This window comes from Sphaerisporangium flaviroseum, assembly GCF_039537005.1.
Lineage (GTDB): Bacteria > Actinomycetota > Actinomycetes > Streptosporangiales > Streptosporangiaceae > Sphaerisporangium > Sphaerisporangium flaviroseum.
The window spans coordinates 1-97364 of the sequence record NZ_BAAAZR010000027.1 but is presented as its reverse complement, the minus strand read 5'-3'; the positions used below and the strand labels follow the sequence as shown (position 1 = coordinate 97364).

Annotated in this window: 77 protein-coding genes and 1 pseudogene; 31 read left to right on the top strand and 47 right to left on the bottom strand. The window is 69.4% G+C overall.

What is annotated here, in order from left to right; translation table 11 throughout:
- The 4 genes from ABD810_RS27860 to ABD810_RS27845 form a co-directional block, all read right to left on the bottom strand.
- On the bottom strand, positions 1-326 hold a 326-nt coding region (locus tag ABD810_RS27860), incomplete at its 3' end, for an ArsR/SmtB family transcription factor (RefSeq protein ID WP_344946767.1).
- Between the two features lie 71 nt (positions 327-397).
- Entirely contained in the window at positions 398-2752 is a 2355-nt protein-coding gene (locus tag ABD810_RS27855; RefSeq protein WP_344946765.1) for a heavy metal translocating P-type ATPase, read from the bottom strand.
- A 121-nt stretch (positions 2753-2873) separates the two neighbouring features.
- The gene (locus tag ABD810_RS27850; RefSeq protein WP_344946762.1) at positions 2874-3095 is read right to left on the bottom strand and encodes a heavy-metal-associated domain-containing protein; all 222 of its coding nucleotides are present in this window, start codon (positions 3093-3095) and stop codon (positions 2874-2876) included.
- Positions 3096-3274: 179 nt separating this feature from the next.
- Positions 3275-3700 (bottom strand): FixH family protein, encoded by a 426-nt coding sequence (locus ABD810_RS27845; protein WP_344946759.1) that lies wholly within the window; start codon positions 3698-3700, stop codon positions 3275-3277.
- 75 nt (positions 3701-3775) lie between these two features.
- Between ABD810_RS27845 and ABD810_RS27840 the strand changes: the two genes are divergently transcribed.
- Positions 3776-4018, top strand: coding sequence for a hypothetical protein (locus ABD810_RS27840; protein WP_344946756.1), 243 nt, complete (start codon positions 3776-3778; stop codon positions 4016-4018).
- Between the two features lie 28 nt (positions 4019-4046).
- Here the strand turns inward: ABD810_RS27840 and ABD810_RS27835 are convergent, their stop codons facing one another.
- From ABD810_RS27835 to aroA, 14 genes are all read right to left on the bottom strand, one after another.
- Entirely contained in the window at positions 4047-5954 is a 1908-nt protein-coding gene (locus ABD810_RS27835; RefSeq protein WP_344946753.1) for an ABC transporter ATP-binding protein, read from the bottom strand.
- Positions 5947-7746: an ABC transporter ATP-binding protein gene (locus ABD810_RS27830; protein WP_344946750.1), complete on the bottom strand. Its 1800-nt coding sequence runs from the start codon at positions 7744-7746 to the stop codon at positions 5947-5949. The genes ABD810_RS27835 and ABD810_RS27830 overlap by 8 nt, the downstream gene beginning before the upstream one ends.
- A 302-nt stretch (positions 7747-8048) precedes the next feature.
- Positions 8049-9329, bottom strand: coding sequence for an ATP-grasp domain-containing protein (locus ABD810_RS27825; RefSeq protein ID WP_344946747.1), 1281 nt, complete (start codon positions 9327-9329; stop codon positions 8049-8051).
- 35 nt (positions 9330-9364) lie between these two features.
- The gene (locus ABD810_RS27820) at positions 9365-10582 is read right to left on the bottom strand and encodes an ATP-grasp domain-containing protein (protein ID WP_344946744.1); all 1218 of its coding nucleotides are present in this window, start codon (positions 10580-10582) and stop codon (positions 9365-9367) included.
- Entirely contained in the window at positions 10582-11739 is a 1158-nt protein-coding gene (locus ABD810_RS27815) for a GNAT family N-acetyltransferase (RefSeq protein ID WP_344946741.1), read from the bottom strand. The genes ABD810_RS27820 and ABD810_RS27815 overlap by 1 nt, the downstream gene beginning before the upstream one ends.
- Before the next feature lie 7 nt (positions 11740-11746).
- Positions 11747-13033 (bottom strand): ATP-grasp domain-containing protein, encoded by a 1287-nt coding sequence (locus ABD810_RS27810; protein ID WP_344946738.1) that lies wholly within the window; start codon positions 13031-13033, stop codon positions 11747-11749.
- Between the two features lie 11 nt (positions 13034-13044).
- Positions 13045-13395 carry a carboxymuconolactone decarboxylase family protein gene (locus ABD810_RS27805; RefSeq protein ID WP_344946735.1) on the bottom strand — a complete coding sequence of 117 codons (351 nt, stop codon included), beginning with the start codon at positions 13393-13395 and terminating at the stop codon, positions 13045-13047.
- A 57-nt stretch (positions 13396-13452) separates the two neighbouring features.
- The gene (locus ABD810_RS27800) at positions 13453-14706 is read right to left on the bottom strand and encodes a M28 family metallopeptidase (RefSeq protein ID WP_344946732.1); all 1254 of its coding nucleotides are present in this window, start codon (positions 14704-14706) and stop codon (positions 13453-13455) included.
- A gap of 49 nt (positions 14707-14755) precedes the next feature.
- Complete coding sequence (locus ABD810_RS27795) at positions 14756-14935, bottom strand: hypothetical protein (protein ID WP_344946729.1); 180 nt, start codon at positions 14933-14935, stop codon at positions 14756-14758.
- Positions 14936-15093: 158 nt separating this feature from the next.
- On the bottom strand, positions 15094-16128 hold the full coding sequence (locus tag ABD810_RS27790; RefSeq protein WP_344946726.1) for an inorganic phosphate transporter: 1035 nt from the start codon (positions 16126-16128) through the stop codon (positions 15094-15096).
- Positions 16110-16859: a CTP synthase C-terminal region-related (seleno)protein gene (locus ABD810_RS27785; RefSeq protein ID WP_344946723.1), complete on the bottom strand. Its 750-nt coding sequence runs from the start codon at positions 16857-16859 to the stop codon at positions 16110-16112. The genes ABD810_RS27790 and ABD810_RS27785 overlap by 19 nt, the downstream gene beginning before the upstream one ends.
- Positions 16856-17023: a hypothetical protein gene (locus ABD810_RS27780; protein ID WP_344946720.1), complete on the bottom strand. Its 168-nt coding sequence runs from the start codon at positions 17021-17023 to the stop codon at positions 16856-16858. Before ABD810_RS27780 ends, ABD810_RS27785 begins: the two co-directional genes overlap by 4 nt.
- Positions 17020-18543: a 2,3-bisphosphoglycerate-independent phosphoglycerate mutase gene (gene gpmI / locus ABD810_RS27775; RefSeq protein ID WP_344946717.1), complete on the bottom strand. Its 1524-nt coding sequence runs from the start codon at positions 18541-18543 to the stop codon at positions 17020-17022. Before gpmI ends, ABD810_RS27780 begins: the two co-directional genes overlap by 4 nt.
- Positions 18540-19865 (bottom strand): 3-phosphoshikimate 1-carboxyvinyltransferase, encoded by a 1326-nt coding sequence (aroA, locus tag ABD810_RS27770; protein WP_344946714.1) that lies wholly within the window; start codon positions 19863-19865, stop codon positions 18540-18542. Before aroA ends, gpmI begins: the two co-directional genes overlap by 4 nt.
- Before the next feature lie 1044 nt (positions 19866-20909).
- Here aroA and ABD810_RS27765 point away from each other — a divergent pair.
- Complete coding sequence (locus ABD810_RS27765; protein WP_344946711.1) at positions 20910-21887, top strand: LuxR C-terminal-related transcriptional regulator; 978 nt, start codon at positions 20910-20912, stop codon at positions 21885-21887.
- Positions 21888-22016: 129 nt separating this feature from the next.
- Positions 22017-22373, top strand: a complete 357-nt coding sequence (locus ABD810_RS27760) for an ArsR/SmtB family transcription factor (RefSeq protein WP_344946708.1) — start codon at positions 22017-22019, stop codon at positions 22371-22373.
- A 52-nt stretch (positions 22374-22425) separates the two neighbouring features.
- On the opposite strand, the gene ABD810_RS27755 is transcribed toward ABD810_RS27760, so the two are convergent.
- Positions 22426-22812, bottom strand: a complete 387-nt coding sequence (locus tag ABD810_RS27755; protein WP_344946705.1) for an ArsR/SmtB family transcription factor — start codon at positions 22810-22812, stop codon at positions 22426-22428.
- 235 nt (positions 22813-23047) lie between these two features.
- Between ABD810_RS27755 and ABD810_RS27750 the strand changes: the two genes are divergently transcribed.
- The gene (locus tag ABD810_RS27750) at positions 23048-23812 is read left to right on the top strand and encodes a class I SAM-dependent DNA methyltransferase (RefSeq protein ID WP_344946702.1); all 765 of its coding nucleotides are present in this window, start codon (positions 23048-23050) and stop codon (positions 23810-23812) included.
- 32 nt (positions 23813-23844) lie between these two features.
- On the opposite strand, the gene ABD810_RS27745 is transcribed toward ABD810_RS27750, so the two are convergent.
- Entirely contained in the window at positions 23845-25071 is a 1227-nt protein-coding gene (locus tag ABD810_RS27745; RefSeq protein WP_344946699.1) for an MFS transporter, read from the bottom strand.
- Between the two features lie 74 nt (positions 25072-25145).
- Positions 25146-26543, bottom strand: coding sequence for an FAD-dependent oxidoreductase (locus tag ABD810_RS27740; protein WP_344946695.1), 1398 nt, complete (start codon positions 26541-26543; stop codon positions 25146-25148).
- 560 nt (positions 26544-27103) lie between these two features.
- Here ABD810_RS27740 and ABD810_RS27735 point away from each other — a divergent pair.
- The 5 genes and pseudogenes from ABD810_RS27735 to ABD810_RS27715 all read left to right on the top strand — a co-directional run bounded on the left by ABD810_RS27735 (position 27104) and on the right by ABD810_RS27715 (position 31173).
- Entirely contained in the window at positions 27104-27376 is a 273-nt protein-coding gene (locus tag ABD810_RS27735; RefSeq protein WP_344946692.1) for a DUF2277 domain-containing protein, read from the top strand.
- Positions 27377-27437: 61 nt separating this feature from the next.
- Positions 27438-27557: pseudogene (locus tag ABD810_RS27730) on the top strand (sugar-binding domain-containing protein); the annotation flags it as partial.
- 186 nt (positions 27558-27743) lie between these two features.
- Positions 27744-29240, top strand: coding sequence for a PhoX family protein (locus tag ABD810_RS27725; RefSeq protein ID WP_344946689.1), 1497 nt, complete (start codon positions 27744-27746; stop codon positions 29238-29240).
- A 158-nt stretch (positions 29241-29398) separates the two neighbouring features.
- Positions 29399-29938: an RNA polymerase sigma factor gene (locus tag ABD810_RS27720; RefSeq protein ID WP_344946686.1), complete on the top strand. Its 540-nt coding sequence runs from the start codon at positions 29399-29401 to the stop codon at positions 29936-29938.
- Entirely contained in the window at positions 29935-31173 is a 1239-nt protein-coding gene (locus ABD810_RS27715) for a hypothetical protein (protein WP_344946684.1), read from the top strand. Before ABD810_RS27720 ends, ABD810_RS27715 begins: the two co-directional genes overlap by 4 nt.
- Before the next feature lie 33 nt (positions 31174-31206).
- Here ABD810_RS27715 and ABD810_RS27710 read toward each other — a convergent pair whose 3' ends face one another.
- A complete protein-coding gene (locus ABD810_RS27710; RefSeq protein WP_344946681.1) occupies positions 31207-32070 on the bottom strand; it encodes a DUF4142 domain-containing protein in 864 nt (287 codons plus the stop codon).
- Positions 32071-32324: 254 nt separating this feature from the next.
- Between ABD810_RS27710 and ABD810_RS27705 the strand changes: the two genes are divergently transcribed.
- Positions 32325-35357: a DUF11 domain-containing protein gene (locus ABD810_RS27705; RefSeq protein ID WP_344946678.1), complete on the top strand. Its 3033-nt coding sequence runs from the start codon at positions 32325-32327 to the stop codon at positions 35355-35357.
- A gap of 97 nt (positions 35358-35454) precedes the next feature.
- Here ABD810_RS27705 and ABD810_RS27700 read toward each other — a convergent pair whose 3' ends face one another.
- The gene (locus tag ABD810_RS27700) at positions 35455-35925 is read right to left on the bottom strand and encodes a GNAT family N-acetyltransferase (protein WP_344946675.1); all 471 of its coding nucleotides are present in this window, start codon (positions 35923-35925) and stop codon (positions 35455-35457) included.
- Positions 35926-36631: 706 nt separating this feature from the next.
- Positions 36632-36970: an MmcQ/YjbR family DNA-binding protein gene (locus ABD810_RS27695; protein WP_344946672.1), complete on the bottom strand. Its 339-nt coding sequence runs from the start codon at positions 36968-36970 to the stop codon at positions 36632-36634.
- Positions 36971-37212: 242 nt separating this feature from the next.
- Between ABD810_RS27695 and ABD810_RS27690 the strand changes: the two genes are divergently transcribed.
- Positions 37213-37581, top strand: a complete 369-nt coding sequence (locus tag ABD810_RS27690) for a DUF427 domain-containing protein (RefSeq protein ID WP_344946669.1) — start codon at positions 37213-37215, stop codon at positions 37579-37581.
- A 150-nt stretch (positions 37582-37731) separates the two neighbouring features.
- On the opposite strand, the gene ABD810_RS27685 is transcribed toward ABD810_RS27690, so the two are convergent.
- Together ABD810_RS27685 and ABD810_RS27680 are read right to left on the bottom strand one after the other, a co-directional pair.
- Positions 37732-38202, bottom strand: a complete 471-nt coding sequence (locus tag ABD810_RS27685; protein ID WP_344946666.1) for a nitroreductase family deazaflavin-dependent oxidoreductase — start codon at positions 38200-38202, stop codon at positions 37732-37734.
- A gap of 7 nt (positions 38203-38209) precedes the next feature.
- A complete protein-coding gene (locus tag ABD810_RS27680) occupies positions 38210-38695 on the bottom strand; it encodes a MarR family winged helix-turn-helix transcriptional regulator (RefSeq protein ID WP_344946663.1) in 486 nt (161 codons plus the stop codon).
- Between the two features lie 77 nt (positions 38696-38772).
- Here ABD810_RS27680 and wrbA point away from each other — a divergent pair, with 77 nt between their 5' ends.
- Positions 38773-39450 (top strand): NAD(P)H:quinone oxidoreductase, encoded by a 678-nt coding sequence (gene wrbA, locus ABD810_RS27675; protein WP_344946660.1) that lies wholly within the window; start codon positions 38773-38775, stop codon positions 39448-39450.
- A 64-nt stretch (positions 39451-39514) separates the two neighbouring features.
- On the top strand, positions 39515-40942 hold the full coding sequence (locus ABD810_RS27670) for an MFS transporter (RefSeq protein ID WP_344946657.1): 1428 nt from the start codon (positions 39515-39517) through the stop codon (positions 40940-40942).
- Positions 40943-41089: 147 nt separating this feature from the next.
- Here the strand turns inward: ABD810_RS27670 and ABD810_RS27665 are convergent, their stop codons facing one another.
- Positions 41090-43327, bottom strand: coding sequence for an Orn/Lys/Arg family decarboxylase (locus ABD810_RS27665; protein ID WP_344946654.1), 2238 nt, complete (start codon positions 43325-43327; stop codon positions 41090-41092).
- 157 nt (positions 43328-43484) lie between these two features.
- On the opposite strand from ABD810_RS27665, the gene ABD810_RS27660 reads away from it, so the two are divergent.
- Positions 43485-44027, top strand: coding sequence for a maleylpyruvate isomerase family mycothiol-dependent enzyme (locus ABD810_RS27660; protein WP_344946651.1), 543 nt, complete (start codon positions 43485-43487; stop codon positions 44025-44027).
- 100 nt (positions 44028-44127) lie between these two features.
- Here the strand turns inward: ABD810_RS27660 and ABD810_RS27655 are convergent, their stop codons facing one another.
- On the bottom strand, positions 44128-44655 hold the full coding sequence (locus tag ABD810_RS27655) for a hemerythrin domain-containing protein (protein ID WP_344946649.1): 528 nt from the start codon (positions 44653-44655) through the stop codon (positions 44128-44130).
- 266 nt (positions 44656-44921) lie between these two features.
- A complete protein-coding gene (locus ABD810_RS27650) occupies positions 44922-46187 on the bottom strand; it encodes an MFS transporter (protein WP_344946646.1) in 1266 nt (421 codons plus the stop codon).
- 81 nt (positions 46188-46268) lie between these two features.
- On the opposite strand from ABD810_RS27650, the gene pdxR reads away from it, so the two are divergent.
- The gene (gene pdxR, locus ABD810_RS27645; RefSeq protein ID WP_344946643.1) at positions 46269-47678 is read left to right on the top strand and encodes a MocR-like pyridoxine biosynthesis transcription factor PdxR; all 1410 of its coding nucleotides are present in this window, start codon (positions 46269-46271) and stop codon (positions 47676-47678) included.
- Between the two features lie 121 nt (positions 47679-47799).
- Here the strand turns inward: pdxR and ABD810_RS27640 are convergent, their stop codons facing one another.
- Positions 47800-49770 carry an amino acid transporter gene (locus tag ABD810_RS27640; RefSeq protein ID WP_344946641.1) on the bottom strand — a complete coding sequence of 657 codons (1971 nt, stop codon included), beginning with the start codon at positions 49768-49770 and terminating at the stop codon, positions 47800-47802.
- A 325-nt stretch (positions 49771-50095) separates the two neighbouring features.
- On the opposite strand from ABD810_RS27640, the gene ABD810_RS27635 reads away from it, so the two are divergent.
- Positions 50096-52135 (top strand): cellulose binding domain-containing protein, encoded by a 2040-nt coding sequence (locus ABD810_RS27635; protein ID WP_344946638.1) that lies wholly within the window; start codon positions 50096-50098, stop codon positions 52133-52135.
- A gap of 57 nt (positions 52136-52192) precedes the next feature.
- On the opposite strand, the gene ABD810_RS27630 is transcribed toward ABD810_RS27635, so the two are convergent.
- The 7 genes from ABD810_RS27630 to ABD810_RS27600 all read right to left on the bottom strand — a co-directional run bounded on the left by ABD810_RS27630 (position 52193) and on the right by ABD810_RS27600 (position 61667).
- Positions 52193-53086 carry a carbohydrate ABC transporter permease gene (locus tag ABD810_RS27630; protein WP_344946633.1) on the bottom strand — a complete coding sequence of 298 codons (894 nt, stop codon included), beginning with the start codon at positions 53084-53086 and terminating at the stop codon, positions 52193-52195.
- The gene (locus ABD810_RS27625) at positions 53083-53997 is read right to left on the bottom strand and encodes a carbohydrate ABC transporter permease (RefSeq protein WP_344946630.1); all 915 of its coding nucleotides are present in this window, start codon (positions 53995-53997) and stop codon (positions 53083-53085) included. Before ABD810_RS27625 ends, ABD810_RS27630 begins: the two co-directional genes overlap by 4 nt.
- A 4-nt stretch (positions 53998-54001) precedes the next feature.
- Positions 54002-55375 carry an extracellular solute-binding protein gene (locus ABD810_RS27620; RefSeq protein WP_344946625.1) on the bottom strand — a complete coding sequence of 458 codons (1374 nt, stop codon included), beginning with the start codon at positions 55373-55375 and terminating at the stop codon, positions 54002-54004.
- Between the two features lie 11 nt (positions 55376-55386).
- Complete coding sequence (locus ABD810_RS27615) at positions 55387-57309, bottom strand: glycoside hydrolase family 127 protein (RefSeq protein ID WP_344946621.1); 1923 nt, start codon at positions 57307-57309, stop codon at positions 55387-55389.
- Between the two features lie 78 nt (positions 57310-57387).
- Entirely contained in the window at positions 57388-58656 is a 1269-nt protein-coding gene (locus ABD810_RS27610) for a hypothetical protein (RefSeq protein WP_344946616.1), read from the bottom strand.
- Between the two features lie 352 nt (positions 58657-59008).
- The gene (locus ABD810_RS27605) at positions 59009-60064 is read right to left on the bottom strand and encodes a LacI family DNA-binding transcriptional regulator (protein WP_344946613.1); all 1056 of its coding nucleotides are present in this window, start codon (positions 60062-60064) and stop codon (positions 59009-59011) included.
- Positions 60065-60404: 340 nt separating this feature from the next.
- On the bottom strand, positions 60405-61667 hold the full coding sequence (locus ABD810_RS27600; RefSeq protein WP_344946608.1) for a pectate lyase: 1263 nt from the start codon (positions 61665-61667) through the stop codon (positions 60405-60407).
- A 471-nt stretch (positions 61668-62138) separates the two neighbouring features.
- Here ABD810_RS27600 and ABD810_RS27595 point away from each other — a divergent pair, with 471 nt between their 5' ends.
- Positions 62139-62492, top strand: coding sequence for a hypothetical protein (locus tag ABD810_RS27595; protein ID WP_344946602.1), 354 nt, complete (start codon positions 62139-62141; stop codon positions 62490-62492).
- Between the two features lie 64 nt (positions 62493-62556).
- Complete coding sequence (locus tag ABD810_RS27590) at positions 62557-63723, top strand: WXG100 family type VII secretion target (protein ID WP_344946598.1); 1167 nt, start codon at positions 62557-62559, stop codon at positions 63721-63723.
- A gap of 19 nt (positions 63724-63742) precedes the next feature.
- Here ABD810_RS27590 and ABD810_RS27585 read toward each other — a convergent pair whose 3' ends face one another.
- Both ABD810_RS27585 and ABD810_RS27580 read right to left on the bottom strand, forming a co-directional pair.
- Positions 63743-65692: an alkaline phosphatase family protein gene (locus ABD810_RS27585; RefSeq protein ID WP_344946592.1), complete on the bottom strand. Its 1950-nt coding sequence runs from the start codon at positions 65690-65692 to the stop codon at positions 63743-63745.
- Between the two features lie 168 nt (positions 65693-65860).
- Positions 65861-66373, bottom strand: coding sequence for a DUF4396 domain-containing protein (locus ABD810_RS27580; RefSeq protein WP_344946588.1), 513 nt, complete (start codon positions 66371-66373; stop codon positions 65861-65863).
- A gap of 242 nt (positions 66374-66615) precedes the next feature.
- Between ABD810_RS27580 and ABD810_RS27575 the strand changes: the two genes are divergently transcribed.
- The 3 genes from ABD810_RS27575 to ABD810_RS27565 all read left to right on the top strand — a co-directional run bounded on the left by ABD810_RS27575 (position 66616) and on the right by ABD810_RS27565 (position 68877).
- A complete protein-coding gene (locus tag ABD810_RS27575) occupies positions 66616-66825 on the top strand; it encodes a heavy-metal-associated domain-containing protein (protein WP_344946585.1) in 210 nt (69 codons plus the stop codon).
- The gene (locus ABD810_RS27570; RefSeq protein ID WP_344946890.1) at positions 66825-67805 is read left to right on the top strand and encodes a hypothetical protein; all 981 of its coding nucleotides are present in this window, start codon (positions 66825-66827) and stop codon (positions 67803-67805) included. Before ABD810_RS27575 ends, ABD810_RS27570 begins: the two co-directional genes overlap by 1 nt.
- Before the next feature lie 328 nt (positions 67806-68133).
- Positions 68134-68877 carry a CHAP domain-containing protein gene (locus ABD810_RS27565; RefSeq protein ID WP_344946583.1) on the top strand — a complete coding sequence of 248 codons (744 nt, stop codon included), beginning with the start codon at positions 68134-68136 and terminating at the stop codon, positions 68875-68877.
- A gap of 180 nt (positions 68878-69057) precedes the next feature.
- Here the strand turns inward: ABD810_RS27565 and ABD810_RS27560 are convergent, their stop codons facing one another.
- A complete protein-coding gene (locus tag ABD810_RS27560) occupies positions 69058-69714 on the bottom strand; it encodes a VOC family protein (RefSeq protein WP_344946580.1) in 657 nt (218 codons plus the stop codon).
- Positions 69715-69802: 88 nt separating this feature from the next.
- Here ABD810_RS27560 and ABD810_RS27555 point away from each other — a divergent pair, with 88 nt between their 5' ends.
- A complete protein-coding gene (locus tag ABD810_RS27555) occupies positions 69803-70411 on the top strand; it encodes a CGNR zinc finger domain-containing protein (RefSeq protein ID WP_344946577.1) in 609 nt (202 codons plus the stop codon).
- A 213-nt stretch (positions 70412-70624) separates the two neighbouring features.
- On the opposite strand, the gene ABD810_RS27550 is transcribed toward ABD810_RS27555, so the two are convergent.
- Entirely contained in the window at positions 70625-72079 is a 1455-nt protein-coding gene (locus ABD810_RS27550) for an exonuclease domain-containing protein (RefSeq protein WP_344946574.1), read from the bottom strand.
- 224 nt (positions 72080-72303) lie between these two features.
- Between ABD810_RS27550 and ABD810_RS27545 the strand changes: the two genes are divergently transcribed.
- Positions 72304-73608 carry a S1 family peptidase gene (locus tag ABD810_RS27545; protein WP_344946571.1) on the top strand — a complete coding sequence of 435 codons (1305 nt, stop codon included), beginning with the start codon at positions 72304-72306 and terminating at the stop codon, positions 73606-73608.
- Between the two features lie 103 nt (positions 73609-73711).
- Here the strand turns inward: ABD810_RS27545 and ABD810_RS27540 are convergent, their stop codons facing one another.
- The 6 genes from ABD810_RS27540 to ABD810_RS27515 all read right to left on the bottom strand — a co-directional run bounded on the left by ABD810_RS27540 (position 73712) and on the right by ABD810_RS27515 (position 84705).
- The gene (locus tag ABD810_RS27540; protein ID WP_344946568.1) at positions 73712-74854 is read right to left on the bottom strand and encodes a hypothetical protein; all 1143 of its coding nucleotides are present in this window, start codon (positions 74852-74854) and stop codon (positions 73712-73714) included.
- Between the two features lie 253 nt (positions 74855-75107).
- On the bottom strand, positions 75108-76316 hold the full coding sequence (locus tag ABD810_RS27535) for a hypothetical protein (protein ID WP_344946565.1): 1209 nt from the start codon (positions 76314-76316) through the stop codon (positions 75108-75110).
- Between the two features lie 29 nt (positions 76317-76345).
- Positions 76346-81451 carry a peptidoglycan-binding protein gene (locus tag ABD810_RS27530; RefSeq protein ID WP_344946563.1) on the bottom strand — a complete coding sequence of 1702 codons (5106 nt, stop codon included), beginning with the start codon at positions 81449-81451 and terminating at the stop codon, positions 76346-76348.
- A complete protein-coding gene (locus ABD810_RS27525; RefSeq protein WP_344946560.1) occupies positions 81448-83382 on the bottom strand; it encodes a CHAT domain-containing protein in 1935 nt (644 codons plus the stop codon). The genes ABD810_RS27530 and ABD810_RS27525 overlap by 4 nt, the downstream gene beginning before the upstream one ends.
- 10 nt (positions 83383-83392) lie before the next feature.
- Positions 83393-83833: a hypothetical protein gene (locus ABD810_RS27520; protein ID WP_344946557.1), complete on the bottom strand. Its 441-nt coding sequence runs from the start codon at positions 83831-83833 to the stop codon at positions 83393-83395.
- A 200-nt stretch (positions 83834-84033) separates the two neighbouring features.
- The gene (locus ABD810_RS27515; RefSeq protein ID WP_344946554.1) at positions 84034-84705 is read right to left on the bottom strand and encodes a lytic polysaccharide monooxygenase auxiliary activity family 9 protein; all 672 of its coding nucleotides are present in this window, start codon (positions 84703-84705) and stop codon (positions 84034-84036) included.
- Positions 84706-85098: 393 nt separating this feature from the next.
- Here ABD810_RS27515 and ABD810_RS27510 point away from each other — a divergent pair, with 393 nt between their 5' ends.
- From ABD810_RS27510 to ABD810_RS27475, 8 genes are all read left to right on the top strand, one after another.
- Positions 85099-85287: a DUF5999 family protein gene (locus ABD810_RS27510; RefSeq protein ID WP_344946551.1), complete on the top strand. Its 189-nt coding sequence runs from the start codon at positions 85099-85101 to the stop codon at positions 85285-85287.
- 262 nt (positions 85288-85549) lie between these two features.
- Positions 85550-87622: an NAD-dependent DNA ligase LigA gene (gene ligA, locus ABD810_RS27505; protein WP_344946549.1), complete on the top strand. Its 2073-nt coding sequence runs from the start codon at positions 85550-85552 to the stop codon at positions 87620-87622.
- 244 nt (positions 87623-87866) lie between these two features.
- Positions 87867-89198 carry a crotonyl-CoA carboxylase/reductase gene (ccrA, locus tag ABD810_RS27500; RefSeq protein ID WP_344946546.1) on the top strand — a complete coding sequence of 444 codons (1332 nt, stop codon included), beginning with the start codon at positions 87867-87869 and terminating at the stop codon, positions 89196-89198.
- A gap of 22 nt (positions 89199-89220) precedes the next feature.
- Complete coding sequence (locus tag ABD810_RS27495) at positions 89221-90255, top strand: 3-oxoacyl-ACP synthase III family protein (protein WP_344946543.1); 1035 nt, start codon at positions 89221-89223, stop codon at positions 90253-90255.
- Positions 90256-90272: 17 nt separating this feature from the next.
- Entirely contained in the window at positions 90273-91607 is a 1335-nt protein-coding gene (gene ccrA / locus ABD810_RS27490) for a crotonyl-CoA carboxylase/reductase (protein ID WP_344946540.1), read from the top strand.
- A gap of 8 nt (positions 91608-91615) precedes the next feature.
- Positions 91616-92620, top strand: coding sequence for a 3-oxoacyl-ACP synthase III family protein (locus ABD810_RS27485; RefSeq protein WP_344946537.1), 1005 nt, complete (start codon positions 91616-91618; stop codon positions 92618-92620).
- Positions 92617-93507 carry a 3-hydroxybutyryl-CoA dehydrogenase gene (locus ABD810_RS27480; RefSeq protein ID WP_344946534.1) on the top strand — a complete coding sequence of 297 codons (891 nt, stop codon included), beginning with the start codon at positions 92617-92619 and terminating at the stop codon, positions 93505-93507. Before ABD810_RS27485 ends, ABD810_RS27480 begins: the two co-directional genes overlap by 4 nt.
- Positions 93508-93582: 75 nt before the next feature.
- Positions 93583-97364 (top strand): type I polyketide synthase (locus tag ABD810_RS27475; RefSeq protein WP_344946531.1); only part of this gene is annotated, 3782 nt, incomplete at its 3' end.

The window sequence follows — 97364 nt, the reverse complement described above, 5'->3', positions numbered from 1 at the left end:
GGGGCTTGGAGCAGGTGCGCGAGCCCGTTCAATGCCTCGTCCACGACCCTGTAGTAGACCCAGGTGCCTCGCCGGTCGGCGTCGATGAGGCCTCCCGCGCGGAGCACCTTGAGGTGGTAGGAGATCGTGGGCGAGGAGAGATCGAAGTCCTCCGACATGTCGCACACGCATACTTCTCCGCTGGGATGCGACGCGATCACCGACAGCAGCCGCAGGCGTACCGGGTCTCCGAGCGCCTTGAACACATGCGCCAGGTCCGCCGCGTCAGAGCTCCTCAGCGGCTCGCGTGTCAAGGGCACGCAGCGTCCGAACACCGCAGAATCCATGCAATGCTCCCAGGTCAGAGATAGCGGCTCGGCCTTCGTTTCCTGTCCCGGTGGCCCCCCGTCGGGGGCCGTCAGTCTTCTCTTCCGGCGGTCGCCGCCTGGAGTGGGCGATCGGAATCCCGTGCCACGGGAGCCGGAGCATCCGTGGACGTCGTCTGTGCCGTCTGGGTGGCGCGGAAGCTGCGCAGCCGCAGGCTGTTGCTGAGCACGAACAGGCTCGACGCCGCCATCGCCGCTCCGGCGATCATCGGGTTGAGCATGCCGAGGACGGCCAGCGGAACGGCCGCGACGTTGTAGGCGAACGCCCAGAACAGGTTGCCCTTGATGGTCGTGAGGGTACGGCGGGACAGCCGCACGGCGTCCGCCGCGGCGCGCAGGTCGCCGCGGACCAGGGTGATGTCGCTCGCTTCGATGGCGGCGTCCGTGCCCGTGCCCATCGCGATGCCGAGGTCGGCCTGGGCCAGGGCGGCGGCGTCGTTGACGCCGTCGCCGACCATGGCCACCACCCGGCCTTCCCGCTGGAGCCGTTTCACCACTTCGACCTTGCCGGCGGGCATGACCTCGGCTTCCACGTCGGTGATGCCGACCTGGCCGGCGACCGCGTCCGCGGCTTGCCTGTTGTCGCCGGTCAGCAGGACGGGGGTGAGGCCGAGCCGTCGCATCTCGTTCACGGCCGTGGAACTGGTCGGCTTGATGGTGTCGGCGACGACGAGCATGCCGCGCACCCGTCCGTCCCACCCCACGAAGATCGGTGTCAGGCCGAGGCGCTCCGAGTCTCCCTGCGACCGCTGCAGTTCCGGAGGAATCGTCAGCTGGTCCGCCAGCCAGGTGGCACGGCCGGCGAGCACCGTCCTTCCTTCGACTTCTCCCCGAACGCCCAGGCCCGCGGATCCGGTGAAGTCGGTGACGGACGGAAGCGTCCCGAACCTCTCGCGGGCACCGGCGGAAACGGCCTTCGCGATGGGGTGTTCCGAGGCGTCCTCCAGCGCACCCGCGAGCCGGAGCACCTCGTCTGCTTGCTCGCCGGGACCGGCCACCACCTCGATAAGCCGCATCGACCCGGTGGTCACCGTGCCGGTCTTGTCCAAGACGATGGTGTCGATGCGCCTGGTCGATTCGAGGATCTCCGGACCGCGGATGAGGATGCCCATCTGGGCACCACGTCCGGTGCCCACCAGCAAGGCGGTCGGTGTCGCAAGACCCAGCGCGCACGGGCACGCGACGACCAGGACCGAGACGGCGGCGGTCAGCGCGGTGGCGGCGTCGAGGCTGTTGGCCAGCCAGAAGCCGAACGCCGCCACGGCGATGGTCACCACCACCGGGACGAACACGGCCGCCACCCGGTCGGCGAGCCGCTGTACGGGTGCCTTGCCGGCCTGCGCATCGGTCACCAGCCGCGTGATCCGCGCCAGTTGCGTGTCGGCGCCGACCCTGGTGGCCCGGACGATGAGGCGCCCGCTGGTGTTCACGGTGGCGCCCACGACCTGGTCCTCAGGGCCCACCTCGACCGGCACGCTCTCTCCGGTCAGCATGGAGGCGTCCACGGCCGAGGAGCCCTCGACGACGACCCCGTCCGTGGCGATCTTCTCGCCGGGCCTGACCACGAAGTGGTCTCCGGCCGAGAGGCGGTCGACGGGTACGCGGACCTCGTAGCCGTCCTTCCACACGGCTACGTCCTTGGCGCCGAGCTCCAGCAGTGCCCGCAGGGCGGCGCCGGCCTGGCGCTTGGAACGGTGTTCGGCGTAGCGTCCGGCGAGGATGAAGACCGTGAGGCTCGCGGCGACTTCAAGGTAGATGTGGTGCAGGCCCTCACCGGCCACGGGCCGCATCACGAAGGGCATCCGCATCCCGGTGATCCCGGCGAAGCCGAAGAACAGCGCGTATATCGACCAGCCGAAGGATGCGATCACCCCCAGCGATATCAAGGTGTCCATTGTGGCGGAGGCATGGCGCAGGTTCTTCCAGGCCGCGAGATGGAAAGGCCACGCGCCCCACACCGCGACCGGAGCGGCGAGCGTCAGCGACAGCCACTGCCAATGGTCGAACTGCAGGGGAGTGATCATCGCCATCGCCACGACGGGGAGGGTGAGAACCGCCGAGATGATCAAACGTCGCCGCATGGCGGTCAGCGAGCCGTCATCGGACGGCTCGTCGGGCGCGGGAGAGCTGTCGTCGGCGACGGGCTCGGGGGCCGGAAGCGCCGCCGTGTAGCCGAGCCCTTCCACGACGGCGATCAGGTCGTCGACGGAGACGGTGGGGTCATGTTCGACGTGCGCCTGCTCGATGGCGAGGTTCACCTCGGCCCTGACACCGTCCATGCGGTTGAGCTTGCGTTCGATGCGGGCCGAGCATGATCCGCACGTCATGCCACCGATCAACAGGGTGACCTCGGACCGTTGGGCGAGCGTCGGGGCCGATCCGGACACTGTCTTACCTCCTCTCGGGCCGCCTACAGCTCCACGGGGGCCACGAGGGTCCCGAGTGCGTAGGCGAGCACGAAGACCACGGCCAGCAACAGCAGGAAACCCACGATCTTGACGGTGGGGCTCATGAAAGGACTCCGGCGAACCGGTATCCGCTCTTCTCCACGGCGGACCGGACGGCCTCTTGCGAGATCGGGGTCGCCGTGCTGATCTGCACGCGCCCCGCCTTGGGATCGATCTCGATGCCGTCGATCTCCGGGAGGGCCGCGTCCAGCGCGGTTCGCACGCGCTTGGCGCATCCGCCGCACGTCATGCCTTCGACCGAATAGGTGGTGACGATGCTCATCGAGGTTCCTTTCCAGTTGCTGATGTGCTGAAAGGGCTCTGGCCGATCCGCCGGCGTCCTACAGTCCGTAGGTCTCCCGCACGTCGACGAAGGCGAAGAACGCTCCCTGAGGCTCCACGGCGGGCCGCAGGGTGGACGGCGGCACCTGGGCCGCGCGACGGCTGATCACCATGCCCTCCCTACTTGGCCTTCACGTCGAACCGCACGGTGGCCGGCGCACTGGAAGCACGGCTCACCTGGACGCTCACGACCCATTGGCCGGACATGCCGAGCACGAGCTTCGACTCGTACGCGTCGCCCTTGAGCGTGGCCTGCTGTTGCCCGCCACGCATGTTCATGCTGGGCATGTCGTAGTTGACCTTCACCGCCGCGTCCTGGACGACGACGCCCGCCGAGTCCTTGATGGTGAACTGGGCGGTCGCCGCCGTCCCTCCCTTGGCGGGACACGGATTCGTGGTGAACTGCACGGTCAGCCCGCCGCCCTGCTTCTGGATCATGCAGGCGGCGGGGGACCTGCCGCTCTCGGCGCTGCTGCTCCCGCAGCCGGCCAGGGCCGCGGCCACGGTCATCGTCGCCGCGGCGGCGCGAAGTGAACGTCCGCTCATCGGACTCCTCCGACCTTCGTTGGGCGGCGTCAGCCGCAACATGAGCTCTCGGCTTCGGGGACGGACACCCTGTCCGTGACCGGCACCTGCTCCGAGACCGGTGCCTGGTCGGCGGCCGGCGTGGGGCCGCAGCACGATGACTTCGCCGTCGCGCTCGCCTCGGTGTGGCCGGCCGGCTTCGGTCCGCAGCACGAGCTCTTCGCGGCGGCCGGAGCGGCCTGCTTCTCCGCGGCGGGCTTGGGGCTGCAGCACGAGCTCTTCGTCTCGGTCTTCGCGGCGGGTACGGGCTCGCTCTGGGAAGCCGACCAGAACAGCTGACCGAGGCTCGGTTCGGTGGTGGACATGGCTACTTCCTTCCGGTTGTCGGTACGGCGATCTCGCCGGTCTGGACCTTGCAGAGTTCCGCGAGGCGGCTGTCTCCGGTGAGCAGTTCCACGGGCCTGCCGTGCTCGACGATCCGTCCGTCTTCGAGGACGAACACCTGGTCGAGGTCTTCGACGAGGGTCAGCCAGTGCGCCACGACCACCGCGGTACGGCCTTCCAGCAGCCGGCGGATCGCCGCGAGGACGGTGCGCTGTCGTTCCGGATCGACGCTGGACACCGCCTCATCCAGGATGATCACTCGGGGGTCGGCGAGCATGGCGCGGGCGAGGGCGATGAGCTGCCGCTCTCCGACCGAGAGCCGAGAGCCGCGCTCGCCCACCTTGGTCTGGTAGCCGTCCTTGAGGCCGCTGATCACCTCATCGGCGCCCACGGCGCGAGCGGCAGCGATGACCTCCTCGTCGGTGGAGCCGGGCCGGCCGAACCTGATGTTCTCCGCCACCGTCCCGTCGAAGAGCTGCGCTTCCTGCGTCACCAACAGCACCTGGCCGCGTACCGATGACCTGGTCGCCTCGGACAGGTCATGGCCGTCGATGCGTATGGCGCCGGAGCCGGGGGTGTAGAAGCGGACGAGGAGCTGCATGAGCGTGCTCTTGCCTGCACCGCTGGCCCCGATGACGCCGATGTGCTCCCCGGGAAGGGCTTCCAGCGACACCTGGTGCAGGACCTCGGTGTCGCCGTAGCCGAAGCTGACCCGGTCGACCTCCAGATGGCCTTGGACCGGCGGAAGCGGGGTCCCGGTGTCCTCCTCTTCGGGCAGATCGAGGACCTCGAGGATTCGCTGCGCGGACACCGCCATGTCGGAGGCCTGCCCGAGCTGGTTGGCGACGTCGCGGACCGGGTTGAGCATGCGCTTGGAGAACAGGGCGAATGCGGCGAGGGTCCCGGCCGCCAGGGCGGCGCCCTGGGCCATGCCCATCGAGGCCATCATCGAGTCGGTGCCGAGGAGCATCCAGGTCATGGGCATCATGCCGGCGGCCAGGTCGAAGAAGAAGCCGGATCCGAGCGCGTGACCGTTGATGATCTGCAGGCCGCCGAAGAAGATCAGCAGCGCCAGTGCGATGTGGACGGTGAAGCCGAGATAGGACGTCAGCCACAGGCGCTTGGTGGACAGCCTGTTGTGCACCTTGGTGTACCCGGCCGAGCGCCGCTCCAGGTCGGCCATGATGTTCTCCTCCTGGCCGAAGGAGCGGATGTCGGCGAGTCCGTCGATGCGCTGGTTGAGGTAGCCGACCATGGTGTCCCACGCTTCACGCTGGCGGTGGGTGTCGGACTTCAGATAGCGGGTCCACCGCAGCGCGATGACCACCATGATGGGAATGATGATGAGGGTGGGCAGGGCGACGCCGGGGCTCAGTGCGAGCAGGAAGATCGCGAACGCCACGAACCAGACGGTGCTCTGCACGAGTTCCATCCCCGTCTTGGTGAGGAACCCGCGGAACCGCTCGGCCTCGAACAGCACTCGGGTGACCCATGTCCCGCTGGCCTGCGACACGTGCCGTGAGAGCTGCACGTTGTGCAGCCGGGCCACGAGATCGTTGCGAAGGGTCACCGTGATTCGTTCGTTCACCCGGATCATCGCGATGTTGTAGGTGATCCGGATGATGTTGTCCAGGACGGCGAGCACGACGAGGTTGAGCGCGGTCCCGGCCACCGCTTCCAAGTTGCCGGTCACGATGTGCCCGACGCCGATCATCACGGTGTACATCTGGGCGATCGTCAGGACCGAACTGAGGATGGTGACCAGCGTGGCCACCGCGATCCAGCCCACATGGGGACGCAGGTACGGCAGGAAGCGCCGGACGGCTCGACGGAGCGTCTGGTTCACCTCAGCGGCGTCGAGGGGCGCCTCGACCGTAGCCGACTCAGCCATTGCCGGGGCCTCCATCTGGTAGTCCGACGGGCGCCAGAGGTCGGGCGACCTGGCCGTCCGTGCCGCCCACCTGGGCGACCCGGCCGTCCGTGCCGCCCACCTGGGCGACCTGGCCGTCCGTGCCGCCCGCCTCAGTGGCCGGCAGGGATCCGGCCGGCATGAGCGCGCCGCTCTTGAGCGTGATGACGCGGTCGACGTACCGGGTGACCGCGAGTTGCTGGGTGGCGATGATCAGGGTTCTGCCGTGCTGGAGTCGCTTGATGGTGTCGAGCAGCTCGGCCTCGGTCTCGGCGTCGAGGTTCGCGGTCGGGTTGTCGAGCAGCAGCACCGTGGGGTTGACGAGGAGCGCCCGGGCGAGACCCACCCGCTGCCGTTCTCCGGCCGAGAGGTCGACGGCGTTGGCGGCGAGCGCTCGCGACAGGGAGAACTCGCCCAGGCCGGCCGCCCTGGCCGCCTCGGCGACCTCCTGCGGCGTCGCGTCGGGCCGGGCGAAGCGGATGTTCTCCTCCAGCGTCCCTTCGAAGATCCATTGCCGTTGGGGGAGGGAGACCACCTGGTGCCGGATCGACTCCAGGTCGTACTCCCCGGCGTCGACGCCGTCGTAGGTCACGACTCCGGACTGCGGGTCGCGCAGGCGGGCGAGGGTGTGCAGCAGCGTCGACTTGCCGCTGCCCGTGGGACCGATCAGGGCGATCGCCTCACCCGGTGCCACGCTAAGGCTCACGCCGTCGAGGACCCGGCGTTCGCCGATCTCGACGACCAGGCCGGTGGCGGCGAGCGCGCCGCGAACGGCAGGCATGGGGCGGGTCTGAGCGCGCACGGTCAGTGCCGAGGGGGCGTCGATGATCCGGAGCAGTCGCTGTGAGATGACCACCGACCGGAAGATGCCGTTGGCGTGCATGGTCACCATGTGCATGCTCATTTGGACCATCATGATCAGCGCGGTGAGGGCGACAAGGCTGCCCACCGTGAGCCGGCCGTCGACGACGGCGCTGCCGCCCATCCACAGCACGATCGGCGTGGGGAGGGCTCCGATGACGTTGAGGATCGCCTCCCACCGGCTGTAGGTCGTCTTCATGCTGCCCCGGCGCGCTGACAGCTCCTCGTTGATCTTGTTCAGCTTGTCGGAGGCGGCGTCCTCGCGGCCGAACGACTTCACCACGCCGATGTTGGACAGCGATTCGCCGACTCCGGACAACAGGTTGGTGAACTGGCCCTTGACGTCGACGAAGACCTTCTGCAGCCGTCCCTGCACGGTCAGGTTGCCGATGATGACGATCGCCAGGGGAATGGTCGCGACGAGGGTGGTCCGCAGATCGATGAACGCGGCCACCAGGTACATCACCGCGGTGACGAGGATCTGGTTGAGCAGTTCCAGCAGTCCGCCGTTGGTCAGCCCTCGCACGAAGACCGCGTCGGAGATCAGGCGGGTCAGGGCCCGGCCGCCGGACGCCTCGGCGGTGTCGGCGGGGCCGAGCTGCAGGAGCTTGCGGAACAGGTCGTGCCGCAGGTCGTTGACGGCCTTGCTCGCGACGTTGAAACGCAGCTGCTTACCCAGGTGGAGGAGGGCGGCGGACGCGGCGCCGATGGCGAGGACGCCCAGTGCGATCGCGAGGAGCAGGCGGGGGTCGCCGCCCAGTACTCCGGCGTCGATGGCGACGCGGATGATGAGGGGAACTGCGATGCTGCTCAATAGCCCGGCCAGCATGGTGACCGTCGCCACGATCATCGCGCCGCGGTACCGGAGCGGATAGCCGTAGATGAAACGTAGCGCGCGAAGTGATTCCTTCACTTCACTTTCCTTCCCTTTGGCCGGGCCCTGGTGGCTCAGGAGGGCGCGGCCCGCCCCCCTCTAAGGGCGGGGGCCGCGCCTGATCACTCGTGGTGGCCGGGGCCTAGTCGCAGCACGCACACGCGCAGCTGCATTCGGCGCCGTCTTCGGCAGCGTCCTCGATGCCGCTGGTCTCGCAGCAGCCCGAGCCGATCATGTCCTCTGCCATGTCACTCCTTTCCTTTGATTTGATGATTCCAAGATTATCGAATCAGATTGCCTTTTCGGAGTCAAGGCACTGTCCGGCCGGCTCTGCTGTGCTTTCAGCAGCAGGACGTGTGGGGCTTGGAGACCTGTGCCTCGGCGTCGGCGACCGGCTCGACGCGCAGGTCGAGCTGCTGGAGGATCCGGTCATAGTCGCGGGCGACCGCGTCTCGACTGTCGCCCACGACCACGATGCGGCCGAAAGCACCACCTCTCGGGTGGTTGATGGACAGGACCGCCTCTCCCGGCTTGACGTCCAGCTCGATCAGCGGTCGCACCCGTGTCTCCAGCCCTGTGACCTCCCGTAGGGCCTCATCGCGGTACCACAGCGTCCCCTCTTCCTCGAAGACGATGCTGCGGTACAGGCCGATGGCGGCCTGCGAGGTGTCCGGCTCCGACTGCCGGCCCAGGGCCGCCTCCACCGCCACCAGCGTCGGCTCGTAGCCGGTGGTCGCGGCGATCAGCGCGACTCCCTGACCACCCGCCACCCGCGGGTTGATCTCGACGACCTTCGGGCCGTCCTCGGTGAGGATGAACTGCAGCAACGCGACCCAGTTGTCCAGGCCGACGGCCGCGAGCACGCGTTCGCTGAGCTCGTCGAGGAGGGACAGTTCCTCCTCGGACAGGACGCTGGGGAACCATCCGCCCAGCTTGACGAATTTGGGCGGCGGTCCGACCTCGCCGTCGAACACGAACAGCACCTTCGTCCGGCCGGCCGTGCGGCCGGCGAACACACCGATCTCCCGGCCGATCAGGTACTCCTCGACCAGTGCGCTGTCGCGACCGCCGTCGAAGATGTCGGCGATGGCGGCGGCCACCTCCTCCGGCGTTTCGCAGTGCATGAGCCCGGCCGCGCTCGAAGCGTCCCTCGGCTTGACGATGACGGGAAGCCCGATCTCCTTGGCGGCGGCGATGCCGTCCACGGGACTGCGGACCACCTGGTGGCGCGTGACCGCGATCCCTGCCTCGGAGAGGCACCGGTGGGTGGCCGCCTTGTCGTTGCAGTTGCGGGCGGCCTCGGCGGTGATGCCGGTCGTCAGTCCCAGCCGCTCGCGCAGGACGCCGGCCAGCGGTACCAACCGGTCCACCTGGGACACCACCGCCGTGAACGGTCGTATCGCGTGGACGCGCCGCACGTGGTCCACCACCGCGTCCCAGTCGTCCAGGTCGACTTCGATGGGGATGTCCGCGGTCGCGATGAGGTCAAAGGAGATGGACTCGTCGGCGAACCCCACTTCATAGTCGGTTCGCTCTTTCAGCATCCTGACGGTGCGCTGACCGCCGAGCACAAGCACGCGCGTCGGTTCTTCCTGCGCGTCCGGTCGTGTGGTGTCTGACACGTGTAGGTCACCATCCTTGATCGGGGCATACGCGGCTAGGTGCCGGACGGGTGAACACGCGGCCGGAGTACGTCGAGGACGCTCCGGTACGCGGGCTCGAGCTCGGCCGCGGACTCGGTGTAGACGACGATGCGCCCGTACACCCCGCCGCCGGGGTGATCGAGGGGCAGCACCTCGTCCCCCGGCTCGACGTCCATCGCGACGGTCGGAGGAGGGAGCTCGCCCTTCGCGCCGTGCGGCGTCACCGGCTCATAGTCGACGGTGCCGGCCACGTCGGTGGTCATGCACCGGTACCGGGCGTACCGTGCCGTCGGGGCGCGCCGGCTGATGGGCCGGCCGAGTGCGACCTCCACGGCGGCCCGCACCATGTCGACGCCGGAGACGGCCTCGGTCACGGCGCACAGCCGTCCGCCGGGGGGACGAGGCTTGACGTTGATGAGTACCGGGGCCGAACCGCTCAGGCGGACCTGCGCGTGCGCGATGCCGTCCCCGAATCCGAGCGCCCGCAACGCCCGCGCCACGAAGTCGCCGAGCCTGCGCAGGCTCTCGCCGTCGAGCCCGCTGGGGAAGTCGTATCCGATCTCGACCGGCCGTTGTCCTTCGGCCGTCTGCTGCGCGAGCACGCTGACGACCTCGGTGACACCACCGGTCGTGACCGTCTGCACCGCGTACTCGGGGCCTTCGACGTACTCCTCGATGAGCAGGTTGGGGCTCGTCTCTTCCCGCAGGACGGCGATCGCCTCGCCCACGTCCGCCGGGTTCCGGCACACGCGCGATCCCTTGCCCCGGGCGTCGGTGATCTTCTTGACCACCACCGGATGGCCGAGGCGCGCCGCGGCTGCCTCTCCCTCGTCAGGGTCCCCGACGACCACGTACGCCGGGCCCGGGATTTCCGCACCCTCAAGGGCCAGTCGCATGCGCAGCTTGTTGCCGCAGTTCATGGCCGCCGGAAGATCGAGTCCGGCCACGTTCAGCCGTGCCGCCAGGTAACCGGCCAACGGGAGACAGGAGTCGTAGACGCTCAGGACCGCGTCCAAGGGGTGGGCGTCGTGGATCCGGCGCACCGCCGCCTCCGTCGCCGTCCAGTCGTCGAGATCCACGTCCACCGGCACGTCGACGGTGCAGGCGAGGTCGATGGGGGTCGGATCGCCCAGCAGCACCGTGCGGACGCCCATCTCCGCCAGCACGTCCACCACCCGGCGACCGGCGACGCAGACCACGCTCGGACGGTCGTCGCGTACCCGCTCGGCCATCAGCAGCACCTGCTCACGACTTCGAGGCCGTCGGGCGAGCCCTGACTGCGAGCCTCCAGAGCTTGGCACCACGCGTGCAACAGCGCGTCGTGACGCCGGTCCGCCGCTTTGAGCGCGAGGAAGAGCGGGACCCCGACGGCGCCGTACCGCCGCTTGATCGGCGCGTTGCCGCGGCCGAGGTTGAGCACGCGGGTGTCTGAGGTGATCGCCGTCTCGATGGTGTGAGCCAGCATGGAGTGGTACGGCTCGAACGAGGCGTACGCCGCCGTCCGCAGTCCCGCGATCCACAGCGACCATTCCGCGCCGAACTGCCAGCCGGCGAACATGGCGACCACCTCGCCCGAGCCGTCGGTCGCGGCGACGGTTCTCTCGTAGGGTGCGAGATGCCTGCGCAGGGCCTGGAGGTACTCGACGGGGAACACCTCGGTGGGGGTGCCACGCTCTCGCAGGAGGGCGTGGGTGAGGTCCACCATCGTGCCGGTGTCAGGGGCGGTCTCGGCGATGACGAGGCCCTCCGCCCGCCGGCGTTGCTCACGCCACAGTTTGCGCCGTCGGCGCCCCGGCAGGGTGTTCCAGTACTCGGCCGGCGTGGCGTGGGTGGTGTCGATCCGATAGGCGGTCGCCACGTGCGCGGCCGCGTAGCCCTGGCCCAGCAGCCATCCGGCCGTGTGGCCCGCCGGGATGTCGGCGAATCCCCAGGCCCACGCGCCGAGCGCCATGGCCGCGCGTTCCAGACCGGTGACCAGCGCGGACGCGGCGTTCCGATGCTCGGCCGGTGTCACGGGCCCTCCGCACAGCCCCGCGAGGCTGTGCGCGAGCAGGAAGGGCCGGTCGGCGGGCATCGCGGGCGGCGCGCCGATGGACATGGCGTAGTCCAGGCGAGGGCATCGGCGCACGAGATACGCCGGACACACACCCACCAGCTCGTCACCGGAGTACGCGAGCACGTGCGCGGCTTCGAAGACCCCCGGAGGTGCCTCTTCGAAGGCGGCGAGCCACTCCCAGGTGTGGAAGATGGTGCCGTCTCCATGCCGGACGACGGCGTTCCACGCCTCGCGGTCGAGGCCCGCGATGGCGCGGACCAGTTCCAGCCGGTACCCGCCGGCTGATCCACCGAGGTTTCCCAGGCTTGTCAGTGTCGTCGCGGGACTGGTCATGGTCACCTCAGCAGCACGACTTGTATTCACGGCTGTCCGATCCCAGCCAGGCCAGGTCGTCCAGTGCGGTCACCTGGAGGTCGAGTGCGTCACGGATGCGGGCCACGCCGTCGGCGACCTCGGACGCCGTGCGCCCGAAGGTCACGATGCGGCCGTACACGCCTCCTTCCGGGTGGTCCACCGGTAGCACGGGCTCGCCCGGTGCGACCTCGACCTCGACGATCGGCGCAGGCGGGCCCGGGTACCCGGCGAGGTCGAGCCCTGTCCGGTACGTCACGAATCCGGGCTCGTCGAAGACGATGCTGCTGTACAGGGCGTGAGTGGCCTGCGGCTCCTCAGCGGTGACCGGGAGCCCGAGTGCGAGTTGCGACGCCGCCCTGGTCATGTCCACGCCGGAGACGGCCGTCGTCATCTCGACCAGCCTTCCTCCGGGGCGGCGCGCGTTGACCTCGACGATCTGGAATCCGTCCGGCCCCCGCCGCACCTGGGTGTGGCTGATCCAATCGGTGACGCCGAGGGCGGCGAGCGCGGACGCGACGACCGCCGTCAGCGTCGCCTCGTCGGCCGCCTCAAGCCCGCTCGGCTGTTCGTAGCCGATCTCCACGAAGACCGGAGGTTCGGTCATGTGCTGCCGGAAGACGCTCAGCCGTCGTGTCCACCCGTCCACCGTGAGGGTCTGCACGGCGTACTCCGGACCGTCGATGTACTGCTCGACCAGCACGCCCGCCTGGGTGGCGAGACCGGGGTCCGCCAGGACGGCGGCGGCCGCCTCTCCTACCTGGTCCGGCGTCGTGCAGCGCCGTACTCCGAATGCACCGGCCCCGTCCCGGGGTTTCACCACGACCGGCAGGCCGATGTCATCGGCCAGTTCGACGGCCTCGTCGGCGTTGCCGGCCAGGCCGAAGCCGGGGACCGGCAGGCCGGCGTCGCGGAGCCGGCTGCGGGTCCGCCACTTGTCGCGGCAGTTCCAGGCCGCCTCCACGGTCAGCCCTCGCGGGCCGGGCATCAACTGCTCGTTGAGGTGGGCCATCAGAGGTATCCGCGGCTCGACGTGCGTCAGGACGGCCGCGGGCGTGGCGCCGTCGAGCCGGTCGCGGATCACCTTGGCCACCAGGTCCCAGTCGTCGACGTCCACGTCGATCGGCACGTCGACCCATGGCATGCAGTGCAGCGGCACCCGCCGGTCGAGGTAGAGGATGCGGTAGCCGAGCTCACGCAGGATCGTGAACTCGCGTTCCGCGCGGCCGCCGATGAGGACGACGGTGCCCGCCGGTGTGTTGCCATCGCCTGTCATCGGCGTGCCTCTCAGCAGCAGGTGTTGGCCTTCTTGACCGGCGCCGCGGCGGCCGCCTGCGCCGGACGCTGCGCCGCGTCCAGCTTCAGTACCTCCACGATTCCGGCGACCTGCCCGATCTCCTCGTTGCCCAGCCCGATCTGCTTGGCGGTCGCGAGGAACGAGCGGACCGTTTCCTCCCGGCCCAACAGCAGGGCCGCCGCGAGGGCCACCGCGGCCCGGGCCTTGGGATCGAGGGCCCCTCCGTCGAACACCGCGTTGAAGAAGCTCTGGTAACTGGCGGAGAAGCTCGCGTGGCTGTCTCTCACCTCGGGGGCCAGTTGGATGAGCTGGCTGGTGATGCTCGGCGCCGCAGTCGCCATCGTTTCTCCTTCGTGAGGTGGTCGGCGGTGTGCCGTGGGGTCGGTGTCCGGCGGGTCTCAGAGTTCGATCGCCCGTGGGGCTTCGAAGGCCAGGCGGGCGATGGTGGCGAGAAGCAGGCGCCCCGCCATGCGGAGGGCGCTGGGCTCGATGCGATCGGGGGTGTCCAGCGGTGAGTGGTAGTGGGCGGCGCCCAGGCCGAGCCCGACCGCAGGCAGTCCCGCGGCGGCGTACTGCCGGTTGTCCGAGGCCACCGGGCCGGCGGCCAGCGGGATGCCGAGGGCACGGCCTGCCTGGTCGAGGACGTCTCTGAGTGCCTCGGTCTGCGGGCCCAGGTCGGCGGCCACCGCGCCGTTGAACCGCCCCGCCATGTCCACGTTGAGGACATGGGGCCGGATGCCCGAGGCGACGAGGCCCCTCGCGTGGTGGTGGGATCCGCAGGCCCCGACCTCCTCGGCGTCGAGCGCGGCGAGGACGATGGGCCGCGACGGCCGGGCGCCGCAGCCGGCGAGGGCGCGCGCCACTTCGAGCAGCACGGCCGTCCCGCTGGCGTTGTCGCCCGCGCAGGCGAAATGCCGGCCCGGATCGGCGCCGACGCCGTCGTAGTGGGCGGTGACCAGCACCGGCCGGTCGGCCAGGGCCGGGTCTTCGCCCGGGAGAGCGGACAGGACGTTGGTTCCGGTCACGGTGCCGCGCCGCAGGGGCACCAGCGCCCGCACCGTGCTCCCGTCCAGCCCGGCCAGGCGGTCGGCCCGGACGGCGATGACCGGCAGGTCCACCGGGGAGTCCCCGACGACACGCTTGGTCAGGAAGCCCGACGCGTCGGGCACCTGGGGAGTCAGCAGGCCGGCGCCGCCCGCGAGGCGGATCGAAGTGGCCAGCCGGGTGAAGGTCTCGCCGCGTGGCACGCGGTCGAAGGCGACCCAGGCGCCGTACGCGGGCGTTCCGTTCCAGCGGACGACGGGACCTTCGACGGCTTCGTGCATCGGCGCCGAGCGCGGGTGTTCGGCGTAGTCGCGCCGATGCTCGAGCGTGACCGGCGCCTCCGGACCTGTGACGGAGAACAGTGGCGGGGACTCCAGCCGGAACACCCCGGACACCTCGAAGCTTTCCGTCGTCGGCGCCAGTCCCACAGATCGCAGCTCGCCGACGATGAAGTCGGTGGCCCGATCGTGGCCCGGCGTGCCGACAGCACGGCCTGACAGCTCGTCCGCGCAGAGGGCTTTCAGTGCTGCCATGGCTCGTGCTTCGTCGAAGGCATCGATCAGCGCTGCGAAGCGCTCACCGGTGTCGAGTCGGGCGGGCCCGGTCATCGCGGTGGGACCTTTCTGAGGTCGAGTGCTGGTGGGAAAGGCGGTGCGGCTAGCCGCAGCAGCCGCCGCTGGAGGGCGCGGTGGGTTCGCCGCAGCAGCCGGTGCCGGCGTCGTCGTCCAGCTCGAACTCGTCGGCTTCGGCGCTCACCGGGCCTGTGGCGGCCGGCTCGCCGCAGCAGCCCGTCGCGGTCTCGGGCGCTTGGGCGGGGGTGCGGAATCCACCGGTCATCGAAGCCTCCGTGGTCTCTCGGACATCCATGACTCAGACCTTCCGATCTTTGATTCGATAGTTTCTTATTTATAAGATCATCGAATCATGGGGAGTGTCAACGGGTCGGACGGAAAGGTCGCGGGGCGGTGGGCCGCCGATTCCGGCGGCCCACTCTGTCAGGCGAGCACCAGATATGCGCCGGCCGCGACGGCGGCGGCGACCGGTGGGGTGCACAGCCAGGCGATCAGGAGATCGCGGACGGTCTTCTTGTTGAGCCGCGACAGGTCGTTGGCCGCGATGCCGGAGATGGCACCGGCCGACACCTGCGTGGTCGACATGGGCAACCCGAGAGACGCGCCGAGGCCGACGAGGCCGGCGGTCGTGAGGTTGGCGGTGAAGCCTTCCACATGCGGGATCTTGATGACCGAGTAGGCGAGGCGGTCGGCGATGCGTGAGCCCGCCACCATGCCACCGATGGCCATCGAGATCGTGACGGCGATGAGGAGGGTGGACGGCGTCATGCCGCCCACCAGGGCGAAGGATCCGATGGCGACGAGCTTGGGGGCGTCGTTCAGACCGCGTGCGAAGCTCGCCAGGCCGCTGGTCATCCAGTGGCCGACGCTGAGCGCCTTCTGCGCCTTGGTGGGCTCGGCCTGCGTCACCATCGTGGCCGTCGTCGCCCCGGTATCGGAGGTACGACTCGGGGCTCCGGCTCCGGTGTTCCTGGCCGCGGACCTGGCCACCACCTTCCGCGTGATGAACCCCAGCACGGCCGAGATCCCGTACGCGGCGAGGATGCTGAGCAGCAGCGGCTGCACGACCTTCACGAACAGCACGCCCCACTGCACCGCGCTGCCGGCGAACAGCGTGCCCGCCCCAAGCAGCGCCCCGACCAGCGCGTGCGTGGTGGACACAGGCAGGGCCAGGACGGTGGCCAGGGCCACCCAGAACACCGTGCCGACGAGCACGGCGGCCGCGAAGGCCGGTGTCGGGGCGGCGGAGACGATGCCCTTGGAGAACAAGGCGGTCATCTTCGAGGCCAGGGTCAACGAGACCAGACAGCCCAGAGCGGTGGCGATGGTGCCCCACGCGATGGCGGTGCGCATCTTGGTCACGCCGGCGCCGGCGAGCGTCGCGACGCCCTTGGGCACATCGTTGGCGCCGTTGGCCGCGGCGAGCGCGATGACAAGTATCAGGACGAGGATTTCCATGTGGCGGCTGCCTCCAATGCGGTGGTGGGGGGTGTGACGGCTTCGGCGCGGCGGATCACGGCGGTGACGAAGGCTTCGATGAGCGGATGGATCGAATCCGGTGTCGAGGACAACTCCGGCTGGAAGAGAGTGCCGATGAAGAAGGGATGGTCGGCGAGCTCGATGGCCCGAGGCGCCTTCTCGGCGTCCCAGCCGCTGATCACCAGTGAGCTCTGCTCGATCTGCTCGACGTAATCGGGGTTGAGACCGTACTTGCAGTGAAAGGTCTCCTCCGTCTGGTCGGCGTGTGCGTAGACGGACGCCAAGCGGCTGCCGTCCGCGAGGTACAGCGGTGCCCGCTCCCCGGATAGCGAGCAGCACAGGGCGGTGATCAGGGGAGTGTCCGCGTCGGGGTCGTACTGGACGTCGTCGGCGCCGACGAGGCCGATGACGTTGCGCGCGTACTCGATGAGGGCGTGCTGGAAGCCGCCGCAGGTGCCGAGGTACGGGATTCCGGTCTCCCTGGCCAGCCGGACCGCCAGCAGCGCGCCCTCCTTGGATGCGTACGGCGAGCCGGGGATCACCCAGATGCCGGAGTAGCCGTCCAGCGTCTCCGGGCCGGTGATGGTCTCCGTGGGCATCCAATCGACGTCGACCCCCAGGTGGGGGGTGAACGCGTCGAGCCTGGAATGGGACACCACCCTGGAACTGCGATCGCCGACCAGTGCGATACGAGGACGCCCCGTCATCATCCGTTCTCCTTATGCATGTTGGCGAAGTGGCCGATCCAGACGAAGCTGTTCGCTTCTTCCCTCGCAGGGGCACCGAACGGGGCCGGCCGGAGGGAGCCGACGAGCGCGGTGTGCGGCACGGAACCAGAGATGAGGCCCGCGTTGGCGAGCACGTGCACGGTCACAGCAACGACCTCCCGCTCATCGCCGCACCGGGAGGGAAGCCCAGCAGCGCCAGGATGGTGGGGGCGACATCGGCGAGGGTTCCGTCCGCGCGCAGCCGGCCCGACGAACCTCGCCCAGGTGCCGGGACGAGGATGAGTGGTACCGGGTTGGTGGTGTGCCCGCCATACGGACGCGGGGCGCCGTCGTCGCCGGGACGGCTCATCTGCTCGGCGTTGCCGTGGTCGCCGACCAGAAGCACCCACCGGCCGGTCCCGCGGGCGGCCGCGCAGATCCGGCCGACGGCGTCATCGGTGTGCTGGACGGCGAGGAGCGTGGCGGCCGCGTCACCGGTGTGCCCGACGACGTCGATGTTCGCCAGGTTGGCCGCGACGAGGGCGACGTCCCTGCGGGCGGCGGCCTCGGCGACGGCGTCCACGACGAGGGGGAGGTTCATCTCCGGGCGGGTCAGGTAGTCGGGAGACACCTCTCCCACGATCTTGACGTGGTCCTCCACCTGCCGGGCGCGGGCGTCGCGACCGTTCAAGTAGTAGGTGACGTGCTCGAACTTCTCGCTTTCCGCGATCCGTACCGACCGTGACCCGTGCCGTTCGAGCTCATCCGCCAGCCCGCCGGAGGCGTCCGCGCGGTCCACCAGGGGCGGGATCGCCGCACGGGTGTCGTACCGGGCCAGGCTCAGCACGGTGACGTGACGCGAGGTCAGGTGCTCCACCAGGAAGTCGGCGAGCTGCTGGATTCGGTCGCTGCGGAAGTTGGTGAACAACACGGCGTCGCCGTCGCCCACGGTGCCGACGGGCATGTCGCCGGCGTCGACCACGACGCTGGGCTCGACCCAGACATCACCGCGTTCGGCACCGTCGACCGCCTCCAGCGCGTGCGCCACTCGGGCGCCGACGCCATCCGCCATCGCCAGGGCGGCCGATCGCGTGAGTTCCAGGTCGCCGCTCTTGTCCAGCGCGTAACCGCGCCCGACCACGCTCGCGATCCGGCCGACTCCCGCCTCTGCCGCGAACTTCTCGACGTGACTGAGATACGCGGCCGCCGTCCCGTCCGCGACATCGCGGCCATCGGTGATCGCATGGATCCACACCGCCCGCACGCCGATGGCGGCCGCCACTCGGAGCAGCTCACGCACGTGCTCCACGTGCGCGTGGATCTGACCATCCGAGCAGAGACCGATGAGGTGCAAGGCACGGCCACCTTCGGCGAGCCGTGCGCAGGTGCGCGTGAGAAGCTCGTTCCCCGCCAGCCGCCCGCTTGCGATCTGCTGCTCCACCAGCAGGCTGTCGTACGGCAGCGGCCTGCCGGCTCCGATCACCATGTGCCCGATCTCGGAGTTGCCGACCGTGCCGGGAAGCAGGCCGACGGCATCACCGGACGCCCGGACCAAAGTGGCGGGGTGGCCCGCGGCCAACGCGCCCAGGTGGGGGGTCGCCGCCTGACTGATCATGTTGGCCGGACCGGGGGGTGCGTGTCCCCACCCGTCGAGCACAAGGAGGATCCCGGGCGAGTCCGTGGTCATCGGGTGGACACCCCGCCGGGGTAGAGGGTGTCGAGGGTCTGCCAGAACGTCGGGAACGACTTGGCCACGCACCCGGGATCCCGGATCACCACGCCCTCGGTGCGCATCCCGGCGATGGCGAAGCTCATCGCGATCCGGTGGTCGTCGTAGGTGTCGATGACCGCCCCCGCCGGCTTCCCACCGGTGATGGTCATCGCGTCGGGATACTCCTCGACGGTGATGCCCATCTTGCGCAGCTCGGTGGTGACCGCCGCGATCCTGTCGCATTCCTTGACCCGGAGGCTCGCGATGTTGCTGATGTGCGTCCTGCCTTCGGCGAAGGCCGCGACCACCGCCAGGGTCGGCACGACGTCGGGCATGCTCTCCATGTCGATCTCGATGCCGTGCAACTCGCCGCCCTTGAGGGTGATCGCGTTGCCCTCGTACGACGCCGTACACCCCATGCGGACGAACGCTTCGACCAGGCCGACGTCACCCTGGTGGGAGTCGGGGCCGATGCCGGGGATGGTCACCCGGCCGCCGAGCACGGCCGCCACGGCCAGGAGATAGGACATGCCCGAGGCGTCCGGTTCGACGGTGACCGAGCCGCCGCGGAAGCTCTGGCCGCTGGGCACCGTGAACTTGGTGTATCCGTTCCGCTTGATGTGCACGCCCATCTCGGCGAGCGCGGCGATGGTCATCTCGACGTACGGCTTGGAGATCAGGTCGTCGGCGATCGTGATCTCCACGTCGCTCTTCGCGAGCACGGAGTTGATCAGCAGGCTGGAGGTGAACTGGCTGCTCACCGCCCCGCTGATCCGGGTGGCGCCACCCTGGAACGAGCCGCCGGTGACCTGGATCGGAGGCGAGCCGTTGCCGCGGACGCTGATCGCCTGCACCCCCAGCGCCGGCAGTGCGGACAGCAGGTCACCCATGGGCCGTTCCCGCATCCGCTTGTTGCCCGTGATGGTGGTGGTTCCGAGCGCGTGGCCGGCCATGGAGATGAGGAAGCGCAGGGGAGTCCCGGCCCCGCCCATGAAGATCTCCTGTTCCGGGGCACGCATCGGCTCGCCGGTGGGAGTGACGTGGATGCGCCGGCCGGACTCGTCGATCTCCACCCGCACGTGGCCGAACGCCTCGATGCCGCGGGACAGATAAACGGTGTCGTCCGCGACCAGTGCGTTCTCCAACGTCGTTTCCCGGCCGGACAGTGATGCGATCGCGAGATACCGGTTGGTGTAGCTCTTGGAGCCGAGCACTTTGACCACGGCGTCAACGGCCGGCAGTGGCCGCACCGTGAGTTCGTGTGCCTGACGACGAGGGTCGATGGTCGCTGAAGCCATTGCGTTTCTCCTTCAAGAGACCGGCGGCTGACAGTGATCGAAGGCGTACATGACGACAGGACCGAGGCCTCGCGTGAGGGCGTGCCTCGGAGCGAGAGGTGTGTCAAATGTCGGTGGGGATGTCCGCGGCCGACTGATCGCTCGCGAACGCCGACCGGCCCCGAAGGTCGTGCAGGAACGCGGTCGAACCGAGGGCGCCACATGGATCAGGTCCTAATCGCATTCATCCATGACGGGGGGGATTACCGATCTCCGGTCACGGAGACATGGTTGGATCCGACATAGCGATGCGTGACGTTGTCTAACTATCTGACACGACGATTGACAGAACTTAAGGGCAGGCCAAAGGCCAACGGGTGATTGGAATCCGACAGAGCACGGTCGTCCAGGAGAGGATCATTCGTCCCCCTGCTTTCGTAGGCATGAGATCTGTCCCTCTGCTGCCGGTGTCATCCCCCTGACTTCGAGGGCGTCGTCCTGCCGTACGCCCATTACTGTGGTATTGGAGACCGCACCCTGAGAAGCGATCGATCAGGCAGCAAGTTGCCGTGCAACTTGGTGCCAGGACCGGGACTCCCGTGCTCTCCGGGGCGCCACGCCGACGTCCACGTCCGATCGCCCGGGACGGACCATGTGAGCGAGCCTCATGAAAGTGGCCTGGTGAGGATCGACTTCGATGCCTCTGATCACATCGCTCATGGTGATTCACCCGCGTCGAGTCGGGACCGGCGGCAGCCAGACGGCAGGCACCGCCGCCCTCCTTTTTTGGGGCATCCTTCAAGGGGTGAGAAGTATGACCGATACCCGGTAATCACATGGCCTGCGGACGGGGCTCCTCCGGGTGTCGCATACGTATTGTCATTAATCGAGTTCGGAACGTGTATGCGGGGATCCGTATTTTCGAAGAAGGCCTGCTCAGTGCATTGGTCATATCGGCGGGGATTCATGTGTACGGCGCGCCCTTACCCCAGGGATTGACATGGACAGCCCTAGATCTCTGATATTTAATGATCCTGGCCACACCGGCGTGCTATGGGGGATCACGTGCTTCAGCAATGGGGCTTGGATGTCCATGCCGATGCCGTCTACCGCTTGGTGCTGACGCAGCAGGACTGGGGCATTGCGGAGATCGCGCAGGAACTCGGCATCTCTGAAACCGAGGTTCGGCATACCATCGACAGGTTGGTGGAACTCTCTCTTTTGCACCGATCATCCGGGGCGTTGCGGGCGAGCAGTCCCAGCGTGGCGTTCCACTCCCTGCTGCGGCGCCAGCGTGCGGAGCTCCTGCGTCGCCAGGAGGAGCTCGTCACCGCGGAGGATGCGGTCAATCGCCTGATCAGCGAGTACAGCGAGCTGCGCGGTGCCGGTGCTCGCCATGAGTGTGATCAGCTCGACAGCATGGATGCCGTACGGGCCCGCATCGAGACCTTGGCCTACCGGGCGAAGTCGGAATGCCTGTCGCTCATGCCGGGTGGTGCCCAGTCACTGGAGAGCCTCCAAGCGAGCCGGCCGCTGGACGACATGCTCCTTGAGCGGGAAGTGTCGGTGCGCACGGTCTATATGGACAGCGCCGGCAACGATCCGCACACGGTGGCCTATGCCCGGTGGTTGATCCAGCGCGGCGGCGAGGTCCGCACGACGCCGACTCTGCCGCTGCGAACCGTGATCTTCGACTGTGAGGTCGCCCTGATCCCGCTCGATCCGCATTGCAGCGGCAAGGGTGCCGTGGAGGTCTCCGGTGAGGGAATCCTCACCGCGCTCGTCGCCCTGTTCGATCACGTATGGGGCTCCGCCATCCCCTTCGGTACGAACCAGCGCCCGCGTGCGGACAGCATCACCAGGCAGGAACGCGAGCTGCTGCGCATCCTCGCCCAGGGCTTCACCGACGAGGCCGCGAGCAAGAAACTCGGCATCGGGCTTCGCACGCACCGTCGCATGGTCGCGGAACTCATGGAGCGGCTGGGCGCCCGCAGCCGCTTCGAGGCGGGCGTGAAAGCCATGGAGAGAGGCTGGCTCGCGTGATGACGGTGATTCGCTCCTGGCGGTATCTCGGTGCGGCTGTGAACGCCGACACGATGATGAGCGACATGTGCCCGGCTGTATCAACACACAACGTTTGCCGTCCGTGTAGAAGACTGTCAATATAGGCACATGTCTAAACACGGGTGCTCGGGAGCGGACATCTGTTGTGCGCCGCTCGCGGCGGCACCGGTGGACGTCGACCAGGCGGCGGAGGTGGCTGCGGCGTTCAAAGCCCTTTCCGATCCGGTGCGGGTGCGGCTGTTGTCGCTGATCGCCTCCCACCCCGGCGGTGAGGCGTACGTGAACAACCTCATCTCGGCCTTCGACCTGACCGGGCCGACCATTTCCCACCACCTCCGCGTGCTGCGCCAAGCCGGACTCATCGACTGCGAGCGACGGGGCACGTGGGTGTTCTACTGGGTGGTACCGGCCGCGCTGGAGCGACTGAGTACCGTTCTGACCGTGCCCGCCCGGTCGCCTTCATGACATGGGATGGCACTCCGGCTGTGAGGAGTGGTGGGCGCGTTCGTCGCCGGGATCAGCGGGCGGCCTCGGCCATGTCGGGGGCCGCGAGAAGCGCGGAGAGCTGGCGCAACCGTTCCCGCACCGGGCGGTAGTACACCCAGGTGCCGCGGCGGTCATGCTCGACCAAGCCCGCCTCGCGCAGCAGCTTCAGGTGATAGGAGATCGTGGGGGCCGCGACGTCGAACAGACTTGTGAGGTCGCACACGCACACTTCGCCATCGGGGTGCGCGGTGATGAGCGACAGGAGCCGCAGGCGGACCGGGTCGCCCAAGGCCTTGAACATCTTGGCCATGTTGGTGGCGTGCGCGGGATCCAGCGGCAGGGTCTCGAGCGGAGCGCAGCAGCCTTGCCCGGATGACGCGCCGTCCGCGGCCACGGGGACCACCCCTCTGTTCGACATGCCTCTATTTTGACACTTGTCTAACCTATAGGCAACCCGGCCCTGCGCCGGTGGCGGCTTCGAGGGCTGTATCACAGCGGGATCGGCATCCGGACTCAAGGCCGCGGCGACCCCCGTATCCGCCCTCCTTGCAGGTGTCATTGACATCGGCATTATTCGATGATCATATAAATAGGGATTTCTCAAATTAAGCCCTCGCGCACACCTGAGACGTCGGCCAGGAAGGGACCCCGCCGTGACGACCGAGGCGTACGTCGACCTGCATGCCAAGATCTATGACGAGTTCTGGAGTTTCTACCCCAGCCGGATCGCCAGAGCGCTCCTGCACCTGCACCAGACGGCCATGCCCCACTCCGAACGCCGGGTGCTGGACGTCGGCTGCGGGACGGGCATCGTCGCCGGGCGGTTCTACAACGAGGGGTACACGGTCACCGGCCTGGACATCTCCAAGGCCATGCTGCAGCGCGCGCAGGAGCGTTTCCGCGGTGCCGGCGATCGCGTCACGCTCTTCCACGCCGACGCGACCGACTTCACCCTCCCCGAGCCGGTCCCCTTCGCCTTCTCGACCTATGACATACCCAATCACCTGCGCGACCTCGAGCAGGTGGGCTCCTATCTGCGCTCGGTCCACCGTGCCGTCGAGCCCGGTGGAATGTTCGCCTTCGACCTGACCACCGCCCAGGGACTCGAGGCGATGAACCGGATCTGGATCAAGGATGAGAAGTCCGCCATGTTCCTGTTCCGGGGTGCCATGAACCAGGAAGAAGGGCGTGGATTCTTCCGCATCTCCGGCGTGGTGCGCGCCGACGACGGCCGTTACGACAGGTTCGAGTCCACCATCGTCAACACCGCTCACGCCGTCACCGACGTGCGCAAATTGGTTGAGGAGGCCGGCTGGGCCGACTGTCACGTGGGAACGCCCGACCGGCCCCTCACCGCCGTGGAACGACCCGAGGAGCAGGACCGGGTGCTGTTCGTCGCCCGCAAGCCGGCCGCCTGACCCGACCCGGTGGCGAAGCGGACGGCCCGCGATCATAGGCGGTGGTAGATGAGAAGGGCGGACGCGGCGATGCCGCAACCGGCGGCGACCGCCGCCATCACCCAGCCGTACCCGGCCGCCTGCGCCAGCGCCACCGCTCCGAGGGGGGCGGTGGCCTTGGCGGTGATGGAGAAGAAGGCGATGCGTCCGGCCATGGTGGCGTAAGCGGTGGTGCCGTACCGGGCGGTGAGCAGCTGTGGCTGGGTGATGGTCGCGACGCCGAAACCGAGCCCGAACAGCAGCACGCATCCGACCGCTCCCGCCACGCTGTGACCTATCAGCGGCAAGAGCAGCGCGGCGAGAGCTTGCAACGTGAAGATGGCCGCCGCGATGACGGCGACGGGTGAGCGGCGCTGCATCCTCGTGGTCACCAGCCGCCCGGTCACCGACAGCACGCCCAGCAGCCCCGCCACCGCGGCGGCGAACACCGGCCGGTGACCCAGGTGGACCAGATAGGTGATCAGCAGAAGCGCGATGGTCGCCACGGCCGCCGAGTGCCCGGTGAACGCCGTCGCCAGGAGCCAGAAAGGCCGACCGCGGATCGCCGCGCGCGCGATCCGCGTCCGCTCACGTACCGTCGCGGCCTTCTGGCTCGCCGGCACCAACCGGCGACGGACGACCAGGCCGTGCAGGGGGATGGCGGTGATTCCGTAGAGCACGGCCAGGACGGCCAGGGCCTGGCGCCACCCGAAGTACTCGGCCAGCACGCCGGACAGCGGCAGGAAGATCGAGGAGGCGAAGCCCGCCACGATGGTGAGCACGAGCAGCGCATCGGGCCGCTTGGCGGCGTCGAACCAGTCGACCACGACGGCGAACGCCGGTTCGTACAGCACCATGGCGGAGGCGACGCCCACGGCGGCGAAGACCGCGTACAACTGCGCCAGGTTCTCCACACGTGACCAGGCCAGCACGGCCAGCGTGCCCAGAACCGCCCCCGCGCTCATCAGACCTCGGCCGCCGTGGGCGTCCAGCCACCGTCCCACCAAGGGTGCGCACAGGGCGGTGGCCAGTACCGCGAGGGTGAACGCGCCGGCCACCTGCGTCCCGCTCGCGTGCAGGTCACGCTGCATCGGGGCCAGGAAGACCGAGAAGGCGTAGTACAGCACGCCGTATCCGATGGTCTGGGTGACGGCCAGCGCGGCGACGATCCGCCATGCCCGGCGGGAGCCCGGACGGCCACCGCCGACCGTGGCGGAGACGGCGGCCCGTACGGCGTTCACATCGGCTCACCGTGGCACGAGGACGGGTGAGGGTGTTCCTGCGGCATGACGACTTCCTTCCCCACGTGCGGGGTTCAGCCGCAGCAGCCGCCACTGTCGACGGTGACCAGGGGCAGGGGAGTGGCGAGCAGGCCGCCACTGACGCCGGTGGCCAGTCCGACCCTCTTCTCCTGGGCCTCGGCCAGATTGGACGAACAGACCCCCGTCTCGGGCAGCTCCAGCTGGACGTCCCGGGCGGCCTCCCAGTCCCCGGCCAGCGCCGCCACCACCGAGCGAACCTGCTCGTAACCGGTGGCCATCAGGAAGGTCGGGGCGCGTCCGTAACTCTTGACGCCGACCGCGTAGTAGCCGGGCTCGGGGTGGGACAGTTCGTCCACGCCATGGGCGGGCACGGTGCCGCACGAGTGCTGGTTGGGGTCGATCAGCGGCGCCAGGGTGCGGGTGGAGCCGAGGATCGGGTCCAGGTCCAGCCGCAGCTCGCTCGCGATGGAGTGGTCGGGGCGGAAGCCGGTGGCCGACACGACGCGGTCGACGGTGACCGATCGCTCGGCGCCGGAGGGGTCGCGGCTCACCACTTTCAGGCCGTCGGAGGTCATCGTGACGCCGCGGGTGTAGAAGCCGGTGATCAAGGTGATCCGTCCCGACTCCACCAGGGCGTGCAGGCGTGTGCCGAGCGCCCCGCGAGCAGGCAGTGCGTCGGCGTCACCCCCGCCGTAGGTCCGGGCGGCACTGCCGGCCCGGATGGCCCAGGTGATCGGCGTGTCTTCGAGCTGGGCGAGGACGAGCAGGGTGGTGGCGGCGGAGTGTCCCGCGCCGACGACCAGCACACGCTTGCCCTGGTACAGGTCGCGGTCGGCGCCCAGCACGTCGGGCAGCGCGTGGTCGATGAGCCGGGCCACTTCTTCCTCACCGTGGGCCGGCAAGCCGCTCGCCCCGAGGACGTTGGGCGTGGCGTAGGTGCCGGAGGCGTCGATCACCGCCTTGGCCTGCAGTTCGTCGCCGTTGTCCAGGCGGATGAGGAACGGGGCCTCCTCCCGCCCCTTCGTGCGGACCCGGTCATACCCGAGGCGGCTGATCGCGGTGACCTTCGTACCCAGCCGGAGACGGGGGGCGATCGCGGGGTGGTCGGCGAGCGGCTTGAGATAGCCCTCGATCAGCTCGGTGCCGGTGGGCAGCCAGTCGGGGTCAGGGGCGGTCCAACCGCCGGTCTCGAGCACGCGGCGGGCGGCGGCGTCGATGTTGTACTTCCAGGGGCTGAAGACCCTGACATGCCCCCACTGGGCGACGGAGGCGCCGACCTCGCGGCCCGCCTCCAGGACCAGGAAATCCAGGCCGCGCTCCGCCAGGTGGGCGGCGGCGGCCAGACCGACCGGGCCCGCACCGATCACCACGGTGGGCAGTTCACGCGGGGTCGCCCGAGCGGGGAAGGGCTCGATCTCCAGGGCCACCGGGCCGCAGCATCCGTCACTCATGGTCGCCTCTCTCCAGTCGTGTTCATGGGAATGGTCTACTGCACATCAGGTCGTCGACGCGGGCACGGGCCGCCGTGGCGAAGCGGGATGGAGGAAGAGATGCCCATCACACGACCCCTGTTTCGAATACCGTCTAAGCAAACCTAGTGTGGCTGACCGCTTAGAGCAGTGTCAAATTAGACACACTTCGAACTAGGGGTACAGGACGTTCCTCGTGATCACGGTGGCCTACGATCGCAGGCGCAGGGTCTCTCCCGAGGAATGGGAGTCCGGTGGACGTGCCGTGCCGCCGTGCCGTGTGCCGGACGCGGATCAGTCGCGGCCGGGGGCGCTGCAGCCCTCTGGGGGGCGGCATGCCTGAAGGCCGAGTCGCAGGCCGGCGAGCGCGACGCCCGCACCTCGCTCGAAAGCTCAATGCTCATCTCCGGTCGCGACGAGCACCCGCAGGCAGGTGAGGGCCGGCGGAATTCCCGCAGCGTGAGGCAGGACGAACGACCTTGCCTGCGCTGCTATCCCCTCGTGGGCCCGTGACGACGCTTCAACCTGGCATCCTGAGAGCCATGTGCAGAAATATCCGAGTGCTCCATAACTTCGACCCTCCGGCGACGGAAGAGGAGATCCACGCCTCCGCCCTGCAGTACGTTCGCAAGATCAGTGGTGCCGCGAAGCCGTCGGCGGCCAACGCCGAGGCGTTCGAGGCCGCCGTGGCCGCCATCACGGAGGCTACCTCCACCTTGCTGAACAGCCTGGTAACCAAGGCCCCGCCCCGCGACAGAGAGATCGAGGCGGCCAAGGCGAAGGCCCGCGCCGCCGAACGCTACGGCACCGAATAGGCGGACGCCGAGGTCAGCGCGGGACCAGGACCACCATGGCGACGGCGCTTTCCGCGCCGTCGAACGCGGGGTCGGTGTCGCGGGCGGCATGCGGAAGCTCTCCGCCATCAAGGCGGCCATCGACGGCGGCTGGGTGAACATCCTCATCACCGACCCCGCAGGTCGCCGAGCGGCTGGATGACCACCGATGACCGCCACTTCGTGCTCTCCACCGGAGGCGTGCCTCTGTTCCGGCGATGACCAGGCCGCGGCAAATGGGTCCTCTCGGCGAGCAGGACGGCGTTTACGCTGTCGAAAGCTCGCGTTCATCAAATGGACAGATAAGCGCGATCAGTAGCGTCCCGATCTTGTCCTGAGGGGAAGCGCCATGACAGCCCTTGATCGACGATCCTTCCTCGGCCGCGGTCTGGCCACCGCCGGAGGCGTACTGGCCAGCGGTATCGCCATCGAGACCTTGGGCACGCACGCGTCCTGGGCCGAGGCCGGCCGTCCCGCCTTCGACCCGCGCCAGGTGGGATACGGCCCGCTGAGCCGCAGGGCCGCCGAGAACACCGGCGAGGAACTGCTCGCCCTGCCCGCAGGCTTCTCCTACGTAGTGCTCGGAAAGACCGGAACGCCGATGAGCGACGGAGTACCGACTCCCATCGCCCACGACGGCATGGCCGCCTTCCCGGGCACCCGCCGCCATACCGCCCGCCTGATCCGCAACCACGAGGTACGCACCACCCCGGGGTCTCCGATAGGCCGGGTGCACGTCGAGGGCTCCCGGCGCTACGACGAGTTGGGCGTCGGCGGCACCACCACCCTCGAAGTCGATCTTCGCAGCGGTGAGGTGCTGCAGCACTTCGTCAGTCTCAACGGCACGATCGTCAACTGCGCCGGAGGCCGGATGCTCGGCCATCGCGGCTGGCTGACCTGCGAGGAAACCACCGCGGGCCCAGTTCAGGGCTGGGGCCGGAAGCATGGCTACATCTACGAGGTGCCACTGGACGGACCCCGCCCCGGCAGGCCTGCGCCTTCGCAGCCGCTCAAGGCGATGGGGCGGTTCTCCCATGAGGCCGTGGCCGTCGATCCGCGGACCGGCTACGTCTACGAGACCGAAGACGACTCGGGCAAGCCCGATGGCTTCTACCGCTTCCGGCCCAAGGATCCCCGTAACCTGTCCGCCGGTGGCGTGCTGGAGATGCTCAAGATCAAAGGCAAGGACAACTACGATTGCCGCGAGGGTCAGAAGATGGGAGCCCGCCTGCCGGTGGAGTGGGTGACGATCGACAGTCCCGATCCGGACGTGGAAGGCGGCGCCCAGACCTGCACTCAGCAAGGCCTGGCCAAGGGCGGCGCGAAGTTCAACCGGCTCGAAGGCTGCTGGTACGGCGACGGCAGTATCTTCTTCAACTCCACCAGCGGCGGCGACGCCAAGAACGGTGACGCTCCCAACGCCGACGGCTACCTGGAGGGCTACGGCCAGGTCTGGCGGCACATCCCCAACCGGCGCGACGGCGGCACCCTGGTGCTGGTGTACGAGTCTCCCGGCCGCAAGGTGCTGGACTCGCCGGACAACCTGACCTTCACCCCGCGCGGCGGCATCGTGCTGTGCGAGGACGACGCCTCCGACGCCGACGCCGACCCGCACCCACTCGCGCCCGGACTGACCAACGTCAACCGGCTGATCGGCCTGGACCCGCGGCGCGGGCAGCCGTTCGAGTTCGCGGTCAACATCGCCGACGAGAGCGAATTCGCCGGGGCATGCTTCAGCCCGGACGGATCCACGTTGTTCGTCAACCAGCTCGGTAACACCGCCGCACTGGATCCGCCCGGCCGTACGTATGCGATCCGCGGTCCCTGGCAACGCGGGCCACTGTAGATACGGCCTGCTGTCCGAGTGCCGTGCGCCTAGCGCACGGTCCGGTCCGCCGAACCCTGTAGCGGTCAACTTCGGCTCGAATCGCTGGGAAGGAGAACTCGGTAGCGGGCAATAGGAGGTGTCCTGTTCTCGCTTCTCACGGCCGGAGAGACCCTTGCATGATCACTGTCCATGATGAGACCTCGATCATCGACCCCGAACGGTTCGGTGCCGTTTTCGACGACCACTACGAGGAGATACGCCGTTACATCGGGCGGCGGCTCGACCTGGACACCGCCGAGGACCTCGCCGCCGACACCTTTCTCATCGCCTTCCGCCGGCGCGCCCGGTTCGACTCGTCGCGTGGCGGGGTCCGGCCCTGGCTGTACGGCATCGCGACCAATCTCATCGGGCGGCACCGCCGGGCCGAGCTGCGCCGCTACCGGGCACTGGCCAAGATCGGGCCGCCGCCCGATGGCGACGACCATGACCAGCGGGTCGTGGACCGCATTGTGGCGGGGGTGACGGTGGGCCGGCTCTCGGGGGCGCTGGCGCGGCTGTCGCCCGGGGAACGCGACGTGGTCCTGCTCATCGCTTACGGAGGACTCGGCTACGAGGAGGTCGCCCAGGCGCTCGGCGTGGCCAACGGCACCGTCGCATCCCGGCTCAGCAGGGCCAGGACCAAACTACGCGATTCGCTGGGAGTGGAGGTCGGATGAAGGAGTTCAGGCTCATCGACGACGTGATGCCCGATGTCCTGCCCCCGGATCCGGGCACGGTCGCCGAGGCCAGGGCCCGCATGCGGCGCGTCCGGCGTGGCAGGCCGCACGCCTGGGCGGGGGTCCTGGTGGCGGCCGCGGCCACGGTCGCGGTGATCGGCGCGGTGACGCTCACCCCCAAACTGGGGGACGTGCCCGGGCCGCCGCGCGCGGCCGGCCCCATCGCGGGGGACTCTGTCGCCATTCCGCTCGACCGTGCCTCTGCCGTCCCCGGCGACGTCAGGACCGACACCGAGCACAGTCCGCCGCAGAGGTTGATCGCCGCGGGCTCGCTGGCGGTGTCCGCGTACTCGATCCAGCACTGGGAGACGGTGTCGGGCGACCTGAAGGAGCTACGGCGGACCTGGTACCTCTACAACCCCGGCACCGGCGCCTACGAGGAGACTGCGTGGCAGTGGCTGGACGTCGCGCCGGGCTTGCGGCTGGCCGCGGTGCTGGAGGGCGACCTGCCGTCCAAGCGGCTCGGCATCCTGGACATGAGCACCCGGAAAGTACTCACCTGGATCGAACTCGGGCATCCCGCCGCCGGGCTGGCCTGGTCACCCGACGGCAGGAGGATCCTCGCCACCTCATATGGCGAGCATCCCGACAGAGTGGAGCTCGTCGCCGGCGACGAGAACCAGATGAAGCGGTTCCCGAGCACCCGCACCGGATTCTCGATCGTCGACGTCGCGACCCGGCAGACGCGGTTCACGGCACTGGGACCGCTCACGCATCTTGGCGGCGCGGACGGGGGCCCCACGAATATGAACGCGCGGCAGGACCTGGAGTGGAACCTCGATGGATCGCTGATCTGGGGGCCGACCGACTCACACCCCGACAGAGTCTTCTATGACCTGCACGGACAGCCCCACGCGACGCCGCCGGAGACGTACGTGGAGTACAGCAAGGAGTCGGCGGTGTCGCCGGATGGCACGCGCGTGATCACGGGCAGGCCGCTTCGTGTGGAGGAGCGGACCAGCGGGAAAACCGTCGGGAGGCCGCGGGTCCTGCAACTCCTGGCCTGGGCCGACGATGACCAGCTCATCGGGGTCGGCTGTGCGGGCGAGTGCGCGTACGAGCATCGCAACGGCCTGGTCCTGGTCAGTGCCGACGGCAAGAAGAGCACCCAGCTGTCGGGCTTCCGGGAGAACGACAAGGTCGGTCGCTGGGAGTGGCTGCTCACGCGACGCTGAACCGTCATGATCGGGCGCTGCTCCGAGGGAAGGTCAATCGCCGTTCGTGGCATGGTCATCCCCCGTCCCGGTATGGGTGAGCAGGGAGGTGGCGGGGGGCGCACTCGGCGCGGGTTCTCCGGAAGGAACCATGGTGGGGGCGGCGGTGACGGTCGGGGCCGGAGGGAGCGCCATGTCTCCGGCCAGACCCGTGCCCTCGAGCAGACCCATGTGCGTGTTGACGAACTTGGCCGCGCTTTCGGCGAAGCCGCGTATCAGGGTGTTACGGGTGCTGGCCCGGACCGCGCCGATCGCAGGGAAGATCTTCCCGTGGGCGAGCCGCAAGCGCATGACCGCCAACCGGTCGTAGGCCAGTCCCTTCTTGGCGGAGATCTCGTCCATCCATCCCTGCTGGTCGGCGTTCGGCTTGTCGGGCAGCGGCACGCGGAGTTCCGCCGCCACCTCCCGGACCTCGGCGTCGAGAAGTGTGTGCTGCCGGGCGATCTCTCCGAGGTTCTTCCTGGTGGCGGCGCGGAAGGCGCGTCGCGCGGCTTGCCTACCCGTTGGAATCTCCCACAGGCCGGCCAAGCGCACTTTGGCCAGCAGATCGCGGTCCGCGGGGCTGAGCGGGCCCCACGGGGTCGACACCGTCTCCTGTGCTGGGCCCTCCTCCGGCGCCTGCAAGGGGTCGGTCTGGGGCGGCTGCTGCGAGGGGTCGGTATCGGACGGCTGCTGTGAGGGGTCGGTATCGGACGGCTGCAGAGAGGGGTCGATGTTTCCGAACAACTCCGTGGCCGGCACGGGACGGGTGCTTGCCGCTTCCGGTTGGCCGGTCACCCAGGAGCAGGCCGTGGTCAGCTGGAGTGCGATGAGGCTACCTATCACGGTGGTGACAGAGGTGATACGTCGGCGTCCCATGTCTGCACGATCCCTTCGCCCTGCGGAATGACGACCGGAGCCCTTCATCGTCGCTGCGATGATGGCCGTCCATCCTGAGCTACGGGCGGTTCGCGGAACAGGTTCGAAGTGTGCCAGATCTTGTGCCGCCTGGACTCCCTGTATGAACGTCCGGGTTTGTGGTCAAGGTCAGATATGAGTAGGAGGCTACTCATGCGCCCGTCCCCGGGCGTGCCCGACCGTGAGAGCGGCACACTCCTACGGAGGGAATCGACATGGCTTTACCGAAGCCATGGGTCGCGGCGTTGTCCGCGATCCTGCTGCTGGTAGCACTCCTGCCGCCGACCACGGCACGAGCCGCGGCCGGGCGGCCGCTCACGATCACCATCACCAGCGTGAAATGCATCGACGACTGCAGAAACGCGGGCCTGGAGGCCGCGGGCGAGTCGGCCGCGGACTTCTATGCCAAGGTGTTCATCAACGGTGTGGAGCACATCACCCCGCGCGGCGCCGAGGACCAGGCCTACATCCAGCCGTTCTGGCCGGTGACCCAGGAACTACCACCGGAGATCCAGAATGCCCCGATCGCCATCCAGATCTGGGACCACGACAGCACTTCGGGCGACGACCTGGGTGACACCAGCCCGCGTGACGACGACAACACGCTGAATTTCACCGTGAACTACTTCGACGGGAAGTGGCGGGACGCCGCCGGTCCGGTGGACGTGCAGTGGCCCCAGTCGTGCGCGATCGGCGACGGCGACGACAACGACGAGCCGCGCGTCGAGGTCTGCTTCGACGTCAGCACCACCGCCCGTTCCGACGGCGACGGGGACGGGCTGCTGGACGGCTGGGAGCGCTACGGCTACAACGACAACGCCGACTCGATCATCGACGTCGACCTGCCCGCGATGGGCGCCGATCCCGACCACAAGGACATCTTCCTGGAGATGGATTACGTGGCCGGTCAGAACATCGACAAAGAGGCGGTGACAGCGATCAGGTCCGCGTTCGCGGCGGCCCCGCTCAGCGCGGGATCCCTGGCCGGGGCCAGAGGGGGGATCAGCGCGCCGCCCAACCCGGACAACCAGCGCGGAATCAACCTGCACCTCGACCTCGGTAACCTGTCCGACCCGACGCTACGCGAAGGCCAGGCACCCGGGACCTGCTACGACGGCGTCGACAACGGCGGCGACGGCTGGGTGGACGGCGACGACCCCGGCGACTGCGTCTCCCTGGATGGCGGCGTCGAAGACCCCGGCCCCGCCACCTGCGGCAACAACGTCGACGATGACGGCGACGGACGGGTGGACCAGAACGACTCCGACTGCCTGGTGGGTGACGATTTCGGCGTCAACGGCCGGGGTTCGGTGATCCCGGACCCAAGGGCCTGCGCGGCCAAGGGCAGCTTCTACACCGCCAAACGGAACTTCTTCGACTCGGCCCGGCGTCTGATCTTCCACTACGCCATCAGCGCCGACCAGCCTCCGGGCTGCGACAAGGCCAGGGGCGGCAACGGAGAACTCGGCGGCAACGACTTCATCGACTACAACAACACCGGCAGAACGGTCTTCCATGAGCTGGGCCACAACCTCAACCTGGACCATGGGGGCTTCGAAGAAGCCGGGTGCAAGCCGAACTACGTCAGCCTCATGAACTACGACACCCGACCGGGCATCCCCCGCAAGAAGGGCGGCGCGATCCTGGACTACTCACCGCCGCGCACGGCGATGGACGGGTCCGCCCGGGGCAGCGCACCGCTCATGAACCTCGTGGAGAACCGGCTCGACGAGAACGTGATCCTTGATCCCTCCGACGGCGCCAACCGGTTCATCTTCGTCGACGGGACAGGCGACAAGGCTCCGCATGACCTCAACGCCAACCCCGATTGGGACGGCGACGCGGCCGACCCGCCCTACGAGAACCCGGTGACGGCCAACATCGACACCGGGGACAGCGCCGGCGATCCCGCGTCCTGCGTCAACACCACGAACAACAGCACGCTGCGCGGCTCCGACGACTGGTCGTTCATCTCGCTGCCGTTCCACCAATTCGGCGACTCCCTTGACGACGCGATCCGCCCGACCACAGGGGAGGAGCCGATAGAACAGGAGATCGAGGCGCTCTGGGTGAAGCTCAACACCACCGACCTGTCGGTCACGATGACCGACGCCCCCGACCCGGTGGCCGCAGGCACCGAACTCGCCTACGCCCTTACCGTCAAGAACCAGGGCAAAGCGCCCGCGACCTCGGTCCGGGTGACCGACACCCTGCCGGGTGACGTCACCTTCACCAGCGCCTCGGCCGGATGCAGGGCCGCGGGCTCGACGGTCACCTGCGGCCTGGGTGAACTCGGCCCCGGCGGCACCGCCTCGGTCACGATCAGGACCGGCGTGCCCGCGGATCTCGTGCACGCCAACGGCGGGCCCAAGACGCTCACCAACAAGGTGGCCGTCAGCAACCTGGCCGGTCCCGACTCGCGCGGCGCCAACAACGAGGCCACCGCCACCACCCGGGTGGTCGCCGTCGCCGATCTGGCCGTCACCGCGCTCCAGGCCGAAGCGCCCGCGCAGATCCTGATCGGCCAGACGCTCCCGGTGACGGTGACCGGCAGTGTGTCCAACAACGGACCTTCCAGCCCGATGGACGCCACCGTGGCCTCGGCCGCGACGGCGGCGGCCGGCGCCACGATCACCCCGGCCACGCTGACCACCCCGGTGGCGGCGCTCGCGTCGGGCACGCCCAAGTCCACCACCAAGACGTACACGATCGGCTGTTCCCAGCCGGGGCCGCACACCTACAAGGTGACCGACACGATCAGCCCGGCCCGGCCGGACGACACCGACCCCAATGCCGCCAACAACCAGCGCGAGACCTCGTTCACGGTGGACTGCATCGTGCCGATCGCGATCAACATCGTGCCCGGAGTCAACCCCAACCTCGTCAACCTCGCGCACGGGATCGTCCCGGTCGCGGCCCTGACCACCCGGGCGGGTGAGTACGACCTGCCGCTCGCCTTCGACGCCACCAAGATCAAGCCGGAGACGGTCAGGTTCGGCACCAGGAACGGCGGCGCGAGCCACGGCGCGGGCCCGATCCAGAACATCGGCCTGAAGACGCTGTCCATCGAACGCGGCCCACTGGAGATCGTCGTCGACCTGGACCTCGACATGCTCATGAACTTCGTCGCCCACGACACCGACCTACCGGGCAACGCCACCGAAGCCTGCCTGTCCGGTTCCTTCTCACCGAGACAGGGGGAGACCTACCGCTTCTTCGGCTGCGACGCGGTCCGCATGATCCCGTGACGCCCTAGCCGTACACCTCAGACCCACCCGGGTGGGTCCGAGGTGTACGGCACCCGGTACCTGGACCGGCTTCTGCTGAAAGGCGCCAAGCTCGAGGCTAGGCGGGGTGTATCGGGAACTCCAGCAGTTCGAGGGGTGGTTGGAAGCCTGCGCGTGCGTAGAGGGGCGCGCTGCGCTCGGAGGGCCAGACGACCAAGGTGTCCATGCTGCGGACACGGGCGTGCTCGCGCATCTCATCGAGGAGCGCTCGGCCTACGCCGCGGTTCCGCCACTGCGGAACGACGTAGAAGTTGGTCACGTACCCAAGCTCGTCAGCACCGCCAGCCGGTTTCGGGACCTTCTCCACGCGGTTGAGGAACACATGCCCGCAGATCTCCCCGCCGGCCTCCGCGACCCAAATCAGCCAGCTTCCGGTGAGCCTGTCGCGGAGCCAGCGTTCACAGTCGGACAGAAAGGCCTCCTCGTCCCGGCGGGCCTCACCGTCGTCCTCCACCTGGAACCGCCACCGCAGCCGCGCCAAGACCGCCGCATCGTCGACCGTCGCCAACCGAATCGTGTAGTCGGTCATGAAGGCATCATGGCATCGGAGGAGGGGTTACCTATTAGCCGATGGCCGGACGTATGCGGATGTGTTCGTGTCACCATCTCGGGGCTTGGGGGTGGTTTTGGGCTGGGTGGGAATCACTCGGGTTCGCCGATCAAATGGGTGCCGGGAGGGCCTCAAGGGGTGGGTCAGCCCGTGACGTGTGATGATGGTGACGGTGGTGCCGATCTTGTTGGCCCACCCGTTACCCGGTTGATCGGGGTACCCGAGTGTTGCCCACCCAAGATCGTGACCTTCTACAGACGCCGGGTGTGTGCGTAAGCCAACGGTGTGAGGCGTGTGCGTAGGTCAATGGTGCCGGGCGTGTTCGCAGGCCAACGACGCCCGGCGTGTCCGCAGAGCCAACCGTGCCGGGCGTGTCCGAGCCACGGGCGTGTCCGAGCCAACCGTGCCGGGCGTGTCCGCAGAGCCAACCGTGCCGGGCGTGTTGGCGGAGCCAACCGCGCCGGATGTGTTCGTGTCACCATCTCGGCGCTTGGGGGTGGTTCTGGGCTGGGTGGGAATCACTCCGGTTCCCCGATCAAATGGGTGCCGGGAGGGCCTCCAAAGGACTCAACCCGGCCCTTGACGCGTGACGATCGTGACCAGGTGGTGCCGGTGTAGATAACCCACCCGTTGCCCCTGTCGATCGAGGCACCCGAGTGTTGCCCACCCAAGATCGTGAACCGGGTCACTCCTGCAGCTTCTCGGCGAGTCGCTTGGGTGCCGTCAGACGCCAGGCCTCGGTGACGAGTTCCCGGATATCCTCCAGGTCGGCCCGGTTCAGGCGTACCAGGACCCACCCGAAGCGGCCGGAGGAGTAGGACATCTCGAAGGCGGCCGGGTCTTGTGCCACCCACGCGGCCTGCTCCTGCCGAGTGGCCTTGATATGGGCGATGTCGCCGTCGACCGCGATGAAGGCGAAGCTCTTGCCGCGCACCTTGAGGGCGAATCCCCAGGGACCGTAGGCCGGCGTGTGCTCGACCTCGGGCAGGGACAACGCGTGGCGGACGAGCTCGTCTTCGATCACATCTCGGATCTATCACATGGGACCGACATCTCCGGGCCGCGGTGCTGCCCCGGGAAGCGAACCCTTCGGGCTGCCGATGCCCCGGCGAAGCGTCCCGCTGGCGGTGCCCTGGCGAAGCGTCCCGTTGCCGGTGCCCCGGCGAAGGGTCCCGTTGCCGGTGCCCTGGCGAAGCGTCCTACTGCCGGTGCCCCGGCGAAGCGTCCCGCTGGCGGCCGCGGGGAGGTGTCTGATGGAATCGGTTTATGAAGACACAAGGACATGACATCAAGGTCACACCTGTATCGGATCAGGTCGTGGTGCGGGTCAAGGACGTGGTCGTCGCGACCTCCTCCCGGCCGGTCTTGCTCACCGAGACGGGTTGTCCGCCGCGGTACTACCTGCCGTCGGCGGACGTGAAGATGGACCTGCTCAGATCATCGGCAACGACGTCGCACTGCCCGTTCAAGGGCGACGCCGTCTACTGGTCGGTTCAGACCGGTGACGACGTGGCCGAGGATGTGGCCTGGGCGTACCTGGAGCCGTTCCCCAGGGTCGAGGAGATCGCCGGACTTCTCGCCTTCTGGGCCGAGAAGCCAGGCGTCACCCTCGAAGTGAACGGGGAGGCAGCGTAAGCGTCGCGGGTCGCGATCGCCGCCACGCGTGACGGACTCCCCGCCCTGACGGCGCTGAACATCCGCTTCCGCCGTCGGTGGTACGTCCGCCGTAGGTCGGTCGTACGTGGGGCGTACGTCGGCCGTACGCCGACCGTAGGTCGGAAGATACTAGCCCTCGGCGCCGTCACCGGCCCGGGTTCCCGCGCTGACCGGTTCTAGCACGAAGACCGGGATCTGGCGGTCGGTCTTGCGCTGGTAGTCGGCGTAGTCGGGGTACGCCTCCACCGCCCGGTCCCACCAGAGGGCCTTCTCGTCCTCGAACACCTCGCGCGCCCGGTACTCGCGGGTCACCGCGCCGTCCTGAAGCTCGACGACCGGCTCGGCGACCAGGCTGGCGTACCACTGCGGGTTGGTCGGCGCGCCGCCCAGGGACGCGACAGCCGCGTAGAGTCCGTCGTGCTCGACACGCATCACCGGCGTCTTGCGAAGCTTGCCGGACTTGGCTCCCCGGTAGGTCATCAGCACGATGGGCAGGCCACCGATCGTGACGCCCTCCGTCGTGCCGGTGCTAAGGATCTGCTCGACATGCTCGCGGACCCACTCGGACGCGCTTGGTTCGTAATCACCAGTCAATACCATACTTTGATCAACGTTCCCCGGCCCGTCGGGATTCCCCGATCAGACCGTACCGGCGGTCGGGGCGCCTGGTGTCGACGTTGTCGGTGAGGGTGTTGAGGATGCCGGGTAGTTCCGCCACCGTTTCGGCGGGCAGGCCGGTCACGGTCTCCTCCGCCAGAGCGCACCACAGCTGCTTGACCCGGTCGACCAGCGCCTTGCCGCTGTCGGTGAGTTCGACGATGCTGGCGCGCTTGTCGGAGGGGGCGGGTTTGCGGCGGATGTGGCCGGAGGCCTCGAGCTTGCGGGTCATGAGCGTGACACTGGGCGGCTCGCAGCCGAGCGCCTCGCTGAGCTGGGCCTGGATCATCGCGCCGGTCCGGTCGAGTTCGAGGAGGAGCGCCTCCTGTCCGGGGTACAGGCCGAGCGGGGCCAGCAGCGCCGTGGCCCTGGCCCGGTGGCGCAGGCTCAGCAGGCGGATGGCCTGGTTGACGGCATCGGCTTGCTCGAAGTCCACGAGCTCTCCTTGACAGGTTAGTTATGCGCATAACATTATGTGCCTAACTAATTCTACAGGACTCATGGGAGCCCGCTATGACCGTGAAGGTCGCCGTCATCTACTACAGCTCGACCGGCACTGTGCACGCACTCGCGCAGGCCGTCGCCGAGGGTGCCGCCTCGGCCGGGGCCGAGGTGCGACTGCGGCGGGTCGCCGAGCTGGCGCCCGACAGCGCGATCGACCAGAACCCGCTGTGGCGGCGGCACGCCGACGCCGCCACGTCGATCATGCAGGCCTCGGTTGAGGACCTGGCGTGGGCCGACGCGTTCGCGTTCGGGACCCCGACGCGGTTCGGCGCGCCGGCCGGGCAGCTCAAGCAGTTCATCGACCAGACCGGCGGGCTGTGGCGGGAAGGGGGACTGGCCGACAAGCCGGTGACGGCCTTCACCTCGGCCTACAACCGGCACGGCGGCAACGAGGCCACGATCTTGTCGCTGGGCAACGTCTTCTACCACTGGGGGTCGCTGATCGTCCCGCCCGGATTCACCGATCCGGTCGTGTACGCCGCCGGCGGCAACCCCTACGGCACGTCGTACGCGACCGGACCGGCCGGAGACGGCCCGGACGCCGCGACGCTGGAAGCGGCCAGGTATCAGGGACGGCGGCTGGCCCAGATCACGATCCGGCTGCTGGGGGGCGTCGCCACCGATACCGCCGCGGGCGACGGGGACGCCCGCGGAACCATGGCCGCGACGACCTCCCAGACCGCGTGAGCGGCGAGCGCCCAACTCCGGTCACACCGAACGGCCGCCTCCAGCGGTTGGCAAGGAGGGCGTCATGACCAGCGCCGGCACCGTGACTCAGCGGGCCAGGCCGCACGCCGCCCCCGCTTGGTTGGTCCTGTCGCTCGCGTGCGCCTGTCAGTTCATGGTGATCTTGGACGCGTCCATCGTCAACGTCGCCCTGCCCTCGATCCGGCGGGACCTCGGCTTCACGCCCACCGGCCTTGCCTGGGTGGTGAACGGCTACCTGCTCACCTTCGCCGGCTTCATGTTGCTGGGTGGCCGCGCCGCCGACCTGTTCGGCCATCGCCGGATGCTGGTCGCCGGGCTGTCGCTGTTCTCCGCCTCCAGTCTGGTCGGCGGCCTGGCGGCCGCTCCGGAGGTCCTGGTGGCGGCCCGCGTCGCGCAGGGCGTGGGAGCCGCGATGCTGGCCCCGGCGACGCTGGCCGTGATCAACATCTGCTTCACCGAGGAACACGCGCGGGCCCGGGCGTTCGGCGCATGGTCCGCCTCGGGCGGTGTGGGCGGGATGGCCGGCGCGGTCGCCGGTGGCGCCATCACAACCGGCCTGTCGTGGCGGTGGGTCTTCCTGATCAACGTGCCGATCGGCGCGGTGCTGATCGTGGTGGCCATGATGTCGCTGGCCGGCACGCGAACCGGCCGGCGGCAATCGCTCGACCTTGCCGGCGCGGTCACCGGGACGGCGGGGCTGGCCGCGCTGATCTACGGGGTCATGCAGAGCGCCGATCATGGCTGGACGTCCGTGCTCGTCGTCGGGCCGGCCGTGGCGGGCCTGCTTCTGCTCGTCATCTTCATCGTGGTGGAGGCGCGTTTCGCCACCCAGCCGATGATGCCCCTGCGGCTGTTCAGAATCCGGAGGGTGCTCGTCAGCAACGGCATGCTGCTGCTGTTCGGAGGGATCGCCATAGCGATGTGGTATTTCTCATCGCTTCTGCTGCAGAACGTACTCGGCTACAGCGCGCTTCAGGCCGGGCTCGGGCAGACACCCGCGGCGGTGACGTTCGTGGTGATCGCGCGAGTGGCCGCGGCCCTGCTGCCGCGAACCGGTGTGCGCCCTCTGGTGCTGGCCGGCTGCGGCTGTTTCGTGGCCGGTTTCGGCTGGCTCGCCCAGGCCCACGCCGACAGCGGCTACGTCACCAGCGTACTCGGGCCTACGCTGCTCATCGCGGTCGGCATCGGGCTGACCTTCCCCACCCTCATGGCCGCGGCGACCGCCGACGTTCCCGAGGGCGACGCGGGGGTCATCGGCGGCCTGGCCAACACCGCCAGTCAGGTAGGCGGATCGGTAGGCCTGGCGGTGCTCGCGACGGCCGCCGGCGCCAGAGCCGCGATGGAGGCCGGCGGGAGTTCCCCGGCCGCCGCCCTCGCCGCCGGCTACGACCTGGTCTTCCTCATGGCGGCCGGGCTCGGCCTGGCCATCGCGGTGGTCAGCTTGCTGCTGCCGCGGCACCGACACGGCTGACCGCCGGCGACGCCCGCGTGCTCACTCGCCGCACCCTGCGTCGTCTTCCTGGACGGCGCCGGCTGCGGTCCGGCCACCCCGCTCGGTCGGGTCGTAGTGCCGGTGACCGCGCCGGCGTACTTGGCCTGCATGGTCTCGCGGAGCAGGTCAGGTGGTCATGACCTCTATCCAGTAGCGGCCTGTTTCGTCGCGGTGGGCGCCGTGGATGTCGGTGGCCAGGACCGGGAAAGCCCGGTCGAAGTCCTCCAGGGCACGCAGGTAGGTCAACAGCGGGCCGTCCGCGGAGCCGGTCGCCTCTCCGGGCATCAGCATCGGGATCCCGGGCGGTGTGACCACGACCGTGGTGGCGGCGATCCGGCCCGGCAGATCGGACAGCGGGACGCGTTCGGTGCGATGGCGGATCATGGCCTGGTAGCAGTCGGCCGGGGTCAGGACGGGCTCGGGAAGGGTGGTGAAGATTTGGTCGAGCAGCTTGCCGACACCGGAGTCGCGCAGCTTGTCATGGGCTTGCGAGCAGAACCGCTTCAGTGAGGTCGCAGGCGGGCCGAAGCCCGGCAGCACCTCGGCGAGGGACAGATCGTTGTCGTAGGCGTTCTTGAAGTCGGTCAGAGCGTCGATCAGAGTTCCCCACTTGCCCTTGGTGATACCCATCGAGAACAGCACCAGCAGGGTGTGGTCACCGGTCTTCTCCACCACGATGCCGCGCCGCTGCAGGTAGGCGGCCACGACCCGGGCCGGGATGCCCCAGTCGAGGGACCCGGCGGCGGCGTCCGCACCGGGGCAGGTGATGGTCACCTTGACCGGGTCCAGCAGGCAGTAGCCCTCGGTCAGCCCGTCGAACCCGTGCCAGGCGGCACCGGGCTCCAGCGTCCAGCAGCCGGGCTCGGTGCACAGCAGGGCCGGGTCGGCGTCGACGAACGGTACGGTCAGGCCGGTGCGCGGGTCGGCGACCGAGGGAGGTTGCCAGACGCCGAAGAACCAGGCCGGCCGCCGGCCGTCGTCGCTGATGCGGGTGGCCAGCCGCACCATCGCCTGCCGGAAGCGGACCGCCTCGACGACCGCCTCGCCGGTCAGGAACGGCCCGGACGGACCGTCCATCATCGCCGCCGCCACGTCGAGCGAGGCGATCATCGGGTAGAGCGGCGAGGTGGAGGCGTGCATCAGGTACGTCTCGTTGAGCCGGTCGTAGTCCACCGGCGCCCGCCCGGCGGAGCGGACGTGCAGCATCGCCGACTGCGACAGCGCCGCCAGCAGCTTGTGGGTCGACTGGGTGGCGAACACGGTCGGGCGGTCGCGGCCCGGCAGAGTCCGCTCGTCGATCGCCATGCCGTAGCGGCGGGCGTACAGCGGGTTGAACCGGGCGTAGGCGAACCACGCCTCGTCGAAGTGCAGCCGGGGGACGCTGCCGCCCAGCAGCTCGCCGACCCGCACCGCGTCGTAGCACAGCCCGTCGTACGTCGAGTTGGTGATCACCGCGTAGGTGGGCTCTCCAACGGCGAGGGGATGGCCCGACACGCGCTCGCGCACCGCGCCGGCTTCCAGGGCGGCGGGCGGGATCGGTCCGGCCAGCCCGAGCCCGTTGCGCTCGGGCACCAGATAGACCGGGCGCGCACCGCTGATGGTCAGCACATGCTGGATCGACTTGTGGCAGTTGCGGTCGACCAGCACCGTGTCGTCCCGGGCGATCGCGTGGTGGCCGATGAGGCGGTTGGCGGTGGAGTTGCCGTTGACCACGAAGAACGTGCGGTCGGCGCCGAAAACGCGGGCGGCGTTGCGCTCGGCGTCCCCGATCGGTCCGGAGTGCTCAAGGGGCGATCCCAGCTCGGCGACGGAGATGGACAGGTCGGTGCGCAGCAATCGCTCACCGTAGAAGTCGAAGAAGGCCCGCCCCACCGGCGACTTGAGGAACGCCACGCCTCCGGCGTGCGCCGGCGTGTGCCAGGAGTACCGGTGGTGGTCCTCAAGGCGCCGCAGCGCCGCGAAGAACGGCGGAAGGATCTTCTCGGCGTACTGGTCGGCCGCGTGGGCGATCCTCCCGGCGATGAAGTGCGGGGTGTCCTCCAGCGGGAAGACATAGCCCTGGATGACCTCGTACACCCACAGCGGGAGCTCCTGCTCGGCCGCCATCAGGAAGACGGGCAGGCCGCGGAACCGCTTGGCCACCGCACCCAGCAGCTCCTCGGCCCCCGGTGCGTCCCATGCCACCAGCATCGCGGTCAGAGACGCGTCCGAACCGATCACCGCCAGCGCGTCTTCGGCGCGGTGGGTCCAGCGCACCTGAAGTCCCAGCTCGTCCATCGCCGCGCAGACGCGGCGAAGTTGCTCGGCGAGCGCCGAATCGGCGTCGGGACGTTCCGTGACGGCTGCGAGAACCGTTCGCTCCATACGGGACTCCATGATCGGGGGGATCGGCGAAGCTCTCCTACCCACTCTCGGTGATCGTCACGTCATGCAATTGAACGATTACCGATCGCTATATCGGCCCCCGGTGTTAGGAGCGTTCGGACTCGGTCGGGAACAGGTGATCGGATAGTGTTGAAAGGTGATCATTGACCGGATTGAGCTGATGCGGCTGATCGAGGGCGGCACTCAGCGGTTGGTGGACGCGGTCGGCCGGCTGGCCGATGAGGACGTACGCCTGCCGTCGTCGTTGCCTGGATGGAGCCGCGGTCATGTGCTCACCCACATCGCTCGCGGCGGGGACGCGCTGCGCAACCTGCTCGTGTGGGCTCGTACCGGGGTGGTGACCCCGCCTTACGCCAGTCAGCGGGCACGCGACGCCGACATCGAGGCCGGCTCGGGGCGTCCGGTGGCCGAGTTGCTCGCCGATGTGTCGGCCTCGGCCGCGAGGTTCCGGGCCGAGGCGGGCACGCTGCAGGGAGACGATTGGCAGGTGTCCGTGGGGGTGCTGGGCAGCATGATGTTCCCCGCCGAGCAGGTGCTTGTCCGCCGCCTGGTGGAGATCGAAGTGCACCACGTGGATCTGGGCATCGGCTACGGGGCGTCCGACTGGCCCGAGGAGTTCGCCGCGATGGACCTGCCCGAGCCGATGCGGTCACAGAGGGAGGAACGCCGATCGTGGTGAGTCCTCCGGACCCGGAGCGATCGCGAGGACCATCGCTTGAGGAGCCGCCTGACGCTGCCGTAAACTCGCGACCGGCTCCCGGTAACCGGCTCTCGGAGCATCACGCCCCTGCTTGATCGTCCAGGCCTTCTGCGGTGCTCAGCAGGAAGTCGGGTGGTGAGCCGTTCCAGTCGGGGGCGCTGAGCGTGTTGAGGGCGGTGACGATCCGCTTCTCTTCGTAGAAGAAGTGTGATTCGAGCAAGGCGGCCAGGCCGTCCAGCTCGCGGAGCACGCGCTGTGGGTCCTGGGGATCCGGCCCGAGATCGAGGAGCTTCGCAAGGCCGCGCAGCATGTCCGCCACCACGTGATGGTCGCGCGTCAGCTCTTCCAATACGGGGCGCAGCTCCGGGAACTGCTCTGCCAGGGCGTGGAACGCCCCGTTGTCCTCACCGGTGTGGTGCCGGGTCACGGCCGAGCAGAATGTCAGGCAGTGTGCCCGCAGTTCCCGCGGCCACTGTGCGTGGCCGTCGTGGTGGGAATCCACGTCCTCGCGGAGCCGGGCCAGCTCCTGACGTAACCAGTTGTGCACTTCGATGAGTTGATGACCGAATGCCGTGAGGTGGCCATTCGGGCCGGCGTATGTGTTCACGTTCGTCCAGGAGCGACGGCGCCTCCATGCCCACGGCGGTCTCTTCGCCGGGTGCACCGCGACGCTGACGCAGGATCAGATCACCCTTTCCCGCGGTAGTCAAGCGGGGCATTCAATCACTCCTCATCGCGGGACAACGTACGCCTTGACACCCATTGAGAAGTGCTGGGCCGTACGACAAGCCGGGACGCTGCCCGTTGCGCGACGGATTCTGGTGAGGAGCGACCGACATGGCGCTCCGTGGAACTCCGTGAGCTCTATAACGTTCAGGCGTTGTAGCCGCCGTGGGCGTCCAGCACCGCGCGGACGGAGAGCGGTGCGGGGGCGGGGCCGCGCGTGCGCTCCGCCCACCGCACGACCGGCGCCACCAGCAGCCCGGCCGCGAGGAACAGGCCGCCCAGGACGAGCCACCCGGCGATGCCGACGCCGAGCAGCAGCGTCGTCAGCAGCACCGGGCCGAGCATCCGCGCGATCTGCGGTCCCATACCGAACAGGCCCTGGTACTGGCCCTGCTTGTCGGCCGGTGCCAGCCCGAACCCGAGCTCCCACGCGGCCGCGCCCTGCATCATCTCCCCGAAGACCTGGATCGCCGCCGCGACGAGCAGGATGGCGATCGCCGGTACGGGGCCGAGGTGGCCGCCGGACAGCGCGAACACGGCGCACGCCACGAGCATCAGCAAGCCGGCCCGGCCGGCGACGCGGGTGGCGCTGCGCCGGTCGGTCACCCGCCGGGCCACGCGTACCTGGAAGGCCACGACCGTCAGCATGTTGACGACCAGCACCACCGCGGACATGGCCGGCGGGGCGTCCGTCTCCTGGGCGATCCACAGCGGGAGGCCGAGGCTGAGCAGCGGCATGTTCAGGTACATGATCGCGTTGAGCAGCGTCAGCACGGCGTACGGCCGGTCGCGCAGTACGGCCAGCGGCGGGCCGGTGGGGACCGGCGCAGGCGCGACGGCCCGCACCTCGGGCAGGCGGCGCAGGACCAGGGCGGCGGCGAGGAAGGCCGCGGCGTCCATGGCGAACACGGCAAGGTACGCGGTCGCGGTGTCGGCGGTCAGCGCCAGCGCGCCGAGGCCGGCGCCCACGGCGAGGCCGGCGTTGAGTGTCGACTGGAGGCTCGCGCGGATGGCCGTCCGCTGGTCGGGGTCGACGAGCCCGGCCAGCAGCGCCTGCCGGGACGAGGTCAGCCCGCCCTGGCCGACCGCGTAGAGGCAGGCGACCAGGAGGAAGAGGGGATACGAGCGCACGACGAGGAACCCGGCCAACGTGGCCGCGGTCGCGACGGCCAGCACCACCGACGTGCGCCGCGGCCCGAAGCGGTCGGCGAGGTGCCCGAGCGGCACCCCGGCCAGCATTCCGGTGAACCAGGCCACCGTCAGCCCGAGCCCGACCTGGGTGGGGGACAGCCCGACGACGCGCGTGAAGAACAGGGCCGATGTGGCGTAGAAGGCGCCGTCGCCGACCGAGTTGGCGAGCTGGGCGAAGGCCAGGACGCGGGGCGGACCGGCGGGCGGGAGGATCCTGGTCATACCTCCATCCAACCCCGGCCGATTGGCTCAGGGAACGGCCACTTCTGACCCGAATGGCTGGGCCAATGTAAGCTCTGTCCCGTGGAGGTCCACGTCAGCCTGGCCGGTCCCGGCGACCTCGCCACGCGCATCTACCGGCAGCTCCTCGACGCCGTTCTCGACGGCAGGCTGCGGCCCGGCGAGCGGTTGCCGTCCACCCGCGAGCTGGCCCGGCGGCTCGGGGTCGCCCGTAACACGGTCGCGGTCGCGTACGAGCGGCTCACCGCGGAGGGCTTCCTCGAGGCCCGGGTCGGGTCGGGCACCTACGTCGCGGCGGCGCCCGTCTCCCGCGCGCGTCCACGGTCCGCGCCGGCCGGCGGCGGCGTGCGCCCGCGCAAGGTGTGGGAGTCGCTGACGACGCTGCCGACCGAGACGCCCGAGGCGGCGTACGACTTCCGCGCCGGCGTGCCCGACGCGGGCCTCTTCCCGCTCGCGACCTGGCGCCGGCTCGTCGCCGGGGAACTGCGTGCCGCGACGCTGAGCCCTGCCGCCTACCGCGACCCGGCCGGCCACGAGGGCCTGCGCGAGGCCATCTCCCGGTACGTGGGCGTCGGGCGGTCGGTGCGCGCCCGCGCCCAGGACGTCATCGTCACCAATGGGGCCCAGCAGGCGCTCGACCTGATCGGGCGGGTGCTGATCGGTCCCGGTGACCGCGTCGCCGTCGAACAGCCTGGTTACCCGCCCGCCCGGCAGCTCTTCCACAGCCTCGGCGCCCGTGTGGTCGGGGTGCCGGTCGACGGCGAGGGGCTCGAGGTGTCCGCTCTGCCGTCCGACGCGCGCCTGGTGTACGTGACGCCCTCGCACCAGTTCCCGCTCGGTACGCCGATGTCGCTGTCCCGCCGCGCCGCGCTGCTCGACTGGGCGGCCCGGCGCGGCGCCGTGGTCGTCGAGGACGACTACGACAGTGAGTTCCGCTTCTCCGACCGCCCGCTCGAACCACTGCAGAGCCTCGACCGCGACGGCCGCGTCGTCTACGTCGGCACCTTCTCCAAGACGCTGCTGCCGATCCTGCGCCTCGGCTTCCTCGTCGCGCCCGCCTCGCTGCTGCCCGCGCTGCGTGCGGCGAAGCAGCTCACCGACTGGCACGGCGACCGGACCGGTCAGGCCGCGCTGGCCCGGCTGATCGACTCCGGCGAGTTCGCGCGGCACGTGCGCAAGGCCACCAAGGTGTACGCCGCGCGGCACGCGATGATCCTGTCCACGTTGGAGGCCGATTTCGCCGACTGGCTGGCGCCCGTGCCGTCGGTCGCCGGACTGCACGTCTGCGCGCTCGTGCGGCCGGGCGCGTCCGTCGACGTCGGACGGTGGGTCGACCGCGCCCTCGTCGCCGGCGTCGCCGTGGAGGACCTCGCTCGGTACGGTGGCCCCGACGGGCTGGTCCTCGGCTACGGCGCCATCCGCACCGCCGACATCGCCGACGGCCTGCGGCTGCTGCGCCACTACGTGCGCTGACCGACCGGTCCGGTGATCCCCGAGGCGCGATGCCTTGTCGGCAGGCGGCTTGGGAAAGTCGTCCTTCGTCAGGACCTCGTCGCGGGACGCCTCTTCTTTCGCGCCGAAGGACGTGCTGGGTTCAGCCGACGTGGATGCCGGGGCGGCGGGCAGGGTCGGGTTCGCTCTTGCGGATGATCTCGCGGACGACGGGCGGGGTGTCGCCCCGGCCGAGCAGGAGGTAGCGGAACAGGTGGGTGAGCGGAGCACCCTCCGACCATTCGAAGTAGCAGCGAGGGCGTACTCCGGTGGCATCGCGCAGCGCCAGCAGGATGGCGGCGATGGCGTTGGGAGCGGCGGGGCTGTCGGCGCGCAGGATCCGATGGCCACCGATCTCGACGCCGTGCACGCGCAACACGTCGCTGAAGCCTGACGGGTCGATCACGTCGATCTCCAGGAACAGCACGTCGGCCGCTCCCGGGACCGGATTCAGGCCGCGCTGCTCGAGCTCCTTCGCGGCGTATTCCGCCGTGTCGCCGGCCTGGCGGCGGTTGGCGATGAGGTTGAGCGCGCCGTCGTAGGCCAGGGAATCGGTGATGAACCGGCGGGCGGCGAGGTCGAATTCGATGCGGTCGGCACGCAGTTCGGTGGTGCGGGAGATCCGCGAGACCAACGAGATGGCGATGACGCCGAGAACGAAGAAGGCGGAGATGGTGATGCCGTCGGGCTTCTCGCGGATGTTCTCCACCAGGGCGTAGATCAACACCAGCGTGAGCACGGCGAAGCCGGCGGTGGCCGCCCGCTGCCGGCGACGTAGGGCGGAGATCGTCACGGCGAACGCGCCGGAGACCATCATGGCCAGGATGCCGGTGGCGTACGCGCCGGCCTGGGCCTCGACATCCGCGCCGAACGCGATGGTGAGGACGACACAGATGAGCGTGTAGACCAGCACGACCGGACGTACGGCCCGGCCCCACTCGGGCGCCATGCCGTAACCGGGCAGGTACCGCGGGACGATGTTGATCAGTCCGGCCATGGCCGAGGCACCGGCGAACCACAGGATGAGGATGGTGCTGATGTCGTATGCCGTGCCGAACGCCTCGCCAAGGTGTTCGTGCGCCAGGTAGGCCATGGCCCTGCCGCCGGCCTCCCCACCGGGGCCGAACTCCTCGGCCGGGATGAGCACCGTGGTGACGAAGCTGGTCGCGATCAGGTAGACGCTCATGATGACAGCGGCGACGGTCAGAAGCTTCCGGGTGTTGGCCACCCGCGAGGCCATCCGCCGTTCGGCGGTGTCGCCGGATGCGGCGACCAGGGGCATCATGCTGACCCCGGTCTCGAACCCGGACAGTCCCAGCACCAGCAGCGGGAAGGCCAGGATCGCCGGCCCGATCAGGCCGCCGAAACCTCCCCGGCCTTCGGTCAGGGCGCCGGTCCAGGCGGTGATGGCCTCCGGGGTGGCGACCACGTCGGCCAAGCCGACGGCGACGACCACGGCGTTCAGGACGAGGAAGAGCGCGACCAGCGGGATGGCCACGCTGACCGCCTCGGTGAAGCCGAGCAGGAACACCCCGCCCAGCACCAGCAGCAGCACCACGGTCAAGGCGACCTCGTGCCCGTGGAACACAGCCGGGAAGTATGGGTTCTCCACGACGTGCACCGACGCGTCGGCGGCGGACAGCGTGATCGTGATGATCCACGAGGTGGCGACGAAGCCGAGCAGGACGAGCACGAACACCTTGCCGCGCCAGAACGGCAACAGCGTCTCCAGCATCGCCACCGAGCCTTGGCCGTGCGGGCTCTCCTGGGCGACCCTGCGGTACATCGGGAGCATGCCGAGCAGGGTCAGCGCCACGATGAGCAACGTGGCCAGCGGCGACAGCGCCCCGGCGGCGAGTGCGGCGATGCCGGGCAGGTAGGCCAGCGTGGAGAAGTAGTCGACGCCGGTCAGGCACATCACCTTCCACCACGTTTGTGGCTTGGCGTGCCCCTCCGCCGTTTCTGGCCCGACCGGCTGTACCCGGTGTTTGAGCAGCCACCGTGCCAGGCCGTTGGCCGGTTCGGCCGGCCGGGCCGGACTGTCGACGACTTCCGGAACGGCCAACTGGTTCATGCCGCTCATTTACCTGCCCCCATCTCATCTCGATCCGTCTGGCGATCTCCGCCCCACGACCATGCCACAGAGTCCTGGTGCCGAAGACATCGCCACCATGGTCGTGTTCGTTCCGCCGGCCACGCGGCTGTACAAGAGGGCGGTCAGCCAGTGATCGGGGAGCGGTTCACGGCCGGCGCACCCCCCCACCAGGGCATCGCGAACGCCCGGTGTGAACGTTTCATCGTGGGTTGACGGGCGAGCCGGCCACCCCTGATGATCGGGGTGCCTCTTGGTCAGGAGGGGGCGTCGAGTGAGTGCCGCTGTCCAAGTCCGAGGTGCGCCGATGCCGAACACCCTGTTACGTGCCGCGTCCGCGGCCCTGCTGACGCTGACCGTCCTGAACATTTCCCCGGCGTACGCCGACGAGGTCACCCCGGTCGCGGTGACCGTCAACGCCCGAGCCGGGCTCGCCACCGTCCCCAGCACCGGTATCGGTAGCAACCATGCGATCTGGGACAGCCAGCTGGGCACCGACGGGACCGCCGACGTGCTCAAAAACGCGGGAATGAAGCTGCTGCGCTACCCCGGCGGCTCCTACTCCGACATCTACCACTGGGCCGACCACACCGCCCCCGGCGGTTATGTGGCTCCGGACACCGACTTCGACACGTTCATGCGTGGCGTGCGGCGTACCGGAGCGCAGGCGATGGTGACCGCCAACTACGGCACCGGCACCGCCGCGGAGGCCGCGGCCTGGGTACGCCACGCCAACGTCACCAAGGGCTACGGCATCAAGTACTGGGAGATCGGCAACGAGAACTACGGCAACGGCCACTACGGCTCCCCTTGGGAGGCGGACGACCACGCCGACAAGAGCCCGGCCGAGTACGCCCGCCACGTCGTGGCCTACGCCGACGCGATGAAGGCGGCCGACCCGTCCATCAAGATCGGCGCGGTCCTGACCACGCCGGCCAACTGGCCCGACGGGCTGGTCACCGCCGGCGACGAGGGAACCTGGAACAAGGTCGTCCTCTCCATGGCCGGCCCGAAGATCGACTTCGTGATCCTGCACTGGTACCCCGGCGCCCTCGACAAGGTCGCCCACGTACCGGACATGATCTACCTCACACGCCGGCAGATCGCACAGTACGCGGGCCCCGGATCCGAGCGGATCGGCATCGCGATGACCGAGTTCAACACCGGGAGCAGCAGCAACGGCACGAACACCCAGCCCGGCGCGCTGGCCGCCGCCGACGCCTACGCGACGCTGCTGGCGAACGGGGTGTTCACGGTCGACTGGTGGAACGTCCACAACGGCATCGGCACGGTCACACAGGTCGAAGGGCAGACCGACTACGGTGACTTCGGGCTGTTGTCGAGCGGCACGTGCACCTCGGACGGCAGCGTCTGCGAGCCCACGCTGAACACGCCCTTCGCGCCGTACTACGCGCTCCAGATGACGAGCAGGTTCGCACGCCCCGGCGACCAGCTCATCCGGGCCGCGACCGACCACGCGAAGGTCAGCGCGCACGCCGCCCGCCGGCCCAACGGCGATCTGGCCGTCCTGCTGCTCAACACCTCGTCCGACACGTCCTACCCCGTGACGATCGGCTACTCCGGCTTCAATCCCGCCTCCGGGACGCCCACCGTACTGACCCACACCAACGGCGCCACGAGCATCACCGGCTCGGAGGCGGGGAGCGCGACGAGCCAGACGCTGCCGCCGCTCTCGATGACCACGATCGTCCTGCGTCCCGCCACGGCCCAGACCGGGCTGCCGGGCGCGCCGAGGCAGCCGACCGTCTCTGAGGTGACGGACAAGAGCGCCACGATCTCCTGGCCCGCCGCCTCCGCCGGGGCGCGCCCGATCGTCAAGTACGAGGTCCGCCGCCAGAACGGCGCCATCAGCGAGCAACTCGGCGAGACCTCCGGCACCTCGCTCACCGTGCGGAACCTCAAGCCGGGCACACGCTACACGCTCAACGTGATCGCCAGGGACAGTGGCGGCGGCCTCTCGTGGGCCTCCCCGCCGCTGACGTTCACCACGGGCACGCCCGCTTCCAGCTCCTGCACGGTACGGTTCACCGACCAGACCGACTGGGGCAACGGCTACCTCGGCGCCATCGACATCACCAACAACGGCGCGCCGATCAACGGCTGGACCCTGAACTTCAGCTGGCCGAGGACCTGGCAGAGCCTGGGCAGCGGCTGGAGCGCGGTCTGGACGCAGAACGGGCAGGACGTCAAGGCGGTCAACGAGCCCGGCAACGGCTCGCTGCCCACCGGGGCGTCGGCCACGATCGGCTTCGTCGGCAACTACAGCGGCCCTAACGTGCTGCCCGCCGTCTTCACCCTCAACGGAACCGTCTGCGCGACCCCGTGACGCTGCGGACCGGGAGCCTGATAGGGGGTCCGATCGCGGACGACGGTTGTGGAGGTGTCAGTTCTTGATGCCCGTGAGCGTCACGCCTTCGATGAAGTAGCGCTGGAGGAAGAAGAAGAGCGCGATGATCGGCGCGATCACCGCGGCCGAGGCGGCCATCAGGTAGCCCCACTGGGTGATGTACATGCTCTGGAAGGAGGCGAGGCCCAGGGAGAGGGTGTAGTCCCGCTGATCGCTGAGGTAGAGCAGCGGACCCAGGAAGTCGTTCCAGGTGCCGACGAACGTGAAGATCGTGACGACGACGACCGCCGGCTTGGAGAGCGGCATGACGATCGTCCAGAAGACCCGCCAGGGCGAGGCGCCGTCGATGTAGGCGGCCTCGTCGAGCTCGAAGGGGATCGTGAGGAAGAACTGGCGCATCAGGAACACGTTGAACACCCCGCCCGCGGCTCCGGCGAACCAGGCGGGGACGGTCAGCGGGATGATCGTGTCCAGGGCGCCGAGCCCCTGCCACATGACGAACGTCGGGATGATCGTCACCGCGTACGGCAGCATGACCGCGCTGAGCAGCAGCGCGAAGACCACATCGCGGCCGCGCCAGCGCAGACGGGAGAAGCTGAAGGCGGCCACGGCACAGGTCAGCACGGTGCCGAGTACGGTGATCACCGCGATGACCAGCGTGTTCACGAAGTACCGGGTGAAGGGCTGTTCGGTGAGCGCGCCGCTGAAGTTCCCCCATTCGAAGGGGTCCGGCCACCATTCGGGCGGCGCGGCGAACATCTGGCCGTCGGTCATGAGGGCACTGCGCACCAGCCACGCGAACGGCAGCAGGGTGGGGACCGCCCCGGCGACCAGGGCCGCGTACAGCAGGACGCGCCGGGGCCGCGGTGGACGCGGCCCGAAGGAGGGCGCCGCTCTCGCCTTCTCCCGTCCGGCGGCCGGGATCGTCATCGGGCACCGGCCATCTCGTAGTGGACCCAGCGGCGCGCGTTGCGGAACATCAGGAAGGTGACCACCATGATGATCATGAACAGCGTCCAGGCCAGCGCGCTGGCGTAGCCCATCTCGCCCTCTCTGAACGCCTTGCGGAACAGGTAGTAGACGTAGAAGAGGGTGGCGTTGTCCGGCCCGCCCTCGGTCATCACGTACGCCTGGTTGAAGACCTGGAAGGTGCCGACCACGCCGACCACGAGGTTGTAGAAGATGGTCGGGGTCATCATCGGCAGGGTCACGTGCCAGAACCTGCGCAGCGGGCCGCCGCCGTCGATGGACACGGCCTCGTACAGGTGCCGGGGCACTCCCTGCAGCCCGGCCAGGAAGATCACCATCGTGTTGCCGAACCCCCATGTGCTCATCACGATCAGCGAGGGGATGGCCGTGTCCTCGCCGTAGATCCACTGTGAGGTGGGCAGGCCGGCCTGGCGGAGCACGCCGTTGAGCAGCCCGAAGTCAGGATTGAAGATCCACAACCAGAGGACGACGTTGGCGATGGCGGGCACCAGCGTGGGCAGGTAGAAGATCGTCCGCCACAGTGACAGGCCGCGCGCCCGTTGGTTGAGCAGCATCGCGACCGCGAAGCTCACCAGCAGGACGAGCGGTACCGCGCCCAGCGTGTAGTACGTCGTGGTGCTGAGCGACTTCCAGAACAGCCCGTCGTGGGCCAGCGCCTCGTAGTTGCCAAGGCCGACCGGCGAAGGGGTGCCGCCGATCTGCCAGGAGGTCAGGCTGAACAGGAACGAGGCCACCATCGGGCCGGCGGTGAAGATGAGGAACCCCGCGATGGCGGGCAGCGCCATGAGCAGACCCCAGCGGCGTTCGAGCCGCCGCTGGCCCGACATCGCGGACGAGGAGGAGGCGGCCACGGCGTCACGTCTCCTGGGTGTACTGCCAGCCCCGCAGCATGGCGGTGATCTTCGGCGCCGCCTCCCTGAGCACCTCGGCGGCCTTGCGCTTGCCCAGCTCGATCTGCTGCAACGCCGGGGTGAGTACCTCGCTCCCGATCTTCTCCATGTTCTTCAGCCGGGACCCGAAGGCCGGTACCCCGTGCTTGAGCGCGTAGTCGACCACGGCGGTGCGGAACTCCGGCGGATGCGAGGAGTTCCGGGTCCAGGACGCGATGGCGGCCGGGTCCTCGTAGTACTTGCGCTCCTGCGGCATCCACAGGCCCTGCTTGAACAGGTCGACGTACCGGGGGTCGTTGTGGAAGACGAACAGCTCGACCGCCTCGTCCACGTGCCGGCTTCCGGAGAACACCGCCGACGCGCCGGCCACGTGGGTGGTGGTGAGCGGCTCGTGGTACTTCGGCAGGACGCCGATGCCGTAGTCGACCTTGCCCTCCACCATGTCGAGCAGGCTCCAGTGGCCGTCCACTCCCATCGCCACCCGGTTGGACTTCAGCAGCACGTTGGTGCCGGGCGGGTCGTCCCCGGTCGCGGCGAGCTGCCCGGGGCCCGGCCCCACCCGGTGCTCGTACACCAGGTCCTGGAGGTTCTGGAAGACCTGGATCGCCTCCGGTGTGTCGAGCAGGCAGCGGGTCCCCTTCTCATCGGCGATGTCGGCTCCGTTGCTCCGCAGGAAGCCGTACCACGCCGGGCCGTAGGTGATGCTGCTGGAGATGCCGAACCGCCTGGTCCGGCGTGGGTCGAAGCCGGACTCGTCCGGCCGCCTGCCGTTGTGGTCGGCGGTCAGCTTGTAGGCGTTGGCGACCAGGTCGTCCCAGCTCCAGGCGGCCGAGGCTTCGGCGGGCGGGAGCGGGACCCCCGCGTCGGCGAAGGCCTGGCGCCCGTACCAGAGCAGCTCTATCTCGTTGGCCGTGGTGGTGCCGAGCAGCCGGTCCTTGCCGTACCAGAGCAGGGAGCCGGGGAGCTGGCCGGCCAGTTGCGGGTACTTCGCCAGGTAGGGGAAGAGGTTGACCAGCTTTCCCTGCCCGGCCAGGCGGTAGGACATCGCCATGGGCACGTAGCCGACGTCGGGGGCCCGGCCTCCGGCGATCAGCGTGTTGAGCTTCACGTCGTACTCGTCGGGGGTGTAGAGCGGCCTGACGCGCACGCCCTTGCTCCGGGTGAACTGGCCGAGCATCCTGTCCACGGCCTTCTGCTCGAAGGTAGAGCCCCAGTACATGAACTGCAGTTCCGCGCCGCCTCCAGCGCCGCCGCAGGCCGCCGGCAGCGCTGCGGTGGCGGCCAGGCCGCCCAGCAGGAGCAGATCCCGCCGTCCCAGCGATGTTCCTGGTATTGCCATGGGAGATGTCCTTATGTGAGGGGGATCCAGACCCGCATCGGGCCCCCGTCCCGGTTGTCCCACTGGAAGTAGGGGATGGCGGTGGCCCTGACCCGCGTGACGGTGGCCGACTCGGTGGCGGAACCGACGTCGTACGGCAGGGCGGCGGTGGCCGGCCGGGAGCGGACCACGGCGTCGACCTCGATCCGCACCGTGTGGCCGACGCCCTTCAGCTCCTCCTCGGGCAGGACGCGGATCGCGGTTCCCGGCACGAGGGCGAGGTCGTCCAGCTCGACGTCGCCGGCCTGGTCGGCCTGCTCGAAGCAGTACACGAGCGGGCCGCGCTCCAGGGCGGCGCAGCCCCGCACCGCGTCGATGCGGTGGTGAGGGCGCATCAGGCGCGGGGACATGTCCACAAGTAGCTCGACGGTGTCGCCCGCGCGCCACTCGCGCCGCAGCAGGAGGTAACCCCGCTCGTCGGGCGCGGCCTCGGCCCGCTTCCCTGCGACGGTGACCCGCACGGAGGCGCTCCAGCCGGGGACGCGCAGGGCGAGCGTCCAGTGCCCGGCGGCGCTCTCCTCCACGGTGAACCTGATCGAACCCGCCCACGGGTAGCCGGTGTCCGCGGTGAGCGCCACCCGCCCGCCCGGCAGCCTGGCGCGCAAGGTTCCCGGCGCGTACTGGTGGACGTACAGGGTGTCCGCGCCGGTGGTGGCGATGTAGTGGCCGAGGGATGAGACCAGCCGCATGATGTTGGGCGGGCAGCAGGCGCAGGCGAACCACTCCCGTCTGCGGCCCTGGTAGTTCCCCTCCAGGTGGTCCTTCCTGCGCTGGAGCGGGTTGACGTAGAAGAACCGGGTGCCGTCCGCGGAGGTGCCGGCGGCGAAGGCGTTGTACAGGATGCGCTCGATGAGGTCGGCGTACCTGCCGTGCCCGGTGGACAGGAGCAGCCGCCAGTTCCAGTGGACGGCGGCGATCGAGGCGCAGGTCTCGCTGTAGGCGCGGTCGGAGGGCAGCTCGTAGCCGTCGCCTACCGACTCGTGGGAGTGCCGGGACCCGATCCCGCCGGTGATGTAGGTCTTGGTCGCGATGGTGTCCTCCCAGCGGCGCACCGAGCAGTCCAGCAGCGACCTGTCGCCGGTCTCCAGGTAGACGTCCACGACGCCGGCGTCCAGGTACAGCTGGCGCACGGCGTGGCCGACGGCGGTGCCGGCACGCCGCACGGGCAGGTGGTCCTGCGAGTAGTGCACGCCCATCCCGGCGTCGCCGACCAGTCCGTGGCCACGCGCGTCAACGAACAGGACGGCGAGGTCGAGGTAGGCCCGGGTGCCGGTCAGGCGGTACAGCTCGACCAGTGCGGTCTCGACCTCGGCGTGCCCGTCCAGGCCGGGATGCCCGCCGCGCAAAAAGACCTCCACCAGATGGTCGGCCAGCCGTATGGCGACGGCGAGCAGTCGCTCGTCCGCACCCGCCCGCGCCGCCGCCACGGCCGCCTGGAACAGATGGCCCGCGCAGTAGTGCTCGTGGCTGTACTCCAGTTCGGCGTAGATCCGGTCCGGCTTGACGAGTTGGTAGTGGGAGTTGAGGTACCCGTCGGGGCGCTGCGCCCTGACCAGGACCCCGGCCGCCTCGGCGATGAAGCGCGCCGCTTCCGGGTCCGCCTGGCGGGCGTGCTCCCAGGCGGCTGCCTCCAGTTGCTTGTACAGATCGGAGTCCTGGAAGCGGTAGCCGGTGAACGCGCCGCTCCCTTTCCCGGCCGCCAGACGCAGGTTGGGCAGGCTGCCGGCCTCCTCCATCTGCCGCAGTCCGAGGGGCATGGAGGCCTCGCGGTTGGTCCGCTGCATGCGGCCCAGCACCCCTCCGGTGATCGTGACGTCGCCGACGCCGAGCGGGCGTAACACCGCCACGGCCTCCGGGGTGGGGACCGCAGGGCCGGCGGCCTGTCCTGTCGTCAACGCGCTCCTTCCGTCCGGGCGGCGGGGGAACGCCGGGCCGCCGCGCAGCGGCCCGGCGTCCAGGTGCCGGTCCGATGGTCAGTAGCCGTAACGGCTCTTGAGATGGCGCCACCAGTCCCGGAACATCCAGGCGTCGAACTCGGTGATCTGAGTGGCGCTGCCGGCCTTCATGATGAAGCCGCCGACACCGGTGGGCGTCCAGTCGTAGAAGTCGTCCAGCCCGAAGCTGTGGCCGATCTCATGCAGGAGTATGTGGATGTTGTCGGAGTTCAGCGCGCCGACGAAGTACTCGCTGCCGATGCGCTGCCCCCAGTCGCCGCCCGCTCCACCGCCCATCCCGGCGGTGAGCCACAGCGACATGTCGTAGTGGCGGGCGACCCCGCCCGGGCAGTTCGGGTACTGGCCGTTCTGGTTGAAGAAGCGCCCGCACGGCTCGGAGCACTGCGGGGCGCCCTCGCGGATGTTGTTCACGTAGATGTCCACGGAATTGTCGTTCCACTGCAGCGTGGCGCGGTCGCGCACCGCCCAGCCGACGACCTTGACGGGGACGTTGGTGTAGGGCCAGCCGTTGTGGCCCACCATCAGGTCGGTCCACTTCTTCACCTGCCGGGCCAGGGCGGCGTGGATCTGGTCGCGCAGCGTGGCGGAGACGGGTGCGCTGGACTCCCAGCGCACGCAGTAGTTGAGGCTGCCGCCGTTGGCCATGACCTGGTCCCACCCGTAGTTCCTGAAGGTGTTCAGCCGGGGGTAGGTGTCCACGTAGTGCTGCCACACCTGGTTGAGCGGGGTGACCAGGTTCGCGGGCGGGTTCCACCCGGTCGAGCCGCCGCCGGGGGTGGTTCCGTTGGCCTTGACCTCCAGCAGCCCCACCGAGCTGGTGCCCTGCATGAGCACACGGAGGCGGGTGGTGGTGACGGGGGTGAAGGTGACGTGGTTGTACCCGTTGAGCGCCCTGCCGTACGCGCTCGCGCCCGCCAGGTCGACGTAGGAACTGCCGTCCCACGACTGGAGCTTCCACGAGGTGGGGACCCGCACGCCGCCGTTGTCGTCGAAGAAGTACACGTCTGCCGAGGTGAGCGCCCGGCCGGTCGGCCAGGTGAGCAGGGCCCACTGCTCACCGGTGTTGGGCCAGGTGCCCCAGCGCCGGTTGACGGTGTCGTTGGACGACGGCGGGTCGATGCCGTCGTTGATCGCGGCGACGGCCTCCCAGGGGGAGGTGTAGGACGCCGAGGCGGTCGCCGCGGGCGCCAGGTTCGGATCCGCCGCGGTCGCCGGCATCACGCCGGCGGGAGACAGCAGCAGGCCGAGAACCAACGTGGGGACGGCCGCCGCCCACCATCGTCTCATCGGGAACCTCCGTGATTCGTCGTGCCGCACCTCGAGTGCGACGGGAACGGGCCGGTGGAGCGGGGCGCTCCCAAAGGGTGACCGGGATTATCACAGCTACATTTGTGTTAGCGTTAACAATCGATTCGCATATGCGGCTGGACTTCTTTCTTACGAAGGAGCCGCCGCGTGTATCGCCTGCGGCTTCACCGAGTCTTTTCCATAACATGGAACCTGTCAAGACTCGATTGTCAATGCGCTGTGAGCTGCGTGAACGGTAAATGGACACGGAGATTTCCGGCTAACAAATATGTTACCGATAACATCAAATGGAACGCGGCATTCCTTCTTTGATGTGTCGCGGGACCGGTCCTCAGGGCGCTCGCCCGGTGCTTCTTCTGACGACCAGCTCCGTACTAATGATCTTGAGGCTCTCCTCCGTGCCTCCCTTCATGCGCTGGAGCAGCAGGCGGAACGCCTCACCGCCGAGGTCGCGGAAGTTCTGGCGGACCGTGGTCAGGGACGGCCACAGGTAACCGGCCTCGGGGATGTCGTCGAAGCCGACCACGCTCACGTCTTCGGGAACGCGCCGCCCCGCCTCGTGCAGCGAGCGGAGCACCCCCACGGCCATCTGGTCGTTCGCCACGAAGATCGCCGTGATGTGCGGGTCGCCGGCCAGGTGCCGGCCCAGCCGGTAGCCCGACTGCGGGCTCCAGTCACCCGACAGGACCTCGGGCACGAGCCGGCCGCCGGCCTGCAGGGCCGAGCGCCACCCCTGGATGCGGCCCTGCGCGGCCATCCAGTCGACCGGGCCCGAGATGTGCCACACCGTCTCGTGGCCCAGACCCAGCAGGTGACCGGTGGCCCTGGCCGCACCGCCGGTCTGGTCCGCCATGACGACCGGCACGGGCATGCCCCATCCCGCGTCGACCGCCACCAAGGGGAGGCCGGGGTGCAGGTCGCGCACGCCGTCGGCGGCCGCCTGGTGCGGCACCACGACGATGAGGCCGTCCACCTGCTGGGTGCGCAGCCGGCGCACTCCCTCGGCGATCGAACCGGGGTCGGACGAGCCGAGGCCGGCGACGTCGACGGCGTAGCCGGACCTCCTGGCGGCCCGCTCGATCGCGTACAGCGTGGCGGCCGGGCCGTACAGGTCGGTGTCGACGCCGACCACCCCCAGCACGCCCGATCGGCCGGTGACCAGTTGGCGGGCGGCCTGGTTGGGCCGGTAATCGAGCCTCTCCACCGCCGCCAGGACCCGCGCCCGCGTGTCCGGGCGCACCCGTTCCGGTTCGTTGAGCGTGCGCGACACCGTCATGGTCGACACCCCGGCCAGCGCCGCGACGTCGCGCAGTGCGGCCGACCTGGCCCGCATGTTGCCCGCCTGGTCGAATGCCGTGCCGCCGCGCCGGGGCATCCCGCCTTCCATGATCGTCTCCTCTGTCGCCCTGGCGACGCACCGAAACGCCCATAAAACGTTTTCTGAAACGTAGGCGCAACATCAGGGACTGTCAATAGTCCTGATCACTTCGATGCGAGCTTCCGAGGCGGAGTACTGGGCACTTTCTATGGATGCTGTCCCGAATGCATGGAGGCAATGATCACGTCTGTTGCGAAAAGGGTTTCTGAAGATCCGGTCATCAGGGGACGCGCCCTGTCCCCTTCGCGGGCGGGCCGAGATGTGGCGGAGCCGCGCAAGTGGTCACTTGCGCGGCTCCGGCCGGGCTGCCCGCAGGCAGGGGGGGCACCTGCCTGCGGGTGGTATCGGGTTATCTGTAGGTGATGTCGGAGGAGGAGTAGAGGCAGTTCGTGCCGTCGGCGCCGCTGCCGATCTTCTCCGGCTCACTGCCCTTGGGAACGCCCCGGTACTTCTCACAGATGGTGGTACTGCTGCTGCTCCCGTAGACGGTGATGTTGCTGAACCTCGCGGTGTCGCCCCAGTTCGTGTTGATGCCCACCAGGACCTTCGTGCTCTGCGCGACGATGCCGTTCATCACCACGTGGCGCTGGTAGGAGCTGGAGCAGTTGCCGCAGGCGCGGTAGAGCTTGCCTGCGTTGCTCACGAAGAAGTTGCTGATGTGGACGGTGCCCGGCCCGTTGTGCTGGAACACCTTGTCCGACGCCGACTTCGCTCCGCCGCCGGTGACGTAGTAGTTCGTGCCGCCCAGGAAGGTCGCGGCGTCCTCGCCGACGTCCTCCCACCACACGTTCTGGATCGTGCAGTTGCCCTCGCAGTGGACGCCGTCGCCGGCCGGCGCGCCGATGATGACGTTCTTGATCGTCGCACCCGGTGCCAGCTCGAACATCGGGTCCTGGCTCTCGCTCTGGCCGCCGTCACCGATGCCGTAGTAGCGCCTCATCCCGCCGTCGAAGGTCCCCGACACCTGGATGGTCGCGTCGACCTTCACCGAACCGCTGGGCGAGGGGAAGGACGGGATGCCACCGCCACCGCCGCCGGTCGGCGTCGGCGTGGGCGTGGGGTTCGGGTTCCCGGTGGGGGTCGGGGTGGACCCGGCCGGGGCGAACGTCCACTGCTTGCTGGTCACCGAGTCGCAGGAGTTCTGCTGGACGAGCGCGCCCGAGGAGGTGGAACTGTCCTTGACGTTCAGGCACTTGCCGCCGTTGGCGTTGACCACCCGGTAGTTCGACCCGGACGCGGTGAGACTCCACGTCTGGGACGAGGCGCCGGAACAGTTCTCCAGCTGCACGGCCTTACCCGCGGAGGTGCTCGCGTCCCGCACGCCGGCGCACATGCCGGTGGCGCCGGCCTTGAGCGTGACGCCGCCGCTCACCGAGGTGACCGTCCAAATCTGGTTCGCGCTCCCGTTGCAGGAGGCCTGGACGAGCTGGGTGCCGCTGGAGCTGCCCGGCGCGTTCAGGCACAGGCTGCTGCCCGCGTTGACCAGTGTGTAAGAGCCGGAGGTGGGAGCCGCCGCGGCGGCCGTGCCCACTCCGGCGACGCCGGCCGCCACGAGCGCGGCGCTCGCCGTCACCGTCAGGACGAGCATCCTGCCCGTCCGCTTCGTCCTCATATGAGGGTCACCATCTTTCTCCTTGTTCCGTTGGGTCCGGCCTGCGGCAGAGCGGCTTTCATCCTGTTCACATACATGTATGGCATACATGTGGGCGAACAAGATGAAGGTAAGAACCGCCATGACGGCTGTCAACGGGAGAGGTGGAGAGAGGGGAACACGAAGACGCCAGAGAACGTCCTCATCGGTGCCGACCTGCCCGGACGGCCCGTTCGAGCAGCGGATCGCGGGTCACGTATGCGAATACGATGAAACGTTCACATGTGGCCGCCTCCACCACCGGAACCTGACGTCCGGCGCCGCGGCCCCGGCCGGGCCGTCAGATGAGGACGCAGCGGGTGCCGGTGAAGATGGTCGGCATGCATTTGTTGCCGTGGATGCACAGCGACCGGGTCGCCCGACATGGGATCATGGTACGCGTGGCCGATCATCGTCAGAAGCGATGTCCCACTTGGACTCTGGAGCTGTGTCTTGGGTAATCGAATGGTGGCCCGTACGGAAGACCTGCGGCACGCCGGTACGACCTGTCATGAGGTCGGGCGCCTGCTCGAGTCTCCCGCCACGGCCTTCAAGATGGACGCGGCTCCCACCGCTCGTTGCTTCGGCCTGGTGGAAGGCGCTTCCGAGCATCTCGGGGAGCATTATCTCGACTTCTACACCGAGATCAACGACTACGTCACCGACCTGCGCCAGAAGCTCGGCACCTCCGGCGAGGCGCTTCTGGCCGCTTCGCGGCGGCTGGAGGCGGTGGAGAAGCATACGCGAGCGGAGATCACTAAGCTTCCCATTGACCTGAAGGGGAACGGGCACCCCGTACCCCGTTGACGGACAGGACAGCGCTGCTCTCGGGCCCCTCCGGCACTGGCGGCCGTCGTGCAAGGGAAGTGGAATGGCCGAGTGGTATGACCCTCCTGTAGACCTCATCCGCCTCCTCGGTAACGCATTACGCCGCATCGGCAATGACGAAGACATACGTCAGCTGAGATCCATGGCCGAGGCCTGCCGGCAACTCCAGACGGCGGTTTCGCACGCACACGAAGAACTCGTGAAAGTGGTGACGCTGACCGAAACCTGGGAGGGAGATGACGCGGCCACCTTCAAGGAGACCTGGGGGAGATGGCTCCACCCCGGCTACCGGGAGGAGGCCATCGTCCAACTCGGCGCGGCGGCCGTGGTCCTCGACAGCGCCGCCGATGTGTCGGCCAAGACGCAGGAGGCCCTGAAAAGGTTGATCGAGAGTCTGGTCATCGCCGTGATGGTGGCGGTGGCCACGTCGGCGGCCACCGCCGGCCTCGGTTCCATGGCTGCGTGGGCCAGGTCGGCCAAGACGACGACCGAGGTCGCCGTCGTCTCCGCACAAGTGCTCGGCAGGTTCCGGCTGATCCTCCACTCACTCGGTGCCGTGGTGAGAAGGGGCACGATAGCCGTTGGCCGATCAGGTGTGGTTCGTGGCCTGGGCATGAAAGCCTCGGGTGAGACAAGCTTCCTGAGCATGGCACAGCAGTCGTGGAGCGGGTACTGGCGGATCTATCGGTGGGGGCTGGGGGGCAACTTCGCGATCAATGCCGTGGCCAACCCCTTCGTCGGACGAAGCCCCTTTGAAAGGTCTCTTCTCTCGATCGCCGAGGGCTCCAATGCGGCCGTCGTCGCCGGCGTCATCGGCGGCACCGGCAATATCTCGGTGCTCGCCGCGATGAGGCCATGGATTCGTAACTTCACCCAGGGCATGATCGCCAGCAGTGGTGCCACTCTCTGGAATGACCGGGTGGAGAAGAAGTCGTGGTCGGTGACCAGCAGGGAGATGGCGGTGACGGGCCTCATGGCCGGCGGCCTGAACGTGGTCTATGTCGGCGTGGGGGAGAGCAAGGCCGCAAGCGGACTCGTCCGTGATGCCTGGCGTGCTTACTGGAAAGAGCTGCCCCCGCTGGCGAAAGGGTACGTCGTCGGATTTCCCGGCAACACTTCGGTGCGGGTCGCGGTGCCCTGGGCTGCCAAGCCGGGGCCGCTCGACATGCCGGAATTCAAGCCTCTACCCGGTGGGACCACCTCGCCCTGACCCGCCGTACATGGCGCCGCTACCGGCCCGTCGTCGAGTTGGGTGATGGTACGGGGCGGGGCTGCGATCCGAAGGCGGTAAGGAACCGGTCCCGGAACTGGTCCATCCGCCAGACCGGTGCCTGCGGGCCGGGCGTCAGGCCGTCATGCCAGCCCCACCCGGAGATCTGGTCCAGGACGGCCTGGTCGTGGGCGACGATGGTGATCGGCACGTCCCATTTGGCACGCGGGCCGGTGACGGTCGGGTTCGGCTGGTGGTCGCCGAGGAAGACCACCACGAGATCGTCGTCGCCGTAGGTCTCTATGTAGGAGAGCAGGCTGCTCAGCGAGTACTCGATGGAACGCCCGTAGTCAGCGCGCAACTGGGCGGTGCTGCGCCACACCTTGGGCGAGGGGCCGGCCGCGGCGATGGGGGTGAAGACCGAGCCGTCCCCGAGGTCTTTCCAGGGGAGGAACTTGGGGATGGGCGTCCAGGGTGTGTGGCTCGACACCAGGGGGATCGTCGCCATCAGCGGGCCGCGATCCTTCCTCGCGTGTTCCAGGCGTTCGAAGCCCGCCAGGGTGAACTGGTCGGGCATGAGCGCCCAGGAGAAGCGCGGGCCGCGATACTGGAGATCCCAGGACGCGTAGGTCCGTTCGTAGCCGAAGAACAACGCCTCCGGCCATGCCCGGCGGATCCCCGGCGCGACGGCGACGGTGCGCCAGTTCGCGCGACGGAAGGCGCTGGGCAGCGTCAGGCGATCGCTTGAGACCAGGTTGCGGTAGCGCGGCTGGTTGTTGATCCACAGGCCCGATAGGAACGTGGACTGGGCCTGCCAGCTGCTGCCGCCGAACGTCGGCGAGGTGAGGAAGGCGCTGCGGGAAGCGAACCCGGCCGCGCGCAGCCGCCGGTCTTCCGCGTCGAGCACCGCGCGGACCGGTGGCGCGATCTCGGGGTCCTCGACCGCGTCGCGCCCGTAGCTCTCGACGAAGGCGAGAACGACGTCCTTGCGGCGCAGCCCGGTCAGCAGTTTCTCGCCCGGGGTGTCGCGGAAGGCGTCGACGGCGGCTTCCGCCGCGAACGCCTCCTGGTCGTGCAGCCCCGCGCGTACCTGCTGTGCCCGGGCGTAGGCCAGTTTGGCGAGCGGCACCTTGGGGGTGATCGGCCTGCCGGCCAGTATGTCGACGAGCACGATGACCGCGAGCACCGCGACCGTCCGCATCGTCGTGGAGCGGTGCCGGACCGCGATCCTGGTCAGGCTCAGCACCGACAGCGGCATGAGGATGAGCATGGCGGCGGCGACGGCCACGAGCAGGACCACGGCGCCGATCGCACCGCCCAGGCCATACGCGTCCCTGACGAACTCCCACGCGGGCCCGAGCAGGACCCAGTCGAGCACCACGTCGAACGGCCGGGCGACGAACTTGAGGAACCCCATGTCGAGCAGTTTCAGGACCGTCAGCAGGCCGAGGGCCACTCCGGCGAGCACCGCCACCACCCGTCTGGCGCTCGCCCGCAGGACCAGGAGGAGGACGACCCCGACGAGGCCCTCCACCGGGATGCGCAGAAACGCGCTGAGCGAGAAGCGGTTCAGATCGTTCGGGGCGATGAGGGCGAACAGCACGACCAGGCAGGCCAGGCCGGTGGTCACCCATGTGGCGACGCGGCGCGGTCCCCGGAGTCGGCCTGCGGGATCACCGGCCATCTCGTCGTCCCGGCCGCCGGCCTGGTCCGTTGGGGCGTCACCGGTTCTGTCCCGTGCGTCGGCCTGGTCCGTTGAGGCGTCACCGGTTCTGTCCCGTGCGCCGGCCTCGTCCGTTGAGGCGTCATCGGCTCTGCCCCGGTCGCCGGCCCCGTCCCCTGCGACGTCACCCGTGTTGTCCTGGCTGCCGGCCTCGTCCTCTGGCGTGTGCTCCAGGTCGCCGTCCGTTGCCGGGTCGTCTTCCGTGGTCGCCTGTTTCCGGGCCGACGGCTGACCAAGTCGCGTCAATGTCTTTCCGCCAAATCCTCGTTTCGAGCCGTCCGCCGGGAGATACGTGCTCGACCACCACATTGGTTCGGCCGGCAGGGGGCCAATAATCGACACGTTCCTGGCGCGGCGTCACGGACTGCCCCCGGGGGAGTCCCGTGCCTTCGTCCAGGGCCGCGACCAGGTGTCTCAGTGGTGGTAGGCGTGGACGACGGCGTGTCCGCGGCCCTTGGCGATCAGCCGGCGGTTGACCGGCACGGTGAGCACGAAGGCGAGGGCGAGGGAGAAGGCCAGGGCCGCCCAGAACAGGACGCTGGTCAGGCCGGCGTCCATGGCGCCGGGCACGGCGATCATCACGATGTTGTCGATGATCTCCATCACCGCGATCGAGACGGTGTCGGCGGCCAGGGCGACCTTCAGCGCCTGGCGCAGGTTCAGGCCCGCTCTGAGCACTCCGCGCATGGTCAGCGCGTAGCCGAAGACGAAGGCCAGCGCGATCGCCAGTGCGACGGTGGCGCCGGAGTGCAGTCCGGCCGCGGTACCGATGATCATGCCGAGAACTTCGCCGATGGCACAGCCGGTCAGGCAGTGCAGCGTCGCCTGGGCGGCGGTGCGCCAGGAGGAGTCGCCGCGTCCGCCGCCGTGTCCGCCGCCGTGTTCGGTGTGCCGGTGCGGGACGTGGTCGTGGGCTGAATGGTCCATGGGGTGTCACGTTCCTTTCGGGTGGGGGACCGATCTCCCCTGTGAATATACCCCCAGGGGGTACATCGAACGCAAGAGGCTCATCGCCGCGATGCGTGCGACGATGGCTTGCTAACCCCTTGGGGGTATGTTAGGTTCCCGGTCGTCGGATACCCCCCGTGGGTTCTAGGCAAGGGTGTGGATCCCCGCCTGGTCCGGTACTGACGTTCGATAGACGACTTCCGATAACAGGAGTGATCGCGATGACCACCACCACCTACACCGTCAAAGGGATGACGTGCGGCCACTGCGTCAGCTCGGTCACAGAAGAGGTCGGAGAGGTCCCCGGCGTCACCGGTGTCAAGGTCGACCTGCCCACGGGTCTGGTGACGGTCGACAGCGACGGCCCGGTCGACGATGCCGCCATGACCGCCGCGGTCGAGCAGGCCGGGTACGAAGTGGTGAACCGGTGATGAACACCCCCGCGAAGCTCGGAGCCTATGCCCTCGGACTCGCCGTGGTCTTCGCCGGAACCTTCGGGGCCGGCAAGCTGATGGGAGGCGTCGGCACGCCGCCGGCCCCGAGCGGGCATGCCGTCCACGAGACGACCGCCCCCGGTGAGACCGGCCCGGCGGGCGCGACGGCGATCCCCGGAGGACTCCAGGTGTCCCAGAACGGCTACACCCTGACCCCGTTGACCACGAAGATCAGGCCCGGCCGCACCATGGACTTCCGGTTCACCGTGACCGGGCCTGACGGGAGGCCGGTAACCGCCTACCAGGTGGAGCACGACAAGAAGCTGCACTTCATCGTGGTGCCACGAGATCTCGGGAGCTTCCAGCACCTCCATCCGCGTTCGACCGCCGACGGCACCTGGACGGTACCGCTCACGCTGCCCGAGGCGGGAACGTACCGCGCGTTCGCCGACTTCGCCCCCGAGGGCGCGGACGGCATGACTCTCGGCGTGGATCTGTACGCCGCCGGCCGCTACGAGCCCAAGCCGCTCCCCGAGCCCCACCGTACGGCGACGGTGGACGGCTACACCGTCACCCTCGACGGCGAGCTGACCCCCGGCCGGGCGAGCAAGCTCGTGCTGAAGGTGAGCAAGGACGGCAGGCCGGTCACCGACCTGCAGCCCTATCTCGGCGCGTACGGCCACCTGGTGGCTCTGCGCGGTGGAGACCTGGCCTACCTGCACGTGCACCCAGATGGGGAACCGGGAGACGGCAAGACGCCGTCCGGTCCGGAGATCACCTTCTACGCCGAGGTGCCCAGCCGCGGCGACTACCGGCTGTTCCTGGACTTCAAGCACGGGGAAGCCGTGCGCACCGCCGACTTCGCCGTCCAAGCCGGCCAGGCCGCGCCCGTCATCACCGACCCCGAGCCGACGGCCACCCCCGCCGAGCCCGCCGAATCTGCCGAGCACGCCGAGCAGGGCGAGCACGGCCACTGACGCAGGGTATGACGGGAGAAGTTTCCTCCGTGGGCCGTCAAATGGTCTATCGGGTGAAATTCCACCCGCCGGGCTTATCGCGATGATCCTGAGCCTTCATGCCTTTTTGTGATTGTCGGCTGTTTGGCGGCTGTCATCTACTAAAGTCCATCGTTAGCGGACGGGGGTCCAAGCCGGCTTACAGGCCACGCGTGGGGCGAGCTTGGGGTTGGGGACTCCCACCTGCTCGCAGAGGTGAAACCGCCGGTGCCGGAGAGGTATCGGCCGCGTTCCGCGGCGAACGCCGCCCGGCCCGGTAGCCGACCGACAGAGGAGACCCCGGAGTCCAGTGGATCCCATTGCCGACGGCCTGCTTGAAGCCATGCGCTCGGAACTCGGCTACAAAGAGGGCGCGAGCCAGTACACCAAGTTCGGCGAGTGGTACTCCGATGCCGTGGCGGACCCGCAGTACAAGAACGCGCCGTGGTGCGACATGTTCATCGCCTGGGCGGCCGAGAAGGCGGATGTCCAGGGCTACGTGGGCCAGTTCGCGTGGACGCCTTCCCACGCGAAGTGGTTCCAGCGGCAGGGAGCCTGGTCCGACACGCCCGAGCCTGGTGCGCTGGTCTTCTACGACTGGGCCGGGTCCAAGAAAGCGGGCAAGGTCGACCACGTCGGTGTCGTCGAGAAGGTCGAGAACGGCAAGCTGCACACGATCGAGGCGAACGTCGACAAGGTCTGGCTCAAACGGAAGATCCGCGACGAGAGCAAGGTCGTCGGGTACGGCCTGCCCCGCAAGGTTCACGAGAAGCAGGTGCAGGTCGGCTCACTGGAGCGGTCCACGGAGCCGCGGCAGATGAAGGCGCCGTTGGTCAGTGCGCCACGCGAACAGGCCGTCATCACCATCGAGGCGATGGGACACGACCAGATCCCGGCGGTGCTCAGCCCGGAAGGCGTCGCCTTCACCGGGGGGATCACCGTCCTGGTCCTCGGGTCGGTGATGGTGATGACCAGGGCGTCGGCGAGGAGACGATCCACGGGCACGCACGGCCGCCACCGCAGGCAGGGCAGGCATCACCGCATCGCCATGTGAGGCACCATCACGTCGCGACAGCTTCCGGCGGCTACGTGACCTGGGACGACCTGGCCACGTCACCGGCTCGCGTGGTGGGCATCCGCCGTCGCAGAGCCGCCAAGGCGCGGGCCGAGGAACGTGCGTGAGCTTTCGTCCTGACTCGAGAGATGATCCGCGCCGGTGTCCTGGTGCGCGGAATCAGGCCGATGCGCGGCCGAGGTCCAGCCAGAGGCAGAAGGGGTGGCCGTCCGGGTCGAGGCAGACGCGGACCTGGTCCTGCGGCTGGAAGTCCGCGGTCGTCGCACCGCACGCGACGGCGTGGGCCCTGGCGGCTTCCAGGTCGTCCACCTCGATGTCCAGGTGGGCCATCATCAGCCGACCGCCGGGGCGGGCGGGCCAGGCCGGCGGCTCGTACAGGGGCTCGGCCTGGAAGGACATGCCGGTCGAGCCGTCGCGGGCCCTCAGCGTCACCCACCCGGGCTTCTCGGTGGCGAGCTCCCAGCCGAGCAGCCGGGCGTAGAAGCGGGCGAGCGCGGCGGGATCGCGGGTGTCGAGGACCACGGCCGTCAGGGTGAACCGCGGCGGTGATGGCGGGTCGCCCGCAGACCTCTGCGGTGCGGTCGCGGGGGAGTCGGACGGGCTGGCGTGGGAGTCGGACTGGCTCGCGGGGGAGTCGGACGGGCTCGTGGGGGAGTCGGACTGGCTCGCGGGCGTCGTCCGGTGCCTGCGGGCAGCCGTCCAGCGGCGTGGCCAGGAATGGCCGTCGGGGACCACAGGGCTGTCCGGCAGGGCCGAGCGGGCCAGGGCGCGTGTGGCGCGTACGGCGATCGGGATGGCGGTCAGGGCGTTCATCATCGCGGACTCCTGTTGTCCACCGGCTAAACTCGTTTCACTGGCAGCATTATCCGCATGGCTGCCACCTAAACGTGTTTTGGTGGTGGACATGACCGAGTTCTTCGGGGGCGTCCTGTGCCTCGACTTCGCCAACTCTCTGGACGGGCGACGGCTGAAGGTGCCGAAGGAGACCCTCTTCGCCTACGGTGACCTGGCCCAATGGGCACTGCGGGCCGGTGTCGTGGACCAGGAAGTGGCCGAGCGGCTGCTGCGCCGGGCCGCCGCCGAGCCGGGCCCGGCGCAGGAGGCGTTCAACGCCGCACTCGAACTCCGCGAGACGGTCTTCCACGCGTTCCACGCCATCGCGCGGGGCACCGAGCCTGCCGCCGCCGACCTGGCGGCCCTCCAAGACGCCTACCGCGCCGCGATGGCCGCGGCGCACCTGGTGCGCGCGGACGGCGCGTACGGCTGGGCCTTCGACGGCGACGACCCGAATCGGACGTGGTGGCCGGTCGCCCGCTCGGCGATCGAGTTGCTGACAGCCGGGCCGGTGGACCGGGTCAGGGTGTGCGCGTCCAGCGGGGGATGCGCGGGCCTGTTCCTGGATCTGAGCAAGAACCGCAGCCGCCGCTGGTGCAGCATGAGCTCCTGCGGCGTGGAGGTGAAGACCAGACGCCAGAACGCCCGCCGCCGCGCCACCCGCGCCACCGGCCACTGAGCCCAAGGCGCTGTAGTGGATCTTGCCAACGGTGTCTCGTCGGTGCTGCTCAGGAGCGGAAGAAAGCAGTGAGCACGGGTGCGAGAACCTTGGAGTCGACCGTGTGCTCGCGCACGCCGACGACGCGGCGTTCAACATGGGGAAACACATGCGACGACCTCGGCGAGCAGCTTGTAGCGGCCCGGTTGACCGAGGTGCTCGGGTCTGGGTGTTTCAGTCGAGCATGCGGGCGAAGGCGTCCGGGGTGACGATCGGTATGCCGTAGGCGCGGGCTTTACGGGCCTTGCCGGAGAGGGTGTCGGGGTCGGCGGCGACCAGCAGGCGGACCTTCTTGGTCACGTTGGTATGGGGAAGGTAGGACGCTCGGCGGGCACGCTCCTCCCATGACTCGCGTCCGCCGTCCATCTCTCCGGTGAAGACGATGAGGTCGCCCGGCTCCAGTTCGAACCGTGTCAGATGCCCGGAGGAGTGTCCCCGGGCGCCGGCGAGAGCCTCGTCGACCGCTGTGGGAGACAGGCGGAGGAGATCGGCGACCAGTTGAAGCTCGTGACGCTCCCCGGCCGTGACGACGCCGTCGGCCAGGGCCGCATGGGCAAGGGCGATGAGGTAGTCGTGATGCAGCCGATCCAGAGCCGTCCTGCCCAGTCCGAGGTCGGTCGCCAGTTCCACCAGCGCGTCGGCCTCGGCGCCTGAGATCTGGTGATCGAGGAGCACCCGATCGAGCAGGGCGAGATAGGAGGTGGCCTGGACGGGCTGCGCCTCCTGGGGAAGGCGGTCGAGGATCCGGGCGAGGAAGTGGTCTTCCCGCTCCGCGGCCACACCGCGCCGTACCCATGGGACTCCGGTGTCATCGAGCGCCGGCCATGCGATCCCGCCGGCCGTCTGGAGGGCGTGTCGCCAGGGGTGCACCGGATGGGCCAGCGTCAGATAGTGGCCGAGGAGCCGGGCGGCGGCGCGGGCATCGGCGAGCGCGCTGTGATGGCCCTCCAACGGGATGTCGGCCACAGCGCAGCAGCCCGCGAGATTGCGCGGAGCCTGCGGGAGGAATTGACGGGCCTCCGTCATCGTGCAGATTCCGAATTCCGTACATGTCGGAGTCGATACACCAATTCGGGTGAATTCATGCTGGAGAAACCCCGCGTCGAACCGGAGATTGTGGGCAACGGGCACGCGGCCCCGCAGCAGGGTGGCCACCGCGCCGGCGATCTCTTTGAACGTGGGGGCATGTCGGATGTCGCCGGCACTGATGCCGTGGATGTGCTGTGGACCGAGGTCGCGTTCCGGGTTGACCAGCGTGTTCCATTCACCGGTCACTGCTCCGGTGGGATCGACATGGACGATTCCCACCTCGACTATCCGGTCGTGCCACGATGGCCGCAACCCCGTTGTCTCGACGTCGATCACCGCGTAGCCGGTTGAACCAGTGCCCATATGCTCGTCCTCCTCCTCGCCTAATTGGAAGGTCGCATGCGAGGACGAAGCGGATGGCGTCGAGGGGAAAGCGAGACGATTCTGTAACACCGTCTGGCTAATTGTCGTGTAAATAGTATTTCGTCCGGTCAAGCGACCGCGAGACCGGGAGAGGCGGGTTGCACGGGACGCGCCCTGAGCGCCTTTTGCGAGCACCCCACCCGCGGGTACGCCGGCCGCGGCCGCGTCCTCGCCCACGACATCGGACGTCGAAGGCCACCGTGCAAGGAAGGTAGAGCGTCACGTGCCCATCGCCGGTGTCGTGGTGCCATTCGGCGATCAGTCGGCCGACGTGCTCGGCGGTGAACGACCGTGATGAGGCGCAAGGAACAAAGGCGCGTTCTGTCGTGGTAATTCGACGCGGCACGTGCTGTGTATCGCCTGCTGTGATTACCCCGGTTCTTGACAATCATGGGGGAAACATGCAGAAGAGAATCCGGTTACACCTGATGGTGCTGAGCGTCGTCTGTGCGCTCGTGCCGTTCCTCGGCGCGGGGACCGCGGCGGCGCGGGCCCTCGACGACCCCGACCTCACCCGGCGGGTCGCCGGGACCCCGGTGGACAAGACACCGGCCAAGGACGACACCGGTCCGCGAGACCCGGTGCCCGGCGGGTTCGCCAGCTGGAACGCGCTGTTCACCGAGCAGACCCGCCTCAACGGGGTCGCCGACCGCATCGTCTCCGCCGCCGAGAGCGCCGAGAGCGCCGAGAGCGCCGAGGCGGCCGAGGGGTACGGAGGGATCGTGGTCGACCCCGAGTACCACGAGGTACGCCTGTACTGGCGGGGCCAGGTGCCGCGGGCCGTACAGGACGTGATCGACGTGGGACGCCAGACGGCCCCGGTGTCCGTGCTGCCGGCCGCCCACAGCCGCGCCCAGCTCTTGCAGGAGGCCGAGAAGTGGACCGAAGCCGGCCAGGTGGTGGGCGCGGCCCCGCAGCCGGACGGCAGCGGGGTCCAGCTCTCGGTCGCCGGGCAGGACACCACTCCCGACCAGCTGCAGCGGCCCAGCGGCGCCACCGCGCCGATCACGCTGGAGCGGGGGGAGCGGTTCGATCCCGCCTACAGCAGGCAGGACGACATCCCCAGTTACTACGCGGGTGGCCGGACCTGGAACAAGCAGACCGGCTCCGGCTGCACCTCGGGCTTCGCGGTCTGGGACAAGTACGGCTCGCCCGGGTACCTCACCGCCGCGCACTGCGGCAACCTCTGGAACCAGTTCTACGACGGAGGGGGCACCGGGAGCGCGGCGAACTACATGGGCCCGGTGACCTGGCGCGTCTCCCACAGGGACGCCGCCATCGTGCAGGCGAACGCGACCGCCGACGTCTTCGACGGCAACAGCTCGGCCTCCAGCAGCAACAGGGTGGTGGCGCTGTGGAAGGCGTACGTCGGCAACTTCGTGTGCAACTCCGGGGCCTCGCTGGGTGAGTACTGTCTCATCAAGGTGACCGAGACCGGCTGGAGCGGCACCTACACCAACGGGCAGTACGTCAAGCACATGGTCCGGGCCAAGAGCTCGGTCGGCGGCTGCGCCGTCGCGCACGGTGACAGCGGAGGCCCGGTGTACTCCTACACCAACTGGTACGACGAGGTCGCGGCGCAGGGCATCACCTCCGCCATCAGCAAGCCGGTGTACTGCGGCGGGCTCGACGGCGGACGAGTGATCGTCTTCTCCCGGGCGTGGGATGTGGCTCTCGAGTTCGGCGCCTACGTGATGGTCCACTGACGCGGCTTGGTGTCCCGGGCCGGATGCCCGGCCCGAGACGCTGAGATCCTCTCCGGCTCCCGCGCTGTCAGCGGGAGCCGGATCCGTCGGTCCAGGGGCCGGGTCAGGCGGGCTTCCACTGGCGGTCCCACTCCTCCGGGGTCCACTCCTCGCCTGCCGGGGGCACCCAGACGGTGCCGGTGACGGGCTTGATGCCGGCCATGTCAGAGGAGGGACCGGGGCGCGGGGCGTCGTCCAGGAAGGATCGCCTGACCAGCTCCGCCTGGTCGGCGACCTTCCCGCTGACGTCGGAGAACGCCCCGTACTGCTTGGCCAGTATCGCGACGACCTTGTACGCCGACATCAACCAGACACCTGCTGCCAGGCCCACCACGATCCGAGATTGCGGGTACATCATGCGGATCGCCCTGAACGCCATCAACATGACGATGGCGATCATCACCATCCCCAAGGCCATGGTGAGACTCTTGTCGAGCACGTCGGCGCCGATCTTGCCCAGTTGGGCCATGGCGTCGGCGTGGTCGTGGTATCGCAGGAGCGCGGGCACGAACCTCATGTCGACGTGCTCCCGGAAGCCGGTCGCGGCGATGCCCCGCCACCCCTCCGCCATGATCGTCTCGATCTGGTGATGGATCTCCTGGGCGCTGTCGTTGGCGGACTTCGCCACGGACTCCCAGCCTTTGGATGCCAGCACGAACGGTTCGGGATCGCGCATGTTGGCCAGCAGCAGCCCGGCGCCGAGCCATATCGGGTACGACTCCGGCATCCCGGTGGCGAGCTGCCTGAGGGTGGCGAGCCTTTCCCGCATGATGGGAAGCAGGCTGACCCCCGTCGCCACCGAGACCACCCCCAGTGCGCCCAGCGAGCCGTACGCGGCGTCGCTGACGTACGAATTGATCGTCTTCGCCGATGAGGGAGCGGCGACGGCCGGGGTCTTCCCATCGAGGGACACCGGGGTGGAGGCGAAGTCGGCCGCGGAGTAGTGCTGCCGTACCCTGTCGAGCGCGGACACCAGGGCACGCGAGTAGGTGCTGCCCTCCTGCGCGGAGGCGACCATGGTGTCCGTGGCGTCGCGGTAGGTGTTCCTGGCAGCGAGCAGCCCTACAAGGGGCCAGTCCTGAGCGGGGATGTCGAGAACGCTCGCGGTCCCCTTCTCCTGGAGGAAACCTTCGGACCTGGCACCGAACAGCTTCGCCAGACGCACCAGCGCCGGGTCGTACGCGTCGACAGGCTCGTGTTCCGCCATGGTCGGTCCTCCCGAAACGATGCGTGCCTGCGATTCGCCGTCGTGCCGACACCATGATCTACGCATCGCACAGCCACGAGAAGCGATTCGTGAAATTCATGGCTATTGCGGGTTGAGGCCGAGACGTACTCCGCGCATGAGAAGCAGCAATCCGACACCGGTGAACACGGCCCCGAGAAGCATCCCCCCGCCCCGCCCGCTGTCGATGCGGACCTGCCGTCGGCGCCAAGGTGCGGGAACGCACACGGCGACCTCAGCGGACCGCCAGGAGGTCCAGGATCGCTCGTCCTGCCGCCTGGTCGCGCTCACCGCCGTGTACGGCCTTCGGCGTGGCGCGGATGCCCGCCGTGATGGTGGCCAGCGCGGCCTTGACGACCACGTCCGCGACGTCGCCTCGCTCGTATCGCAGGGGGTCGCGGGCGAAGGCGATGGCGGCGGCGGCCAGCAGGGTGCGGACGGTCGTGGCCGGGAGCATGTGGCCGCGCAGGAGGCGTTCGGCGGTACGGTCGGCGACGTCCTGCTGGGGGGCGAAGTCGATCACGTGGGTGAGGGGAACGTCCCCGAACTCGGGGTAGGGCCCGGCCACCAGCGCGGCGGCCACCGGTCCGGCGTCCTGGCCGTAGGGTCCGGTCACCGGGAGCCTGTCGTCAGGGGGGTGGCCGGGCAGGCCCGACGCGCGCAGGGCCTCGGTCACCAGCGCGACCCGGATCGCCGGAGGCGGGTAGGCGCCGTCGGTCGTGGCCGGTCCGGTCGCCACGAAGTCGGCCAGAGCGCCACAGAAGGCGGTGCCCCCCGCGAGGGCGCCGTACACGTCGGCGAAGACCTCGCCCAGCCAGCGCCGCCAGACCTGGGCCCGCTCGACCGGGACGGCCGCGCTGACCAGCCGTTCCAGCGTCGGGGTGAGGCGGAAGTCGATCTCTACGTGATGGCCCACCTCGTGGGCGAGCACCATCGCGTCGGGCAGGTGCTTGAGCTGGAACCAGGGGATGCCGATCACGGGCACCGGCAGGCGCTCGACGACCGCGCGCAGCGAACCTTCCGTCAGCACGCTGAGCTCGCCGCGGTAGGAAGCGCCTCTGGGGATGGCGAACGGCGTGGTGTCGGGGCTGAAGAAGGTCAGCGGCGGCTCTCGCGGGACGGTCGCGCGTTGCCGGGCGGGCAGGTAGCACTCCCAGGCGTACTGGTCGGCCATCGCCAGGTAGTCGCGGAAGGCGGGAACGAAACGCAGCATGAGCTTGGACCTGAAGTACTCCAGGACCGCGTGGACGCGGATCAGCAGGCGCTCGGTCTGGGCCCATGTGCCGGGGTCGTCGAGGCGGGGTCGCAGTTCGGCGATCGGCACCGCCATCGCCGCCACGATGGCGGCCACCTGGGTGTGATGCTTCTCCAGGGGACCGCCCGCCCTGCTCAGCTCGGTCCAGGAGGCGAGCTCGGCCTCCAGGCCGCCGAACTTGGCACGCAACTCGGCCCGCCTTCGTTCGGAGGGCGTGCTCATTGCATGCCCGGGCGGAACATGGCATCGGGACGAAGCTTGGAGAACACGGCCGTCGTCGCGAACGGCAGGTCGTTCGAGACGGCCTGGAGGGCGCGCCAGATCTCGCCGGGACCCTCGCCGTTGACGAGGGTTCTGGCGAGCGTCGTCATCTGGGAGATCCGGGCGGAGCCGTCGGCCAGGCCGGTGGCCAGGATCGTCCAGACGCCGTCGAGAGCGAGCGACTGGTCGGCGATGTCGTTGCGCTGGAGCAACGCGCGGGAGCGTTCTCCGGTGGTGCTCGGCTGGATGGCGTCCAGGATCAGCAGCGGCGGGATGTCCTGCCGAAGGCTCCGGATCAGCACGCCGAGGTCTCTCGGGAACAGGATGTCGACGTCCTCCCCCAAGAAGCTCAGGCCGGGGTCCTTGAAGCGGTTGTCCATGGCGGCGAGCACGTGGACGACGTCGACCGGCTCGTCGAGGCGTAGTTCGTCCCTCTGCCGTTCGATCGTCCGCCGGCCGGGATTCTCCAGGATCGTGAGACGGGCAGAATGGTCACGGTAGATCGCCTCCGCGTCGGCCACGCTGCCGCGCAGGCCGCGCTGCCGGCGGACGGATGCGCGCTGGTCCGGCTGGATCAGCAGGACGTGCGGCGGACGGCCCGCCCGGGCCGTGCGTAACGCGGTGTGCAGGGCACGCCAGGTGGAGCGGCGGAGCCGGCCGTTGTCGCGCAGCTTCGCCTGGCTCTGGAAGTCACGCAGGTCGGCGGCCGTCTCGTGACCGAGGGCCCGGTTCACCTCGTCGTGTGGAAGCCCGAGGCGGGCGAGCACGCGCTGCACCGCCTCGGCCTCCACCCGTAGCCCGTCCTTGACGCCGATGCCCCGGTAGAGGTAGCGCAGCTCGTCGAAGGCGACCAGACGCTCGTCGGGGATGCGGGTGAGCTCCCAGGGCGCGGCGACCAGCGTGGTGGCCACCAGCCGGATGTCGGTGGGCTTTCCGTCCGGGCGCGGGCCGAGGCGCTCGGCGAGCATGCCGAGGACACGTCCGGCCGACCGGCCCCACTCATCGGGCCGGGCGAGCTGCTCGACCGAAACGCGGTTGGCCGAATTGCCTCGTTCGAACCAGGACGGGAGCGGGGTCAGCTCGGTGGCCGAGGTCCCGGTGCCCTCGACCCGCACCACCAGGCCGTTCCCGGCGCCGGGTTCTGATCGGGCGACCTCGATCCGGACGAACAGCTCGTCGCCCGCGTGCGTGACCACCGTGATGGGAGCGGATGGCTCGCCGGGACCGGGGATCAACGTGTCGCGGGCGATCCTGGCCCGCCGATCGCGGCCGAGCTCGGTCCAGAGGTCCTGGGCGGACACAGCGGCGCCGCGTGCGGCCTCCCGCCGGCCCTGCGCCAGAGCGAGCTCGCACATCCCTTCGTGGAGCTCCGCGTGCCGCGCGGTCTTGACGACGGAATCGGCCAGGAGATCCGCCGCGTCACGCAGTCGCCGGGCGGTCACCTCGTGGGGGTCGACCGGGAGACGGCGCCGGGCGAGTGCGATCAGATACGCGGCGTCGAACTCGCGATGCCCGCGATGCCGGGGCGCGAACGTCGTCGGCGGCTCCGCCTCGTCGTGGCGTGCGGCCCCGAGGCGGTCCATGGCTTCGATCCAGTCGAGCCAGACCAGCGGAGTGTACTCACCGAGCACGTTCGTGCCCTCGAACAGCAGCCGCCGTGACAGGTCGCCGCGGCCGTTCAGCCGGGCGACCTCGGCCGCCGTGAGGTCCAGTACGGCCCGGTCGGCGTCCGCGTACGCGACCTCGTCCCGCTCCACCAGCCATGGATCCAGGGACTCCTGCGCAAGCGCGCGGGCCAGCTCCCGGTCGCCGATCGAGGGGCAGCGGCGTAGTCCGGCCAGGAGCGTCAATCGCGCGCCGACCTCGTCGATCTCCCTGAGCCCGCGCAGCACGGTCCGCGTGAAGGACGGATCGCCGAGCGCGAGACCCGTGACGCCCGCCCTCACCAGCCGGTCCGGCGGGCCGTCGTGGGCCCGCTCCACCAGCTCTTCAAGGGCCTCCCGGGCCGCGTCGGCCTGATCGCGTTCCCACAGCAGCTCGACCCGGCCATGCCGGAACGAAAGGTCGAGATCGGCCGGCAGCTCCGGATGGCGCCACAGCGACTCCACCTGTCGTTCGGCGAGGCGGAGGTTTCCGGTCTTCCGCAGGTGCAGCCAGAGGGTCTCCAGGGTGAGCGCGGCGTACTCCGCGTCCAGCACCTCCGAACGCCGGGCGGCTTCCAGCAGCCCTTCATCGGTCTCCAGCAGGTCGCCGTGGGCGCGGGCGGCGATGATCGCGGCCTGGACGGTGTCGCCCAGGCCGAACTGCTCCAGCAGCCGCAGGGCGTCCTGCGGCCGGCGCATCATGAGCATCGCCTCGGCGGCGGTCAGCACGCCTTCCCGCCGGCGCGTGGACGGCGTGGGAGATTCCAGGGGGGCGGCGACGGGCACCTGGGACGTGGCCGGGATCACCGCTTCGACGGCGTCCGACGGTCGGCCCAACCGGATCAGCGTTTCGGCCCGGGCGGGTATCCCGTCCCTCCCGGCCCGTTCGTACCAGGACAGCGCCGAGGACAACCGCCCCTCGGCGGCTTCGGTGTCGCCGAGCCGCAGTGCCACGTACGCCATGGCGGCGGCGAGCCCTCGCTCCACCGCCTGCGTGGGGTCACCCGTGCCGCGCTCGGTCCCGGCCCGCCGATCGAGCTCGGTCGCGCGGTCGTAGGCGCGGCGCAGTGACTCGCGGTCGCCCAGATCGGCCAGGACCATGAGAGCGTCCGGCTCGGCGGCAAGAGGCATGCCCTCCTGGTAGGCGCGCTCGATCTGGCTCGCGGCCTGCTCCCGCCGGCCCCGCACCACGTGCACGCAGGCGTCGGCGACCAGGTGGTCCGGGGACGCTCTGCCGATCTCCGGATGCCCGGCGAGCAGCAGTGACGCCGCCGCGAGGCTGCTTTCTGCCGCGCTCCACGAGGCGCCGGCGGCACCCGCCGCGCTCTGCCCGCGCGCCTGGGCGACCGCGACCCTGGCGAGCTCCACATGCGCCTCGTACCAGGCCTTGTGGGTGACCAGGTCGGGAAGAGGCTCCCCGTCGAGGTCCTGGTAGTCGCCGGACAGGAGGTCGGCGGCGAGCTCTCCGGCCACGTCGTCCCGGCCCAGCCGCCGTGCGGTCTCCAGCTCCCCGCGCCACAGCGCCAGCGCCTCGGGGCCCCAGACGTGCAGCATGTGGTAGATCATCTCGCGGGTCCAGCGGGACCACAGGGCCGGTTCCGCCTCACGGCGGGCGCCGAAGTAGTCGGCCGCCGCGGCGTGCAGGCGGGCGAAGACGTCGTGGTCGCGGAGGAAGGCGCGGACCGGGCCACGCAGGTTCTCGTGGAACATCAGCACGCCGGGCGCGACCTCCGTGACCCACGAGTAGGCGCTCGCGTAGCGGGTCAGCTCGGCCCACAGGTCACGCAGCGCGAGGCCGCCCGGCTCGGCGGAGGTCAGGAAGATCTTGGTCTTGCGCGGCGGCCGGTCATCGGTCTCGGGATCGTCGTCCGGCGCGTCGCCGGACATTCCGCGGGTGAGGAACGGCGGCAGCACGCGGACCACGAAGTCGAGGTCCAGCCGTCGCGGCACCACGCCGTAGCGGAGCAGCCAGCGGATGCGGTCGTCGGGAATGCGTTCGAGGATGCGGTCGAGGCAGTAGAGCAGCGCCAGGCCCTCGGCCTGGTCGACCTCCAGCGGGGTGAGCCCGGGGTTGCCCTGCGCCAGATCGCCGAACAGGGCGAGCGAGAAGGGCAGCCCGCCGGACTTCCGGATCATGGCGGTCGCCAGCGCGTCCTGGGTGACTCCCCGTGAGGCGAGATAGCGCCTGGCCTCCTCCTCGTCGAAGGGCCGCACCCGCAGGCTCTCGGCCTCGGGGAACGCCTCGGCGAACCCGGCCAGGCGCTCTCGCACGTCGTACCGTCCGGAGAGCACCAGCCGCAGCGTGGAGGCGGAGTCGTGCAGCCGCCGCAGCAGGCCCACGACCACACCGGGATCGGCGACCGGTCGCAGGATGACCTCTTCGAGCGTGTCGAACACCACGACGGCCCGGTCGACCCCGCGCGCCTCGGCGAGCGCGGCCAGGAACCGCTGGGTGATGTCCTCCGCGTCCGCCGCCGCCGAGGCCACCTCGCCGAGCAACGCGGTGTCCGGGATCGCGGTACGGCTCAGCGCGCGCCGGTACCGTTCGTGATCGCGCAGCAACTCCTGGAACGGCGACTCGGCGATCTGCGGATTCAACTGGCCGGCGATCTCCAGCAGCAGCAACCACGGATACCGTACGGCGTTGACCGGGTCGATCGCGTCGAAGTCGATCCAGGCGCACGGGATCAGCGGATCCCCGGTCACGCAGTACCGAGCGACGAACCAGCGCAGTTCCATGGTCTTGCCCATGCCGCCCGTCGCGTACAGCTGCAGCACGCGGGTCCCGTCGTCCCCGGTCAGCGCGATCAGGCGTCGTTCCAGCGCGTCCCGCGCCAGGTAGCGCCCGCTCTGGTGGTAGGCGGTGGACCACTGGCCCCTGGCGGTCAGCCGGACCTGGTAGGCGTCCCGCTCGCGGGCCAGCTCGATGGGGACCAGGTGGGCGCGGTCGGAGGCGGCCAGCGCGTCCACGAGGTCCTGGCAGCGGACCAGGTCGAAGTCACGGTCGGCCTCGGCGTACAGGCTGCGGAAACGCTCGCCCGCGCGGACCGGATCGCACACGACCAGCTGGCGCAGCTCCTCAAGCGCGTCCACGTCGCGGTAGAACCCGGCCAGCTCCCGGGCGAGCCCGGCGAGCGCGCGCGGCACCTGGGCGACGCCGGGGGACAGCCCTTCGTCCACCCACCACTGGTTCCAGCCGCAGACGCGCAGGCTCGGCTCCAGCCGGTACCGCTCGCCGGGCCCGGACAGCGCCTGCACCCGCCCGTCGTTCACCAGCTCGCTCAGGTCCCGGCCGTCACCGCGCAGCCGCCGCTCGTAGAGCCCGGCGTCGAAGCGGCCGACCGTGGCGCATCGCTGCAACGTGCCCCGCTCGGCCGGGGGCAGCCGCCCGAACAGCAGCGTCGCCAGGTCGGGCGTCACGGCCGTACCGCCGGAGGCGGGAGCAGCCCGTTGAGCTGGGTCAGCGTGACCGGTTCCAGCCACGGTCCCGGCAGCGTGCTCAGGGTCTCGACCATGCTCTTCCACTGGTCGGTGTAGGGCCGGTGGACGCGAGCGCCGTACTCCCGGAAGATCTGCACGGTCTGTGCCTGAGGGAACGGCTCCACCGTCAGCGACCCGGCCAGCGTCGTGAACTCGCCGAGCAGGCGCCTGGCCGCGTCGGTCTGCTCGGCCACGATGATCCTGACGTTGGGCAGCTCGCCCTCGGCGATCGGGATCAGCAGGCCCGGCACGAGAGAGTCGCCGAGCTCGCTGGGCAGCGCCTTGGCGATGTGGTCGATGACCAGGGTCAGCGGTTCCTGTCCCGCCACCTCGGACAGCATCGTGCGGGCGGCCTCGAACAGCCGGGCCCGCAGCTCGGGCTCGCCTTCGTGCGCGGCCTGCCAGCGCCCGCCGTCGTCGGGGGTCAGGTCCTCGTGGGCGGCGTCGGGAGGCCAGTCGCCCCTGCGCAGGTGCGCGAGCTGGTGCAGGAAGAGCCGGACCGGGCCCTCTGAGCGCTCCGGCATGCACAACGCAAGCGTGCTCGCGACCGCCCGCAGGACGTCGAGCCAGGAGACGTTGTCGTCGTCGTTTATGGAGCGCAGGTCGGTGTAGACGGCCTGGCAGCCGCGCAGATGCCAGGTGTACACGCAGGAGCGGATCAGGGAGGTCTTGCCCCTGTTCGCGCCGCCGCAGACCAGCAGCGCGTGCCAGTCGGTGGCATCGAAGTCGGGCCCGCCCCACAGCCGCCAGTGCTCATCGGTCCTGTCGATGGTGGAGCGCAGGCTGCCGTACCAGGAGCGGGCGATCCGCTTGGCGTTCTGCCGGGACACGCCGAGCCGCCAGGGCAGGACCTCCTCGGGCTGCCGCCGTACCAGCAGAGTCGGCAGTGCCCAGGCCGGGTCGGGCTTCCTGAAGAGGGCGGCGCGGGCCAGCCGTACCGCCTCGTCGATCGGCTTTCCGGCCGCGAGCGCGGTGTAGACCGATTCGGCGAAGCCGACCGCGGATTCGGATGGGATGTCGCCCTGCATGGACAGCACCGCGTCGGCGCCCAGCTCCTCGAACGCCTCCGCCACCGCCCAGCTCGCCCGGTGCGCCTCGCCTGAGTCCCCGTACGACGCGCGGCAGGCGTTGAGGAAGACGAACCGGGGTGCGGCCAGCCCCGAGTTGCCGATCAGGTGGCTGGTGACGGTCCGCACACCCGTGTCGGTGAGCAGCTCCAACATGGGCGACTCGTCGCCGGGGTCGATCCCGCTGTGTCCGATGAAGTGGAAGACATGCGGCCGGAGCGCTTCGAAACGGTCGAACAAGGCGGTGGGCGAGGGCTCCCAGAGCACGTCGATATGCCACTCGCCCGGCCACTCCTTGACGGCCCGCCGGATGGCGTCCACCTCGTCGGCGGCTCGCAGGTTCGGGTCGCGTGCGTTCCCCACCACGACCAGCAGCCTGACCGGCACCAGGAACTCCTCCTTCGGGCCCGGTCCGAGGTGGCCACGTACGCAGGTGCGTGTCGCGTCCAGGAACAGTTGCCTGTTGCCGTCCAGCATCAGCTCCCACGGCAGGGCGCGCAGTTCCGGCGGGCGGATGTCGAAGAAGGTGCGCACCCGGCCCTGCTGCGCGGCCCAGGCCTGGCCGACGTCGGTCGCGGCGATCAGGCCGTGCAGTGCCTCCCCGGCGGCGCGGCGGACGATCGAGTCGGACGCGGCGCGCAGCAGCACCGTGCGCACCGGGTCGAGGTCGGCGCCGGCCGCGATGACGCACCTGGCCACCGGCTGATCCCGCCAGGTGCCGGGGTCGGTGCCGTGGTCGGTGTAGAAGCCCACCGGGTACCCAGCGCCCTGCGGCGGGTCGACTCGGATGATGCTCGTGATCACGGCGCCGCCCCTAAGCGTCGGGGAACAGCCTTTGAGCGTACGCCGCGAGCGCTTCCAACTGGGTCGGTTGCACCTCTTCGGGACGCGCCCCCCTTCGGGCGCCCGGTTGTTCGGATCCGGCCACGGCCATCCGGACGGCCGCCGCCAGCTTCTCGCCGTCGGCCGACTTCTCCCGAAGGACGTCCGCACGTTGCCGCTCGGCCTTGGCCTCCTCCTTCGCGGCGGCGGCGTCCTTGCGCGCGGCGGCGGCGTCGGCCCGCTGGATGGTGCTGCCGAACAGCGCGCCCACCCCGGCGAACACGATCGCCTCCAGGCCCCCAAGCAGGTAGACCAGCCGGTCCCAGTGCTCGTCGCCGCGCAGGAACCCGAGCACTACCAGCACCGCGGCGAACACCGCGATCAGTGCGATGGCCACCACCGCCTGTAACAGGCTGATCCTCTGCGTCTCCACCGCAGGCTCCATCCGCCGACCCCGTTCTCTGCTCTCCGAGGTTTACCAGAGACTCCCCGAGCTTTACAGAGACGCGGGAGGCGGAGGACAGGTTGTCAACCGGCTATCGGGTCAGGGCGGTCCGGCGCGTGTGCTCCGCTCCGGCGGCGCCTGACTCCGCCGGACGCGATGGCGTTCGGCGGAGGGGCGGGGCGGAATCGTCAGACGAAGTTGACGTCACTGCAGAAGTAGAACGTCTGGTCCATGTGCGAGGCCTGCCAGATCGTGTAGACGACGTGGCGGCCGGTGCGTGCTCCTCTGGAGATGTTGTTGATCATGTACGTCTGGCCGGGAGCGTACCTGCCGGTCTCGCGGACCAGCTCCAGATGGTTCCACCCGAGGGCCGTGGTGGTGGCGTTGTAGCCCTGGCGGCTGATGTAGACCCTGATGTAGTCGGCGCCGTGGCTCGCCTGGTCGTTGAGGCGGAGGTTGAAGGTGCTGGACAGGTTCGTGGTCTTCCACTGGCCGGGTGTGTCCATGGCGCGGTAGCGACCGGCACCGGTCCGGCCCGCGCTGCACAGCTGGCCGTTCGGGATGGCCGCCTGGTGGTTGCCGCCGACGTTCTCCCTGTAGAGCCCGTTCCAGTTCCACATGGCGTTGGTGTCGGTCTGCCATGCCTGCCAGCACATGGGGTCCTGCTGCTGCATGGAGGGGTTCTGGAAGTCGCTGCCCCAGCGCAGCCAGCAGCCGTAGTTGCGGGCGGCGGGGTCCATGACCGACCCGTGCGCCGAAGCGGTGCCGGTGAGGGGGGTGGCGCAGAGCAGGGCCGCGAACAGCAGCATGGCCAGGGTGCGGAGTGCCCAGCGGGGTGATCTGAGGTGGTGATGGGGCATCGTGCGGTCTCCGTGTTCCGGTTGGGGGTTCCGGGTGGTGGGAGCGCTCCCGCACTCGTGAAGCTATCTGACGGAGGTACGGGCGCACAAATGACCCGGCTTGGTCAACCCGCCCGCGACCAGGGGCGTAGGGTCCAATTAGTTGGGCGACCAGCCAAAAAGCGCCCCTGAAAGGCTTCCCGGTCTCCTGAAAATTTCACATCGGCCGGACCCGAGATGGGGCAGAATTTCCGGTGGACGCGGAGAAAGGCGCCGCCGGCGCTCGGCGCGCATGCGGCCGCGATCGGAGCACAGCGGTTCCGCAAGCGTTCTACAACCATATTGTTAGCGCCTTCCCGCACTATGACGAAGAGAAGAGACATCCCCGAGGAGCGCCACCCAAGAGGTGCCATCATGTGCAAGCATCAGCCCGCCTGTCCCACCGCCTACGCCCCCGACCGCGAAGCCGCGCACGTGATCGTGGCCCACCCCGACCAGGGGTGGAGCCTGCTGTGCAACGGTGTCGTGCTGTTCGAGGACACCGGTCTGCTGCTCCCCGATGGAGCCGTCGTGGCTCCCCACCGGGCCCTCGTCACCGCCTGACCGCGTGACGCGCGGCCCGCACGGAGGGCTCACCTTGGCCGGTTGGGCGGGAGAGGTCCGCCGGGAGGAGCGAGTAGCGCGGTCCTGCGCGGTCAGCGAAGCCGTCCAGTCCGCCTCCCGCGGCCCGCATCCGGTCACCGCCCACCGTGCGCCCGCATGAGTGCGACGCCTTGCGCCCCATCGCTCGGCTGGGTGGTTACACCCCAGCTCAGCCCCCTAATGGCATGCCGAAATCGTCGGTGCCGCACGGCATGATGGATTCATGAGCGACGCGCCCCCGATCACCCGGCTCCCCGACCCCGCGGCCTACGCCGAAGCCGTCCAGCTCGCGCTGGACGCCTCCGCCGCGTACTACGGCGACGGCACCTCCACCTTGGACGACGATGTCTACGACCGGCTGGTGCGCGGCATCGCGGCCTACGAACAGGATCATCCTGCCCAGGTGCTGCCCGGCTCGCCGACGGGCAAGGTATCAGGCGGCGCGGTGGTCGGCGACGTCCCGCACACCGTGCCCATGCTCAGCCTCGACAACGTCTTCGGCGCCGAGCAGCTCGCCGACTGGGCCGCCGGGCTGGAGCGCAGGCTCGGCCGCCCGGTGACCGCTTGGAGCGTGGAGCCCAAGCTGGACGGCATGGCGATCTGCGCCCGTTACCGTCGTGGCCGCCTGGTCCAGCTGGTCACCCGCGGCGACGGCACCGCGGGGGAGGATGTGAGCCATGCCATCGGCACCATCGTCGGGCTTCCCGGCCGGCTGGCCGAGCCGGTCACGGTGGAGCTGCGAGGCGAGGTGATGATGACCGCCGCCCAGTTCGAGCAGGCGTGCGCCAAGCGCCGCGCGCACGACGGCACGACCTTCGCCAACCCGCGCAGCGGCGTCGCCGGCACCCTGCGCGCCCAGGACCGGCCCTATGTGTGCGAGCTGACCTTCTTCGGATACGGGGCGCTCCCGCTGCCGGTCGACGACACCTCAGAGCTCGCCGCGGGGCTGCGCGAGTGGCCCCACAGCCAGATCATGCAATGGGTCGCCGGGCAGGGCGTGCAGACCACCGCCGCCACTCCGGTCGCCGGCACCGTCGCGGGCACGCTGGAGCAGGCGCAGGAGCGCATCGAGCAGATCGCCGCGTCCCGGCCGCAGTTGTCGTTCGGCATCGACGGCATCGTCGTCAAGGCCGACCTCGCCGTCGACCAGGAGCAGGCGGGGTTCAGCTCGCGCGCGCCCCGGTGGGCGATCGCCTACAAGCTGCCCCCCACCGAGAAGATCACCAAGCTGCTCGCGGTCGAGTGGAACACCGGCCGCACCGGGATCATCGCGCCGCGCGCCGTGCTGGAGCCGGTCGAGCTCGACGGCAGCACCGTCACCTACGCCACCTTGCACAACGTCGCCGACATCACCCGCCGCGGTCTTCTGCTCGGCGACTCGGTCACCGTCTACAAGGCGGGTGATGTGATCCCGCGGGTCCAGGCGCCCGTCGTCCACCTGCGTACGGGGGCCGAGCAGCCGATCGCCTTCCCCGAGGCCTGCCCGTTCTGCGGTGACGCGATCGACACCTCCCAGGAGCGGTGGCGGTGCGTGCGCGGCCGCGCGTGCCGGGCGATCGCGTCCATCGGATACGCGGTGGGCCGCGGCCAGCTCGACATCGAGGGCCTGGCCGACAACCGCGTCCAGCAGATGCTCGACGCCGGGCTGATCACCGACTTCGCCGACCTGTTCTATCTCACCCGCGAGCCGTTGCTGGCCCTTGAGCGCATGGGCGCGGTCAGCACCGACAACCTGCTCGCCGCGATCGAGCGGGCCAAGTCCCAGCCGCTGAGCCGGGTGTTCTGCGCGCTGGGCGTGCGGGGCACCGGCCGTTCCATGAGCCGCCGCATCGCCAAGCACTTCGGCACCATGGCCGCGATCCGCGCGGCCGACGCCGAGGCGATCCAGCAGGTGGAGGGCATCGGCCCCGAGAAGGCGCCGGTGGTGGTGGCCGAGCTCGCCGAGCTCGGCGATCTCATCGACAAGCTGGTCGCCGCGGGGGTGAACATGACCGAGCCCGGATACACCCTCGGCGCGCCCGGCGACGAGCCGGGCGACACGGCCGCGCTGCCGCTGGCGGGCATGTCCGTCGTGGTCACCGGTGCGATGACCGGGGTGCTGGAGTCGCTGTCACGCGACCAGATGAACGAGCTGATCGAGCGTGCGGGCGGCAAGGCGTCCTCGAGCGTCTCGGCCAAGACATCACTTCTGGTCGCGGGGGAGAAGGCCGGCTCGAAGCGCACCAAGGCCGAGAGCTCAGGAGTGCCGATCGTCACCCCCGAACAGTTCGCCGAACTGGTCGCCGCCGTGCTGTAGCCCGTGTCCGTGCCCGTGCCCGTGCGGTGGGTGCGCGCGGTCGCACCACCTGTGCCCACTCCCGGAGGGCTCGCCGGTTCGGTTCCGTGACCACGGACGGGGTCTTCTCCGGCGCCGACATGATGCCGACCCTTACCGATCATTGCAAGAAATGTAGGGGGGCAGGTGGGGGTAGATAGGGGGTTGGCGTCCAGCATTGCGAATCCTTAGCGTCATCCCTGTCCGCGTCGGATGAGGAGATCGCATGGATTCTTTAACCGAGGCTGTCATCGATGGCGCACCGGGGGAGGAATTAGCGCGTATTCGAATTCCCACGGAATTCGTCGCGGGACATCTTCGCGTGGAGGATGTCGACATGTTCGCCGGGATGGCGGACAAGGATGTGCGTAAGTCATTGCGGGTGGGTCCGGTGCCGATGCCGGAGCTGGCGCCGGATGAGGTGCTGGTCGCGGTGATGGCCAGTTCGATCAACTACAACACGGTGTGGTCGGCGATTTTCGAGCCGTTGCCGACTTTCGATTTTCTTCGGCGGTACGGGCGGGAGGGTGGTTTCGCCTCCCGGCATGATCGGCCGTTCCACGTGCTGGGGTCGGACGCCGCGGGCGTGGTCGTCCGCACCGGGGCCGGAGTGCGGCGGTGGAAGGTCGGCGATCACGTCGTCGCCAGCGCGGTCGCCGTGGACGAGCAGGAGCCGGCCACGCACTGGGACGGCATGCTCGGCAGCCGGCAGCGTGCGTGGGGGTACGAGACCAACTTCGGCGGGCTGGCGCACTACACGGTGCTTCGGGCCAGCCAGGTGCTGCCCAAGCCCCCCCATCTGACCTGGGAGGAGGCCGCGACCGCCACGCAGTGCGCGGGGACGGCGTACCGGATGCTCGTGAGCGACCGGGGTGCCCGGATCAAGCAGGGCGATGTGGTGCTGATCTGGGGTGCGGCCGGGGGGCTCGGAGTGTTCGCCGCGCAGTTGGTGAAGAACGGCGGCGGCATCCCGGTGGGCGTCGTCAGCTCGGAGGAGAAGGCCGCCGTCGCCCGGCGGCTCGGCTGTGACGTGGTGGTCAACCGGGAGGAACTGGGCATCGGCGGCCCGGAGACGTCCATCGAGGCGGGCAAGCGGCTGGGCAGGATCATCCGCCGTGAGGTCGGAGAGGACCCGCACGTCGCCTTCGACTACACCGGGCGTGCCACCTTCGGGATCTCGGTGTTCGTGGTGCGCCGCGGCGGCGCCGTGGTGACCTGCGGGTCGAGCTCGGGATACCAGCACGAGTATGACAACCGCTATCTGTGGATGAACGTGAAACGCATCATCGGCAGCCACGGAGCGAATCTCCAGGAACTGTACGAATGCATTCGTCTTTTCAGGCTCGGACATCTGATGCCGGTCATTTCCGCGGTTTACCCGCTCGCCGAGGTCGGTGAGGCGACACGGCTGGTCCAGACCAACGGCCATGTCGGAAAGGTCGGCGTGCTGTGCATGGCGCCGGAACGCGGAATGGGCGTCACGGACGCGGAAACGCGGGCCCGGCTCGGCCCCGAGCGGCTCGACCCGCTCGCGGGAATCTGGAAACACCGCAACTGACCCAGGGAGAGGGCACTGTCTGATGGCTGTCGGAATATTGTCGACCGGATCGTATGTGCCGAAAGCCGAGATTTCCAATGAGGAGGTGGCTGAAAGGGTCGGGGCCACGCCTGAATGGATCGAGCGTAAGACCCAGATCAGGACCCGGCGTTACGCGGCGCCCTCGGAGGCCACCTCCGACCTGGCGGTCAAGGCCGCGCACAGGGCACTGCTCGGAGCGGGCCTGCTCCCCGAGCAGATCGACTACATCATCGTCTCCACCTCTACGGGAGACTCGCCCAGCCCGCCGACCTCCAACCTCGTGCAGGACGCCCTGGGGGCCGACCGCGCCGCCTGTTTCGACCTCAACGTGGTGTGCAGCGGTTTCGTGTACGGCCTGGCGCTGGCCCGCGGCCTTCTCGACCTCCACCCGGGGCGCCGCGCCCTGGTGGTGGCCGCCGACGTCTACTCGCGCATCCTGGACTTCACCGACCGGCGCACGGCGGTGCTGTTCGCCGACGGCGCCGGGGCTGCGATCGTCGGTCCGGTGCCCGAGCCCTACGGCCTCATCGACGTCGAACTGGGCAGTCACGGCGAGGCGCACCAGCTCATCAGGGTGGAGGCCGGGGGCAGCCGGATGCCGGCCTCGCGCGAGACCGTCGAGTCCGGCGGTCATTACTTCAGGATGAACGGGCGCGGGGTGAGCGAGTTCGTGCTGGAGCACGTCCCGCCCGTTCTGCAGCGGCTCGTCGAGCGGGCCGGGCTGCGGCTCGACCAGGTGGACCACTTCATCCCGCACCAGGGGAACGGCAACCTGATGAACGACCTGGTCGGACGGCTGCGACTGGACACCGCGCGCACGCATCGCACGATCGACCGGTTCGCCAACATGGGCAGCGCCTCTGTCGCGGTCACGCTCGATCACGCGGCACACGACTTCCGGGACGGCGACATCGTGCTGCTCGTCGGATTCGGCGGCGGCATCTCCATCGGCTCGTGCCTGCTGCGCTGGGCGGACCCCTGGTCCCTGCGCGAACGCGAGCTGAGTCCGGTCGCGAACGACTCCCTTTCGACATGAGGAACGGCGGGAACGGCATGAGTGCTTTGGCCGACGCGGTCATCGGTGGAGCGGATGGTGACGAACTGGCGCGCACCGAAGTGCCGCGCGAGTTCGTCGCGGGGCATATCCGCGTGGAGGATGTCGACATGTTCGCCGGGATGGCGGACAAGGATGTGCGTAAGTCATTGCGGGTGGGTCCGGTGCCGATGCCGGAGCTGGCGCCGGATGAGGTGCTGGTCGCGGTGATGGCCAGTTCGATCAACTACAACACGGTGTGGTCGGCGATTTTCGAGCCGTTGCCGACTTTCGATTTTCTTCGGCGGTACGGGCGGGAGGGTGGTTTCGCCTCCCAGCATGATCGGCCGTTCCACGTGCTGGGGTCGGACGCCGCGGGCGTGGTCGTCCGCACCGGGGCCGGAGTGCGGCAGTGGAAAGCCGGCGATCACGTGGTGGTGAGCTGCACCCATGTCGATGACCAGGAGCCGGCCACGCACTGGGACGGCATGCTCGGCGGCGAACAGCGTATCTGGGGCTTCGAGACCAACTTCGGCGGGCTGGCCCACTTCACGATCGTCCGGGCCAGCCAGGTGCTGCCCAAGCCACCTCACCTGACCTGGGAGGAGGCCGCCGTCAACCTGCTGTGCGCCGGTACTTCGTACCGCATGCTGGTCAGCGAACACGGCGCGCGCATCAAGCAGGGCGATGTGGTGCTGATCTGGGGTGCCGCCGGAGGGCTCGGCGCCTACGCCGTGCAGTTGGTGAAGAACGGCGGCGGCATCCCGGTGGGCGTCGTCAGCTCGGAGGAGAAGGCGGAGGCGGTGCGCCGGCTGGGCTGCGATGTGGTGGTCAACCGCGAGGAGATCGGCATCGGCGGCCCGGAGCCGGATCCCGGTCAGAGCATCGAGGCGGGCAAGCGGCTGGGCAGGATCATCCGCCGTGAGGTCGGAGAGGACCCGCACGTCGCCTTCGACTACATCGGCCGCGCGACGTTCGCGACCTCGGTGTTCATCGTACGGCGTGGCGGCACCGTGGTGACCTGCGGTTCCAGCACGGGCTACCAGCACCACTACGACAACCGCTACCTGTGGATGAACGTGAAGCGCATCATCGGCAGCCACTCCGCGAACTACCAGGAGGCCGCCGAGTGCAACCGCCTTTTCCGCCAGGGACGGCTCAAGCCGGTGATCTCCGCCGTCTACCCGCTCGCCGAGCTCGGCGAGGCGACACGGCTGGTCCAGACCAACGGCCACACAGGAAAGGTGGGCGTGCTCTGCCTGGCGCCCGAGCCCGGCCTGGGCGTCACCGATCCGGAGCTGCGGGCGGCGATCGGCTCCCAGGAGCTCAATCCGATGCGCGAGATGGAAGGGTGACCGTTCGCATGTCCGCTCCCACGATCGGGAACGCCGTCGGGATACTCTCGACCGGCTCGTACGTGCCGAAAGAGGAGATCTCCAACGAGGAGGTGGCCGAGCGGGTCGGAGTCGATTCCGAGTGGATCGAGCGCAAGACCCAGATCATCTCCAGGCGCTACGCGGCGCCGACGGAGGCGGCCTCCGACCTCGCGACCAAGGCCGCGCGCCGGGCACTGGACGCCGCCGGCGTTCCCGCCGAAGCGCTCGACTACATCATCGTCTCCACCGGCACCGGCGACTCCCCGCAGCCGCCCACCGCCTATCTGGTCCAGGACGCCCTTGACGCCCACAACGCGGCCTGCCTGGACATCAGCGCCGCGTGCAGCGGCTTCGTGTACGGGATGGAACTGGCCCGCGGCCTGCTGGTGTCGCGTCCGGACGCGCTGATCCTCATCGTGGCGGCCGAGGTGTACTCCCGGTTCGCGGACTTCTCCGACCGCCGCACGTCGGTCCTGCTGGGCGACGGCGCCGGGGCGGCCATCGTCGGCTCCGTGCCCGCTCCGTACGGCCTGCTCGGGGTCGAGCTGGTCAGCCGCGGCGACGCGCACGCCCTCATCAGGATCGAGGCGGGCGGCAGCCGGATGCCGGCCTCGCGCGACACCGTGGAGACCGGCGGTCACTACGTCAAGATGAACGGACGCGGGGTGAGCGAGTTCGTGCTGGAGCACGTCCCGCCCGTTCTGGAGCGGCTCGTCGAGCGGGCCGGGCTGCGGCTCGACCAGGTGCGCCATTTCGTTCCCCACCAGCCGAACGGTGTGCTGCTCTCCCGGCTCAGCGACGCTTCGGGGCTGGTGAACGCGCGTACCCACCGCACGGTCGAACGCTACGCCAACATGGGCAGCGCCTCGGTGGCGGTCACGCTCGACGAGGCCTCGACCGACTTCCGGGACGGCGACCTGGTCCTGATCGCGGGCTTCGGCGGCGGCATGGCCGTCGGCGCCTGCCTGGTGCGCTGGGCGGTGGCCGCATGAGCGACGTGCCCACCGCCACCGGCGTGGCGACGGAGTTCACCAGGATCGGCCTCGTCGGGTGCGGGCTGATGGGGTCCGGAATCGCCGAGGTGTGCGCCAGGGCGGGCCTGGACGTCATGGTCGCGGTGTCGCGCCCGGCCTCGGAGGCCAGGGGACTGCGGCTGATCCAGTCCTCGCTCGACCGGGGCGTGCGCAAGGGGAAGCTCACCGAGGAGGAACGTGACGCGATCCTCGGCCGTGTCACGTTCACCACCGACCTCAACGAGCTGGGCGACCGGCGCATGGTGATCGAGGCGGTCACCGAGGAGGAGCCGGTGAAGTGCGAGATCTTCACCTCCCTCGACAAGATCGTCGAAGCCGAGGACGCGATCCTGGCGTCCACCACCTCGTCGATCCCGATCATGAGGTTGGCCCGAGCCACCAACCGCCCCAGCCAGGTGGTCGGCATGCACTTCTTCAACCCGGTGCCCGCGCTGCCGCTGGTCGAACTGATCCCGTCGCTGGCCACCGGCGACGGCACCACGGCCCGTGCCGAGGCCTTCGTGCGGGACACGCTGGGCAAGCAGCCGATCAGATCGGCCGACCGGGCGGGCTTCGTGGTCAACACCCTGCTCATCCCCTACCTGCTCGCGGCGATGCGGATGGTGGAGTCGGGCTTCGCCGACGCGGAGACGATCGACCGGGCGATGGTGCTCGGCTGCGCGCATCCGCAGGGACCGTTGAAGCTCGCCGACCTGATCGGCCTCGACAGTGTGGCGTCGATCGCCGGGGCGCTCTACGCGGAGTTCAAGGAGCCGCTCTACTCGCCACCGCCCCTGCTCTGCCGCATGGTCGAGTGCGGTCTCCTCGGCCGGAAGTCCGGACGCGGCTTCTACGACTACGGCTGACGCGCCGCCACCCCTACCACCCCTTGATCACCCCCTACCCCCATCGTCGTCACGGCGGAGAGGAAGGCCATGCCCATGGACACCCGGACCGCCGCCGACGCCATCGCCGTCATCGGGCTCTCCTGCCGCTTCCCCCGAGCCGCGGACCCGGAGGCGTTCTGGCGGCTCCTCCAGGATGGGGCGGACGCGCTCGGCGAGGTGCCTCAGGACCGCGCGGAACCACTGGGTGACCTGCCCGTGCCGCGCGCGGGCTTCCTCGACCACGTCGACCGCTTCGACCCGGGCTTCTTCGGGATCTCGCCGCGGGAAGCCGTCACCATGGATCCGCAGCAGCGGCTCATGCTCGAGCTGGCGTGGGAGGCGCTGGAGGACGCCGGGATCGTCCCGGCCGCGCTCGCCGGGAGCGACGCCGGAGTGTTCGTCGGTGCCATCTGGGACGACTACGCGGCGCTGGCCCTGCGGCGCGGCGAACAGATGATCACCGCTCACACCATCACCGGGCAGAGCCGCGGGGTGATCGCGAATCGGCTGTCCTATGTGCTCGGCCTGGGCGGTCCCAGCATGGTGATCGACTCCGGCCAGTCGTCATCGCTGGTCGCCGTGCACACCGCGTGCGAGAGCCTGCGCGCCGGCACCTCGGCCGTGGCTCTCGCCGGCGGCGTCAACCTCAACCTGGCGCCCGAAGGGTTCGCCATCGCGCGCAGATTCGGGGCGCTGTCCCCTGACGGCCGCGCGTACACCTTCGACTCTCGTGCCAACGGATACGCGCGCGGTGAGGGCGGCGGGCTGGTCGTCCTCAAGCCGCTGCGCCGGGCACTGGCCGACGGTGACCGGATCCACGCGGTGATCCGTGGCGGGGCCGTCAACAACGACGGCGGCGGCGCCAACCTGACGGCGCCGAACCAGGCCGCCCAGGAGGAGGTCCTGCGGCGGGCCTACGCGAACGCCGGCGTCGACCCGGCCGAGGTGGGCTTCGTCGAACTGCACGGCACCGGGACCCCGGTCGGCGATCCGGTCGAGGCGGCGGCGCTGGGCGCGGTGCTCGGCGCCGGCCGGGCGCGCGGCGCCCCGCTGCCGGTGGGCTCGGTGAAGACCAACATCGGGCATCTCGAGGGAGCGGCCGGCATCGCCGGGCTGATCAAGGCGGTCCTGTGCGTGCGGGAACGCACACTCGTGCCGAGCCTCAACCATCGAACGCCGAACCCGGCCATCCCGCTGGACGCGCTCCGCCTGCGGGTCGCCGACGGTGTGCGAACGCTCGACCACCAGCCCGGCCGGCCCCTGGTCGCCGGGGTCAGCTCGTTCGGCATGGGCGGGACGAACTGCCATGTCGTGCTCTCGGCTCCGCCGATCCCCCCCGTCGCGGCGGGAGCGGGCACCCCTCCACGGCCCGCTCCCGTCCTCACCCCCGTGCTCGTCTCGGGACGGGGCGAGAAGGCACTGCGCGCCCAGGCCGGCCGGCTGCGCGAGCATCTGGAATCGCGGCCCGGACTCGGCCTCGGCGACGTCGCGCACTCCCTGGCCACCACCCGGTCCCGGTTCGAGCACCGGGCGGTGGTCCTCGCCGAGGACCACGACTCGCTGACGGCGGCGCTGGCCGCGCTCGCCGAAGGACGTGCCGTCCCGCAGGTCGTCCAGGGACGTACCGGCGGCGGCGGGCTCGCGTTCCTGTTCACCGGGCAGGGGAGCCAGCGCCCGGGAATGGGGCGGGAGCTGTACGCCGCGCATCCGGTGTTCGCCGAGGCGCTGGACGCGGCGTGCGAACGGCTGGAGGCCCATCTCGGCAGGCCGGTGCGCGAGGTCATGTTCGCCGCCGCGGGAACGCCCGAGGCGGAGCTCCTGGAGCAGACCCTGTTCACTCAGACCGCGTTGTTCGCCTTCGAGGTGGCGCTGTTCCGGCTGCTCGAACACCTCGGGCTCGCGCCGGACATGCTGCTCGGGCACTCGGTCGGCGAACTGGCCGCGGCACACGTCGCCGGGGTGCTGACGCTGGACGACGCATGCGCGCTCGTGGCGGCGCGCGGACGCCTGATGCAGGACCTCCCCGAGGGCGGGGCCATGGCGGCGATCCAGGCCACCGAGGAGGAGCTCCTCCCGGCGATCGCCGCGCACGCCGGCCACGTCGCCGTCGCCGCGGTGAACGGCCCCACGGCCACGGTCATTTCCGGTGAACAGGACGCGGTGCTCGAGATCGCCGCCCGGTGGCGCGAACGCGGCCGCAAGACGCGGCGCCTGCGGGTCAGTCACGCGTTCCACTCACCCCGCGTGGAGCCGATGCTCGCGGACTTCGGCCGTGTCGCCGCGGGACTGTCCTACGCGCCGCCGAGGATCCCCATCGTGTCGAACCTGACCGGTGAGCCGCTGACGGAAGAGGAGGCCTGCTCCCCGGACTACTGGGTGCGCCACGTGCGCCAGGCGGTTCGTTTCCTCGACGGCATGCGCTCGCTGGAAGAGCACGGCATGACGCGATTCCTCGAGGTGGGGCCGGACTCCGTGCTCGTGTCCATGGGGCGCGACTGCCTCGTGGGCGGGGAGGCGACGTTCGTCCCCGCGGTGCGCGGCGACCGGCCGGAGGCGCGCTCGCTGCTCGCCGCGCTGGCCGAGTCGCACGTCCGCGGGGTGACGATCGGCTGGGAGCGGCTGCTCGGACAGGGTGAACGGGTTCCGCTGCCCACGTACGCCTTCCAGCGGGAACGGTACTGGCTGCCTCCCCTCGGCCCGGCCGCCGAAGGACAGGACGAGCACGTAGAGCACGTCGAGCACGTCGAGCACGTCGAGCACGTCGAGCACGTCGAGAAGGTCCCGCCGGTCGCGGAGGCCGCAGCCGAGCGTGACCTCGCCGCTCTGGTGCGCGAGCAGATGGCCCTCGTGCTGGAGCACCCCTCGGCGGAGACGATCGACCTGGCGGCGCGCTTCAAGGACCTCGGCTTCACCTCGTTCATGGGCGTCGAGCTGAGTGACCGCCTGGGAGAGGCCGCCGGGATCCGGCTCCCGAGCACGCTCATCTTCGATCGGCCGACCGGCGAGGCCGTGATCCGGTACCTGGAGGAGACGATCAGCGGTGCGCCGGAGGCGCCCGAGGTGGCTCGGGGGCGGGCGGACGAGGACGAGCCGATCGCCATCGTCGCGATGGGCTGCCGGTTCCCCGGGGACATCGACTCGCCCGAGGACCTGTGGCGGGTGCTGGCCGGCGGCGTGGACGCCATCGGCCCCTTCCCCGCCGACCGGGGCTGGGACCTGGAAGGCCTGTACGACCCCGAAGGGCTGCAGCCCGGCAAGCACTACGTCCGCGAGGGCGGATTCCTGCGCGGCGCCACCCGGTTCGACGCGGAGTTCTTCGGCATCTCGCCACGCGAGGCGGCGGCGATGGATCCGCAGCAGCGGTTGCTGCTGGAGGTCGCGTGGGAGGCGCTCGAGCGCGCGGGCATCGCGCCCGACTCCCTGGCGGGCACCTCGGCGGGGGTGTTCATCGGCGCCACCGCCCAGGAGTACGGGCCGCGCATGTACGAGGGCCTGCGGAGCACCGAGGGCTACGTCATGACGGGCACCACCCCCAGCGTCGCTTCGGGACGCATCGCCTACGTGCTGGGCCTTGAGGGGCCGGCGATGACGGTGGACACGGCCTGTTCCGCGTCCCTGGTGGCGATACACCTGGCCTGTCAGTCGCTGCGGCGCGGAGAGTCCACGCTCGCGCTCGCGGGTGGTGTGACCGTCATGTCCACGCCCGGCATGTTCATCGAGCTGACCCGCCAGCGTGCCCTGTCTCCGGACGGCCGCTGCAAGGCCTTCTCCAGTGCCGCTGATGGGACGGGGTGGGGTGAGGGTGTGGGGTTGGTGTTGCTGGAGCGGTTGTCGGA

Excerpts from the sequence above, each read along its gene's own strand:
- ABD810_RS27850 (WP_344946762.1), bottom strand. The coding sequence starts at position 3,095 with ATGAGCATCGTCACCACCTATTCGGTCGAAGGCATGACGTGCGGCGGA.
- ABD810_RS27845 (WP_344946759.1), bottom strand. The coding sequence starts at position 3,700 with ATGAGCGGACGTTCACTTCGCGCCGCCGCGGCGACGATGACCGTGGCC.
- ABD810_RS27835 (WP_344946753.1), bottom strand. The coding sequence starts at position 5,954 with ATGGCTGAGTCGGCTACGGTCGAGGCGCCCCTCGACGCCGCTGAGGTG.
- ABD810_RS27820 (WP_344946744.1), bottom strand. The coding sequence starts at position 10,582 with ATGGCCGAGCGGGTACGCGACGACCGTCCGAGCGTGGTCTGCGTCGCC.
- ABD810_RS27815 (WP_344946741.1), bottom strand. The coding sequence starts at position 11,739 with ATGACCAGTCCCGCGACGACACTGACAAGCCTGGGAAACCTCGGTGGA.
- ABD810_RS27810 (WP_344946738.1), bottom strand. The coding sequence starts at position 13,033 with ATGACAGGCGATGGCAACACACCGGCGGGCACCGTCGTCCTCATCGGC.
- ABD810_RS27805 (WP_344946735.1), bottom strand. The coding sequence starts at position 13,395 with ATGGCGACTGCGGCGCCGAGCATCACCAGCCAGCTCATCCAACTGGCC.
- ABD810_RS27800 (WP_344946732.1), bottom strand. The coding sequence starts at position 14,706 with ATGACCGGGCCCGCCCGACTCGACACCGGTGAGCGCTTCGCAGCGCTG.
- ABD810_RS27795 (WP_344946729.1), bottom strand. The coding sequence starts at position 14,935 with ATGACCGGTGGATTCCGCACCCCCGCCCAAGCGCCCGAGACCGCGACG.
- ABD810_RS27790 (WP_344946726.1), bottom strand. The coding sequence starts at position 16,128 with ATGGAAATCCTCGTCCTGATACTTGTCATCGCGCTCGCCGCGGCCAAC.
- ABD810_RS27785 (WP_344946723.1), bottom strand. The coding sequence starts at position 16,859 with ATGATGACGGGGCGTCCTCGTATCGCACTGGTCGGCGATCGCAGTTCC.
- gpmI (WP_344946717.1), bottom strand. The coding sequence starts at position 18,543 with ATGACCACGGACTCGCCCGGGATCCTCCTTGTGCTCGACGGGTGGGGA.
- aroA (WP_344946714.1), bottom strand. The coding sequence starts at position 19,865 with ATGGCTTCAGCGACCATCGACCCTCGTCGTCAGGCACACGAACTCACG.
- ABD810_RS27760 (WP_344946708.1), top strand. The coding sequence starts at position 22,017 with ATGTCTAAACACGGGTGCTCGGGAGCGGACATCTGTTGTGCGCCGCTC.
- ABD810_RS27755 (WP_344946705.1), bottom strand. The coding sequence starts at position 22,812 with ATGTCGAACAGAGGGGTGGTCCCCGTGGCCGCGGACGGCGCGTCATCC.
- ABD810_RS27740 (WP_344946695.1), bottom strand. The coding sequence starts at position 26,543 with ATGAGTGACGGATGCTGCGGCCCGGTGGCCCTGGAGATCGAGCCCTTC.
- ABD810_RS27735 (WP_344946692.1), top strand. The coding sequence starts at position 27,104 with ATGTGCAGAAATATCCGAGTGCTCCATAACTTCGACCCTCCGGCGACG.
- ABD810_RS27725 (WP_344946689.1), top strand. The coding sequence starts at position 27,744 with ATGACAGCCCTTGATCGACGATCCTTCCTCGGCCGCGGTCTGGCCACC.
- ABD810_RS27720 (WP_344946686.1), top strand. The coding sequence starts at position 29,399 with ATGATCACTGTCCATGATGAGACCTCGATCATCGACCCCGAACGGTTC.
- ABD810_RS27715 (WP_344946684.1), top strand. The coding sequence starts at position 29,935 with ATGAAGGAGTTCAGGCTCATCGACGACGTGATGCCCGATGTCCTGCCC.
- ABD810_RS27710 (WP_344946681.1), bottom strand. The coding sequence starts at position 32,070 with ATGGGACGCCGACGTATCACCTCTGTCACCACCGTGATAGGTAGCCTC.
- ABD810_RS27705 (WP_344946678.1), top strand. The coding sequence starts at position 32,325 with ATGGCTTTACCGAAGCCATGGGTCGCGGCGTTGTCCGCGATCCTGCTG.
- ABD810_RS27700 (WP_344946675.1), bottom strand. The coding sequence starts at position 35,925 with ATGACCGACTACACGATTCGGTTGGCGACGGTCGACGATGCGGCGGTC.
- ABD810_RS27690 (WP_344946669.1), top strand. The coding sequence starts at position 37,213 with ATGAAGACACAAGGACATGACATCAAGGTCACACCTGTATCGGATCAG.
- ABD810_RS27685 (WP_344946666.1), bottom strand. The coding sequence starts at position 38,202 with ATGGTATTGACTGGTGATTACGAACCAAGCGCGTCCGAGTGGGTCCGC.
- wrbA (WP_344946660.1), top strand. The coding sequence starts at position 38,773 with ATGACCGTGAAGGTCGCCGTCATCTACTACAGCTCGACCGGCACTGTG.
- ABD810_RS27670 (WP_344946657.1), top strand. The coding sequence starts at position 39,515 with ATGACCAGCGCCGGCACCGTGACTCAGCGGGCCAGGCCGCACGCCGCC.
- ABD810_RS27665 (WP_344946654.1), bottom strand. The coding sequence starts at position 43,327 with ATGGAGCGAACGGTTCTCGCAGCCGTCACGGAACGTCCCGACGCCGAT.
- ABD810_RS27650 (WP_344946646.1), bottom strand. The coding sequence starts at position 46,187 with ATGACCAGGATCCTCCCGCCCGCCGGTCCGCCCCGCGTCCTGGCCTTC.
- ABD810_RS27640 (WP_344946641.1), bottom strand. The coding sequence starts at position 49,770 with ATGAACCAGTTGGCCGTTCCGGAAGTCGTCGACAGTCCGGCCCGGCCG.
- ABD810_RS27635 (WP_344946638.1), top strand. The coding sequence starts at position 50,096 with ATGCCGAACACCCTGTTACGTGCCGCGTCCGCGGCCCTGCTGACGCTG.
- ABD810_RS27630 (WP_344946633.1), bottom strand. The coding sequence starts at position 53,086 with ATGACGATCCCGGCCGCCGGACGGGAGAAGGCGAGAGCGGCGCCCTCC.
- ABD810_RS27620 (WP_344946625.1), bottom strand. The coding sequence starts at position 55,375 with ATGGCAATACCAGGAACATCGCTGGGACGGCGGGATCTGCTCCTGCTG.
- ABD810_RS27610 (WP_344946616.1), bottom strand. The coding sequence starts at position 58,656 with ATGAGACGATGGTGGGCGGCGGCCGTCCCCACGTTGGTTCTCGGCCTG.
- ABD810_RS27605 (WP_344946613.1), bottom strand. The coding sequence starts at position 60,064 with ATGGAAGGCGGGATGCCCCGGCGCGGCGGCACGGCATTCGACCAGGCG.
- ABD810_RS27600 (WP_344946608.1), bottom strand. The coding sequence starts at position 61,667 with ATGAGGACGAAGCGGACGGGCAGGATGCTCGTCCTGACGGTGACGGCG.
- ABD810_RS27590 (WP_344946598.1), top strand. The coding sequence starts at position 62,557 with ATGGCCGAGTGGTATGACCCTCCTGTAGACCTCATCCGCCTCCTCGGT.
- ABD810_RS27580 (WP_344946588.1), bottom strand. The coding sequence starts at position 66,373 with ATGGACCATTCAGCCCACGACCACGTCCCGCACCGGCACACCGAACAC.
- ABD810_RS27575 (WP_344946585.1), top strand. The coding sequence starts at position 66,616 with ATGACCACCACCACCTACACCGTCAAAGGGATGACGTGCGGCCACTGC.
- ABD810_RS27570 (WP_344946890.1), top strand. The coding sequence starts at position 66,825 with ATGAACACCCCCGCGAAGCTCGGAGCCTATGCCCTCGGACTCGCCGTG.
- ABD810_RS27560 (WP_344946580.1), bottom strand. The coding sequence starts at position 69,714 with ATGATGAACGCCCTGACCGCCATCCCGATCGCCGTACGCGCCACACGC.
- ABD810_RS27555 (WP_344946577.1), top strand. The coding sequence starts at position 69,803 with ATGACCGAGTTCTTCGGGGGCGTCCTGTGCCTCGACTTCGCCAACTCT.
- ABD810_RS27545 (WP_344946571.1), top strand. The coding sequence starts at position 72,304 with ATGCAGAAGAGAATCCGGTTACACCTGATGGTGCTGAGCGTCGTCTGT.
- ABD810_RS27540 (WP_344946568.1), bottom strand. The coding sequence starts at position 74,854 with ATGGCGGAACACGAGCCTGTCGACGCGTACGACCCGGCGCTGGTGCGT.
- ABD810_RS27515 (WP_344946554.1), bottom strand. The coding sequence starts at position 84,705 with ATGCCCCATCACCACCTCAGATCACCCCGCTGGGCACTCCGCACCCTG.
- ABD810_RS27510 (WP_344946551.1), top strand. The coding sequence starts at position 85,099 with ATGTGCAAGCATCAGCCCGCCTGTCCCACCGCCTACGCCCCCGACCGC.
- ligA (WP_344946549.1), top strand. The coding sequence starts at position 85,550 with ATGAGCGACGCGCCCCCGATCACCCGGCTCCCCGACCCCGCGGCCTAC.
- ccrA (WP_344946546.1), top strand. The coding sequence starts at position 87,867 with ATGGATTCTTTAACCGAGGCTGTCATCGATGGCGCACCGGGGGAGGAA.
- ABD810_RS27495 (WP_344946543.1), top strand. The coding sequence starts at position 89,221 with ATGGCTGTCGGAATATTGTCGACCGGATCGTATGTGCCGAAAGCCGAG.
- ccrA (WP_344946540.1), top strand. The coding sequence starts at position 90,273 with ATGAGTGCTTTGGCCGACGCGGTCATCGGTGGAGCGGATGGTGACGAA.
- ABD810_RS27485 (WP_344946537.1), top strand. The coding sequence starts at position 91,616 with ATGTCCGCTCCCACGATCGGGAACGCCGTCGGGATACTCTCGACCGGC.
- ABD810_RS27480 (WP_344946534.1), top strand. The coding sequence starts at position 92,617 with ATGAGCGACGTGCCCACCGCCACCGGCGTGGCGACGGAGTTCACCAGG.